This is a genomic window from Acutalibacter sp. JLR.KK004, assembly GCF_036941085.1.
GTDB lineage: Bacteria > Bacillota > Clostridia > Oscillospirales > Acutalibacteraceae > Acutalibacter.
In genome coordinates this window covers 110,528-224,060 of the sequence record NZ_JAYMNQ010000001.1, presented here as the reverse complement: position 1 = coordinate 224,060, position 113,533 = coordinate 110,528, and the positions used below count along the sequence as shown (strand labels likewise).

Annotated in this window: 119 protein-coding genes, 4 tRNA genes and 15 pseudogenes (1 of these 138 only partly in view); 89 read left to right on the top strand and 49 right to left on the bottom strand. The window is 49.9% G+C overall.

The genetic code is table 11. From position 1 onward, the window contains the following. The 6 genes from VSQ30_RS01330 to VSQ30_RS01305 form a co-directional block, all read left to right on the top strand. Positions 1-168 carry the 3' portion of a hypothetical protein gene (locus VSQ30_RS01330; RefSeq protein ID WP_334461469.1) on the top strand. 153 nt of this gene lie to the left of the window's left edge, so 168 of the gene's 321 nt are visible here — the last part of the coding sequence; its start codon lies off the left edge, out of view; it ends in the stop codon at positions 166-168. An 809-nt stretch (positions 169-977) separates the two neighbouring features. After that, positions 978-1,136 (top strand): helix-turn-helix transcriptional regulator, encoded by a 159-nt coding sequence (locus VSQ30_RS01325; protein WP_334461468.1) that lies wholly within the window; start codon positions 978-980, stop codon positions 1,134-1,136. Positions 1,137-1,229: 93 nt separating this feature from the next. After that, entirely contained in the window at positions 1,230-2,537 is a 1,308-nt protein-coding gene (locus tag VSQ30_RS01320; protein ID WP_334461212.1) for an IS4 family transposase, read from the top strand. A gap of 27 nt (positions 2,538-2,564) precedes the next feature. Then, positions 2,565-3,284, top strand: a complete 720-nt coding sequence (locus tag VSQ30_RS01315; RefSeq protein ID WP_334461467.1) for a class I SAM-dependent methyltransferase — start codon at positions 2,565-2,567, stop codon at positions 3,282-3,284. 22 nt (positions 3,285-3,306) lie between these two features. After that, positions 3,307-4,134 carry a phosphoribosylaminoimidazolesuccinocarboxamide synthase gene (locus tag VSQ30_RS01310; RefSeq protein WP_334461466.1) on the top strand — a complete coding sequence of 276 codons (828 nt, stop codon included), beginning with the start codon at positions 3,307-3,309 and terminating at the stop codon, positions 4,132-4,134. 553 nt (positions 4,135-4,687) lie between these two features. Further along, on the top strand, positions 4,688-4,924 hold the full coding sequence (locus VSQ30_RS01305; protein ID WP_334461465.1) for a helix-turn-helix domain-containing protein: 237 nt from the start codon (positions 4,688-4,690) through the stop codon (positions 4,922-4,924). On the opposite strand, the gene VSQ30_RS01300 is transcribed toward VSQ30_RS01305, so the two are convergent. Together VSQ30_RS01300 and VSQ30_RS01295 are read right to left on the bottom strand one after the other, a co-directional pair. Next, positions 4,839-5,024, bottom strand: coding sequence for a DapH/DapD/GlmU-related protein (locus VSQ30_RS01300; RefSeq protein WP_502876262.1), 186 nt, complete (start codon positions 5,022-5,024; stop codon positions 4,839-4,841). The two genes, VSQ30_RS01305 and VSQ30_RS01300, sit on opposite strands and share 86 nt — an antisense overlap. A gap of 85 nt (positions 5,025-5,109) precedes the next feature. Beyond that, a complete protein-coding gene (locus VSQ30_RS01295) occupies positions 5,110-5,286 on the bottom strand; it encodes a putative motility protein (protein ID WP_334461463.1) in 177 nt (58 codons plus the stop codon). A 331-nt stretch (positions 5,287-5,617) separates the two neighbouring features. Between VSQ30_RS01295 and VSQ30_RS01290 the strand changes: the two genes are divergently transcribed. Then, complete coding sequence (locus VSQ30_RS01290) at positions 5,618-5,836, top strand: hypothetical protein (protein WP_161880199.1); 219 nt, start codon at positions 5,618-5,620, stop codon at positions 5,834-5,836. Between the two features lie 85 nt (positions 5,837-5,921). Here VSQ30_RS01290 and VSQ30_RS01285 read toward each other — a convergent pair. Then, positions 5,922-6,128: pseudogene (locus tag VSQ30_RS01285) on the bottom strand (plasmid mobilization protein); the annotation flags it as partial. Here VSQ30_RS01285 and VSQ30_RS01280 point away from each other — a divergent pair. After that, positions 6,040-6,426 carry a hypothetical protein gene (locus VSQ30_RS01280; RefSeq protein WP_334464899.1) on the top strand — a complete coding sequence of 129 codons (387 nt, stop codon included), beginning with the start codon at positions 6,040-6,042 and terminating at the stop codon, positions 6,424-6,426. The pseudogene VSQ30_RS01285 and the gene VSQ30_RS01280 overlap by 89 nt on opposite strands. A 10-nt stretch (positions 6,427-6,436) precedes the next feature. Here the strand turns inward: VSQ30_RS01280 and VSQ30_RS01275 are convergent, their stop codons facing one another. Then, on the bottom strand, positions 6,437-6,790 hold the full coding sequence (locus VSQ30_RS01275; protein ID WP_002590580.1) for a helix-turn-helix transcriptional regulator: 354 nt from the start codon (positions 6,788-6,790) through the stop codon (positions 6,437-6,439). Between the two features lie 149 nt (positions 6,791-6,939). On the opposite strand from VSQ30_RS01275, the gene VSQ30_RS01270 reads away from it, so the two are divergent. From VSQ30_RS01270 to VSQ30_RS01220, 11 genes and pseudogenes are all read left to right on the top strand, one after another. Beyond that, positions 6,940-7,857: a helix-turn-helix transcriptional regulator gene (locus tag VSQ30_RS01270; RefSeq protein ID WP_016301059.1), complete on the top strand. Its 918-nt coding sequence runs from the start codon at positions 6,940-6,942 to the stop codon at positions 7,855-7,857. A gap of 4 nt (positions 7,858-7,861) precedes the next feature. Further along, positions 7,862-8,455, top strand: coding sequence for a uracil-DNA glycosylase family protein (locus VSQ30_RS01265; protein ID WP_016301058.1), 594 nt, complete (start codon positions 7,862-7,864; stop codon positions 8,453-8,455). Positions 8,456-8,540: 85 nt separating this feature from the next. Then, entirely contained in the window at positions 8,541-9,785 is a 1,245-nt protein-coding gene (locus VSQ30_RS01260) for an MFS transporter (protein ID WP_334461462.1), read from the top strand. Positions 9,786-10,289: 504 nt separating this feature from the next. Further along, positions 10,290-10,730 carry a sigma-70 family RNA polymerase sigma factor gene (locus tag VSQ30_RS01255; protein WP_334461460.1) on the top strand — a complete coding sequence of 147 codons (441 nt, stop codon included), beginning with the start codon at positions 10,290-10,292 and terminating at the stop codon, positions 10,728-10,730. Then, positions 10,711-10,971, top strand: a complete 261-nt coding sequence (locus VSQ30_RS01250) for a helix-turn-helix domain-containing protein (RefSeq protein ID WP_004081240.1) — start codon at positions 10,711-10,713, stop codon at positions 10,969-10,971. The genes VSQ30_RS01255 and VSQ30_RS01250 overlap by 20 nt, the downstream gene beginning before the upstream one ends. Positions 10,972-11,407: 436 nt before the next feature. Then, entirely contained in the window at positions 11,408-11,635 is a 228-nt protein-coding gene (locus tag VSQ30_RS01245; protein ID WP_022741221.1) for a TnpW family protein, read from the top strand. Between the two features lie 100 nt (positions 11,636-11,735). After that, positions 11,736-12,782, top strand: a pseudogene (locus tag VSQ30_RS01240) (recombinase family protein); the annotation flags it as partial. A 233-nt stretch (positions 12,783-13,015) separates the two neighbouring features. Next, positions 13,016-15,355, top strand: coding sequence for an SIR2 family NAD-dependent protein deacylase (locus VSQ30_RS01235; RefSeq protein WP_334461459.1), 2,340 nt, complete (start codon positions 13,016-13,018; stop codon positions 15,353-15,355). A 325-nt stretch (positions 15,356-15,680) separates the two neighbouring features. Further along, a complete protein-coding gene (locus tag VSQ30_RS01230; protein WP_334461450.1) occupies positions 15,681-15,941 on the top strand; it encodes a hypothetical protein in 261 nt (86 codons plus the stop codon). 83 nt (positions 15,942-16,024) lie between these two features. Beyond that, positions 16,025-17,065: an IS30 family transposase gene (locus tag VSQ30_RS01225; RefSeq protein WP_334461458.1), complete on the top strand. Its 1,041-nt coding sequence runs from the start codon at positions 16,025-16,027 to the stop codon at positions 17,063-17,065. 358 nt (positions 17,066-17,423) lie between these two features. After that, positions 17,424-17,696, top strand: a pseudogene (locus VSQ30_RS01220) (transposase); the annotation flags it as partial. A gap of 48 nt (positions 17,697-17,744) precedes the next feature. On the opposite strand, the gene msrC reads toward VSQ30_RS01220, so the two are convergent. The 8 genes from msrC to VSQ30_RS01180 all read right to left on the bottom strand — a co-directional run bounded on the left by msrC (position 17,745) and on the right by VSQ30_RS01180 (position 24,182). Then, complete coding sequence (gene msrC / locus VSQ30_RS01215; RefSeq protein ID WP_334461457.1) at positions 17,745-18,215, bottom strand: free L-methionine (R)-S-oxide reductase MsrC; 471 nt, start codon at positions 18,213-18,215, stop codon at positions 17,745-17,747. 12 nt (positions 18,216-18,227) lie between these two features. Continuing rightward, positions 18,228-18,863 carry a methionine ABC transporter permease gene (locus VSQ30_RS01210; RefSeq protein ID WP_334464755.1) on the bottom strand — a complete coding sequence of 212 codons (636 nt, stop codon included), beginning with the start codon at positions 18,861-18,863 and terminating at the stop codon, positions 18,228-18,230. A 23-nt stretch (positions 18,864-18,886) separates the two neighbouring features. Next, the gene (locus VSQ30_RS01205; RefSeq protein ID WP_334461456.1) at positions 18,887-19,858 is read right to left on the bottom strand and encodes a methionine ABC transporter ATP-binding protein; all 972 of its coding nucleotides are present in this window, start codon (positions 19,856-19,858) and stop codon (positions 18,887-18,889) included. 3 nt (positions 19,859-19,861) lie between these two features. After that, on the bottom strand, positions 19,862-20,773 hold the full coding sequence (locus VSQ30_RS01200; RefSeq protein ID WP_334461455.1) for a MetQ/NlpA family ABC transporter substrate-binding protein: 912 nt from the start codon (positions 20,771-20,773) through the stop codon (positions 19,862-19,864). 133 nt (positions 20,774-20,906) lie between these two features. Next, positions 20,907-21,839 (bottom strand): LysR family transcriptional regulator, encoded by a 933-nt coding sequence (locus VSQ30_RS01195; protein ID WP_160641801.1) that lies wholly within the window; start codon positions 21,837-21,839, stop codon positions 20,907-20,909. Between the two features lie 449 nt (positions 21,840-22,288). Beyond that, complete coding sequence (locus tag VSQ30_RS01190; protein WP_334461453.1) at positions 22,289-23,329, bottom strand: IS30 family transposase; 1,041 nt, start codon at positions 23,327-23,329, stop codon at positions 22,289-22,291. Positions 23,330-23,412: 83 nt separating this feature from the next. Continuing rightward, positions 23,413-23,673, bottom strand: coding sequence for a hypothetical protein (locus VSQ30_RS01185; RefSeq protein ID WP_334461450.1), 261 nt, complete (start codon positions 23,671-23,673; stop codon positions 23,413-23,415). Positions 23,674-23,885: 212 nt separating this feature from the next. After that, positions 23,886-24,182 (bottom strand): hypothetical protein, encoded by a 297-nt coding sequence (locus tag VSQ30_RS01180; RefSeq protein WP_334461448.1) that lies wholly within the window; start codon positions 24,180-24,182, stop codon positions 23,886-23,888. Positions 24,183-24,217: 35 nt separating this feature from the next. Between VSQ30_RS01180 and VSQ30_RS01175 the strand changes: the two are divergent. The 5 genes and pseudogenes from VSQ30_RS01175 to VSQ30_RS01150 all read left to right on the top strand — a co-directional run. Next, positions 24,218-24,565, top strand: a pseudogene (locus VSQ30_RS01175) (helix-turn-helix domain-containing protein); the annotation flags it as partial. Positions 24,566-24,631: 66 nt separating this feature from the next. Continuing rightward, a pseudogene (locus tag VSQ30_RS01165) lies at positions 24,632-25,447 on the top strand (VirB4-like conjugal transfer ATPase, CD1110 family); the annotation flags it as partial. Between the two features lie 10 nt (positions 25,448-25,457). Next, the gene (locus VSQ30_RS01160; protein ID WP_334461447.1) at positions 25,458-25,928 is read left to right on the top strand and encodes an MATE family efflux transporter; all 471 of its coding nucleotides are present in this window, start codon (positions 25,458-25,460) and stop codon (positions 25,926-25,928) included. After that, positions 25,928-26,125, top strand: coding sequence for a cysteine-rich KTR domain-containing protein (locus VSQ30_RS01155; protein ID WP_040647466.1), 198 nt, complete (start codon positions 25,928-25,930; stop codon positions 26,123-26,125). The genes VSQ30_RS01160 and VSQ30_RS01155 overlap by 1 nt, the downstream gene beginning before the upstream one ends. Continuing rightward, positions 26,125-26,403, top strand: a pseudogene (locus tag VSQ30_RS01150) (LbetaH domain-containing protein); the annotation flags it as partial. The gene VSQ30_RS01155 and the pseudogene VSQ30_RS01150, both read left to right, overlap by 1 nt. Positions 26,404-26,545: 142 nt before the next feature. Here the strand turns inward: VSQ30_RS01150 and VSQ30_RS01145 are convergent. From VSQ30_RS01145 to VSQ30_RS01110, 9 genes and pseudogenes are all read right to left on the bottom strand, one after another. After that, positions 26,546-26,971, bottom strand: a complete 426-nt coding sequence (locus VSQ30_RS01145; protein WP_251353610.1) for an RNA polymerase sigma factor — start codon at positions 26,969-26,971, stop codon at positions 26,546-26,548. Between the two features lie 469 nt (positions 26,972-27,440). Next, a complete protein-coding gene (locus tag VSQ30_RS01140) occupies positions 27,441-27,782 on the bottom strand; it encodes a GntR family transcriptional regulator (protein WP_251353609.1) in 342 nt (113 codons plus the stop codon). Beyond that, on the bottom strand, positions 27,775-28,002 hold the full coding sequence (locus VSQ30_RS01135) for a helix-turn-helix domain-containing protein (protein ID WP_016219450.1): 228 nt from the start codon (positions 28,000-28,002) through the stop codon (positions 27,775-27,777). The genes VSQ30_RS01140 and VSQ30_RS01135 overlap by 8 nt, the downstream gene beginning before the upstream one ends. A 97-nt stretch (positions 28,003-28,099) precedes the next feature. After that, a pseudogene (locus tag VSQ30_RS20575) lies at positions 28,100-28,165 on the bottom strand (ArsR family transcriptional regulator); the annotation flags it as partial. Positions 28,166-28,288: 123 nt separating this feature from the next. Next, positions 28,289-29,869 (bottom strand): hypothetical protein, encoded by a 1,581-nt coding sequence (locus VSQ30_RS01130; protein ID WP_334461446.1) that lies wholly within the window; start codon positions 29,867-29,869, stop codon positions 28,289-28,291. After that, a complete protein-coding gene (locus VSQ30_RS01125; protein WP_016219452.1) occupies positions 29,853-30,584 on the bottom strand; it encodes an ABC transporter ATP-binding protein in 732 nt (243 codons plus the stop codon). Before VSQ30_RS01125 ends, VSQ30_RS01130 begins: the two co-directional genes overlap by 17 nt. 21 nt (positions 30,585-30,605) lie before the next feature. Continuing rightward, a complete protein-coding gene (locus VSQ30_RS01120) occupies positions 30,606-30,803 on the bottom strand; it encodes a hypothetical protein (protein ID WP_016219453.1) in 198 nt (65 codons plus the stop codon). A gap of 101 nt (positions 30,804-30,904) precedes the next feature. Next, on the bottom strand, positions 30,905-31,441 hold the full coding sequence (locus VSQ30_RS01115) for a helix-turn-helix domain-containing protein (protein ID WP_135977008.1): 537 nt from the start codon (positions 31,439-31,441) through the stop codon (positions 30,905-30,907). Between the two features lie 138 nt (positions 31,442-31,579). Next, positions 31,580-31,954: a TnpV protein gene (locus VSQ30_RS01110; protein ID WP_172538815.1), complete on the bottom strand. Its 375-nt coding sequence runs from the start codon at positions 31,952-31,954 to the stop codon at positions 31,580-31,582. Positions 31,955-32,072: 118 nt separating this feature from the next. Between VSQ30_RS01110 and VSQ30_RS01105 the strand changes: the two genes are divergently transcribed. From VSQ30_RS01105 to VSQ30_RS01090, 4 genes and pseudogenes are all read left to right on the top strand, one after another. Continuing rightward, complete coding sequence (locus tag VSQ30_RS01105) at positions 32,073-33,776, top strand: PepSY domain-containing protein (protein ID WP_334461444.1); 1,704 nt, start codon at positions 32,073-32,075, stop codon at positions 33,774-33,776. An 803-nt stretch (positions 33,777-34,579) separates the two neighbouring features. Further along, positions 34,580-34,984 carry a CopG family ribbon-helix-helix protein gene (locus VSQ30_RS01100; RefSeq protein WP_334461443.1) on the top strand — a complete coding sequence of 135 codons (405 nt, stop codon included), beginning with the start codon at positions 34,580-34,582 and terminating at the stop codon, positions 34,982-34,984. Between the two features lie 139 nt (positions 34,985-35,123). Then, a pseudogene (locus tag VSQ30_RS01095) lies at positions 35,124-35,486 on the top strand (tyrosine-type recombinase/integrase); the annotation flags it as partial. Positions 35,487-35,583: 97 nt separating this feature from the next. Then, complete coding sequence (locus VSQ30_RS01090) at positions 35,584-36,240, top strand: HAD family hydrolase (RefSeq protein WP_334461438.1); 657 nt, start codon at positions 35,584-35,586, stop codon at positions 36,238-36,240. A 430-nt stretch (positions 36,241-36,670) separates the two neighbouring features. Here VSQ30_RS01090 and VSQ30_RS01085 read toward each other — a convergent pair. The 6 genes from VSQ30_RS01085 to VSQ30_RS01060 form a co-directional block, all read right to left on the bottom strand. After that, positions 36,671-36,755: transfer RNA gene (locus VSQ30_RS01085), tRNA-Tyr, on the bottom strand. Positions 36,756-37,085: 330 nt separating this feature from the next. Next, positions 37,086-37,889 (bottom strand): ABC transporter permease, encoded by an 804-nt coding sequence (locus VSQ30_RS01080; protein ID WP_334461435.1) that lies wholly within the window; start codon positions 37,887-37,889, stop codon positions 37,086-37,088. 4 nt (positions 37,890-37,893) lie between these two features. After that, positions 37,894-38,700: an ABC transporter permease gene (locus VSQ30_RS01075; RefSeq protein ID WP_334461433.1), complete on the bottom strand. Its 807-nt coding sequence runs from the start codon at positions 38,698-38,700 to the stop codon at positions 37,894-37,896. Further along, positions 38,697-39,503 carry an ABC transporter ATP-binding protein gene (locus VSQ30_RS01070; RefSeq protein WP_334461432.1) on the bottom strand — a complete coding sequence of 269 codons (807 nt, stop codon included), beginning with the start codon at positions 39,501-39,503 and terminating at the stop codon, positions 38,697-38,699. The genes VSQ30_RS01075 and VSQ30_RS01070 overlap by 4 nt, the downstream gene beginning before the upstream one ends. Positions 39,504-39,511: 8 nt before the next feature. Next, a complete protein-coding gene (locus VSQ30_RS01065; protein ID WP_334461431.1) occupies positions 39,512-40,756 on the bottom strand; it encodes a helix-turn-helix domain-containing protein in 1,245 nt (414 codons plus the stop codon). A gap of 158 nt (positions 40,757-40,914) precedes the next feature. Continuing rightward, entirely contained in the window at positions 40,915-41,880 is a 966-nt protein-coding gene (locus tag VSQ30_RS01060) for a DUF6076 domain-containing protein (protein WP_334461430.1), read from the bottom strand. A gap of 167 nt (positions 41,881-42,047) precedes the next feature. On the opposite strand from VSQ30_RS01060, the gene VSQ30_RS01055 reads away from it, so the two are divergent. From VSQ30_RS01055 to VSQ30_RS01035, 5 genes are all read left to right on the top strand, one after another. Then, positions 42,048-42,260, top strand: coding sequence for a helix-turn-helix domain-containing protein (locus VSQ30_RS01055; protein WP_334461429.1), 213 nt, complete (start codon positions 42,048-42,050; stop codon positions 42,258-42,260). A gap of 47 nt (positions 42,261-42,307) precedes the next feature. Further along, positions 42,308-42,616 (top strand): helix-turn-helix domain-containing protein, encoded by a 309-nt coding sequence (locus VSQ30_RS01050; protein ID WP_334464753.1) that lies wholly within the window; start codon positions 42,308-42,310, stop codon positions 42,614-42,616. A gap of 283 nt (positions 42,617-42,899) precedes the next feature. Further along, positions 42,900-43,217 (top strand): plasmid mobilization protein, encoded by a 318-nt coding sequence (locus tag VSQ30_RS01045; protein ID WP_305117455.1) that lies wholly within the window; start codon positions 42,900-42,902, stop codon positions 43,215-43,217. Beyond that, positions 43,218-44,219 (top strand): relaxase/mobilization nuclease domain-containing protein, encoded by a 1,002-nt coding sequence (locus VSQ30_RS01040; RefSeq protein ID WP_305117456.1) that lies wholly within the window; start codon positions 43,218-43,220, stop codon positions 44,217-44,219. A gap of 105 nt (positions 44,220-44,324) precedes the next feature. Beyond that, a complete protein-coding gene (locus tag VSQ30_RS01035; RefSeq protein WP_334461427.1) occupies positions 44,325-45,479 on the top strand; it encodes a tyrosine-type recombinase/integrase in 1,155 nt (384 codons plus the stop codon). A gap of 420 nt (positions 45,480-45,899) precedes the next feature. Here the strand turns inward: VSQ30_RS01035 and VSQ30_RS01030 are convergent. From VSQ30_RS01030 to VSQ30_RS01020, 3 genes are all read right to left on the bottom strand, one after another. Next, positions 45,900-45,984: transfer RNA gene (locus VSQ30_RS01030), tRNA-Tyr, on the bottom strand. A 62-nt stretch (positions 45,985-46,046) separates the two neighbouring features. Continuing rightward, positions 46,047-46,122, bottom strand: a tRNA-Thr gene (locus VSQ30_RS01025). Between the two features lie 316 nt (positions 46,123-46,438). Next, positions 46,439-47,143 (bottom strand): helix-turn-helix domain-containing protein, encoded by a 705-nt coding sequence (locus tag VSQ30_RS01020; protein ID WP_334461425.1) that lies wholly within the window; start codon positions 47,141-47,143, stop codon positions 46,439-46,441. 284 nt (positions 47,144-47,427) lie between these two features. On the opposite strand from VSQ30_RS01020, the gene VSQ30_RS01015 reads away from it, so the two are divergent. The 36 genes and pseudogenes from VSQ30_RS01015 (at position 47,428) to VSQ30_RS00840 (ending at position 79,555) form a co-directional block, all read left to right on the top strand. After that, positions 47,428-48,231 (top strand): ThuA domain-containing protein, encoded by an 804-nt coding sequence (locus VSQ30_RS01015; RefSeq protein ID WP_334461424.1) that lies wholly within the window; start codon positions 47,428-47,430, stop codon positions 48,229-48,231. 180 nt (positions 48,232-48,411) lie between these two features. Then, on the top strand, positions 48,412-49,239 hold the full coding sequence (locus VSQ30_RS01010; protein ID WP_334461423.1) for a hypothetical protein: 828 nt from the start codon (positions 48,412-48,414) through the stop codon (positions 49,237-49,239). A 151-nt stretch (positions 49,240-49,390) separates the two neighbouring features. After that, complete coding sequence (gene fba / locus VSQ30_RS01005) at positions 49,391-50,257, top strand: class II fructose-1,6-bisphosphate aldolase (RefSeq protein WP_334461422.1); 867 nt, start codon at positions 49,391-49,393, stop codon at positions 50,255-50,257. Positions 50,258-50,392: 135 nt separating this feature from the next. Next, complete coding sequence (locus VSQ30_RS01000; RefSeq protein ID WP_334461421.1) at positions 50,393-50,995, top strand: GNAT family N-acetyltransferase; 603 nt, start codon at positions 50,393-50,395, stop codon at positions 50,993-50,995. Positions 50,996-51,007: 12 nt separating this feature from the next. Then, positions 51,008-51,973, top strand: a complete 966-nt coding sequence (locus VSQ30_RS00995) for a type I phosphomannose isomerase catalytic subunit (protein ID WP_334461420.1) — start codon at positions 51,008-51,010, stop codon at positions 51,971-51,973. Positions 51,974-52,043: 70 nt separating this feature from the next. Beyond that, positions 52,044-52,126: transfer RNA gene (locus VSQ30_RS00990), tRNA-Leu, on the top strand. A 283-nt stretch (positions 52,127-52,409) separates the two neighbouring features. Next, a complete protein-coding gene (locus VSQ30_RS00985) occupies positions 52,410-53,255 on the top strand; it encodes a hypothetical protein (RefSeq protein WP_334461419.1) in 846 nt (281 codons plus the stop codon). A gap of 15 nt (positions 53,256-53,270) precedes the next feature. Then, positions 53,271-53,567 (top strand): DUF4314 domain-containing protein, encoded by a 297-nt coding sequence (locus VSQ30_RS00980; protein WP_334461418.1) that lies wholly within the window; start codon positions 53,271-53,273, stop codon positions 53,565-53,567. A gap of 35 nt (positions 53,568-53,602) precedes the next feature. Continuing rightward, positions 53,603-54,805 carry a DNA (cytosine-5-)-methyltransferase gene (dcm, locus tag VSQ30_RS00975; RefSeq protein WP_334461416.1) on the top strand — a complete coding sequence of 401 codons (1,203 nt, stop codon included), beginning with the start codon at positions 53,603-53,605 and terminating at the stop codon, positions 54,803-54,805. Further along, entirely contained in the window at positions 54,790-55,494 is a 705-nt protein-coding gene (locus tag VSQ30_RS00970) for a DUF1281 family ferredoxin-like fold protein (RefSeq protein WP_161471848.1), read from the top strand. The genes dcm and VSQ30_RS00970 overlap by 16 nt, the downstream gene beginning before the upstream one ends. A gap of 93 nt (positions 55,495-55,587) precedes the next feature. Then, positions 55,588-56,502: a DNA adenine methylase gene (locus VSQ30_RS00965; RefSeq protein ID WP_334461414.1), complete on the top strand. Its 915-nt coding sequence runs from the start codon at positions 55,588-55,590 to the stop codon at positions 56,500-56,502. A 12-nt stretch (positions 56,503-56,514) separates the two neighbouring features. After that, on the top strand, positions 56,515-56,766 hold the full coding sequence (locus tag VSQ30_RS00960) for a hypothetical protein (RefSeq protein WP_289716775.1): 252 nt from the start codon (positions 56,515-56,517) through the stop codon (positions 56,764-56,766). Beyond that, positions 56,763-57,137, top strand: coding sequence for an AbrB/MazE/SpoVT family DNA-binding domain-containing protein (locus tag VSQ30_RS00955; RefSeq protein WP_334461413.1), 375 nt, complete (start codon positions 56,763-56,765; stop codon positions 57,135-57,137). The genes VSQ30_RS00960 and VSQ30_RS00955 overlap by 4 nt, the downstream gene beginning before the upstream one ends. After that, positions 57,112-57,750 carry a DUF3846 domain-containing protein gene (locus tag VSQ30_RS00950; protein WP_334461410.1) on the top strand — a complete coding sequence of 213 codons (639 nt, stop codon included), beginning with the start codon at positions 57,112-57,114 and terminating at the stop codon, positions 57,748-57,750. Before VSQ30_RS00955 ends, VSQ30_RS00950 begins: the two co-directional genes overlap by 26 nt. Before the next feature lie 194 nt (positions 57,751-57,944). Then, on the top strand, positions 57,945-58,727 hold the full coding sequence (locus VSQ30_RS00945; protein WP_334461408.1) for a hypothetical protein: 783 nt from the start codon (positions 57,945-57,947) through the stop codon (positions 58,725-58,727). Between the two features lie 77 nt (positions 58,728-58,804). After that, positions 58,805-64,003: a VaFE repeat-containing surface-anchored protein gene (locus VSQ30_RS00940; protein WP_334461406.1), complete on the top strand. Its 5,199-nt coding sequence runs from the start codon at positions 58,805-58,807 to the stop codon at positions 64,001-64,003. After that, complete coding sequence (locus VSQ30_RS00935; RefSeq protein WP_334461404.1) at positions 64,000-64,332, top strand: DUF7768 domain-containing protein; 333 nt, start codon at positions 64,000-64,002, stop codon at positions 64,330-64,332. Before VSQ30_RS00940 ends, VSQ30_RS00935 begins: the two co-directional genes overlap by 4 nt. A gap of 79 nt (positions 64,333-64,411) precedes the next feature. Continuing rightward, positions 64,412-64,744, top strand: coding sequence for a DUF3852 domain-containing protein (locus VSQ30_RS00930; RefSeq protein ID WP_120428451.1), 333 nt, complete (start codon positions 64,412-64,414; stop codon positions 64,742-64,744). A gap of 119 nt (positions 64,745-64,863) precedes the next feature. Next, positions 64,864-65,742, top strand: a complete 879-nt coding sequence (locus VSQ30_RS00925; protein WP_243425138.1) for a conjugal transfer protein TrbL family protein — start codon at positions 64,864-64,866, stop codon at positions 65,740-65,742. A gap of 12 nt (positions 65,743-65,754) precedes the next feature. Beyond that, entirely contained in the window at positions 65,755-66,015 is a 261-nt protein-coding gene (locus VSQ30_RS00920; protein ID WP_334461402.1) for a hypothetical protein, read from the top strand. Between the two features lie 4 nt (positions 66,016-66,019). After that, a complete protein-coding gene (locus tag VSQ30_RS00915) occupies positions 66,020-66,607 on the top strand; it encodes a hypothetical protein (protein ID WP_334461401.1) in 588 nt (195 codons plus the stop codon). After that, positions 66,591-67,391 carry a class B sortase gene (locus VSQ30_RS00910; protein WP_334461399.1) on the top strand — a complete coding sequence of 267 codons (801 nt, stop codon included), beginning with the start codon at positions 66,591-66,593 and terminating at the stop codon, positions 67,389-67,391. The genes VSQ30_RS00915 and VSQ30_RS00910 overlap by 17 nt, the downstream gene beginning before the upstream one ends. A gap of 16 nt (positions 67,392-67,407) precedes the next feature. Continuing rightward, the gene (locus VSQ30_RS00905; protein WP_334461397.1) at positions 67,408-69,240 is read left to right on the top strand and encodes a VirB4 family type IV secretion system protein; all 1,833 of its coding nucleotides are present in this window, start codon (positions 67,408-67,410) and stop codon (positions 69,238-69,240) included. 479 nt (positions 69,241-69,719) lie between these two features. Then, a pseudogene (locus tag VSQ30_RS00900) lies at positions 69,720-70,202 on the top strand (CHAP domain-containing protein); the annotation flags it as partial. After that, positions 70,165-70,764: a DUF6329 domain-containing protein gene (locus VSQ30_RS00895; RefSeq protein WP_334461396.1), complete on the top strand. Its 600-nt coding sequence runs from the start codon at positions 70,165-70,167 to the stop codon at positions 70,762-70,764. The pseudogene VSQ30_RS00900 and the gene VSQ30_RS00895, both read left to right, overlap by 38 nt. Then, positions 70,730-71,641 carry a phosphoadenosine phosphosulfate reductase family protein gene (locus tag VSQ30_RS00890; protein ID WP_334461395.1) on the top strand — a complete coding sequence of 304 codons (912 nt, stop codon included), beginning with the start codon at positions 70,730-70,732 and terminating at the stop codon, positions 71,639-71,641. Before VSQ30_RS00895 ends, VSQ30_RS00890 begins: the two co-directional genes overlap by 35 nt. Next, positions 71,641-71,913, top strand: a complete 273-nt coding sequence (locus VSQ30_RS00885; RefSeq protein WP_160644238.1) for a DUF6103 family protein — start codon at positions 71,641-71,643, stop codon at positions 71,911-71,913. The genes VSQ30_RS00890 and VSQ30_RS00885 overlap by 1 nt, the downstream gene beginning before the upstream one ends. Further along, a complete protein-coding gene (locus VSQ30_RS00880; protein ID WP_256376701.1) occupies positions 71,910-72,929 on the top strand; it encodes an amidoligase family protein in 1,020 nt (339 codons plus the stop codon). The genes VSQ30_RS00885 and VSQ30_RS00880 overlap by 4 nt, the downstream gene beginning before the upstream one ends. 13 nt (positions 72,930-72,942) lie before the next feature. Then, positions 72,943-73,545, top strand: a complete 603-nt coding sequence (locus VSQ30_RS00875; protein WP_160644236.1) for a gamma-glutamylcyclotransferase family protein — start codon at positions 72,943-72,945, stop codon at positions 73,543-73,545. A gap of 12 nt (positions 73,546-73,557) precedes the next feature. After that, positions 73,558-73,950 (top strand): hypothetical protein, encoded by a 393-nt coding sequence (locus VSQ30_RS00870; RefSeq protein ID WP_161471832.1) that lies wholly within the window; start codon positions 73,558-73,560, stop codon positions 73,948-73,950. A gap of 636 nt (positions 73,951-74,586) precedes the next feature. Then, on the top strand, positions 74,587-74,754 hold the full coding sequence (locus tag VSQ30_RS00865) for a hypothetical protein (RefSeq protein ID WP_334461388.1): 168 nt from the start codon (positions 74,587-74,589) through the stop codon (positions 74,752-74,754). Then, a complete protein-coding gene (gene mobP3 / locus VSQ30_RS00860; RefSeq protein WP_334461386.1) occupies positions 74,742-76,085 on the top strand; it encodes a MobP3 family relaxase in 1,344 nt (447 codons plus the stop codon). Before VSQ30_RS00865 ends, mobP3 begins: the two co-directional genes overlap by 13 nt. A 102-nt stretch (positions 76,086-76,187) precedes the next feature. After that, positions 76,188-76,466 carry a DUF6809 family protein gene (locus VSQ30_RS00855; RefSeq protein ID WP_161929604.1) on the top strand — a complete coding sequence of 93 codons (279 nt, stop codon included), beginning with the start codon at positions 76,188-76,190 and terminating at the stop codon, positions 76,464-76,466. 5 nt (positions 76,467-76,471) lie between these two features. Continuing rightward, the gene (locus VSQ30_RS00850; protein WP_161471829.1) at positions 76,472-77,443 is read left to right on the top strand and encodes a DUF3991 and TOPRIM domain-containing protein; all 972 of its coding nucleotides are present in this window, start codon (positions 76,472-76,474) and stop codon (positions 77,441-77,443) included. Further along, positions 77,422-79,308 carry a VirD4-like conjugal transfer protein, CD1115 family gene (locus VSQ30_RS00845; protein WP_334461385.1) on the top strand — a complete coding sequence of 629 codons (1,887 nt, stop codon included), beginning with the start codon at positions 77,422-77,424 and terminating at the stop codon, positions 79,306-79,308. The genes VSQ30_RS00850 and VSQ30_RS00845 overlap by 22 nt, the downstream gene beginning before the upstream one ends. Next, positions 79,295-79,555, top strand: coding sequence for a helix-turn-helix domain-containing protein (locus VSQ30_RS00840; RefSeq protein ID WP_161471827.1), 261 nt, complete (start codon positions 79,295-79,297; stop codon positions 79,553-79,555). The genes VSQ30_RS00845 and VSQ30_RS00840 overlap by 14 nt, the downstream gene beginning before the upstream one ends. A 122-nt stretch (positions 79,556-79,677) precedes the next feature. Here VSQ30_RS00840 and VSQ30_RS00835 read toward each other — a convergent pair whose 3' ends face one another. Next, on the bottom strand, positions 79,678-80,811 hold the full coding sequence (locus VSQ30_RS00835; RefSeq protein ID WP_161471826.1) for a hypothetical protein: 1,134 nt from the start codon (positions 80,809-80,811) through the stop codon (positions 79,678-79,680). A gap of 149 nt (positions 80,812-80,960) precedes the next feature. After that, entirely contained in the window at positions 80,961-81,314 is a 354-nt protein-coding gene (locus VSQ30_RS00830; RefSeq protein ID WP_161471825.1) for a winged helix-turn-helix transcriptional regulator, read from the bottom strand. 128 nt (positions 81,315-81,442) lie between these two features. Here VSQ30_RS00830 and VSQ30_RS00825 point away from each other — a divergent pair, with 128 nt between their 5' ends. Together VSQ30_RS00825 and VSQ30_RS00820 are read left to right on the top strand one after the other, a co-directional pair. Continuing rightward, the gene (locus VSQ30_RS00825) at positions 81,443-82,342 is read left to right on the top strand and encodes a radical SAM protein (protein ID WP_161929607.1); all 900 of its coding nucleotides are present in this window, start codon (positions 81,443-81,445) and stop codon (positions 82,340-82,342) included. 12 nt (positions 82,343-82,354) lie between these two features. Beyond that, complete coding sequence (locus tag VSQ30_RS00820) at positions 82,355-83,233, top strand: radical SAM protein (RefSeq protein ID WP_322174451.1); 879 nt, start codon at positions 82,355-82,357, stop codon at positions 83,231-83,233. A 101-nt stretch (positions 83,234-83,334) separates the two neighbouring features. On the opposite strand, the gene VSQ30_RS00815 is transcribed toward VSQ30_RS00820, so the two are convergent. Then, on the bottom strand, positions 83,335-83,868 hold the full coding sequence (locus VSQ30_RS00815; protein WP_161471822.1) for a PadR family transcriptional regulator: 534 nt from the start codon (positions 83,866-83,868) through the stop codon (positions 83,335-83,337). 192 nt (positions 83,869-84,060) lie between these two features. Here VSQ30_RS00815 and VSQ30_RS00810 point away from each other — a divergent pair, with 192 nt between their 5' ends. Together VSQ30_RS00810 and VSQ30_RS00805 are read left to right on the top strand one after the other, a co-directional pair. After that, complete coding sequence (locus VSQ30_RS00810; protein WP_161471821.1) at positions 84,061-85,419, top strand: MATE family efflux transporter; 1,359 nt, start codon at positions 84,061-84,063, stop codon at positions 85,417-85,419. Between the two features lie 82 nt (positions 85,420-85,501). Beyond that, complete coding sequence (locus tag VSQ30_RS00805; protein ID WP_161471820.1) at positions 85,502-85,675, top strand: cysteine-rich KTR domain-containing protein; 174 nt, start codon at positions 85,502-85,504, stop codon at positions 85,673-85,675. A gap of 60 nt (positions 85,676-85,735) precedes the next feature. Here the strand turns inward: VSQ30_RS00805 and VSQ30_RS00800 are convergent, their stop codons facing one another. After that, on the bottom strand, positions 85,736-86,086 hold the full coding sequence (locus tag VSQ30_RS00800) for a helix-turn-helix transcriptional regulator (RefSeq protein WP_161471819.1): 351 nt from the start codon (positions 86,084-86,086) through the stop codon (positions 85,736-85,738). Between the two features lie 328 nt (positions 86,087-86,414). On the opposite strand from VSQ30_RS00800, the gene VSQ30_RS00795 reads away from it, so the two are divergent. The 6 genes from VSQ30_RS00795 to VSQ30_RS00770 all read left to right on the top strand — a co-directional run bounded on the left by VSQ30_RS00795 (position 86,415) and on the right by VSQ30_RS00770 (position 92,071). Next, the gene (locus VSQ30_RS00795; protein ID WP_161471818.1) at positions 86,415-86,918 is read left to right on the top strand and encodes an RNA polymerase sigma factor; all 504 of its coding nucleotides are present in this window, start codon (positions 86,415-86,417) and stop codon (positions 86,916-86,918) included. Between the two features lie 494 nt (positions 86,919-87,412). Beyond that, the gene (locus tag VSQ30_RS00790) at positions 87,413-87,772 is read left to right on the top strand and encodes a type II toxin-antitoxin system PemK/MazF family toxin (RefSeq protein WP_334461270.1); all 360 of its coding nucleotides are present in this window, start codon (positions 87,413-87,415) and stop codon (positions 87,770-87,772) included. Continuing rightward, the gene (locus VSQ30_RS00785; RefSeq protein ID WP_334461267.1) at positions 87,769-87,918 is read left to right on the top strand and encodes a hypothetical protein; all 150 of its coding nucleotides are present in this window, start codon (positions 87,769-87,771) and stop codon (positions 87,916-87,918) included. The genes VSQ30_RS00790 and VSQ30_RS00785 overlap by 4 nt, the downstream gene beginning before the upstream one ends. Before the next feature lie 97 nt (positions 87,919-88,015). Further along, positions 88,016-89,569: a recombinase family protein gene (locus VSQ30_RS00780; protein ID WP_334461376.1), complete on the top strand. Its 1,554-nt coding sequence runs from the start codon at positions 88,016-88,018 to the stop codon at positions 89,567-89,569. After that, a complete protein-coding gene (locus VSQ30_RS00775; RefSeq protein WP_161474939.1) occupies positions 89,566-90,492 on the top strand; it encodes a recombinase family protein in 927 nt (308 codons plus the stop codon). Before VSQ30_RS00780 ends, VSQ30_RS00775 begins: the two co-directional genes overlap by 4 nt. Continuing rightward, positions 90,425-92,071, top strand: coding sequence for a recombinase family protein (locus VSQ30_RS00770; protein ID WP_334461374.1), 1,647 nt, complete (start codon positions 90,425-90,427; stop codon positions 92,069-92,071). Before VSQ30_RS00775 ends, VSQ30_RS00770 begins: the two co-directional genes overlap by 68 nt. 108 nt (positions 92,072-92,179) lie before the next feature. On the opposite strand, the gene VSQ30_RS00765 is transcribed toward VSQ30_RS00770, so the two are convergent. The 4 genes from VSQ30_RS00765 to VSQ30_RS00750 are packed head-to-tail and all read right to left on the bottom strand — an operon-like array spanning position 92,180 to position 97,927. After that, complete coding sequence (locus VSQ30_RS00765) at positions 92,180-95,164, bottom strand: type I restriction endonuclease subunit R (protein ID WP_334461373.1); 2,985 nt, start codon at positions 95,162-95,164, stop codon at positions 92,180-92,182. Beyond that, positions 95,154-95,519 (bottom strand): restriction endonuclease subunit S, encoded by a 366-nt coding sequence (locus VSQ30_RS00760; RefSeq protein WP_334461371.1) that lies wholly within the window; start codon positions 95,517-95,519, stop codon positions 95,154-95,156. Before VSQ30_RS00760 ends, VSQ30_RS00765 begins: the two co-directional genes overlap by 11 nt. Then, positions 95,516-97,702: a class I SAM-dependent DNA methyltransferase gene (locus VSQ30_RS00755; RefSeq protein ID WP_334461370.1), complete on the bottom strand. Its 2,187-nt coding sequence runs from the start codon at positions 97,700-97,702 to the stop codon at positions 95,516-95,518. The genes VSQ30_RS00760 and VSQ30_RS00755 overlap by 4 nt, the downstream gene beginning before the upstream one ends. 15 nt (positions 97,703-97,717) lie before the next feature. Further along, positions 97,718-97,927, bottom strand: a complete 210-nt coding sequence (locus tag VSQ30_RS00750) for a type II toxin-antitoxin system Phd/YefM family antitoxin (RefSeq protein WP_160576694.1) — start codon at positions 97,925-97,927, stop codon at positions 97,718-97,720. Between the two features lie 476 nt (positions 97,928-98,403). On the opposite strand from VSQ30_RS00750, the gene VSQ30_RS00745 reads away from it, so the two are divergent. The 6 genes and pseudogenes from VSQ30_RS00745 to VSQ30_RS00720 all read left to right on the top strand — a co-directional run bounded on the left by VSQ30_RS00745 (position 98,404) and on the right by VSQ30_RS00720 (position 103,245). Next, a complete protein-coding gene (locus tag VSQ30_RS00745) occupies positions 98,404-98,907 on the top strand; it encodes a helix-turn-helix domain-containing protein (RefSeq protein ID WP_334461369.1) in 504 nt (167 codons plus the stop codon). A 259-nt stretch (positions 98,908-99,166) separates the two neighbouring features. Continuing rightward, entirely contained in the window at positions 99,167-99,562 is a 396-nt protein-coding gene (locus VSQ30_RS00740; RefSeq protein ID WP_334461368.1) for a DUF7768 domain-containing protein, read from the top strand. Between the two features lie 17 nt (positions 99,563-99,579). Beyond that, a complete protein-coding gene (locus VSQ30_RS00735; RefSeq protein ID WP_293278449.1) occupies positions 99,580-99,873 on the top strand; it encodes a hypothetical protein in 294 nt (97 codons plus the stop codon). Beyond that, positions 99,873-101,003 carry a DUF2800 domain-containing protein gene (locus VSQ30_RS00730; RefSeq protein WP_334461366.1) on the top strand — a complete coding sequence of 377 codons (1,131 nt, stop codon included), beginning with the start codon at positions 99,873-99,875 and terminating at the stop codon, positions 101,001-101,003. Before VSQ30_RS00735 ends, VSQ30_RS00730 begins: the two co-directional genes overlap by 1 nt. Before the next feature lie 239 nt (positions 101,004-101,242). Next, positions 101,243-101,500 (top strand): annotated as a pseudogene (locus VSQ30_RS00725) (recombinase family protein); the annotation flags it as partial. Positions 101,501-101,658: 158 nt separating this feature from the next. Beyond that, on the top strand, positions 101,659-103,245 hold the full coding sequence (locus tag VSQ30_RS00720; RefSeq protein WP_334461364.1) for a P-loop ATPase, Sll1717 family: 1,587 nt from the start codon (positions 101,659-101,661) through the stop codon (positions 103,243-103,245). Between the two features lie 491 nt (positions 103,246-103,736). Here the strand turns inward: VSQ30_RS00720 and VSQ30_RS00715 are convergent, their stop codons facing one another. The 3 genes from VSQ30_RS00715 to VSQ30_RS00705 all read right to left on the bottom strand — a co-directional run bounded on the left by VSQ30_RS00715 (position 103,737) and on the right by VSQ30_RS00705 (position 107,726). Continuing rightward, positions 103,737-103,994, bottom strand: a complete 258-nt coding sequence (locus VSQ30_RS00715; protein ID WP_334461363.1) for a hypothetical protein — start codon at positions 103,992-103,994, stop codon at positions 103,737-103,739. Between the two features lie 289 nt (positions 103,995-104,283). Beyond that, entirely contained in the window at positions 104,284-105,336 is a 1,053-nt protein-coding gene (gene mcrC, locus VSQ30_RS00710; RefSeq protein WP_334461361.1) for a 5-methylcytosine-specific restriction endonuclease system specificity protein McrC, read from the bottom strand. Continuing rightward, positions 105,333-107,726, bottom strand: coding sequence for an AAA family ATPase (locus VSQ30_RS00705; RefSeq protein ID WP_334461360.1), 2,394 nt, complete (start codon positions 107,724-107,726; stop codon positions 105,333-105,335). Before VSQ30_RS00705 ends, mcrC begins: the two co-directional genes overlap by 4 nt. 184 nt (positions 107,727-107,910) lie before the next feature. On the opposite strand from VSQ30_RS00705, the gene VSQ30_RS00700 reads away from it, so the two are divergent. Continuing rightward, on the top strand, positions 107,911-108,435 hold the full coding sequence (locus VSQ30_RS00700) for a hypothetical protein (RefSeq protein ID WP_334461357.1): 525 nt from the start codon (positions 107,911-107,913) through the stop codon (positions 108,433-108,435). A gap of 15 nt (positions 108,436-108,450) precedes the next feature. On the opposite strand, the gene VSQ30_RS00695 is transcribed toward VSQ30_RS00700, so the two are convergent. From VSQ30_RS00695 to VSQ30_RS00675, 5 genes and pseudogenes are all read right to left on the bottom strand, one after another. Next, complete coding sequence (locus tag VSQ30_RS00695; RefSeq protein WP_334461356.1) at positions 108,451-108,744, bottom strand: hypothetical protein; 294 nt, start codon at positions 108,742-108,744, stop codon at positions 108,451-108,453. A gap of 9 nt (positions 108,745-108,753) precedes the next feature. Beyond that, positions 108,754-109,629 (bottom strand): DNA adenine methylase, encoded by an 876-nt coding sequence (locus VSQ30_RS00690; protein ID WP_334461354.1) that lies wholly within the window; start codon positions 109,627-109,629, stop codon positions 108,754-108,756. Positions 109,630-109,797: 168 nt separating this feature from the next. Continuing rightward, positions 109,798-109,998, bottom strand: a complete 201-nt coding sequence (locus tag VSQ30_RS00685) for a transposon-encoded TnpW family protein (protein WP_289115646.1) — start codon at positions 109,996-109,998, stop codon at positions 109,798-109,800. After that, complete coding sequence (locus VSQ30_RS00680; protein ID WP_334461351.1) at positions 109,991-110,836, bottom strand: ATP-binding protein; 846 nt, start codon at positions 110,834-110,836, stop codon at positions 109,991-109,993. The genes VSQ30_RS00685 and VSQ30_RS00680 overlap by 8 nt, the downstream gene beginning before the upstream one ends. Further along, a pseudogene (locus VSQ30_RS00675) lies at positions 110,833-111,024 on the bottom strand (phage replisome organizer N-terminal domain-containing protein); the annotation flags it as partial. The gene VSQ30_RS00680 and the pseudogene VSQ30_RS00675, both read right to left, overlap by 4 nt. On the opposite strand from VSQ30_RS00675, the pseudogene VSQ30_RS00670 reads away from it, so the two are divergent. Next, a pseudogene (locus VSQ30_RS00670) lies at positions 111,001-111,225 on the top strand (transcriptional regulator); the annotation flags it as partial. The pseudogenes VSQ30_RS00675 and VSQ30_RS00670 sit on opposite strands and share 24 nt — an antisense overlap. 26 nt (positions 111,226-111,251) lie before the next feature. Here the strand turns inward: VSQ30_RS00670 and VSQ30_RS00665 are convergent. The 3 genes and pseudogenes from VSQ30_RS00665 to VSQ30_RS00655 all read right to left on the bottom strand — a co-directional run. Next, positions 111,252-111,551 carry a hypothetical protein gene (locus VSQ30_RS00665; RefSeq protein WP_334461350.1) on the bottom strand — a complete coding sequence of 100 codons (300 nt, stop codon included), beginning with the start codon at positions 111,549-111,551 and terminating at the stop codon, positions 111,252-111,254. Positions 111,552-111,562: 11 nt separating this feature from the next. Next, complete coding sequence (locus VSQ30_RS00660) at positions 111,563-111,811, bottom strand: TnpV protein (protein WP_502876159.1); 249 nt, start codon at positions 111,809-111,811, stop codon at positions 111,563-111,565. 43 nt (positions 111,812-111,854) lie between these two features. After that, positions 111,855-112,043: pseudogene (locus tag VSQ30_RS00655) on the bottom strand (DUF4368 domain-containing protein); the annotation flags it as partial. Between VSQ30_RS00655 and VSQ30_RS00650 the strand changes: the two are divergent. Both VSQ30_RS00650 and VSQ30_RS00645 read left to right on the top strand, forming a co-directional pair. After that, positions 112,040-112,783: pseudogene (locus VSQ30_RS00650) on the top strand (DNA cytosine methyltransferase); the annotation flags it as partial. The pseudogenes VSQ30_RS00655 and VSQ30_RS00650 overlap by 4 nt on opposite strands. Continuing rightward, a pseudogene (locus VSQ30_RS00645) lies at positions 112,782-113,447 on the top strand (terminase TerL endonuclease subunit); the annotation flags it as partial. The pseudogenes VSQ30_RS00650 and VSQ30_RS00645, both read left to right, overlap by 2 nt. Between the last annotated feature and the right edge of the window lie 86 nt (positions 113,448-113,533).

Here is a 113,533-nt window from a genome sequence, read left to right as displayed (position 1 = left end):
ACCTATCTGGATGTCGAGAGGAAAACAGTCACCGCCGATGCCATGCACTTCCAGCGGGAAACCTGCCGCAAGGGGATTCAGCGCAAAGGAAACGGACAGATCCCAGACTGTAGAGAAGAACGCGGGATGTCTCCGCAAGGCAACGGATGTGGCTTTTTCGGGAGATGATTGCCGCTTTCTGAGCGAAAACGCCAACCGCGCCATGAATGTTTTACACAAATTCGCACTGGCTGTCCATAAAAACTTCCTTGCCTGCCATCACAAGAAAGTTTCCATAAAGGCTCATATGTTTTCTGCTCTTTTGCACCTGCCTTCTTCCTCTCTATCCTTCGCTTTTTATGTGACGGGCGTGGCCTTGCTGGGGAAGTCCATTGACATTTTTCTTGCTTTTTGCGCTGATATTCCCGGATCTCCAAAGGCCGTATTCTATTTTTGCAACGCAAATATTGAGCCAGGAGCTTGGCCTGTGAAACAGTGGGCGCGGGCTACTGCCCGGTAATCGCTCCGTCCGACAACGTCGGATACAACTATCCGCAGGATAGTTTGCGCTCATGCTTGCCCTCCCTCAAAAGGGAGGACTTTTGTAGGACATCTGCACTTCATTTGCAACCCCTGGAAATTCCTCGCAGTCCCGTCGTTTTTCGCGATAGCAACCCCACATTTCACCCCAAATTCTCATTAGCAACCCTTATCGTGATTTTGCACTAGAAAGCCCGGAATCCCTTGAAACGACCGGCGTTGTGAATTGGCGGATGGGTGCAGCGCAACCCACCCGCCTTTCTCCTGCTATCTGTATGGAGGCCCGAGCTTTAGCCTGCTTTTTTATCCGATGGTGCAAAACCCGCCTCATTTATGGGAGAATTCGGCCGTACACGTCCTATTCTACCCACAGTTGAACCTGCCCTCTGAATTCGCAAATGAAGTTATACCCTTATTCCCTCTTTTATGCTATACTGGCCTTGAAAGGAGCGGATGTTATGGGCAATCAGGTTGGCAGGAACATACATACCCTGCGGAAGCAGCAAGGGCTGACCCAGGAGCAACTGGCAGACTCAGTAAAGGTGTCTTTCCAGGCTGTCTCTAAATGGGAGAATGGTAACTCCTTGCCCAATGCCATTAAGTTAAGCATTTTGTAAAAAGATAAAGAAACCGGCAAAAAGCCCTTGACAAAATGAGAAAAATATGCGGCGAAGCCCCTTGAAAAATAAAAACTTCAAGGGGCTTATAAAATGAAACAAACCGCAAAAAACTTACGAAAAAAGCTGCTGTCTCAGGTAAGGAAAATGGGAAAGAATCCCCAAATTTACGCCAGCCGGCCGGGACGGGATTTCACCCGCCGCAGGGCGCTGGATTTTGAAAATATCATTTTCTTCTTGCTCACCATGAGCTGTGAAAGCGTGGGCAAAAATCTCATGAAAGCTTTCCGTTTTCAAGAAAAAACACCTTCTGCCTCCGCCTTTGTGCAGCAGCGGAAAAAGCTTTTGCCTAAAGCCTTGGAGGACTTATTTCACAGCTTTTCAAATTCACTTACCCCCGAAAAGAAGTACCGGGGATATCGGCTGCTGGCAGTGGATGGAACGTCCTTGAAATCATCAGCATACCCTGCAGATTTGCTTTCTTATCTGCCCGGAACAGACCGCCAGCACGGTTGGAACAAGCACCTGATAAACGCTCTTTTTGACTTGGAAAACGGCATTTATACAGACTTAATTGTCCAAAAGGAACACGAGAAAAATGAAGGCAAAGCTCTGTGTGAAATGACAGACCGTTCGCGGATTTCAGAGCCGGTTATCCTTTTAGCTGACCGGAACTATGCGTCCCTGAACAACTTGGCGCATCTGGAAAACCGGGGATGGAAATATGTCATCCGCCTGAAGGAAAGGGATTCGGTTTTTGGTGTAAAACTTCCTTGTTTTCCCGAATTTGATATACCCGCAAGCCTCACTTTGGGGCGCCTCACAAAACGAAAACTGGAAACAAGAAATATCCCTGTTCCGGCAGATTATTATAAGCTTACAAGTCAGCGTGTTTTCGATTTCCTGCCTGTAGAAAGCGTTGGCTTTTACCGGCTTTCTTTCCGTATCGTACGCGTAAATTTCTGCAATGGAAAAACGGAAACCTTCCTGACAAATCTGAATAAAAATCAATTTCCGCCCGAAACTTTGAAAGCTCTTTACGCCAAACGCTGGGGCATCGAAACATCTTTCCGCAGCCTGAAATATTCAGTGGCGCTCATTCATCTCCACTCCAAAATTCCAGAACTTATTTTACAGGAGGTTTTTGCTGCTTTCCTGATTTTTAACTTTGCACAGGCAGCAGCCTGGAACGTGAAGCTTTCCTGCCACAACACAAAACAAAAACAGCGCCTCAATTTTTCCGACGCTGTCTTTGCCTGCTGTGCTTTCTTACGGAAACCTTTTCGAGAACTGGAAGGGTTGCTTTACAGAAAACGCTTTCCGGTAAGGCGGGGACGGGCTTTCCAGAGACCTGTTTCCTCGGGTAATCGGATTTCTTGGTTTTATCTTCCGGCACGATAGCGGGGCTCTTTGGGGGCGCTTAACTTAATGGCATTGAACTCCTTGCCAGACATTTCCACGCTTCCCCTATTGGCCAATGTCCTGCACTGCAGCATTGATCAACTGATGGGCTATGCGGCAGAGCAGAAACGCATTACCGACTATGAAGAACGCTATAAGGCCGATGGCTACTATTGGGGCGTGCAGCCCTCTCCTATGTGTTATGAGATAATGAAGCTTTGTCCTCCCATAAAGCCTCTGCGCCTGCTGGATGTGGCTTGCGGCGAAGGGAAAAACGCGGTGTTCTTTGCCCGCAATGGGTACAGCGTCACCGCTTTTGACGCGGCACACCTGGGGTTGGACAAGGCAAAACGCCTTGCCGAAAAGGTTCAGGTGGATATCAACTTCTTCCGGGCTGATCTGCGTGATTTCCGGCTGGACAGCCATTTTGATATTGTGTTCTGCTCTGGCTCTCTGCACTACATTTCTCAAGAGCTGCGGCGGGAGATATTGGAAAATTACCAGGCGCACACAACAGATGCCGGGCTTCATGCCCTGAACGTATTTGTGAGGAAGCCCTTCCTCATTACGGAATCCGACCAGCGGGAGGGCCGTTATAAATGGGTGTCCGGTGAGCTTTTCACTTATTACGCCGACTGGCTCATCGTCCACTGCGAGGAGAAAATTTTCGACTGCATGAGCGGCGGTTCCCCGCATAGGCATTGCATGGACACCCTGTACGCTATCAAGCAGACCGCCGTGATCTGAGTATTCGGAAAGGGATGAGCCTATGAAAAAAATTATTTCCGGCAAAGTAAGAGAAGTTTACGAAACGGGAGAAAGCCAACTGGCCATCGTAGCTACGGACAGGATCTCGGCATTCGATGTCATCCTGGACTCCGTTATAAAAGACAAAGGAGTGGCGCTTACGCAGATTAGCAATTTCTGGTTTGATTATACCCGCGCTATTGTGCCAAACCACATCCTTTCAGCTAACCCTGCGGGGCTGCCCCAGCCCTGCCAAAAGCGCACAGTCTTGGTTAAGAAACTGAACATGCTGCCTTACGAATTCATCGTGCGGGGCTATATGTTTGGCAGCTTGTGGAAAGAGTATCAGGCGGCTGGGAGTTATAATGGGAACAAGTATCAACTGGCAGAAAAGCTGTCGGAGCCTGTCCTGACGCCTGCGGCAAAGAACAGCGCGGGGCACGATGAAAATATATCAATGGAAAAGCTGCGGCAGGATTTGGGCCCTGATGAGACAGAAAAAATCTATAAAATCAGCTTTGCTCTCTATGAAACCTGTGCAGCACACGCTTTACAAAAGGGCATCATCCTTGTAGACGCAAAATTCGAGTTTGGGTATGATGGAGATGGTACTCTCACCTTGGGCGATGAAATTTGCACACCGGATTCCAGCCGGTTTTGGGCAGCGGAGGACTACCGGACGGGCATATCGCCAAAGTGCTTTGACAAGCAGTTCGTGCGGGATTGGCTTACAGACAATGGGCTGGATGGAGTAGAGCCTGGGCCAGCGCTGCCGAAGGATATCGTGCACACTACTGAGGGGCTTTATAGGGAATGTTTCCGACGACTTACAGGCAAGAATGAGTATTAGCAGATAGCAAGGCGGGATAGCCTTGCTTGAAGTAAACCATCGGAAAAAGGAATTCAAGATGCCTGTACAAAAAGGGGAAACTTCTCTGCTGCGCGGAATTTGTTTTGCTACTCTAGTTTTGAACGATGGGGAGTGCCCAAAGCGAGGAGTTTATAGAAAGAAATTCATCAATTTGGATAAGTGGTTTTAGGTCTTGTTTGAAAAATCGAAAACGCTGTTTTTTGGCCCATAAGCGGCCATATTCTGCGTCAAAAATCCTCGCCAACCGGCAGGTTGGCTTGCGGTTTTTTCCTGGAATCTGACCACTTCTGAATCAAAAATTCGTCATTTCCTCTATTTTCAAACAAGCCCTAGGATCAAACCTTTTTTTCAAAAGGGTTTGCAGGGCTATGCTTCAGGCGGGAGTGTCCAAGCGAACAGTTAAAAAAATCGAGAAGAGAAAAAGGAGGTTGGGAGAGAGGGGAGAGCACCCGAAAGCGAGCCTTGGCCGCTCCGAACCGATTGTAGGCACGCACAAAAAGACCCAGAGCAGCCCTGAGGTTCTCCAGCTTGCGTGGAAAGCTGGAAAACCTTCAGGCCGTTCTTACTGTGTTCCTTCGCGCTTATAACCGCTTTGGAGCACAGAAAAGCCGTTATCTCTCCCGTCGTTCTGCAGCGGTTGCGCGAGGCCAAAGGCTACACCCAGCAGGCGTTCAGCCGCGCGGTCAGGACGAGCCGCAGCCACTATTCGCAGAGCGAGACAGGAGAGAAACACCTCGACTGGAACGAAACCCTCTGGAAGTCCGGCTAGGGCGATGTACAACACTTCCAGCCCCTGTCACACTGTTTTCTCCTATGGTAACTCCCGGCAGAAGGATACAGCCGCTGCCAATCCAGACATTATTCTCTATCTCGATGGGACGTGCATTGGATCTGCTATAGAAAAGCCCGCCAGCCTTGAGAAAAAGGCGGCGGGCTTTTTTGTACAGTACAAACTCAGACGCGGATGTCGAAATTATACGGGCTGGAAGGGGGCAGCATTTCCTGCAGCTCCTGGAGAGCCAGCTCTTCGGTATCCATCATCTTCTTGGTGACAGCAATGGAATAATTCTGTTGAAACATCGCAGCGCTCATGCTCATGCTGGCAGAAGCGATACTGTTCATCATGTCCATGGCCAAAACCTCCTTATAATGTACTCATTGTTATTATAGGCTTTTGCACTTGGAAAGTCAAGCAACAATATGACGCGTTCACGCCCGTGGCGGATGTCATAATTGTTTTAGACACTTTGAGAAAGGCGTCTAAAACAATTTTTTATTTACAGGCAGTGTGAGAGGCAGACAAAACCAACAGAAAACGGATTGTAGAGAAAGAGCCGTTTCAGGCTGGCAAGTGAATATCCCACACATGGGTAAAACTTCCGAAATTTGGGGCAGGGACTAAGTTTGCGGAGGGAGTCGCAGGATTGTTTTAGACACTTTCCGGAAAGGGAATGGGAACGGTATGAAGCAGTATTTCATGGAGTACGAGAGCGACAGGAAGGTATGCGGCGGGTATTCCCACGTCTGGGGTTTTGCCAGCAGCATTAAAACTGCGAAAGGGTATATCGCCAGGTGCAGAAAGCGGGAGGCGGGGCATAATCCCCGGAATTTCCGTATCTATGACGCCTGGGCGGACTGCCCGGAGGGAGAACATGTCCCCTGCGTGTACCATGAAGCGTAAGGAAAGGAGGCTCCATGGCAAAAGCATTTAAAGAACTGACGGAGGAGGAGCGGCAGAGGCAGCAGCGGCGGCAGGAGATCGCCCGGCTGTGGGCAGAAGGGGAAAGCTGTCGGGCTATCTGGTTGACGTTGACACCGATTTTCTGTATCTCTGCGGTCATTGCCTTTATATCGGCATGGTCTATCTGAATGATATACCCGTCAATGGCAATCTTCCGCAGATATGCCGCCATGTTCCGGGTGGGTACGAGCTTCATTTTTTCCAGTATTAAATCCCGTTCCGCTTCCGTCACTCTGAATTTGATTTGCACCGTTCTTTTGCGTCCGTTCATGTATTCGCTCCTTTCCTTTCCGTTCCGAGGGTTTGGGACACTTCCCAACAAGCAATTTTCAACCGACGCGCCGCAGCGCGGGAGGGGAAAATACGGAAGTGGGTACCCGCTTCCTATGCTTGCTACGAATGTTTTTATCCCTTATGCCCTTATCCCTTACTACGGAGCTATGCCCGGTTTTGCCAAACTTCCGCAAAAGAAAAACGCTGCAATCCTCAAAAAAAGATTACAACGCTCTCTAAACCTTATTCAATTCTGACGGACACATTTCATCTGCCCTCTGTTTCGACTTCCGCTATCTCCTTTGCCGTTGCACTCACAATCCGTATGCCCTTATCGCTCATACCGTCAAGGAGCGCGTCAAGCTGCCGCCGCTGCGTGTTCTTCTCTGGCGGCGTTTCCAAAAGGAACTGGTCTACGGATATATTGTAGCGGAGCATTAGCTCAAAGAATATCTGCAAACTTGGGTGCTGCCCCTTGTTCTCAATGTTCGCAAGGTAGCGCGGCGAGATAAACATTTCGTCGCTTACTTTCTTGCGGCTCTCCTTGCGCCCTGTCCGCGCCGCCTTTATCGCTGCCCCAAAAGCCTTGAAGTCGTATTTCGGTACTGGTCTTTTTGCCATAGTTATTCACCCTGTTACATTTTACTGTTCACCTTTCTTCTTGGATATGTCTACACAGTTCTATCAATTAGCCAAAATAAAACATATAATAACCTTGACATAGTGTTGTCAAGGTTATTATAATATAATCAAGCTATGGAGGTGATGAGTTGCAAGAAAGCAGACTGTTCAGAATTTTGTATTATCTATTGGATAAGGGACGTGCTACGGCTCCCGAATTAGCAGAAAAATTTGAAGTGTCCGTCCGCACAATTTATCGTGATGTAGACGCTATAAGTAGTGCAGGTATTCCTATCTATGTTACGACTGGAAGAAACGGCGGCATACAGTTTCTTGATGATTACGTCCTCAATAAATCTTTTTTTTCAGATAGTGAGAAATTAGAAATATTATCCAGTTTGCAAAGTTTATCAGCCGTTCAATATCCAGAAGTAGACACTGTTTTGAACAAACTCGGTGCGATTTTTCAAATCGGTTTAACGGACTGGATTGATGTGGATTTTTCACGTTGGGGTAGTGTTGCGGAAAACGAAAATAGATTGTTTAGACAATTAAAACAAGCTATATTAGAAAACCGCGAAATCACTTTTGATTATCATAATTCTACTGGGAATAACAACAGGCGAAATGTATATCCATATAAATTAGTTTATAAAGACAGGGCATGGTATTTGTACGCTTTTTGTCTATCACGAAGCGAAAACAGATTGTTTCGTCTTTCAAGAATAAAAAACCTTATTTTAACCGAAGTACATTTTGAACGCAAGACAGAAACATACCAATATCATTCTCTTTTTCCAAAGCCAGAAGAAATCGGGAATTTAATAGACTTAGAATTAGAATTTGCTTTAGATGTTGGGTACAGGTTATTTGATACGTTGGACGATACAGCTATTACACAGCATGAAAACGGATATACTGTTAAGCTCACTCTGCCAGAAAATGATTGGCTTTATGATTTCCTTATGTCATTTGGAAACAAAGTAACAATAATTCAGCCTAAATCTATTCGTCAAACATTGAAAGCAAAACATGAGGCTGCAAGAGAACATCATAAAGGAGAATAAAAATATGAACATTAAAAGAGAACTTGAAACAAAAGTAGGTATAGCAAACAGTATTTATCTAAACAATATTGATATTCCCCCTCTTACGATTAAAGCAATTATGATAAATGAAGTTGTTCCCTCTGACCCTTTACAGGATTTTTATGGGCTGCCCGACGCTGATTATCTGAAAACAACTATCCCCCTTTTGCAAGGAGCGGGAACGGCAGTTACTTCTATACAAGACATATTACAAATGGGTATTTATATCACAAATGCAGTAAAAACCCCAAAGACAGAATATGCCATTGACAAAAGCAGTATTGAAAGTAGCTTGCCATATTTAGAAGCAGAGCTTTCTTTATTCCCCAACACAAAGGTTATTATGCTTATGGGAGATGTTGCAAAGAAAGCCTTTAACATGATTACGAAAAAGTCAACAAAGAAAAACGCTGTTCCCGCCGTTTCCACCTATAAATTGCGGAATAGCGAAATTTATTATAAGGGTATTCGGATAATGCCGTCATACATAATGACAGGAGGGAATATCTTAATCGAAAAGTCAAAAGTAGCAATGGCAACCGAGGATATTGCTACTATGTTGGAAATAATCAAGTAAAACCCCTATAAAGATTTTGAAAGCCTGACAACCACTGTCAGGCTTTCATTTTTATAATTAAAGAAAAAACTTTAAGAGGTAGGATATGAAAACAAAAACATTGAACCGAAATTTTATACTTTTGATAATAGGACAGGCTTCATCTATGTTTGGAACCGTCTTACTCAAATTTACTGTATCTTTATTGATACTTGATTTGACCCGTTCTGCTGCTTTGTTTGGAACGATTAAAGCGATAAGCTATCTACCACCTATTTTTCTATCTCCTATCGGCGGTATTATGGCTGACCGAAATGATAAAAGAAATCTTATGATTGCCTTAGATAGCCTGTATGGTATTATGGCTATTCTATTAGTGCTTTCATTATCGTTTTCTAATGTGCTTGTTTTAATCACTGTTATCATGGTAGGATTGTCGATTGTATCTTCTTTTGAAACTCCTGTCGTGCAATCCAGCATACCACTCATTCAAAAAAAAGAAAGCCTTATTCAGTCCAATGCCATTGTCAGCCAGATAAATATGCTCGCTAATCTAATTGGGCCATTATTGGCAGGACTGCTTTATAGTGCAATCGGAAAAGCATATTTACAGGATGTACGAATTGTTTTTTGGGGATGTGCCATTTGTTTTTTCTCTGCCGCTATCCTTGAAGCGTTTATAAAAATACCACAGATTACATTATCCCCAATCAGCAAACCATTACACGCAATAAAAAATGACTTGAGCGAAAGTTTTCATTTCCTAACATCAAAACAAGTATATGTATTCAAAGCAATTCTCCTAAATGCTGCTTTTGTTTTATTGATACAGCCGTTGATTGCAACAGGCGCACCATTCATAATTCGAGTTGTACTTGATTTAAGTTCTGTATTAAATGGTCTGTCACAGGCTTTTATGGGAGCTGCCGGACTTGTAGGCGGGATAGTTGCCGGAATGGTTGCTAATAAATTCAAAACAGAAAAAATTTATCGTCTGTTTTGGATTATGGGAATATCAATAGCAGCTTTTGGCAGTAGCCTATTGTTCAATCTTTCTGCAAACTTGACCTATATCATATTTGTAATTATTAGCATTATTATTTTTATAAGTGCAAGTATAGCAGGGGTTTATATTATGTCAGCCATTCAGCAAAATGTACCCGATAATATGTTAGGACGTATCATGTCTTTTTATTCTGCAATAGTAAGCATTGCCCTACCCATAGGTATTTTGCTCTATGGCTATCTATATGAAAAGTTTATAAATCATCTTCCCGTTATAATGTTTTTAACCTCAATCGCAATATTGGTCATAGGCTATATTGGCAAAAAAACTTATCATCATTTGTAGAATATCAAATTTGTAACCTAAAACCTTTGATAATATCGTTACAACAATATTTGCCGCACGACGGCAAAAGAAAAAAAGCCGTCGTACAGCAGAGATATTTTCACACGCCCTTTTTGACGCGGCGGCTTTTGAAAAATCAAAGCCGCCGTTTCTTTTTATCTTCTCAAGAAATGACGCGGTATCACTGTTAAAAGCGGCGGCTAAAGGAGGTAGCCGCCATGAAGCATATACCGTATCGACAAAATCCGACGGTCATTGACATATCAAAAAAAGCCCGACCGCCGCCGGGGAAAATCACGCCTATAAACACGAACTGTCTAATCATCTAAATACTGCTTACAATACCTATGCGCCTGTTCGAGCTTTTCGGACAGGCGTATTTTGCTGCTCAAAAAATTTTTTGAAGAAATTTCAAAAAATCTTCGGCGTTTTTCAAAAACGCCGTATTGCCCCGCGAAAAGGGGGAAGCACCACCAACTTTCCAACGAGAAAGGAGGTGAGAATGTGGAACCTAATAGCAAGGAGTTTTACAAACAATGTGCTTTTCAGAAGTTTTGTAATACGGTGCTGCACAATGAAGCGTGCGACACTCATAGAGAGCTTCGCAGACACAAGGCAAAGGAAGTGACCTTTTCCGACATGACCTTAGACGAAGCGCGGCAGCTTCATACGTTTGACGAATATTTCAAACGGGAAACTGTCGAAACCGTCTTTGAAAAAGCCGGGAAGAAAATCACGCCAAAGCTGCTTCTTGAAGCAATCCGTACTTTGCCGGAAGAAAAGCGCAAAGCCATATTGCTGTATTACTTCGAGGGAATGAACGATACCGAGATTGCGAAGCTGTTCAATACGTCGAGAAGCACGATACAGTACAGGCGGACAAGCTCTTTTGAGAAATTAAGAAAATATCTGGAGGAAAATGCTGATGAATGGGACGAATGGTAACGAACCCGGCTACCCGGAAAAAGCCCTTGTTCCCTATCCTGTCATTGTGGCAGCGACAAAGGGCGACCCGGACGCTATGAAGATTGTCTTGCAGCATTTCAGCGGCTACATAGCCCGCCTCTCCATGCGGAAGCTGTACGACGAGCGCGGGAACGTCTATTTTGGCGTAGACCACGACATTCGGGAACGGCTGCAAGCAAAACTGATGATGGCTGTCCTCACCTTTAAGGCAGAGGAATAACCGCAACGGCGGCGGGACGCTTTCTCTCTCCCCCTTTTCCGTTCCGCTGCTGACGCGGCAGCAAAGCCATTCTGAACCTTGACAAAGAAAGCGGCGCAAGATAACGGCGGCGCAGCATAGGGCAAATCGGATACGTTCCTTTTGCGCCGAGCCATACGGCGGGTGCGCCATGACGCTATCCGGGAGGGATTACCCCGCCCGGACAGCCGAGCGACCAATACCGCGCCGGAAAGCAAGTGTAGCGGCTTGCGGGCGACGACAGCGCAGAATATACAATGATACTTCCTTACAGCCACAGTCCGATGCGTTTATACGAAACTGCGTTTCGTTTAGCGTCGCAGGCAATGGGTAGGGCTGCATGAGAACCATGCCGGGGTGAAATTCCCATGAGGTTATGCTAATAACCGTCCGATTAAAGCCTTTGTTTTCTTGAATAGTGGACTTGCTGCTATTCATAGACTGTATTATATGTTTGCGAAAGAAAGGGGGATTTTCTTTGACGCAAAACCAAACGCCCGTTACCACAACGGAGCATAAAATCGGAAAAGTTACTTACCTTGTATGTTCGTCCGCAAGTGAACACGCGACGGACACACTGGATAAAAAGATAAAAAAGCTCATTCGCAAAGACATGGAGCTGAACCCCGCAAACGCCCGGAAATAGGGCGTTTCTTCACATTTTATACATGACACAGGCAGCGGTATGTGGTATAATATAGACAGTACAAATACCATGCTTGTCTGTCGTCGGAAAGGAGGACAAAATGTTACAGACAGACAAGATTACCGCTTTATATTGCAGATTGAGCCAGGAAGATATGCAAGCCGGGGAAAGCGAGAGCATACAGAACCAAAAGCTGATTTTACAAAAGTACGCTGACGAACACCACTTTTTCAACACGCGCTTTTTCGTAGACGACGGATTTTCCGGCGTGAGCTTTGAGCGTGAGGGGCTTCAAGCCATGCTACATGAGGTTGAAGCCGGGAACGTGGCAACCGTCATAACAAAAGACCTTTCCCGTCTGGGACGTAATTATCTGAAAACCGGGGAGCTGATAGAGATTGTCTTTCCCGAATATGAAGTGCGCTACATTGCCATTAACGACGGTGTAGACACCGCAAGGGAAGATAACGAGTTTACCCCTCTGCGGAACTGGTTCAACGAATGGCTGGTGAGGGATACGAGCAAGAAAATCCGGGCGGTAAAACGCTCAAAAGGCATGAGTGGGAAGCCTGTCACAAGCAAGCCCGTGTACGGCTACCTCATGGACGAGGACGAAAATTTCATCATTGACGAAGAAGCCGCCCCCGTGGTAAAGCAGATTTACAGCCTATGCCTTGCCGGGAACGGTCCGACCAAGATAGCCCGTATGCTTACGGAGCAGGAAATTCCCACGCCGGGAACGCTGGAATACCGCCGGACAGGGAGAACCCGCCGCTACCCCCCCGGCTATGAGTGCAAGTGGGCGGCGAACACCGTGGTACATATCCTTGAAAACCGGGAATACACGGGCTGCCTTGTGAACTTCAAGACCACCACACAATCCTACAAGTGCAGCAAGATTATCTACAACAGCGAGGACAAACAGGCAATCTTCGAGAACCACCACGAGCAGATAATCGACAGGGACACATGGGAACGGGTGCAGGAGCTACGCAAGCAGCGCAAACGCCCTAACCGCTATGATGAAGTGGGTTTGTTCTCCGGCTTTCTCTTTTGTGCCGACTGCGGCAGCGTCATGTACCAGCAACGCTATCAGACGGACAAGCGGCGGCAGGACTGCTATATCTGCGGCAGCTACAAGAAGCGCATCTGGAACTGGAAAGCTAAGCGCAGGGAATAGTTGGAGGGAGCGCCCCATGGGACGCTCTCTCTTTTTTTGTTTGTACAGAAATCTGCCTGCTTTTTTGCGGTTTTATACAGCAAAGGGATATTTTGGTTAAAAATTGGCAAAATCTATTGAAAAATACTACCACTTGCCATATAATTTAAAGAAAAAGCAGAAGGCAGGTGCTTGATTTGTCATATTCCTTTGAAGAGATCATGGCGTACCATAAAGGCAACAGAAGAGTGTATAACGAAATCAAGCGGTCTTTATCTAAGCTGGTTCCCTTTGTTGGGGCCGGGCTGACGCAATTTGCTTATGGTACTTGGCCCGAAGCGCTTAAGGCACTTACAGGTATGCTTGCAGGCCCCGAAAATGTGCAGGAAGTAACCCGTTTAATTGATGGTAAACACTATATGGACGCAGCCCAAAAGCTGGAGGAGCTGCGGGCGCCGGCAAACCTGGCCCGGGATATAGCCGCTCTTTTTTCAAGGGACAAGCTGGACGCCAAAAGGGCGCAGCTCCGGAAAGAGCCAATTGCTTTACTGCCGTACCTGTTCCCGGAACTCGTACTGACCACAAACTTTGATGAAACGCTGGAGGCCGCATACAGTGAAAGCGGTCATCGCTTTGCTTGGACTTTCCTTCCCGGTCACTCGGAACTGCTCCGGGAGTTGCTTCATGAGGGAGGAACCAACGGCCTGCTGAAGCTCCACGGCTCTATAACCGGCGGACTGATCGAATACAGTAGAATTGTGTTTACAAAAGCGCAGTATGACAGGCACTATGGAACAGGCCGCCCATTAGTCAAAGAGTTAAAAGAATGCTTTAAAAACCGGGCAATGCTCTTTTTGGGGTGCAGCTTGGAGATGGCTCCAGATAAGAAAGACCGTTTTGTGGAAATATTGCAGAAAAGCCATGAAGAGGGATATACCCATTATACTATCAAGGATTGTGAAAAAACTGAGATAGACGAAAAGTCCAGGGAACTGGGGGAAAACCATATTCAGGCAATTCTATACGAAAGTAACCGCCACGAAGCAGTCCGGGTGATACTGGAACACCTGTTGGAAGAAACAAACCCGGACGTTTATCGTGCACTCTCGGTTCATGTAGGAGCGTTAAAGTCCATCAACATGTCGGAGCGGTTCTCCTACAAAGCGGAAATCATCCCCTTTACAGGCCGGGAACAGGAACTGGAAGAACTCCAGGAGTTTCTGGGGAAGCCAGATATTGCGTTCCGATGGTGGGCAGTTATAGGGCCGGGCGGCGCGGGAAAAAGCCGGCTGGCCTATGAGTTTAAAGAGCGAGCTTCTTCGGATTGGGACGTGCGGTATCTGGGAGCAGAGGATTATGAGGATTTGTCCCGGCTAACGGAAAACCTGGTAAAGAAAACCCTGCTGGTTGCGGACTACGTGCAGGAACACGCAAAAACCATTGGGAAATGGATGGCATGGCTGAGGGAGCAGCCCCGCAGCCTTCCTGTCCGGGTTCTGCTGGTGGAGCGGAATACAGGAGATAATCTGGACCGGTTCGGATGGACGGAACAACTGTATGGGGACGTTCGCCACAAGAAAGAACTGCAGGACGCTTGTTTTCGGGAATCATTCCTGATATTGCAGCCCCTGCGGGACGAAGATTTGTTAAGCATCATGGGAAATTATGCTTTAGCGGTCAAACCGGGCATCAGCCTGCTTGGCCGTCAGAAACAGGTTCTGCTCCAAAAGCTTAAAACAATAGACCCGGAACTGTGCCGTCCGCTGTATGCCTTATTTTTGACGGACGCGTATGTAAATGGGCAGAATCCGGAGCGGTGGAACAAGAATGACGTTTTGGATTACATAAAGGAGCGGGAGGAAAGCCGGCTGAAATTCAATATAAAGCAGGTGCTGGGGGGAATAGATGAAAAGCTTTGGGATGCCTGCCTGTGGCTGCAGTACACGGCAACCGTGCTTCAGGATGCTTCCCTGCAGGATTTGAAGCTGCTTTGCCCCGAATCCTGGGTAGTTATTGAAAGAAAAGCGGATTCGTTTCGTTCTCCGGAAAGTATGCTGGAGCAAATAGGGCTTGCGGCAGGCGGACAGGTGCCGGCCCTTCGCCCGGATTTGATAGGGGAATATGCAGTATATACCTGGCTGCAGGAGCACCCGGAAAAAAGCCAGGAGTTCCTTACGGCTGTTTGGGAGAAGCCGCATCCTGCTGTTGCGTTTTTTAGTCGGCTAATCAGTGACTATGGGTACTTGCTTGGAAAGAATGAAACATATTCAGATATTGCGATTGTACTTGCCAAGAATTTACTCAATATGATCTCTAAGCAGGATGAAAAGGAAGCCTTGGATACGGCTCAGAGTTTGGAACGCCTTACAGAAAAGCATTCCACAGTGCCGAATATTGCGAGCCAGTCCTCCAATAGTCAGGTCAATTTGAGCAGTAAGCGGGATAAACAGAGGGCTTGGAAAACTGTAAGACGTCTGGAACATCTTACAGAAGTGTATCCAGACGTGCCAGATATTGCGATACAGTTCGCCAGGAGCTTGGCTAATTTGACTGAAAAATAAAATATGATGGGTACCAAATAAGCAATTAAGAAATCTTATACCCCAGTATCCCGATAATGATAAAATTGCGCATTTGCTAAATTATGCCCAAAACGCCTTTGATTCCAGATAGGCAAAAACTAAAGATGAAGCAGAAGGCTCACGCAAGCTTTCTGCTTCATCTTCTTTTTTGCTCTAAGTAGCGGAAACCTTGATTTTCCTGGGATAAATCCCCAAAGGCTTCTTGACAAAATTCGACAATTCCGATAGAATACGAACAGTATAAGAATTTAGATAATATACAAATAGTATATTTTAGTTTAACGGATAAAGGAGTGTGTGATTTATGCAGCAGCCTGTTTGCTTAAACGATTTCAAGATGAGCATACCCAAAAGCCGGAAGAGGGCTATGGAGGACAGTTTGGCAAACCCCGGCAGGGTGTACTGGCTCATGGACAAGGTACACGTGCGGATCCTGACCTATGACGACCCGGAAAAGGCGAAAGCCAAGCTGCGGGACGGGTTCCGGATTTTAGCGATTTACCGCAACGGCGAGGATATTATGAACACACAGGCCGCAAAGGATGAGGGCCTGCTGCTGGTATGAGTGACAGCCCCGGCCCTCATGGGCCGGGGCTTGTCTGTTTACAGATGGCACGGTTGCGATTGCCCCAAAAAAGGAGCGAAACCATGAAAAAAACCGGTTGTAAGGATATCAAGTGGAACGACCGATTGATTATAGAGCGGATGCTGAAAAACAGGGAAAGCAAGACAAAAATCGCGGCGTATATCGGGGTGAGCCGGGCAAGCATTTACAACGAAATCCATCGTGGCATAACCTTGCAGATGACCCCAGAGTATGAGTTCGTAGAGGTTTACTGCGCTGATACGGCGGAGCGCTGGTATCAGGCGCATTTGGCGGTTCGCGGGATGGATTTGAAGCTGGGAAACGACTTCGCTGCGGCAAATTACATCGAACGGATGATAGTAGAAAAAAGATACTCTCCCGCTGTTGTGGCGGCGAAAATGCAGGAGGAAAGGGGTTTTTCCACCCGGTTATGTGTGAATACCATTTACAATTACATCTACCGGGAGGACGTATTCCTGAAGCTGAAAAAGGAGCACCTCCGCTATAAAGGCAGGCGCCGGAACCGTAAGTCCAGCCGCCCTAAAGCCGCACGGGCTTCTGCTGGGGACAGCATTGAGAAGCGCCCGCCGGAGGTAAAAGAGCGGAAAACCTTCGGGCATTGGGAGATGGATACAGTGGTCAGCGGGAAGGATGGGCGCGGGATCTTGCTGGTGTTGGCAGAGCGTACAACCCGTTATGAGATTATTGTCCTTTTGCCAGACAGGACAGCCAGCAGCGTGGTGAAAGCCCTGGATGTTTTGGAGAAGAAATACGGCAGGCGCAAGTTCCGGCGCACCTTCAAGACCATCACCTGCGACAACGGCAGTGAATTCGCGGACTGCCAGGGCATGGAGCACACCCGTTATGGACGCGGCCCTCGCACAAAAATCTACTACTGCCACCCCTACAGCGCTTACGAGCGGGGCAGCAATGAGAACGCCAACGGCCTGATACGCCGTTTCTTTCCCAAGGGCACAGATTTCAGCAAGGTAACGAAAAAGGCAGTCCGGCAGGTGCAGGACTGGATGAACCAGTACCCCAGGAAGATACTTGGCTGGAAGTCCGCAGAGGACATGATGTCCATTTTCATGTCCTCTGCCTGACCTACCAAAACTGAACAGCCTGGGCCAGCCGAAAAAGCAGAGGCTTTTCCGGCTTGTTTGCTGTACGCCAAAACTGTGAAATGCTCTTTCAGCACAAAAGCACCCCTGTGTTGTTGTACAACAACACAGGGGTGCTTTTGTGTACTTCTACAAACATCGTTGCATTTAAAACTTTTTTCTAAAAACATCTTGACATTTGGGCGCGTTCACGCCCGTCTCATAAAAAGCAAAGGATAGAGAGGAAGAGGGCAGGGTGCAACGGTTCGGGAAGCCAGCGTTGCAAATGTAAGGAGTGCGACAAAGTATATACCATAGACCCGAAGCGGAGCGCGTATCCAGAGGAAGTGAGAAAGCAGGCGAACGGGTCTTTGCCGATGCCAAAGAAAAACACGCCATGCGGTATACTCACTACCGTGGTCTGGCCCAGGCCTCCAACTGGGTGAGGCTCAAATTTGCTGCCATGAACCTCAAAAAGCTGGCAAGATGGAAAGCCAGAAACCGTTTTGCACCTTCCTCCTCCATAGCCTCTTCGTGCATTTTATCCCTCACTGACTTTGCGGCCTGTCTGGTAATCAAGCCAGACAGGCCGTTTTTCGACAAGCAGACAGCCGCTTTTAGCGGCTGTCTGTGATTGTGATGCAATCGCAACCCTTTTTAGGGATTAGACTCCTCTGGGATTTCATTCCATCCGCAGCCGGGAAAAATCCGTGGATTCCTCCAGGGCTTTCACCACCTGGGCAAGGCCCTGCTGATCTTCTTCGGTAAACCGGCCCTTTTCCGGGCTGTCGATGTCCAGCACGCCTACAATCTGCCCGCCGCTGCGGATGGGCAGCACGATTTCCGACCGGGAAGCGCTGTCGCAGGCAATGTGCCCGGGGAAGGCATGTACGTCCTCCACCCGCAGGGGCTTCCCTTCTTGCACCGCGGTGCCGCACACGCCTTTGCCAATGGCGATGCGGACGCAGGCCACCCGGCCCTGGAACGGCCCTACCAGAAGGCTTCCCCTGTCCAGCAGGTAAAAGCCCGCCCAGTTGATGCGCTCCAGGCCCTCGTATAGCAGTGCCGCGGCGTTTGACAGCACAGGCACAAAGTCCCGGTCAATTTCCGCCAGAGAAGCAACCTGGCTGGCAATCAGCTTATAATCTGGCATGTTCCTCCCCCTTTACGACAAACGCTTGTACAGATGGTTGCCAATCATCTGGATAAGCTGTACGAATATAATCAGGATAATGGAGCACACCACCAAATAGTCCGTCCGGTACTGCTGGTAGCCGAACCGGATGGCAATGTCCCCAATGCCGCCTCCGCCTACCGTGCCTGCCATGGCGGAGTATCCCACCAGGGAGATAATCAGCAGGACAATCCCGTTTAAAATCCGGGGGATGGATTCCTTGATGTACACCCGCCACAAAATCTGCCAGTTGGAGGCCCCAAAGGATTTGGCGGCCTCAATGACGCCGGCGTCCGTCTCCCGCAGGGCGGTTTCGATAATCCGGGCGATGAAGGGGATGGCGGAAAGGGTCAGGGGCACAATGGAGGCAGTGGTTCCAATGGCTTTTCCCACCACCAGCCGGGTGAAGGGAATCACCAGCACCAGCAGGATGACAAAGGGAAAGCTGCGGAACACGTTGACAAGGAAGCTGAGTATTTCATAGACAGGTCGGATAGGGCGCAGGCCGTCCGGCGCGGTAAGCGTCAGGATAATGGCGGGGATAAAGCCTATAAGTACGGACAGCAGCGTAGACCAGAACACCATATACAGCGTCTGCCACAGGGCCGTCAGAATAACCCCCGTCATGCTGGTTGTGGATGCAATGCCCATTATGTAAGCACCTCCCAGGCCACTTTTTTTGAGGACAGGAAATTGCACACCTGTTCCCTGTCCGCCTCGTCAATGTTCAGCACCAGGCTGCCATAAATGTTCTCCCGGAAGTCCTCCAGCTTTGCCCAGCATATGCTGAAATCCTTGCCCAGCTCCCGGGCCATCTGGGTGATAACCGGCTCGTTGGAGCCTTCCCCCACAAAGAACACCTGGATGTTCACCCCGGTTCTGGGCAGCAGCTCGCTCTTGTCCCGCAGGAAAGACTGTATCTCCTTTTCCGCGGGCTTGATGAACATCTCCTCCGGCTTGCCCTGGGACAGCACGCTGCCGTTATACAGAAAGGCCACCCGGCCGCAGATCTGCTTCACCACTTCCATCTGGTGGGTCACCACAACCACTGTTATCCCCATCTCCCGGTTGATTTTCTGGAGCAGGGCCAGGATCCCCTTGGTGATTTCCGGATCCAGTGCGCTGGTGGCCTCGTCGCAAAGCAGGAACTGGGGATCCAGCACCAAAGCCCTGGCAATGGCCACCCGCTGCTTCTGCCCGCCGGAAAGCTGCCGGGGCTTCATGTGGGCCTTGTCCTCCAGGCCCACCAGGCGGATAAGCTCTTCAATTTTGTCCCGGCTCTCCTGGGAGCGGGTGTTGATGCCCCAGAACTTCATGGGCAGGGCAATGTTGCCGTACACGTCCAGGCGCTCCAGCAGGTTGAAGTTCTGGAAAATCATGCCCATGCGCTTTTGCAGGCCGCGCAGGGCGCTTTTGTCCCGGCTGTTTACCAAAGCGCCGTCTACGGTGATTTCCCCGGAATCGTAAGGCTCCAGTCCGTTTATGCAGCGCAGCAGGGTAGACTTCCCCGCGCCGCTCTGCCCTACGATGCCGTAAATTTCGTGATCCTCAATAGTAAGGGAAATTCCCTTCAGGACGTCCACGTCCCGAAAGGATTTCCGCACGTTGCTTATTTCAATCATGTTTTATGCCGGGTCGATAAAGGACGGGATAACCGAGCCTTTATACTTCTCCTCAATATACTCTTTCACGGCGTCGGACTGGATCGCCTTTACCAGCGCTTTTGTTTTTTCGGTTTCCTCGCTGCCCTGCTTGACAACCAGGAAGTTTGTCCGGCGGATGCTGGTTTCGTCGTCAAACTCTTCAATTTCCAAAGCCGGATGCTCTGTGGGCAGGTCGGCGCCGATGGCATAGTTGCCGTTGATGGCGGCAGCGTCCAAATCCGGCAGGGACAGGGGCAGGCTCGCGGCCTCCAGGGTGGTGATTTTATAGCCGTGGGGGTTTGCCTCTTTATCGTCCGTCAGGGACTCGGCGGTAACATTGTCATCTGTGCCATAGCTGCCCAGGGAATTGAGCAGGCCCTTCTGCACCAGCAGCTCCAGGCCCCGCTTCTCGTTGTCCGGGTCGTTGGGCACGGCGATTTCCGCGCCGTCAGGCAGTTCGGAAAGGGACGTGTACTTCTGGGAATAGATGCCCATAGGCTCGATATGCACCCCGGCCACAGCCGCCAGGTGCAGGCCGTTGTCCTCGTTCTGGCCGTTCATGTAGCCCAGTGTCTGGAAGTAGTTGGCGTCCAGCTCCCCTTCCTCCAGGGAGGTGTTGGGCAGCACATAGTCCTGGAACACCACCACTTCCAGTTCCCAGCCCTCCTCAGCCAGCACAGCCTTCACCGCGTTTTCCAGGATGTCGGCATGGGGGACAGGGTTTACGCCTACGGAAATCTTTTTGTCACCGCCGGCAGGCTTATCCGCCGCCGCGGAGGAGGTCTTTTCCCCCTGGGAGGAATCTGCCGGAGCGCCGCCGCAGGCTGTCAGGGAAAGCAGCAGCGCCAGGGTAAGTGCGAGGCTTAAAAATTTGAGAACCTTTTTTCTTTTCATAATCTGGTTTCGGGCGCGGGAAGCGCCCACCCTCCTTCTGGAAAATGTAATGTTCTTTGGTACAGCCCCTATTATACGCACAGGAAGGTCATTTGTCCAATACATGGAATAAATAGTGGGTTATAGGTTCAGCCTATAACCCACTGTCTATTTGCGCCAGGTATTCCCGGATCTTTTGGATATACAGGTTCCCGATGGCGCTGGGGACTGTGTTCTTTTTCATCACATACCCAATCTCCATCCTGTCCGGCCCGTCCGGCCCGCATGTCTCAAAGGGGACTGCCACATAGTCGCTGCCGTTCAGCTCCTCGCAGATAATCCCTGAGCACAGGGTGTACCCTCCCAGCCCCACCATCAGGTTCAGCATGGTGGCCCGGTCGTTGGCCTTGATGGTGCGCCTGTATTCGCTGGTACTGAGGATCTCCTCCGCGTAATAGAAGGATTCCGCGTCTCCCTGCTCAAAGGAGAGGCAGGGATAGTCCTGCAAATCCGCAAAGCTGATGGAGGGCTTTTTGGCTAAGGGGTGCCCCGACCACAGGTAGACATAAGGCATGCAGGTGATAAGGGGATAAAACGCCAGCCCGGCAGTGCGCAGCAGCTTCCCCATGACAGAGCGGTTGAAATCGCTGAAATACAGCAGGCCGATTTCGCTGCGCATAGTGGATACGTCCGCGATAACCGCCTTTGTCTGGGTTTCCCGGATGGCGAATTCATACTGGGAAGTGTCAAATTCCTTCACCAGCTCCACAAAGGCTTTCACAGCAAAGGAATAGTGCTGGGTGGACACGCCGAATTTTTTCTTCCGGTTCCTGGCCCCGCCAAACCGGTCTACCAGATCTTCATACTGGCTGTACACCTGCCTGGCATACAGGATGAAGTCGGCCCCCTCCGGCGTCAGGGTAACGCCCCTGCCGCTGCGGTGGAAGATGGTGATGCCAAACTCCTTTTCCAGCTCCTGCATGGAGCTGGTCAGGGATGGCTGGGAAACATACAGCAGCTCCGAAGCTTTGTTTATGGAGCCTGTTTCAGAAATGGTAATGGCATAATGCAGTTGCTGAAAGGTCATGTCCTTTCCCTCCCGGGGCTGCGCCTGCAGGCGGCGCTTTCCTTTATACTATAAGTATTATAGCATAGCTCCCATCCGCTTTGCGTCTTGGGAAACCGCTGGCGCGATTTCTGAAACTGCTTCGCGGTTTCGGCTCTACTGAAATGTCCTGCGGACATTATAGCACAGGCGGAAAAGCCGCACAAGCGGAAGCCATGGGCTTATAGCATTTCCCGCCGGATTATCCCGCTTTTGGCAGGCCCTGGCAGCCCAAATGTCAAGATGTTTTTAGAAAAAAGTTTTAAATGCAACGATGTTTGTAGAAGTACACAAAAGCACCCCTGTGTTGTTGTACAACAACACAGGGGTGCTTTTGTGCTGAAAGAGCATTTCACAGTTTTGGCGTACAGCAAACAAACCGGAAAAGCCTCTGCTTTTTCGGCTGGCCCAGGCTATTCAGTTTTGGTGGGTCAGGCAGAGGACATGAAAATGGACATCATGTCCTCTGCGGACTTCCAGCCAAGTATCTTCCTGGGGTACTGGTTCATCCAGTCCTGCACCTGCCGGACTGCCTTTTTCGTTACCTTGCTGAAATCTGTGCCCTTGGGAAAGAAACGGCGTATCAGGCCGTTGGCGTTCTCATTGCTGCCCCGCTCGTAAGCGCTGTAGGGGTGGCAGTAGTAGATTTTTGTGCGAGGGCCGCGTCCATAACGGGTGTGCTCCATGCCCTGGCAGTCCGCGAATTCACTGCCGTTGTCGCAGGTGATGGTCTTGAAGGTGCGCCGGAACTTGCGCCTGCCGTATTTCTTCTCCAAAACATCCAGGGCTTTCACCACGCTGCTGGCTGTCCTGTCTGGCAAAAGGACAATAATCTCATAACGGGTTGTACGCTCTGCCAACACCAGCAAGATCCCGCGCCCATCCTTCCCGCTGACCACTGTATCCATCTCCCAATGCCCGAAGGTTTTCCGCTCTTTTACCTCCGGCGGGCGCTTCTCAATGCTGTCCCCAGCAGAAGCCCGTGCGGCTTTAGGGCGGCTGGACTTACGGTTCCGGCGCCTGCCTTTATAGCGGAGGTGCTCCTTTTTCAGCTTCAGGAATACGTCCTCCCGGTAGATGTAATTGTAAATGGTATTCACACATAACCGGGTGGAAAAACCCCTTTCCTCCTGCATTTTCGCCGCCACAACAGCGGGAGAGTATCTTTTTTCTACTATCATCCGTTCGATGTAATTTGCCGCAGCGAAGTCGTTTCCCAGCTTCAAATCCATCCCGCGAACCGCCAAATGCGCCTGATACCAGCGCTCCGCCGTATCAGCGCAGTAAACCTTTACAAACTCATACTCCGGGGTCATCTGCAGGGTCATGCCACGATGGATTTCGTTGTAAATGCTTGCCCGGCTCACCCCGATATACGCCGCGATTTTTGTCTTGCTTTCCCTGTTTTTCAGCATCCGCTCTATAATCAATCGGTCGTTCCACTTGATATCCTTACAACCGGTTTTTTTCATGGTTTCGCTCCTTTTTTGGGGCAATCGCAACCGTGCCATCTGTAAACAGACAAGCCCCGGCCCATGAGGGCCGGGGCTGTCACTCATACCAGCAGCAGGCCCTCATCCTTTGCGGCCTGTGTGTTCATAATATCCTCGCCGTTGCGGTAAATCGCTAAAATCCGGAACCCGTCCCGCAGCTTGGCTTTCGCCTTTTCCGGGTCGTCATAGGTCAGGATCCGCACGTGTACCTTGTCCATGAGCCAGTACACCCTGCCGGGGTTTGCCAAACTGTCCTCCATAGCCCTCTTCCGGCTTTTGGGTATGCTCATCTTGAAATCGTTTAAGCAAACAGGCTGCTGCATAAATCACACACTCCTTTATCCGTTAAACTAAAATATACTATTTGTATATTATCTAAATTCTTATACTGTTCGTATTCTATCGGAATTGTCGAATTTTGTCAAGAAGCCTTTGGGGATTTATCCCAGGAAAATCAAGGTTTCCGCTACTTAGAGCAAAAAAAAGATGAAGCAGAAAGCTTGCGTGAGCCTTCTGCTTCATCTTTAGTTTTTACCTATCTGGAATCAAAGGCGTTTTGGGCATAATTTAGGAAATGGGCAATTTCACCGTTGCCCGGATGCTTGGCTGCAAGAGCTTTTATCCGCTCGATAGTACTCAGAGCTTTCTGTTCATCCTGCTTACAGCTCAAATTGACCAGGCCCTTGGCGAACGCTATCGCAATATCCTGCACGCCTGAATGCTTTTCTACAAGCTGTTCCAAGCGTTCTATAGTATCCAAAGCTCCCTGTTCATCCTGCTTAGCGCTCAAATTGACCAGGCCGCTGGCGAACGCTATCGCAATATCCTGCACGCCAGGATATTCATCTGTAAGGCGTTCCAGACGCTGAAGGCTTATCCCTTATCAACCGGGAGAAGATAGACGCTATCCGCGAAGCCATTAAGGAGCTTGAACGCGCCGGGTATATCGTCCGTTCAAGGGAACGCGACGAGAAAGGACGCCTGCGGGGCGCGGACTATGTGATATTCGAGCAGCCGCAGCCGCCTACGCCGGATTTACCTACATTGGAAAATCCAACATTGGATAATCCAACGCAGGAAAAACCAACATTGGAAAAACCTACGTTGGAAAATCCAACGCAATTAAATAAAGATATACAAAGAACTGACTTACCAAAAAAAGAAAAAATAATTACTGATGAACAAAGTACCCATTCCATTCCTATCCTTTCCCCTACAGGACAGACAACTTTTATTCCGTCTTAGAACGGCAGAGAAAACTTGAAAAGGAGGTATCAGCGATTGCAAAAGGAAACACGAAGAAACAGCGCGGCGGGAAGCGCAAAGCCTAACCCGCCCCGCAAGCTCACCCGCGCCGAGAAAAAGCAGATTGCGGAAATCATCAGACAGGCAAAGGGCGACGGGAAAGCGCACACCGCGCAGCAGACAATCCCTTATATCCAGATGTACCCGGACGGTATCTGCAAGGTTACGGGACGGAAATACTCAAAGACCGTCGCCTTTGAAGATATTAACTATCAGCTTGCACAGGCAGACGACAAGACCGCCATTTTTGAGAACTGGTGCGACTTCCTCAACTACTTTGACGCTTCCGTTTCGGTGCAGCTCTCTTTCATCAATCAGGGGACGCAGCGGGGCGAAGCGGAAAAAGCGGTCAATATCCCGGCACAGGAGGACGCTTTCAATTCTATCCGCACAGAATACCGGGATATGCTGAAAAACCAGCTTGCAAAGGGCAACAACGGGCTTGTCAAAGCGAAGTATATCACCTTTGCCATTGAAGCCGACAGTCTGGGCGCGGCGAAATCCCGCCTTGCCCGTATCGAAACGGACGTACTCAATAACTTTAAGCTCTTGGGCGTGTCTGCCCGCCCCATGACAGGCTATGAACGCCTTAAAATGCTGCATGGCATTTTCCACCCGGAGGGTGGGCAGTTTTCCTTTGATTTTTCATGGCTTGCCCCGTCCGGGCTTTCCACAAAGGACTTTATCGCCCCGTCCTCTTTCCGTTTTGGCGAGGGGCGGTATTTCCGCATGGGGCGCAAAATCGGCGCGGTTTCATTCCTTGAAATCCTTGCGCCGGAATTAAACGACCGTAGGGCAGTGCATGGGAGCTGGACAAATTGAACGCGCCCGTAAAGTAGTAAAAATCAGTTTAGTGATGAATGTTGCTGTAACGCTCGTTGTCGTAATTGGCGTACAGTTTTTTGCTGAACCATTGATTTTGCTTTTTGGTAGTACCACCCCGGAAGTAGTAAACGATGGAGTTTACTATCTGCGTGTCTGTTGCAGTATAAATAGTTTGATTTATGCCGTTATGTACACTTTGGACTCCTTTGCTATTGGTGTCGGTGCGGCAAATGTTGCTATGATTAACGCTTTACTGGACGCGGTTATTGTGCGTTTGCCTGTGAGCTGGCTCTTGGCCTTTGTACTTAATATGGGCTTTTCCGGGATTTATTACGGCCAGGCGTTTTCTCCAGTCTTACCTGCTATTGTAGGTTTACTCTATTTCACAAGTAGAAAATGGGAACACAAAACGCTCATTCAATCAAGCCACAAGGGGGAAAGTCTATGATGGATCGGATGGTATGGCTTCTATGCCCCGTATGTGGGAACAAGACCAGACTTAAAGTGCGTCAAGATACAGAGCTTATCAATTTTCCACTGTATTGCCCGAAATGTAAACAGGAAACTTTAGTGAATGTCAAAAAATCAAAACTATCTGTCATCCGCATGGCTGACTTGATTTCTAAGGAGGATAACGAATTATGATGGACAAACAAAAAATTTATCCCCGGTCAAAAGATCGGGAAACTGTATATTTGAAAAATGTCGTTACTGATCCCAGCATCATCGTGGGCGACTACACCATGTATAACGACTTTGTAAATGATCCTGTTGATTTTCAAAAGAATAATGTTCTTTACCATTATCCCATTAACCATGACAGGCTGATTATTGGTAAATTTTGCTCTATCGCTTGTGGCGCTCGATTTTTGTTCAACAGCGCCAACCACAGCATGACTTCACTTGCGACTTATCCATTTCCTAGCGGCTGTATCCATGTCAAGATTTTGAGCAAACTTTTTAGTATTCCCTGTGGACGGGAATTTTATTCATTTAATTTTAAATTGGGTGGGGAAATTTTATCCCCACCCAATAGCCCGCCGAAAAACCGTCTATCTTAGATGATTATAAAATCTTCCGCAGCTTTTTCCGCAGATGGTCTAGCCTTGCATAGATAGCTCCCGTTGTCAATCCAACAAGCGGGGCAATTTCCTTTGTGGAATAGCCCTGCATTTTCAGCAGGATAATTTGCAGGGTACGCATGTCCACCGTAAGCAATGCCCGATACAGAGTCTCGTCCTCAATCTCATCCAGTAAATCGGCAACCGACTTTACTTCGGTATCCCGCTCCCTGTCTGCCATTCCCTCAAGGTATTCGCCGAAGTCGCTTGTCCAATGGTAAAACCGCCTGTTGGAATTGAAGTCTGCCCTGTCGTCTGTGCGGATTTGTTCAATGGTGTTTTCATCAACTCCATGCTCCCGCAATATTTTTTCCTCGGCTTCTTTCCAGATAAGCCATTTCCTGTTCTCACGTCCGTTGTTGTATGCCATTCTTTTTTCCTCCAATCTGAATTTTTGAAATGTAATAATCCAGATTGGAAAGGCGGCGAACGACAGCCAACAGCAGAAACAGCCCCTCGGCACATTCCGATAAAAAACGACAAAAGAAAAACCGCAAAGGCTCTGTGTCCTCTACGGTTATAAGTAATCTCAATTCTGTTAAGTGGAGATTCTACTTCTGGTTTCATGGTGAGAAGTAGCGTTGCATAAGCAGGGACTTTTTTAACGGGTTTCCTGCCAATCCCCAATATGCTATGTATAAGTCAAATCTGCGTTGCATGAGCAGATAGCTTACTGCCCGAAAAAAGGACATAAAAAAATCCCTCCAAACTTAAAACAGGTCTGGAGAGTGTCTGTTAAGTCTTTTCGGGCATAGCAAATCAGCCCACCAAAACACCGTTTTTTTATATGGCGTGCTTGTATTGCCTATTTCAAATTCCAATAATGATTTCTTTATGTTCTAATAATCCTCTAGAAAATGCCTAATGAGCATAGCGATTTCTTCTTTTTTATATCCCAATTGGGACAATTTACATAGCAACTCTTTCTTAGCTTCATCCACTAATTTTTTCTTTACATCTTTAATATCAACAGCAACATAATAACCTTTTCTTTCATTGGTATAAATAATACCCTTTTCCATCAACAACCTTAAAGCACAAGCTACTGTATGGGGATTTACTTGATTAACTTCCGCATATTCCCTTATACTCGGTATCGGTTTACTTGGTGCTTGATAATTTACAAAAATATCCATTTTAATTTGTTCTGCAACTTCCTGATACTTGTATCTTTTATTCATCTTTTTCTTTCCCTGTTAATAGTCTTTGAATTGTTATATTATAAAAATCAGCTATTTGAGGGAACTGATAAATGCTAGGACGGGATATTCCTTGTTCCCATTTAGATACTGCTGACTTTGAGACGCCACAATACTCTGCAAGTTTCTCTTGTGAGTTTCCTTTTTTCGTCCGCTCTTCTTTTAACACTTCCGAAATATGTAATTCAATACCCTGTTCCATAGTGGCTCCTTTCTTCGGTACTATAAATTATTTTTAACTATGAAATAACTTCATCAATTTCAAAAAAATTGATTTGATAAAAAACGTAACTGTTCAATTAACAAGAAGAAACCAATCGACTTTTTTCAAGGGTTGACAAATGATACGATACAGAAGGAGCAGAAACGGGTAGTTACTTTGCAATCTCACCCGCAGTCTGCTCCCATTTTTCAAATAAAAATTTTCATCTGTTCTTATCTGTCAAAGCCTTAAATTTCAAGTCTAAAAAGCTATGTTTTTCACAACTTCATACATATAATTGTGTTCGGCAAACCTTAAGATAGATTGCCAAAGTTGCCAGCAGTATTAGACAAGTAATACCAAACATAATCATCATTTGGTAATGCGGAAAGATTATACAGAGATACAATGGCGTTAAGCTGCTTGCCATTCCACCTCCAACTGTAGCTAAAACTGAAATTGCCCCACCTTTTACCGCATAATACTCACTTGTCCAATCATACTTAGGAAACTTGATATTCAGATAAACACCAAGAACTGAAATGAAAAAAGTATATACCGTAGGGATAATAAATAACAGTATAGTCTGCATCAAGGAACACGGAATCGCAATTCTGATAAAAATTGCACTAACATATAAAACAGGAAGTATCACTGTTAAATTTACCGCAATTTTAGAATTGTAAATTGTCCTTGCCTGCGTTGGAGCGGAACACATAATCCATCGGTTTTTTCCCTCTAAAGACAAGGATGCTGCTGTGGTAGAAGTCATAGTCACAAAAACAGCAAGCGCAATCGGCATAATATTTTGAATGATGCTCATGATTCCCATCGTTTCTATTTGCTGTCGTAAAGCAGGCGGCATAAAAAATGCTGCCCCAAGTGCCACAACGAAAAGCAGGACAATTCCAATACATGAATTCAAGGCATAAATCGTACATGAACTTAATCGGCGAAGCTCCTTTTTATACAATGCCATAAACGGAGATGAAGATTTTAATGTTCCCATTTTATAATCTTTTTTTGCATAATGTGAGAATACCGCTGTATTCAGTCTTTTATAGTAATGAGAAACAATCGTTATGAAAGCAATGCCCAGCAACAGGGAAACAGCGGCAAAGATAACAAAGCTTGCCCAATCATTATGTAATAAGGCATTTGTAAAAAGAATAGCAGGCGGATAAAATTTGTTTACCGCTTCTGCCATTGCAACGCCTAAATTAGTTATCTGCGCCTCATCCATTGATTGTGTTTTTGCGGAAGCAAATACAATCATCAGTACGGCAGCCGTACTCAAAACCAATGAAAAAACATTCTTGTGTCTTGAATGTGATGAAACGGCAACAATTAGAACACCTAATGATAGAGAAATAATCATAGGAATAATCGGTGTCAAAAATAACGCACCCACTAAAAACAGGTAACTAAAAATCGGCGGATGTTCGTATACGACATAGATAATGCTTGACGGCAGCATGGCTATAAAGCCAATTATCAGATTGATGAGATACAGCATCGTTATACGGCTTGTTACGATAGAAATCGTTCTTACAGGCATGGACATAACCATATCATAATCTTTTAATCCAATAAGAACCCCTGTACTTTTAACGAATGTAAGGGTCAAAGTTGCTAAGGAGCAGACCACTACCATGAGCGTTGGCAATGCTTTGCTGAGTCCCGCTTCTGCCATGCTGTTGCTGAATTTCACCGTATAGACTACAAGAATAGCAATGGCGGTAAGTCCTAAAGCACCAACAATCGCAGAACGTTGTTTTTCCTGTTTATCACGAGAATGAATCAATCGGTTAATTCCAAAAAGATTATATAACTGCATCCTCAAAAGATACTTATACTTGCCTTTCATTTTCAACTACCTCCATGAATACATCTTCAAGACTATGACTTCCTTTGATTTCTTCCATTGTTCCACTTTCTATCAATTTACCGTCATTGATGATAGTAACCTTGTCACACAATTTTTCGGCAACTTCAAGTACGTGAGTAGAGAAAAAAATGGCTGTTCCAGCTTCACAAAGTTCACGCATAATCTTCTTTAAATGAAAAGATGCTTCAGGGTCAAGACCTACAAACGGCTCATCCAACACTAAAAGCTTGGGAGAATGTACAAATGCGCCTATTAATGCAAGCTTCTGTTTCATACCATGCGAATAGGAACTGATTAAATCCCCAAGACTGTCCGTTAAATTGAGAACATCCGCATATTTTTGTATTCTTGAAACTCTTTCTTCGGCAGGAACAGAAAACATATCACACATATAGTTTAAATATTGGATGCCTGTCACATAGTCATATAAGTCGGGATTGTCTGGAATATAAGCTGTAATAGATTTGCATTTTACAGGCTCGTCCTTTACAGAATGACCGTTTATGAGGATTTCCCCTTCGTCAAAGTCCATTATCCCGACAACTGCACGGATTGTTGTTGTTTTCCCCGCACCATTGTGACCAATAAAAGCATGGATTTCTCCTGCTTTCACACTCAAATTCAGACTGTCAACAGCCTTTTTATTTCCAGAATAAACTTTAGAATAATTCCTAATTTCTAATACGGCGTCCATTTTATTAGCCTCCTTTGAATTTTAGTTTTTGTACTTTTTCACAATTGCCCAGTAAAGGATTGCGGGTACAGGGGTAAATAATAGAATAAAATATTTATTTACAACCGAACCAGAACCAGACACTCCAAAGTGTAATGGGATTTCCTGCGGCAATAAAAAAGTTAGTGCTGCTAATACAACAAAGGTTACAAATGTAATGATGATGCATTTTTTCTTCATAGGTCTTGCCTCCTTTTTAATATCACAGTGATAATAATATCATAATGATATTAAAAAGTCAAGAAAAATCCTGTCCATCACTGAGGACAGGCGGGAAATTTTTAATCCATTTTAGGCGGAGAAATAATAACGCCAATAGAATGCAGCTTTCTACCCGCTGCCGGTGCGTTGTTTCCATAAGGCTTTATTGCATCTCGAATATTTCTAATTAACATCTCAAGTTCCCCATCTGTTAGATAAAGAGGGGATAAGGAAAAACCAGATTTATCCTTTACAATGTCTATATTATCCCGTTTACAATAATCTTGGAATAACTCCGCAAAGCCAATGATATATTGCATAAACGACTGCATATAGGCTTCACCAGAGTTGCTGTCTAAAATTTCTTTAAAATCTTTTGTCATATCAATATCTATCGCATAAGTCTTTTCTAAAGCACCTCTGACTTGCGTTTGATTTACAATTTTTAATACTTTGTCATTTGTCATCCTCTTTAAATAGCGATAAAGCGTTGCGGGCGGAATATCCGAAAAGGTCTCGGATAAATGTTTAGCAGTAGTTTCCCCACAATTCTGTATTTCTAGAAATAGTTTGCATTTAATCGGGTTCGTCAATACATCCATAATTTTTTTATCCATGCGTATCCCTCCAATAATTCGGTCTATTTGATAATATTATCATTTTGGTACTATAAATTCAAGAACCTTTCATTGATGATAATCTAAGATAACAAACCTAAAAGTGGCAAAGTTTTTATACCTTGCCACTTTTAGCACTTATACGAAGATTATTTCGTTATTCACAATCCCCCTCGCACACGCCCTTATGTTATTCACTCTTCCTGTCCATTCTAAGGCGTTTTCTGCCTTTAACTGTTCCGTTATGCCTTGCTCCTGTTTCAAGCCCTCTATGAGCCTTTTAAAGCGTTCCTGCGCCTGCCTGTCGATGTCGGCAAGGTAGGCGTTGAGCCTGCTGCTTGTGAGAAGATTGATGTATGTAACCTTTCGGTACTTCTTCAGATAGTCCAGATGCCGCTGTCCCCATGTGCCTATCGGCTGTTCTTTTTCGGCGGATATGGTTAAGCATGGTATTAAATAATCTCCTTGCCACTCGTATTTGCCGCCTAATTCCTCAAATAATGATTTTGCCATCTTCTAGTTCCTCCAAATAAGATATTCACTCCACATTATTGTGTCTGTTGTCTTAAACGCAATTTTGAGTTTTCTCCTTATCTGGTTTCACTCATCAAACATCAAAGGAGGAAAATCTATGCATACATCATGGTCTCGGCGCTTGGGCAAAATTGCCGTCCCGGCGCTCTGCGCTGTCTTTCTGGCCAGCCCTCTGGCCGCTCTTCGCGCTTCAGCCGTTGCCAATGTCACCGCAGTAATCCGCCCTGATATGTCCATTGTCATCGATGGCCAGAAGCAAAGCTTTTTCAATGTGAACGCCAGACAGGTCCACCCTCTGTATTATGCAGGGTCCACCTACCTGCCCGTGCGGGCCATTGGCGAACTTATGGGTAAAAACGTAGACTGGAACCAGTCTTCCAAAACCGTTACCCTGGCCGGCAGCCGGACTTCTCCCCCGGTAACCGGTACCCCGGACGGCGCCACCCAGCGCCAGGACGTGGAGGCCTCTGTGCGGGATGACTTTACCGTAATCGTGGACGGGGCCGTGCGGAGCTTTACCAATGTGAACGGCCGCCGGGTTTACCCCCTGCTGTACCGAGGTTCCACTTACCTCCCTGTGCGGGCCATCGGTGAGCTTATGGGCAAAGAGGTGGATTGGGACCAGGCCACCCAAACCGTCACCCTGAGCGGGAGAATCGTTACTGATGCCGACACCTTTGGGCTGCTTACCCCGGAGCAGGCCCAGGCAAAAGCCCTGGAGCACGCAGGTCTTACCGCCAGCCAGGCGACTTTTACAAAAACCGAGCTGGAGTGGGAAAACGGCCGGCGGGTCTACGATGTTGAATTTCACACTGCCGGGTATCAAGAGTACGATTACGAAATAGACGCGGTAACCGGCGCAGTGCTCAGCTTTGGCCACGATGGCGACTCCTTTACCCCGCCGGACACCCCCGGGCTGATTTCCCTGGAAGAGGCCGCAGCCAAGGCCCTGGCCCAAGCGGGGGTAAAAGCGGACCAGGCAACCTTCACCAAGCAGGTGCTGGACTGGGACGATGGCTGCCCGGTATACGAAATGGAGTTTTTCACCGCAAGCCCCGCCTGCTGGTATGAGTGCGAAATTGACGGAACCACCGGCCGGGTAGTCTCTTTTGAAGCCGACTCCACCGATGCCCCCCCTTCCGGCGGGCTGATTGCCCCGGAGGAGGCCAAGGCCAAAGCGCTCGCCCACGCCGGGCTTGCCTCTGGGCAGGTAACCTTTACGAAAACCGAGCTGGAGCTGAAAGACGGACGGCTGATGTACGAGATAAAATTCCATACCGCCAGCCACATAGGCTACGAGTACAAAATTGACGCCACAAACGGTACGGTGTGGAGCTTTGAACAGGACCACAGCTCCTACCTTCCGCCCATTCCCTCTGGCGTAATCTCTGTAGACGAAGCCAAAGCCGCCGCTCTTGCCCACGCGGGGCTTTCCGCCAGCCAGGTGAACTTTACCAAGCAGAAGCTGGACTGGGACGATGACAAGCCGGTATACGAGATCAAATTCTTTACCAAAGACCTGGTGGAATACGATTACGAGATTGACGCCTTTACCGGAAAGGTTCTTAGCTTTGACCGGGACGGCTCCTCCACAGGGGAAACCATCAGCCGGGAAAAGGTCCAGGAGATCGCGCTTGGGCAGGTGCCCGGGGCAAGCGCCAAGCACATCAGGAAGCTGAAGCTGGAGCTGGATGACGGTCGGTACATTTATGAGGTAGAGATCAAGTATGGCGGGCTGGAGTACAAAATGGAGATAGACGGAGAAACCGGCGCGATTCTTGAATTTGAGGTAGACGATTAAAAAAGCCCCCCAAAAAACATAAGGGTCCAGGGACCTGTCCCTGGGCCCTTATGTTTCCCTCCGGCTTCTTTTGACTTTGCTTCTTATCCTTGGGTTTTCCTTGCTTTTTGTCAAGATGACGATTTGAGCAAATGAACTTACCACCATATCAGGAACATCTTAAAATTTGTACTATCTTTTTTGCGCCGTATAAGCTATACTTAAAAAATGGATGTGCATATAAACCAAGTACAAATTTCGCCCTCCGCCAGCAGCAAAAGCGCCGTGTTGTTCCCTGTAAAGCCCGTTTCAGGCGATTCGGACCAACCGTCGAGGTGGAACACGGCAAACACCGATAGCCGCAACGTGGGGCCATTTGTGGCAGCGTGTGAGGGCCGTGTCAGGCGAACTGAGGCCTTTCCCGAGGAGCAAGACGAGAGCAGCCTCAGAACGCCGTTTTGGGGCATTTGTGGCGATTTGTGAGGAACAGCAATTTCCAAGTCAGTGGAGCGCAAGGTCATGCAAAATTATGGAAGAATATCCAATTCAAAATGGCTCAAAAGAGTCGGTCGAAAAACAAGCAGGAGAAAGCAAGGCGCCAAGATGGCGCCTTTGCAGTTCACACCGTCCGGCGGAGCCGGGCGGGAGGGCTAGAAAGTGCGGGCTTTTGGGGGAGTTGCAGGGCATAGTGAGATAGGTGTCATAGTAGGGTCACAAATAAGAGTTTGGTGTAATGTTTGGGGTTGCAAGTGGGCAGAAACGGCAGAATACCGGGGAATTTTTAGGTGTCACAAGTTGGTGTATTGCGATTTTGGAGGCGTTTTATGGATTCAGAAAATATGCAGCGAATAAGCCTTTATTTAGACAAGGATCTGGTCAAGCGAGCGGATAGATTTATGAAAGAGCAGGGCTTTTCCTCTCGGAACAAGCTGGTTACCCAAGCGCTTGAAAGCCTTATGACGGATAGCGATTTGCAGGATAATGACCTCCTGGGTGAAAAACTCGCTGGGGCAGTTATGAAACTATCTGAGGATAACGCAAAAGCCATCTCGAAAGGACTTTTCCGCTATGCGGTACAGCTTGAGATGGTGATGCGGGTGCTGGCGGAACTCTCCGAGTACACACCAGAGCAGGTAGAAGAAATGCGCCGTGAGGCCATAAACAATGTGCGCCGCACCCGTGGCAAGGTAAGTTTTGAAGACATTTTAGCCGGATATTACGACGATTGACCCCCTCAAAATTTGCGCCGCTAAACAAAGAATACGGTTCTTATAAATTTGAACTTCAGACCCAAAATGTAAGAAAAATGTCAGTGGACTTTCTCAGCAGGGTGTGGTATTGTGGTGTGCTGAGAAAGGGGGCTGTTTTATGGCAAAGAAACGAGCAAACGGAGAGGGAAACATTCGCAAACGCAAGGATGGCAGGTGGGAGGGCCGATATACCGCTGGCTATGACCCGGCTACCGGCAAGCGTATCATCAAAAACGTGCTGGGCAAGACCCAAGCTGAAGTCAAGGAAAAGCTGGCTGTGGCAATGGACGATGTCAAAGACCTGGACGTAGCCCGCTCTGACAATTACACGGTAGGCTCATGGCTCACCAACTGGTACACCCTCTACGCCAAACCTAATGTGCGGGTTTCCACCGCTGAGTACTACCGCAGGAGTATTGAACTTCACGTAAACCCACGAATTGGCGGCATCAAGTTAAATAAGCTAACAGCCCACAGGCTATAGATTCTTTCTTACACTATGTCTGTTACCATGCTATAATGATCACAAATCATTCTTTGGGACTTATAACGAGGCGTCTTTTTAGGGAGGCATATCAATGAATTTTATATTTGATATGGACGGGCTTATGTTTGATACAGAAAAAGTTTTTATCGATGCATGGGATTATGCTGGCGAAAAAATTGGCATTGGCAAAGCCGGCTATATGGTGTACAAGACGTTAGGTATGAACAGCGAAGCCGCTTATGGCATTTGGGCAGAAGAATTTGGCGGAAGATACGACCATGAAGAATTGAAAAAGCACACAAAATCTTTCTTGGTAAAATATTATAACGAGAACCCAGTCCCTGTTAAGCCGGGCTTATACATTCTGCTTGATTATTTGCAAAAGCTGGGTCATAAGGCGGCGGTGGCGTCCTCTTCTCCCCGCTGGGAGGTCGAGAGGCACTTAAGAAGCGCGGGGATATCGGATTATTTTGTTGGTACTGTCTGCGGCGATATGGTTAAAAAATCAAAGCCAGCCCCGGATAGTTATTTGAAGGCGTGCGAGCTATTGGGGGTTGCGCCGGGAACCTGCTTTGCCCTGGAGGATTCTAAGAACGGTTTATTAGCGGCGCATAGAGCAGGCTGCAAGCCAATTATGGTTCCTGATTTATGGCAGCCGGACGAAGCCACACTGGAGATTGTCATTGCCAAGTACGACGATCTGGAGCAGGTGAAATATGCCCTTGAAACCGGCGGGTTAAATTTATAGCAAATTGCCGGATATTTGTAGAAGAATGAAACGGCTGGAACTTCCTTCCCGGAGGTATCCAGCCGTTTCCATTTATTTCCGCGTGTGGGGTGAGCGAGCGCCAGTGGCAGACAAGCTGCGAACCGACCGAGCCGACAGGCGAGACCACGGTGTGGGTCAAAAACGCCCCTGGCACTCTCCGGTTATTTCTGACCATTTCCGCATGTGGGTCACGGTGTGGGTCAGGACAAAAAGCCGACGGAGCCACGCCAAACTCGCAAAAAGAATAAGCTGAAACCTTATCCGCAATATCCATTTTAATATGCAACCGAGCAAAACAACTTGCGATGTTCCAGCTTTGACCGTTCCCCACCCAGTGTAGAAAATCGCTCCAAAATAATTTGGCTACATACAACAAAAGCCTCGCATATTTCATGCAAGACTTTGTCAATGGTGGGGGAGAGTGGATTCGAACCACTGAAGTCGTCGACAACAGATTTACAGTCTGCCCCCTTTGGCCACTCGGGAACTCCCCCATAGAATATGAAATTTTATACAAGGCTTGTCCGGCCTCATCTTCGGGCCGGACCGCCCAGTTTGGAGCTGGTGAACGGACTCGAACCCCTGACCTGCTGATTACAAACAGTGTGGAGGGCGAACATTGAGCAGTTTCCAGCACTTTCTAGACCTTCCCAGCACACATACCGGCGATTTTCCGCCCTATTCGCTCCGCTATTTCCACACAGTTTTTCCGCGTGTGGGTCACGGTGTGGGTCAGAAGGACAAAAGGCGTGAGGGAGTTCCTCACGCCAAGCCTAAAATCAACCTCAAAATTTGCGCCGCTTAACAAAGAATACGCCCGCTCTTCATCCTCCGCAACTGTTATACCTACGCAGCCCCCCGCGCCAAACCAGCACGGAGACGCCCGCCAAAAGCAGCGCCACCACCGGCGCCAGCATGCACAGCCAAGGCGGTGCGTCCGGCTTGCCCAGAAGGTAGACCGCCGGGTAGAAATTGAGGTAAGCCACTGGCACAAAACCCGTCACCAGCACGCGGAACGCCGGGCCGAAGATAGTCACCGGGTACTTTTGGGTCAGCAGGTAGATTTGAATGAACACCTGGCTGAGAGCACTGGCTTTGGTGGTCCAGAATGTCACGCAGGAGATAAGAAACTTGATGCACACCGCAATGGCTCCCCCAGACAGCACGAAAATCACAAACCAGAGGATTTGCCACAGCCCCCAATGGGTGCCGCTCATGGCAAGGCCCGTAGGCACCAGCACCGCGCCCAGCAAAGTGTCGCACAGGCCCGTGTATTTGATGTCCCCGCCCACCAGCTGCAAAAAGGGGCTCACCGGGCGCAGAAGGTACACGTCAAAGGCCCCGCTGACGATCTCATCCTCGATTTTTGACAGCTTGTAGAAGAACACAGAGAAGATGCTCCAGCTTATCATGAAGAGGCCGTACAGCACCAGCAAATCCCCCACCTGCCAGCTTCCCAGGGCATGGAACCGCCAGGAGATCACGGACAGCTGCACGATGTTCGCGCCGTTTAACAGGCAGACGCTCACAAGGCTCATCCAGAAATCCACCCGGTATTGCAGGATGCCCCGCAGGGTCATTTTCAACAGGGAGCCGTACATTTTTAAACCCGCTTTTACTTCCTGCATGGCATTAACCTCCCTGTACGGCAAGGTGCTTGTGCACGCTCAGCCACATCATTTTTCCCATAAGCAGCAGCACGGCCGCCCATGCCGCTTGCAGCAGCAAATTGTATACGAGTGCAGTACCTCCCACCGCGCCTGTGTAAATATTCAGCGGCGTCTCAAAGATGCACCGGAAGGGCAGCACGTTTATTATCGCCTGTACCCACTCCGGGTAAAGCCAGTTTGGGATGAGCTTGCCCGACAGGATGGTGAGGGTGCCGCTGTAGGCCATGGTGATCTGCCGTATCTCGGTAGTGGCAAAACAGACCATGCCCAGCAGGAAATTCAGAGAAAATACTATGAAAAAACTAAGGATGCCGCTTACTAAAAACGCTGTGCCATGCAGGATAGTGGGCGGCAGCTCCATGCCCAAAAACAGCACGCCCAAAGCCCAGGCGGGCAGCACCAGCCACACCGCCCCGAACAGCGCCGCGCTGCCGTTGCGGGCTAAAAGCTGCCGCTGCAGGTCAACGGGACGCAGCAGGTCTGTGTCGATTCGCCCGGAGCGTACCTGCTGGGAGATGTAGTTCTGCGGCGCGGTGGACAGAGCCGACGGGTAAAAAATAATGTCCAGCGCCACCGCCAGCATGGCGTAAGTGATCATGGAGGGCAGCGGGCGGCCCAGAATAGCGGGGTCCTGCCCATACAGCGCCACCCACAGGCTGCGCACGCCGTACATGGCGATTATGCTGTAGAGGACTTTCAGCAAAAAGTCCTCCCGGTACACCCCCGCGGAGCGTTTCTCCATGCGCAGCGAGGCCAGGAAAACTCTCATGCTGTTCTCTCCCCTTCCCGGTATATTTTCCTCACGATGTCCTCGATGTCTGCATCCTCGCCGCCGTAACGTTCCCGCAGGCCCGTCATGCTGCCGTCGTAAATAATCTGCCCGGCGTGGATGACAATGACCCGGCTCACCAGCTTCTCCATGTCCACCACATCGTGGGTAGTCAGCAGCACGGTGACGCCCCGCTCCCGGTTTATCTCGGTGATGAACTCCCGCAGGCGTTCCTTTGCCACCACGTCCACGCCGATGGTGGGCTCGTCTAAAAAGAGCGTCTTGGGGTCATGCATCAGGGCGGCGGCCAGGTCGGCCCGCACACGCTGGCCCAGACTCAGTTGGCGCACGGGCTGCTGGAGGAAGGGGCCTAAGTCCAGCAAGTCTGTGAACATTTCCAGATTCTTTTTGAAGCGGCTGTCCTCTACCCGGTACATTTCTTTTAGTATGTTCAGGCTGTCGATCACCGGCACATCCCACCACAGAGAGGTCTTTTGCCCGAACACCACCCCGATATTCCGCAGATGCTCCTTGCGGTCTTTGTGGGGCGTCAGGCCGTTAACCTTCACCTCCCCCGCTGTGGGCACCAGGATGCCCGAGAGCATCTTGATGGTGGTGGACTTCCCCGCGCCGTTCTGGCCTATGTAGCCTACGATCTCTCCGTCGTTTATAGTAAAATCGATGCCGTCCACCGCCCGGCGTTCCTCATATTGGGGGCGCACCAGCGCCTTGAGGGTTGCGAAGCGGCCCTCGCCGGGCTTTGCAATCTTATACGTTTTCTGCAAATTTCTTACGGTTATCATACTGTCTCCTATTCCCACTTTACGTGGTTTTTCAACACGATTTTCTCTCTTCCCTGTTTGATTCGCCCTAACTCGTAACAGTCGAAGTGCTGGCTGATTTCCTTTGCGATTTCTTCCGCGCTGCCCTTATCAACAATCAGGCAAAGACCTACGCCGCAGTTGTGATAGTTCAGCATCTCCTTTTCATCATACCCACTCACGTTTTTCAAAAAGCGGAAGAACGGCAGGGGATGTAATTTCCTCAGATCCAATTCGGCAGTCAAGCCGTCTGGCATGATCCTATATAACTGTCTGCTATTTGCCAAACCTCCTATGGTCACAACAGGCATACCATGCAGCTCCGGGCGGCCCAACAGGGGTTTCAGCGCTTTATAGTAGGACGGATGGGGCCTCATAAGGTGCTGGATAAACGTCTCCCCCTCAATTTTCTCTTTCTCGATTTGGGGTCTTCTCTCTAACAGCACCCGCATTTGGGTGTAGTGGGAGGTATGCAGGCCGTTTGACGCCACCACCAGGATCCTATCCCCTTCCTTTATGGCGCTGCCATCCACTATTTTTCTTTTTTCCACCACACCTACCATGGTGGCGGATAAGGTATATTCCCCCAAGCGCATGGTCTGGGGTTGGATGCAGGTACTGCCGCCTAAGAGGGCGCACTTATTTTCCCGGCAAGCTTCTGATACACCCTTTATCAACGAGCGCAGCAGCCCCTGGTCTGCATTCCCGCTGATAAGATTATCCGTCAAGGCCAGCGGATGGCCTCCTGCGGAACAGGTATGCGTTATAAGATCGTTGACTATATCCCTTCCAACCACTTCCGTATAGCCGTACTTTGCCGCCATTTTACATTTCGAGCCGATGGTATTGGCGCTCATTATCAAGACCGGCTCCTGTAATTCCGGAAAATGGATATCCAAAAGCAGAGGGGCGTATCCGGGAACGCTTACCATCCTGGGGCTGTCGGGCTCACAGAAAGAAGCTGCATCCCCCTTGAAAGCATCCAGTGAGGCCAGGTCTATCCCCGCTTTCTCATAAGAAAACCACGACTCCCCGCCTGCCAGCAGAGTGTCCACGGACACCCGCAAAAGCTTCGCCAGTTCCACTACGATCTCCACGTTAGGCACCGTGCCCCTCTCCCATTTGGAAACGGCCTGGTAGCTGACCCCCAATTTTTCCGCCACCTGGGCCTGGGTCAGCCCCATCTCCCGGCGCTTCATGGCGATGAACGCCGCCACCCGTTTGCTGTCCAACACAGTTATCTCCCCTTTCGCTATCTCTATTTTAACCCGGTTGGCTCAGCTTTACAATAACCGAATGGGCGTGGGGATCTTGTGAAACTCAACTGACGGTTGAGCGCAAAATCTGCGCCGCTAAACAAAGAGAAGGGCCGGAGATTTCCAGCCCTTTCTCATCACGATTCGCCTAACCACTTTTTGAATTCTTCAAGATTCATCTTACCTTCCGCGCACTCATCCCGCTTGCCCTTGGCGACAGCGCTCCATGCGTAGAATGTACCGGGGCTTATCTTCCCCGCCTTTATCCAGTTGAACCGCTTCTTATACTCCCGCCGATATTCTTTGAACAGCTCGTCCGAATTCTTTTTCTCAGCCCAGCGTCTCATCGCACCGACCTCCTTGCAGGTGTGGCCGTTCTCGTCCACGGTCAGCGTGCAGAACTCCGCCGTGTTGCGTCTCGGGATTGCAAAATATTTGCCACAATAAGAGCAAATGCGCATACGCTGTTCCCGCTTGACGCACTCCCGAAGGGAGAATTCCACGAGGTCATAGAGGGAAGCCGGGTGTAGAGTTTCGGCGAAACTCCCTTTATCGATTCGCTCATACACAGTAGATACCGGCTGGAACTTATAGGCATAGAGCGGATGCGTTTTCTCCTTGTCCAAATACGCTTGCAGCTTTTCCTGAGCGGGCTTTTTCTTGCCATCGTCAATGTCCAGCACGTCTTGAAACAACCGCATGATTTGCTTTTGCAGCATATCGATGGTGCTGGGAATGTGGGAAAGCTGTTTATGCGGAAGGATCGTGTGAATATCTTCATCGGGATGCTGCTCTGCATGATGGAACCTTGCCTGCCAGTCCAGGCGTAGGAACTCGAAATAGATGTGCTGGCTTGCTAATTCTGTAAGCGTGCTCATCACCACGGGCTGGGAGTCAAAGGTGGGCTCTTTATAAAAATCAAGTAACGCCTTGTCCATCTTCTTAAATTCGTTCTCCAAAGACCAGATGTCCAAATAGGTAAACCGCAAAAGGCTTTCCAGAAATGGGAAGTCTTTCTCTTTTTTCCTCGAACGCCCCGTCTCGGCATATACAAAATGCTCCCGGCCCTCTGCAAAGTAGGTGTAGAACACATAATCAGACACTTGCGCCACTCTCCAATCTTAAAGTTTAAAATATTTTTTATAATTGTCCTTGACAAATCAGTTTCTAGGTGTTACCATAAGACCATTCCAAAAATCAAGTCTGGATTTAAGAATAAGTCTACAACAAGAATTTGAGAATGTCAAGAAGAATTTTCCAGGAGGTGCCAATGCTGCAATCCAAATTCAAAAGTTATGATGAGCTGCCACTGTTCCTCAACGCAGGAACAGTGGCACAAGTGTTGGGTATATCTCAAGCGGGAACCTACGAGCTGCTGCATCAGGAAAACTTTCCTGTGCTGAAAATCGGCTCTCGCTTGGTGGTGCCCAAGGACAAATTTCTCTCATGGATTGAGAGTCAGACAGGGGGCAGTACGTTGTAAGTTATTTTACTTCGCCAAAGGCAGAGCGGCCTGCAAACTTTTTCCCTCTGCCCAATGCCATCTTTCATATTGGGCTTTCAGCTGGTGAAATCGCAGTCTACAGCTACCTGATGTACTGCGAGGACAGAAAATCGCACCAGTGCTGGCCAAGCTACAAGACCATCGGCAGGGCGGTCGGCATGAGTGAAAACACCGTGAGAAAATATGTGCACGAACTTTGGTACAAGGAGTTGATTCAAATTGAACCATCGAAATATGAATCGAGTGGACAAATCCGTAACGGGAATTTGCAGTACAAAATTCTCCCCATCCAGCGGGCGATAGACAACTACAACGAAAGCCAGATGTGGAAGTGAGTAGGAGCCGTTTGTGGGGTCTGTGCGGCCCGTGTTGGACGGGCAACCACAAAGGTAGGGGAGCGACAAGGCCGAGAACAACGAGCGGCCCTGTAGGGCGTTTATGGTAAAGTTACCGGGGAAAATTATCAGAACGGTTGGGCAGAGGAAATCCTGCCTTTTAGGCAGGGCAAGCATAGCGTCCGGCTATACGCCGGTCACAGGAACCGGGTAAACCCGGCCCCTCCCCCCACCCCCTAAAGGGGGAGTTTTGAAGTGCAAGAGCGCATAAAAGGAGAGAGATTTGAAGGGAAAAAAGAAAACGGAAATTATCACCGCAAGGCTTACAACGTCAGAGAAAACAGCCATACAGAAACGGGCGCAGAAGGCTAGAATGACGGTAACTGCTTACCTCGTCCAGTGCGGACTAAGTAAGCAAATCATCCAGGTGGATGGTCTGCAAGAGGTTTTGTCAGAGCTAAAAGCGCAAGGCAGGAACATCAATCAACTGGCTGTGCTGGCAAACATGGGCAGGATATCAGACTTTCGAGTGGATGATTTGATAAACGAATACAGGAAAATCTACTCATCACTTGACAATATTGCGAGGGAGGTGAAGTGATTGGCAACCTTTGTGGCTATCAGAAATGCAAAACAGACGGTGGGCGCCTTGGCAGGAGTGCTGAAATACATCTCCCAGGAGCGCAAAACTAGGCAGGGAGATTTGAGTTTTGTTTCGGGATACAACTGCGTTCCCCAGTGTGCTTACACAGAAATGCTTACCACGAAACGACAGTTTCAGAAAACAGACGGGCGGCAGTTTTACCACTTCGTGCAATCCTTTTCAGACGATGATAGACTAACGCCGCAAGAGGCCAATGCCATTGGGATGGAGTTTGCAGAGCAAGCATTCCCTGATTTTGAAGTGATGGTAGCCACTCACTTGGACACTGGACACCTCCATAACCATCTGGTGGTGAATTCTGTTAGCTGTGTCGATGGCAGGAAACTCCATCAGAACGCCGCAGACTTGCAGGCTCATCGAAACATCAACGATACGATTTGCCAAAGGCACGGGCTTTCTGTTTTGAAAAAGGCAAAAAGGCATGAGCCGAAAAAGAGCATGAAACCCGGAGAATATCAAGCTGGCTTGCGAGGTGAGAGCTGGAAACTGGATTTGATTTTGGCCATAAACGAGGCATTAGAGTACGCAGATGACCGGGAGTCCTTCATAGAAAATATGGAGCAGGAGGGGTATCAAGTAGTGTGGACTGATACCCGAAAGCACATTACGTTTATCACACCGGAGGGTAGACGCTGTCGTGACAGCAGCTTGCACGATGAGACTTTTCTCAAGCAGAACTTTGAAATGCTATTTCTATACCGTCAGGTTTTCGGGTTCAGCCCAGCTACCAAGGAGCCCGACGAGGGTTGGCTTGGTAAACTTGCCAGCGATGCAGTACGCTTTGGTAGGTACTTGGAACAGGCATTTGACACGCCGGACTTGCCGCCCATTCCCACTTGGTCGGAGAGCAAACAGCGCAGCCGCGAGGCACTGAAGAAGCTAGCACACGGGCAGAAACTCACGAACGAGGAAAGCTATGGGTACGACTTCGGGTGGTAAAACCGGGCGCAAAATTTGCGGCGCTTAACAAAGAATACGGAAAAAATTCTCTGGACATAAGCCCACGCTATGTGGTAGTGTGGTGTGCTGAAAGGAGGCCGGTTTATGGCAAAGAAACGAGCGAACGGCGAGGGTAACATACGCAAGCGTAAGGATGGCCGCTGGGAGGGCCGCTACACCGCTGGTTATGACCCGGCTACTGGCAAGCGCATCACCAAAAACGTGCTGGGCAAGACCCAAGCTGAAGTCAAGGAAAAGCTGGCTGTGGCAATGGACGATACCAAAGATTTGGACATCGCCCGCTCCGATGATTACACGGTCGGCGCATGGCTTACCAACTGGTGCACCCTCTATGCCAAACCTAATGTGCGAGTCTCCACCGCCGAATACTACCGCCGGAGCATCGAACTCCACGTAAACCCACGAATCGGTGATATCAAGCTAAACAAGCTGACAGGCCGCGACCTGCAAAAACTGTATCAAGATCTACATGAAAACGGCAGGCTACGAGAGGCCCAAAAGGAGAAATCCCCCGGCCTAAGCGCATCTACTGTCAGAGGCATCCACCTTATGCTCCACAACGCTTTGGACAGGGCGGTCAAGGAGCGCCTTATCCAACGCAATCCCACAGAGGACTGCATCGCTCCCAAATTGGAGAAAAAAGAAATGAAGTTTCTCCCCGCCGAGGACATAAAAGCCTACCTGGACGAGGCTGACCACCGCCACGTCCTGCCGATGTTTTATCTGGAATTGGTGAGCGGCCTACGCAAAGGCGAACTGGTTGCCCTCCTCTGGTCTGACCTGGATATTGAGAATCAGACCATTAGCGTCAGCAAACAGGCCACCCGCGACGAAAACGGTAACATCGTCATCACCCGGCCAAAAACAGAAACTTCCGTCAGGCTGGTGTCTATCCCACAAAAGGCTGTGGAACTTCTTCAACAAGAACACCGCAAGCACCCCGACAACCCCTATATGTTCCCCTCAACGAGAACCGGTGAAATGTACTACCCCGACTCGATAGTAACGCTCCACAAGCGAATACTGAAGTCAGCAGAATTAAGTTATATTCCTTTCCATTCGTTAAGACACACCTTCGCAACTGCCGCACTACAAAATGGTATAGACGTAAAAACCGTCAGCAGTATGCTGGGCCACTACGACGCAGGTTTCACGCTGAGAACCTACACCCACGCCACCCGCCAAAAGCAGGAGCAAGCCGCAGAAAAGATGGGAAATTTTATGGAGAAGGTCATGTGAGTGTGGGGCAAACGAGAAAAACGGCTGGAACTTCCTATCCGGAGGCATCCAGCCGTTTCCGTTTATTTCCGCGTGTGGGGTGAGCGTCTGCCAGTGGCAGACAAGCTGCGAACCGACCGAGCCGACAGGCGAGACCACGGTGTGGGTCAAAAACGCCCCTGGCACTCTCCGGTTATTTCTGACCATTTCCGCATGTGGGTCACGGTGTGGGTCAGGACAAAAAGCCGACGGAGCCACGCCAAACTCGCAAAAAGAATAAGCTGAAACCTTATCCGCAATATCCATTTTAATATGCAACCGAGCAAAACAACTTGCGATGTTCCAGCTTTGACCGTTCCCCACCCAGTGTAGAAAATCGCTCCAAAATAATTGGGCTACATACAACAAAAGCCCCGCACATTCCATGCAAGGCTTTGTCAATGGTGGGGGAGAGTGGATTCGAACCACTGAAGTCGTCGACAACAGATTTACAGTCTGCCCCCTTTGGCCACTCGGGAACTCCCCCATAAATTATGCAATTTTATACAAGGCTTGTCCGGCCTTCCTGTCGGGCCGGACCGCCCAGTTTGGAGCTGGTGAACGGACTCGAACCCCTGACCTGCTGATTACAAATCAGCTGCTCTACCAACTGAGCTACACCAGCGAATTTTTCAGCGCTCAATTATTATATCCCAATCAGCGGAGAAAGTCAAGGGGTATTTCTGTGTTTTTTGCAATTTTTATGGAAGAAGTTTTGCGAACAAAAAATGGAGGCTGCTCAGCCGCGCCAATATTCGGGCTTTTCCGCCGTAAAAAGGAAAAAGACCGGAACATCCGGTCCTTTTCCTTCTTTTGGGGAGGAGTTGTATTGAAAAGTGCGGCTCTATGCCGCAAGCTTGTACGCTTGGCTGAGTACGGGTATATTATAGTAGGTAAAAGGGCCAGTTGTCAATGTTTTTGAAAAGAATCTACCTTTTCCATCAATCCGCTTCTGTCCGAAAAAGCGTTTTTATCAAACTGGCACAAAGAAAAGCCCTGCAAACCCGCCTGGAGACTGACTTTTTCCAGGATCTGCCCTGCCCGTTTTTCCTGCCCTTGCGCTGGACAGTACGGCTGAAAAGGCCATGCCGGTTGCAATACCAGAAGAGCTGCCCGCTGCCCCGGAGGAAAAACCGGGCCTCAGCGTTCCCCTCTGGATACAGCTTTACCATGTCCACGCGGTTCATGGTGACATAGGCAATGAAGGAGATATGGTGTTCCCGCTCCATGGGATGGCTGATGGTGACAAAAATTTCGTCCTCCACATAGTCCACGCTGCAGGCGTGGGCTTCATCTGGCTCCTCCGGATCCAGCGGCGGCAGGGTGATGCCGCAGCAGGCTGCCATGGCCTCGCCTGTGGCGTGGATGGTGTTGCCGCAGACCGGGCAGGCATAAAATTTTGAGCGCAGGATATTGGCGGTTCTGTTCCGGTTAGTAATGGTTTCGCCGGACAGCAGCTCCGGAATGGAGACGCCCAGCGACTGTGCCAGCGGCCCCAGCAGGGATATGTCCGGCAGGCCCCGGCCTGTCTCCCATTTGGAAACGGCCTTGTCGCTGACCGCCAGTATTTCCGCAAGCTGGGCCTGTGTCAGCCCCTTCTTTTCCCGCAGGGCCTTAACAGCGGCCCCTGTTACATAGTGATTCATAAAGCTTCGCGCTCCTTTTCAAGAGTTTGGTTTCAACCTGTATGTACTATAACAAAACAGCCAGCCCCCTGCAACCTACGCTCCGTAGAGAGGGCGCGGGCCAGGCGGGAAGCTCTGCCTTTGCGCGAGAAAATTTTCACAAAAACCAGTTGCGGACTGCCTGCCCTTTGGTGTATAATTTATATAGTGCATTTGGGGCTGCCTGATAAAAGCGGAAAACATTTCAAAGCACCCGCTGTTTTTCAGCGCAAGCCCTTAACTATCCTTGAAAGGAATGAACAGCTATGATTAACGTAACCGTATGGTATGAGGCGGTGGAGGAGCGGGGGGAACTCCGTCCCGAGTTTATGCCCGCAGGCATCCCGGAAGAGCGCAAGGGCCACCTGGAGGCCTTAATCGCGAAGAACGTAGCCGAAATTAAAGAGGTGTACCCGGACGGCCACCTGAAGACCCTGGCCAACACCCTGAACCAGAACGAGGACATGAACGTTACTTACACCAGCCTTTTTGATCCGGAATACGGCCTGCCGGATGAACTGCTGGACAAGACCGACGTGCTTATCTGGTGGGGGCACATCGCCCACCATGCCGTGCCTGACGAGCTGGCCTATAAGGTTGTGGCCCGGGTGCAGCGGGGCATGGGCTTCATCGGCCTGCACTCTGCCCACCTCTCCAAGCCCTTCCGGTATCTCCTGGGCACCAGCGGCAACCTGAAGTGGCGGGAAGTGGACTTCACCCGGGTTTACAAGATGAACGCGGTCCATCCCATCACCCAGGGCATCCCTGAAACCTTTGAGCTGGAGCGGGAAGAGGTGTACTGCGAGCCTTTCGATATCCCCAAGCCGGACGATCTGCTCTTCACCAACTGGTACAGGGGCGGCGAGCTGTTCCGCAGCGGCGCCACCTGGACCCGGGGCAACGGCAAGATTTTCTATTTCCAGCCGGGCCACGAGACATTCCCCTCCTATCACAATCCCATTATTGTGAAGATTATTGAAAACGCTGTGCGGTGGGTTGCGCCTGCCCAGTGGATTGAAAAGCTGGAAAGCCCCCGGATTGAAAAGTCCCCGGAAGAGCTTTTACGGTAATCTTCCCTGCATCTGCCGGCAGTAAGCATGTCCCCTGGCCCCCTGGGCCGGGGGATTTTTGCTTTCCAGGTGTCCCCGGCCCCAAGCCCTATTACTGTATCCCACCCACAATGACGCTTGACTTTTTCGAGTCAAACATGGTATACTATATGTAGAAATTGTAAAAAGGGAGGGATTTCTGTGAAAAGATTTTGGGCAATCTTGCTGTGTCTGACGGTTTTGGGGGGATGCGCCGGAAGGGGCGAGAGCATTCCCGGCTCTGTCCTGTTCAAAAGGCTGGATGAGGTGGAAGAGTTTTTCATCAATGAAGGCGACGCTGGGAATGGGCAGGATATTGTCATCACAGACTCCAAAGAAAAAAGCCAGCTAGTGGATATGCTTTGCAAGCATAGTTATATAAAAGAAGAAAAATTTATCCATGACAGTGTGGGGTGCGGCCTGAGCATAAGCTGGCGGCAGCCGGGCGATGGGCTGATGCTGGAGGTTGAACCGTCGGGGGACAGGATTCTGTATCAGGACTGGTTTTATAGAGTTGCCGACGGGGAAATGGATTTGCCTGCCGTTTACCGCCTTATATACCGGGACGCGGCTTTTTATCAGGGAGGGGAACTTTTTGACTTGGGCGCCGCTGTGCGCATATCGGTGCGGAATGCTTGGGAAAACCGCAGCTTCGAGATAGAAGCCGGGGAGGATGTAGAAAAAATCAGGAATATGTTCTCCGGGGCGGCTTACATGGATAAGGGCATAAAAGATGATGGGTACGGCCAGTATATCCTGGAATGGTACGATGAAAATGGCAGCCTTCTCTGTGAATCCGGCGTGCATGGCGACTATGGGGTGGTTTATGAGGGTGCTATTTATCTCATTGTGAGCGAGGATGGCATAGACACGCGTTACCTTTACGATCTGGAAAAGGAGCTCCTCCATCTGCCTGACCCCACTCCAATCCCCACAGCTGCGCCCAATCTGTTGGCGTCCGCGTCCCCAGCGCCCACAAATTCTCCGTAAAAAAGCCGGGGAAAACCAGGAGACTTGCCAAATTGCGGTTGCAATTTCCTGCTTTAGAGGGTATAATCAATATATGGGTGAAAGCCTGCCTGTTTTTTCCTGTTCCACACCAGGGAAGCGGGCTAAAATAAATGCTATGGAGGAATTTCATATGAGTTTAGTTTCTGCCAAGGAAATGCTGCAAAAGGCAAAGGCCGGCAAGTATGCTGTGGGCCAGTTCAACATCAACAACCTGGAGTGGACAAAGGCTGTCCTGCTGACTGCCCAGGAGTGCAATTCCCCTGTGATTCTCGGCGTGTCTGAGGGCGCGGGCAAGTACATGTGCGGCTATAACACAGTTGTGGGCATGGTAAAGGGCATGATGGAAACTTTGGGCATCACAGTGCCTGTGGCCCTGCACCTGGATCATGGCTCCTATGAGGGGGCTTTAAAGTGCATTGAGGCCGGGTTCTCCTCCGTTATGTTTGACGGCTCCCACTATCCCATTGACGAGAACATTGAAAAGACCAAGGAAATCATCCGCATTGCCGGGGAGAAGGGCATTTCTGTGGAAGCTGAGGTTGGCTCTATCGGCGGCGAAGAGGACGGCGTTGTTGGCGGCGGCGAAGTGGCGGATCCCGACGAGTGCAAGATGATTGCCGACCTGGGCGTGGACATGCTGGCCGCAGGCATTGGCAACATCCATGGCGTATATCCTGAGAACTGGCAGGGCCTGAACTTTGACGTGCTGGCCCAGATTCAGGAAAAGACCGGCACCATGCCTTTGGTGCTCCATGGCGGCACAGGCATTCCCGAGGAAATGGTGAAGAAGGCCATCTCCCTGGGCGTTTCCAAGGTGAACGTGAACACCGAGTGCCAGCTTTCCTTTGCCGCGGCTACCCGCAAGTATATCGAAGAAGGCAAGGACAAGCAGGGCAAGGGCTTTGATCCCCGCAAGCTGCTGGCTCCCGGCACCGAGGCCATTAAGGCCACTGTGAAGGAAAAGATGGAGCTGTTCGGTTCTGTCGGCAAGGCTTAAGGCAGTGTGGCAGGCGTTTAGCGCAGCAATGCGCTTGTGCAGCGCCTGCTTGACGGGCTTTCATAAAATATAATACGCAAACGCCGCTTGCTGAAAGGCCAGCGGCGTTTATCCATATGGAAGGTGGGAAGGCCCATGGAGAGGGACGAGGTGCGCATACGGGCGGCAAAGCCGGAGGACGTGGAAAGGCTGCTGGCGATTTACGCGCCTTACGTGGAGAAAACGGCTGTCACCTTTGAATATGACGTGCCAAGCGCGGAGGAATTCCGGGGGCGGATAGTGAGCGTGCTGGCCCGGTTTCCCTATCTGGCGGCGGAAAAGGATGGGGAGGTTTTAGGCTATGCTTATGCCGGGCCGTTCCACAGCCGGGCAGCCTATGGCTGGAGCGTGGAAACCTCTATCTATGTGGATCCGGCGAGAAAGCGCATGGGGCTGGGGGGCAAGCTCCACAGGGCACTGGAAAACGTTTTGCGGGAACAGGGATTCCTCAACATGAATGCCTGCATTGCGGTGCCGGAAAAGGACGATGAATATTTAACCCGCAACAGCGTGGAGTTTCACAGGCATTTGGGTTACCGGATGGTGGGGGAGTTCAGCCAGGCTGGTTATAAATTTGGGCGGTGGTATAACATGGCGTGGATGGAAAAGCACATCGGCCCTCATGGCCCGGGGCCAAAGCCGCCGGTGGGCTTTGCGGAAGTGCGGGAGCGCGTGAAAGAAAAATATCATATTGGCTAAGGGGGAATACCCATGAAAATTGAAAAGCTGGAGCCGGCCTTTAAGGATTACCTGTGGGGCGGGGTAAAGCTGCGGGAGGTCTACGGAAAAAAGTGCGCGTATGAGAAGGTGGCGGAAAGCTGGGAGCTTTCCACCCACCCCGCTGGTCAGAGCACCATTTGCGGCGGCGAATTTGACGGGATGACGCTGGGGGCGTATCTGGAAAAGACAGGCCCGGCGGCTTTGGGGGCAAACTGCGGGAAATTTGAGCAGTTCCCGGTGCTTATCAAATTTATCGACGCGAAAGAGCCGCTGTCCATTCAGGTGCATCCCAGCGATGCATATGCCCTGGAGGCGGAGGGTGAATACGGCAAGACGGAAATGTGGTATGTGATGGACTGCGAGCCAGGGGCTTCTTTATATTTTGGGGTGAACCGGGAGGTGAGCCGGGAGGAATTTGCCCAGAGGATTGAGGACAACACCCTGCTGGAAGTGCTGAACAAGGTGGACGTACACCCGGGAGACGTGTTTTTTATTGAATCCGGCACCATCCACGCCATTGGCGGGGGTATCCTGATTTGCGAAATCCAGCAGAACTCGAATTGCACCTACCGGGTGTATGATTACGGGCGCTTGGGCGCTGACGGCAAGCCCCGGGAGCTGCATGTGGAAAAGGCCTTGGCGGTGTCAAAGCTTACTCCCTCGGATACGCGGGACAAGCAGGGAGAAGAGGAAGCTGTTCCAGGCGGCTGGATGAAGAGCCTTGCCTCCTGCACGTACTTCACTACCCGCCGCTGCCGGGTGGAGGGGGAGGTTCTCCTGCCTTTGGACGGCGGCAGCTTTGCTTCCCTGGTGGTGACAGAAGGAAAGGGCAGCGCTTCCTGCCGGGAAAATACGGTGGGATTTGTCCCTGGGGACAGCCTGTTCGTGCCTGCAAACGCAGGGGAAGTCCGGGTGAAGGGAACCTGTACGCTGGTGGTCACCACAGTGGGAGCATGAACAAGCCTGCCTTTTGCGAAAAAAAGCTTGCACTTCCCGCCAAATACCTGTATAATAACTTTGTACGTATGCGGGTGTGGCGGAATTGGCAGACGCGCCAGATTTAGGTTCTGGTGGGAAACTGTGCAGGTTCGAGTCCTGTCACCCGCACCATCCTGTGGATATAAAAAAGATATTCGCTCAAAAAACCGCGCCATGGCGCGGTTTTTTGATGCCTGGAAGCCTGGATTTGAAAAGTCAAAAACGTAGATGAAAATTTGGCCTTTTGGCTTTCCGGCAGGAAGTGAACCCTCACAGCAACAGAATAAAGAAAAACGAGAGGGCCAGCAGGGATGATTTGCTGGCCTTCTCGCCACAAAAATACATAGCCGGTCGCTGGAGTTTTCTCCAAAACAAGCGACCGGCTTTTTCTATTTTCAGGAAGAAGGTGCATCAAATGATTAAAGCAAAAATCACCAGTAAAGTTGGAGCCTCTCTTGAATGGGAGCTGCCCGCCAACATCCACGAGCTCCACCACGCCCTGGTGGAAATGGGTATCCGAAAAACGCCCCGGAGCCTCTTGCTCATGGATGACAATGCCGCTAACGTGGAGCTCACAGCGGACAGCGAGATCGGCAAGGGCCTGCTGCGGGTGTTCGGCAGGAATGATACTCTGGCCGATGCTAACACCGTAGCGTTCGCCGTCAGCACTGCCAGAGAAGAGATCCTGTCGGAGTTGGAGCAGAACATCGTCCACAACCAGTATCTCACCAAGGAAATGCTGTTCGATGACATCCAGGCCATGGCCCAGGCGGCAGGGCCGGTCAAGCTGGCGTTTTACTGCCCCCTGGTAGGCCAGCTGGATGACGGCGAGTGCGACGAGGATATCGACGTGGGCAGCGGTTTCCTGACGGCATACCAGGATCAGATCGAGCAGGGCATCGCTAACGAGCAGGCCCCGGAAATGGGTGACATGGCGCAATATATGGACAGAAACGCTGGCGTGGCTGCCAAGCTCATGTCGGCGGTCTGGACGGTGGAGGAAATGGACGACAGGCTCCTGGGCCGTATCGATTGCCACCTCAAAGAGCCGCTCACGGCAGAGGAAATGTCTGATTTGAGGGAAGAAATCCTCGGGCAGTGCTCAGATGGGCTGGGAGAAGGTTTCGAGCAGCGGCCCATCGAAACGGACGAGGGCGATCTCTATGTTTCGTATTGGAACAGCAGTGATGATTATTTTCTCTGTACCGAGAATGAACTGGACGAGCACATGGAACCCCATCAAGGAATGGGCGGTATGTAAAAGGAGGTTTTCAACATGAACGAATGGGATAGGCTGCATCGGATGGCTGAACGCTATAAGGCCGAGTACCCCAGCGGCACTCGGATTATGCTGCTGAGCATGGGCGAGGACATCCACCGCATTGGTGACAATACCCGCGGAACTGTTATGGCGGTGGACGATATCGGCACTCTGCACTGCAAGTTCGACAATGGCCGGTCGCTGGGCCTTATCCCCAGCGAGGACTCCTTTCGCAAGCTGACTGAGGAAGAACTGGCAGAGGAACAGGAGCTGGATATGGACGAGGATGAAGATTTCGGCATGAAAATGTGAGGTGATTTTAACACGGCGAAGTGGTCGGATGGCGCATGGCTATCCGATTTTTTGATATGTTCGCGGGGATCGGCGGCTTCCGCTCCGGCCTGGAGGCCGCGGGCGGGTTTGAATGCATCGGTCACTGTGAGATAGATAAATATGCGAACCAGGCATATAACGCCATGTACGATACGGAAGGAGAAGTGTTTTTTGCAGACGCCAGAACCATCGACCCGGCAGTGCTGCCGGATATCGACCTTATTTGCGGCGGCTTTCCTTGTCAGAGTTTTTCAATCGCTGGAAAGCGGAGAGGATTTGCCGACGATGCACGAGGGACTCTGTTCTTTGAAATCGCACGTCTTGCCGCCGCTAAAAGACCTGCATTTTTGTGTCTTGAAAATGTTCCCGGCCTCCTATCGCATGACGGCTGTCGGACGTTTGCGGCCATCCTCTCTACGTTGGATGACCTGGGGTACGATGTCGCGTGGCAGGTGCTTAACAGCAAGGATTTTGGAGTCCCCCAATCCCGCAAGAGAGTGTATATTGTCGGATATCTTAGAGACCGATGTGCCGGAGAGGTACTTTCTTTCACAGACACAAATGGAGCGGCTCTTGAGCAAGTCTTACCCGGCCCGGAAGGGCGGCGGGTGTACTCCCCCGCAGGAGTGTCCATCACTCTGACAAGCACGGCAGGCGGCTTTGGCGGCAGGAGTGGGCTCTACGATGTCACCCTGCCCATCAAGGTTATGACCAAGGCTGGGTATCAGTTGGCCCACCCCGGCGACAGCATCGACCTAGCCTACGCCACCATGAACACCAGGCGCGGCAGGGTTGGGGACAAAATCGCGCACACCGTTACCCCTGGAAACAACCAGGGGTATTTCTTTATTGACCTGAACGAAGAACCCAGCCTGACTGAGAACGCCCGATGCCGGCTGGCTAATCAGGATGCAGGTATTGGCAAGTTCAAAGGCGGGAAATCCGGCGTATTCGTAGAAGGAAAAGCTCCTTTTGCCGTTCCTGTGCAGGACGCGGACGGTACTGTGCATTATGGGAAAGTGCGAAAGCTCATGCCCATAGAATGCTGGCGTTTACAAGGTTTTAGTGACGAACAATTCAATAAAGCTGCTGCAACCGAACTATCCGACGCACAGCTTTATAAAATGGCAGGCAACGCGGTCACTGTGCCTGTCATTTCCGCTTTGGGAGAGAAAATCAAAGACATTCATTGGAGGTCATCATGCCAAACCATGTAACAAACATTATTGAGATCAAGGGCGACCCTGCCCGGATCAAATCCTTATTCGAGGCCGTAAAAAACGATGAGTACGGCCTCGGCTCCATTGATTTCAACAAACTGATCCCCATGCCCCCGGAGCTGGATATGGAGGAAGGAAACCGAACCACCCGCGGCCTGAAAGCCTATAAAGATTTCATCGAAGTCTACACCTTTAACGACAAGAAAGGGGATTTCGACCTGCTGAACATCCCCGAGAAATCAGAGCAGGCATTTCTCCGGGTGCGGCCTGACATCGACCGCGCCGCATGGGATTTGGGCAGGCAGGCGTTCCAGAATGAGCAAAAATATGGGGCGGCTACTTGGTATAAGTGGCGAATCAGGAACTGGGGTACCAAGTGGAACGCCTATGGCTACGAGGACGGAGTCCAATTTGACGGGCATTCCCTGCGGTTCTGGTCGGCGTGGTCACCGCCCCAGCCGGTTATTGCCAAGCTGTCGGAGATGTACCCCGACCTGGATTTTGTCCACCAGTTTGCCGACGAGGACATCGGGCATAACTGCGGCGAGGATGAGTACCACAACGGCTCTTTGTGCGGCGAGTATCGCCCTGCTGGTGTTGAGGCCGTGGAGTACGCCAATAGCCTTTGGGGAAATGGTGAGTTGGAGGAAGATGAGGATTTGGACAGCGGGATTTCCATGAAGTAAGTATAGCTAAATTTTAGGCCGGTATCAATCGTTCAGGAAACGATGATACCGGCCTTTTTTCGTTTTCTGAACGGTTTCCGGCGAAGGAATGAGGTGGTCTCAATTAAATCGCCGGTATCGTGGGTAGGCAATAAAGCGCCTATCCTCCCCATTATCTACAGTCTGTTCCCTCTGGAATACGGCAGGTTTGTGGAGGTGTTCGGCGGTTCCGGGAGCGTGCTGCTGGGGAAACCTCCCGACCCATTCGAGGTGTATAACGACTTCGACCGGAATCTCGTCAACCTATTTCAATGTATGAAGGAACGCACCATGGCAACTATCCGGGAACTGGGTTTTTGCAACCTCAATTCCCGCGCGGATTTCCAGGCTATCAAGAAGTTTTTTCAGCATGAACAGTTTGACGATAGATTCCTGGCAGAAGAAATGGAACTGACAGAGGTACTGTTCCCACCGCCAGCGGCAGAAGAACTGCGAACCATCCGGCAACGAATCACACACGACTACGACGTGCGCCGGGCGGCTATGTACCTGAAGCTGCTCCGTTATAGCTACTCCAGCGGAAAGAAATCTTTCGCTTCCCAGACCTTTGATTTACGGCGGCTGTTCAGCCTGATTCAGCAACTGGAGAGTAGACTGGCCAATGTGGTGGTGGAGAATCAGGACTTTGAGACCCTTATCCATCACTATGACCGGCCCGACACCTTCTTCTACCTCGACCCGCCGTACTTTTCTACGGAGGATATGTACGCCGTGGAGTTTGCCTGGGCCGACCATGTTCGGCTGCGGGATGTGGCAAAGGAGATGCAGGGCCGGTTTCTGCTCTCCTATAACGATTGTTCAGAAATACGGGAGTTGTACGATGGATTTCCCATTTATGATTTCACCAGAGTCCACTCCATGGCCCAGCGGTATGAAGCCGGGAAAGAGTTCAAAGAACTGCTCATCGGCAACTATGACCTGTTCGAGCGGGAAAATGCAAAGCCAGCACAAATGAAGTTTGAAATATAGGATGTGATTATTTTGGCAAGCGAACCATTTATTCTGGTGTCCGTGCCTCTGGAGATGTTTCTGGATGCGGGCATCAACACCGAAAGTATCATTCAAGTGAGCGCCCGTGAGGGCAAGATCATCATCGACACGCCGGACACCACGGATGATTACGTCTGCGACCGTGACTGCGAAAACTGTCCGCTGAATGCTGTCCCCTGCGAGTTCGATTGCGAGGGATGTCCCTGCGAGGCTAACTGTGACGGAAGGGAGCTGGATGAGTGAAAAAACTGCTGCGTATTCTTGGCAAGCGGGGGCGTATCACCATCCCCTTTGAAATCCGGCAGCGGGTGGGCTTTGCTTACAATGACGTGCTATCCTTCACCGAGTCCAGCGATGGCAGGACGGTAATCGTCCGTAGGGAGAAGCTCTGCGATGACTGCCAGGACAAGACTGTTCGGGCCATGACAGATGACCGCACCATGCTGCTGGAATTGCTGGACTCCCTGCCCACGGAGCTGCAAAAGGCGGCGTTTGTGCAGCTCTCGGAGAGCCTGGGCAGACTGCCCAGGCGCGAAATCAGAACTGGCCCGCCCCGCCGGGAAATTCAAGGAAAGCGAGGTGCTGTGCTTGCAGATCCAGATATTCCAAATTGACGGCGATTACGATGAGGACAGCCTGAAATTTCGTGGTCTTGAGCAAACCATGGAGCTGCGCGGGGGCGCTGGAATTGATTCCGGCATATATGAGGAAGTGTTTCGCGGTGACGTAAACTGCCGCGACCTGGAAGAAGTCTACTCCTTGTTCAACGTCGGCGGGCATCCTCTGCACCGGGGCCACTCGTTGTCTATTTCGGATGTGGTGCTGACCGAAAATGGCGCGTTCTTCTGCGATCATTGGGGATTTAAGAAACTGGATTTCGACCCGGAACTGGCTCATAAGCCGGATGATCTGTTGCGGATCGTGTATGTGGAACCCGGCAGGCCGCCATTCGTCAGCGAAGTGGGCCGTGACCTGCTGTCCATGCAGAAGGCCGTGCATGGGCCGTTGGAAGTCCTCAACAATCAGGACGGCACCGTCCTACTCTGCAATGATGAAGGAAAACTCATTGGCATGGAGGGCAACCGCCATGTGGGGGATGATGTGATCGCCGGGCCATTCATTTTGGTCGGAGATAACGGGAAAGCCTTCGCTCCCTCACGGATGCGTAAGTTGACCGGTATATGGAGCGCTTCGCCCAGCCGGAGGAAATCAGCCAAGAGGAAGTAGAGGAAAGCTCCGGGTTTACCTTTATTTCCATGTAATGGGAGGTGTTCTGCTATAAAAACTATCCGCGCTCCGCCCAGATCGTTAGGGACTTCCGGCTGAATCTTTGTTGCATCTTTATTCGGAATTGGTCTGGACTTTCTGAAAAGTTGTGATATGCTTGTGGTCAAGAAAAACTCCAAGAAAGGATGAAATCCATGAAGAAAATCTTGACCACTCTTATAGCCGCCGCCCTGCTCATAAGCAGCGCCGGGTGCCAGGTGCAACAGCCCCAGGCCACACAGTCAGCGCCAGAACCCGCGCCCCAGGCGATTGTGCTGAATGTAGCCTCGCCCACCGATACCAGCGATGGACACATCGACACGAGCGCCATAATAGCACAAATAGCAGCGGGCCTCAAGTTCAGACCGAATACGGCAGAAAAGGAAAAGGAGAATCCCAAAGCCTACCCTGCCGCTGAACAGGAGAAGGCACAGAAACCCAAGGTACGGCAGGAAAATCCAGCCACTAAGCCAAAAACAGCGGTATCTACCCCTACTCCTGAACCACCTGCCGCCGAACCTGACGCCTACCTGAAAGTCACCGCGAAAGCCACCCCCATCCCATCGCCAGCGGCCACATCTGCACCAACTCCGGTTCCTACACCGGAGCCGCCAGCCCCCACTCCTGCGCCTGCCGAGCCTACACCGGCTCCGGCAGAGCCCACGCCAGAGCCGGTCATAGAGGAAGCCACCTTCGACATCGGTTACTGGATCAGCTATGCGCAAAGCTGCGCACAGGGGCTGGGCTTGCGGCTGGAAAGCTCGGCGGTAGACTGCTGGGACAACCCCATCGGGGCCGGTCCGCACAGCACCTGCCTGGAGAGGGACATCAACAGCAGGCTGAATAGATATGCAAACGACCCGGATATTACCGACGTATGGATATGGTACGAATCCACCGGAAACGACTGCTACAACATTTATATCGGGTACGCATGATAACAAAATAAACCCAAGGACACCGCAAAAAGTGGTGTCCTTTTTTTGTTGCCCAAATGGGCAGAAAAGGAGAGAATATGATATCTACTGTTAAACGGAAAAGCATGGCGCTGGTCATGGCCTTGCTCATGTGCTTTTCCATGTTCGCCAGTTTCGGGACCACGGCCCAGGCCGCAGGGGAACGTTCCGAAATCTATATGGTCAGCTTCCCTCGTGATGCGGAAACCAACCGCGACCATTGGGACCGGGATAACCTCCAGTTCATGAACGGCTGGTATATGGACGCTTACGATATGTTCGCCACGTTTGCCGTCGGCTCGTATGAGGGAAAAGTGGCCTATTGTATCGAGCCGGGGACTCCCATCGACAACGCCCACACGTTTACAGCGAAGGACGAAACCTTTTGGGATAATTACCCCTCGTCGCTCAACAAGACAATCGACGCCGACACCATCAAGTCCCTGATTGGCCGGATTTTGCAGTATGGCTACACCGGCAACATCGACCCCACCTGGGTGTCGCAGAATAGCGCCGCCGCTGACAAGCTGGCCCATGTGTACGCCACCCAGCTTCTGATTTGGGAAACCATCGTTGGCGAAAGAGATGAACAGTTCGCTCATGTCAGCACCGGAGGGAAAAATCCTGTGCTGGACTTCATTAAGCAGGGACACCCGCTCCGCTCCCGGATCATGGACAAGTACAACTCTATGGTCACCAGTGTCCAGAACCACAGCAAAATACCGTCTTTCATGGCTAAGAGCCGTGGAAAAGCGCCCACTATCGAGTTGGAATGGGACGGCAGCCAGTACACTGCCTCGCTGACCGACACCAATAAGGTGCTGGGTAACTACACGTTTTCCTCTGACTACAGCGCCATGAAGTTCACCACCAGCGGCGATGTGCTGACCATCACCAGCCCTACCGCTCCCACCGGCGATGTGACCGTCAGCGCCAGCAAAAAAGACTCCAAGCGTATGGGGCTGGTAGTGTGGGACGATGGTACCTTCGGGCCTGGTGTTGGGCAGCAAAATACCGTCACCTACACCCAGTCCGTCACCGACCCCATCGCCGCTTATCTGAAACTCAATGTTTCTTACGGCTCCGCTAAAATCGTGAAAACCTCCGAGGACGGCAAGGTAGAGGGCATCACCTTCAAAATCACAGGGAACGGCATCAATCAGACCGTTACCACCAATAGCCGCGGCGAGGTGCAAATCGACAACCTGCAGCCGGGCGAGTACACCGTCACAGAGCAGGTGGCTGGCGACTATGTCCCCCAGGAGCCACAGAAGGTGACCGTCCAGGCCGGACAGACGGCGACCGTCAGTTTCAACAACAGCTTGCAGAAAGGTTCCCTGGCCGTCACCAAAAATAGTGAGGACGGCTTGAATTCTGGTGTTCGTTTCCACCTTTTCGGTACGTCCTCCATGGGTGAAACTGTGGATTTGTACGCCACTACGAACAGCTCTGGTGTAGCGCAGTTCACCGATGTGCCCATCGGCAGCGGGTATACTCTGGAGGAAGTGGACACGGCTGTCTGCTATGTGGTGCCCGCCGCTCAGACCGCCAATATCGAATGGGAGAAAGCCACCAACGCCACCTTCCGCAATGTGCTGAAGAAGTTCAATATCACTCTGAATAAAGTGGATAGCGAAACGACTGCACCCCAGGGCGACGCTACCCTGGCGGGTGCTGTCTATGGTGTGTATAAAGATGGCGAACTGGTGGACACCTATACCACCGACAGCGAGGGCCATTTCACCACAAGCTATTATGTATGCGATCCCGGCTGGACAGTGCAGGAGATCAGCCCCAGCGAGGGGTATCTGTTGGACGAAACCGTGTATCCCGTAGGTGCTGATCCCAAGCAGTATGAGGTGGAGTTTAACTCCGCGCCTGCCCTTACCAGCCCCGAAACCGTGCAGAAAGGAAAAATCACCATCATCAAGCATTGTGACGATGGCTCCACGCAGATAGAGACCCCGGAGGTGGGTGCGGAGTTTGCTGTGTTTCTCAAGTCCTCCGGCAGCTATGACAGTGCGAAAGACAGCGAAAAAGATTACCTGATTTGCGATGAAAACGGCTATGCGGAAACCAAGCTGCTGCCCTACGGCGTGTACACCGTGCGTCAGACCAAGGGCTGGGATGGGCGCGAGCTCATGAAGGACTTCGACGTGTTCATCAACAAGGACGGCGGCGTGTACCGCTATCTCATCAACAATGCTCCGTTCACCAGCTACGTCAAGGTAATCAAGACGGATGCGGAAACCGGCAAGGCTATTCCCTACGCCGGAGCCGGGTTCCAGATATATGACCCCAATGGGCAGTTGGTGACTATGCAATTCACCTACCCGGCAGTAACTGTGATTGACACCTTCTATACCACGACCGATGGCACCCTCATCACCCCGGAAGTTCTGCCCTACGGCACAGGCTATTCTTTGGTGGAGGTGCAGGCCCCTTATGGCTACGTCTTGAACTCCGAACCGGTCTATTTTGATATAACTCCTGACAATTCCACCGAGGAAAGTGCCGTCACCGTGGTAGAAGTCGAGCGGCCCAATATGCCGCAAAAGGGCACCATCAGCATCACCAAGCTGGGCGAGGTGTTCTCCTCCGTAACAGTTCTGGGCGGCAGTTCTGTAGATGAAAATGGAAACGAAGTAAACCTGCCTGTCAGTTACCAGCCAGTCTATGAGGAAAAGGCTCTGGAAGGTGCGGTCTATGAGGTAACAGCCGCCGAGGACATCATCACCCCGGACGGTACCATCCGCTACGCAGCAGGCGAGGTGGTTTCCACCCTTACGACCGCCCAGGACGGCCCCGTTGCCACCGAACCCCTCTACCTGGGGAAGTACCAGGTGCGGGAAGTGGAGGCCCCCTATGGCACCGTGTTGGACACGGAAACGCACACGGTAGAGCTGACCTATGCCGGACAGGAAGTGGATATCACCGAGGCCAGCGCCACCCTCCACGACGACAGGCAGAAGATAAAAATCAGCCTGGATAAGGTGTTGGAGCAGGACGAGCGGTTCCAGCTTGGGATGAACGGCGAGATTACCACGGTACAGTTTGGGCTGTACGCTACCGAGGATATTACCGCAGACGATGGCTCCATCATCCCTGCCGATGGCCTGATTGAAAGCATAAACTGTGCCGAGGACGGCTCCGCTGTGTTTGCCACCGACCTGCCTCTGGGCAGCTACTATGTCAAAGAGATTAGCACCGACAAGCACTACACTTTGCCTGATACTGTGTACCCGGTTTTGTTTGAGTATGCTGGGCAGGATGTTTCTGTAGTAGAAATCGCCCTGAACGATGGCGAACCAATCACCAACGAACTCATTTACGGCAGCATCAAGGGCTTGAAAATCGACCGGGAGAATCAGGAAACCATCGCCGGTGCGCTGTTTGGCTTGTTCCGTCCAGATGTACTACAGTTCACCTCCGACACCGCCATACTGACCGCTACCTCAGATGAGGAAGGTGTGTTCAGCTTTGAAAATGTCCCTCTGGGCAACTGGATCGTCCGGGAGCTGCAGCCTGCCGAGGGGTATCTTCCCAACACCGACATTCACCATGTGCAGGTGGAGCGGGACGAACAGCTTATTGAGATTACAGTGGTCAACGATAAAGTGCCTGAGTTGGGCACGACCGCCAGCATCGGCGGCGAGAAGGAAGTCAATGCAACCGAAGTATTCACCTTAGAGGATGTAGTGGAGTACACCCATCTGGTGCCTGGCAAGGAGTATACGGTCAAGGGTGTGCTTATGGACAAGGCAGCCGATGAACCCTTGAAAATCAATGGTGCAGAGGTGCGCTCTGAAACCGTATTTACCCCGGAGAACTCCAGCGGCACGGTAACGGTTCTGTTTGAGTTTGACGCGAAATATATTAAAGCCGATACTAATATCGTAGTATTCGAGAATCTGTATCAGGATGGCCGGGAGTTGGCTGTCCACGCAGATATTGAGGATGAATCCCAGACGGTGACTGTCCATGTCCCGGAAATCGGCACCCAGGCCACCATTGGAGAAGAAAAAGAGGTTACCATCGACGGGCCGGTCACCATCGACGATGTGGTGGCGTTCAAGAACCTGACCCCTGGCAAAGAGTATAGCGTCTATGGAATTCTCATGGACAAAAATACCGGCGAGGCCCTCAAGGTTGCAGGCGAAGAAATCCATGCTGAAAGCACTTTCACTCCCGATACTACTGATGGCGAAACTGTAGTGCAGTTCACCTTTGACACCACCGGGCTGGTGGATTCTACGGAGATCGTGGCTTTCGAGAGCCTGTCCAGAGAAGGTATCGAGCTGGCAGCTCATGCCAATATTGAAGATCCCGCACAGACCGTCAAGGTGACTGTTACCGGGCCGAGGATCGGCACCAAAGCAACTATTGACGGCAAGAAAGAAGTATCCACAGATGGACTCATCACCATCGAAGATGTGGTGTCTTACAAGGGACTGACCGCTGGCAAGGAATACAAGCTGACCGGTACGCTAATGAATAAGACCACCGGTGAACCTTTCAAGCTCAACGGCGAGGAAATCCGCGCCGAGGTTGTGTTTACTCCCGAAAAATCTGAAGGAGAGGTCACTGTTTCTTTCCCCTTTGACACCTCTTGGGTGAATGCCGCTACAGATATTGTGGTGTTCGAAAAGCTGTCATTGGGCGGCAAGGAAGTTGCTGTCCACGAAGATATTGGCGACAAGGAACAGACCGTCACCATCGTTGTCACCAGGCCGGAGATCTGCACCACTGCCACCATTGATGGCAAGAAGGAGGCCGCTCCTGCCAAGGAGATCACCATTGAAGATGTGGTGTCCTACAAGAACCTGACTCCCGGCACGGAGTACAAGCTGGTGGGTGTCCTCATGGACAAGGCAACTGGCAACCCATTCAAGGTTGGGGATAAAGACGTAACCGCTGAAACTGTTTTTACTCCCGAAAAAGCTAACGGTGAAACTGTAGTAAAGCTCACTTTCAACGGCAGCGGTATCACCCAGGCCACTGAAATTGTGGTGTTCGAAACGCTCTACCAGGGCGAGGTGAAGATCGCCGCCCATGAGGATATCAACGATGAGGGTCAGACGGTAAAGATCGTGCCGGTCACTCCCGGCAAGCCCACCACGCCTAACCCCGGCAACCCTCAGACCGGCGACCGTTCCATCATGGGTTTCTGGATCGGCTTGGGTGCTGTTGCTCTGGGTGGCTTGGCGGCCGGCATTTTTATGTACGGCAGAAAGAAAAAGGAACAGGATGATGAATGATGAAGAAGGTGTATATCTGTGCGCCTCTTTCGGGGGACGTGGAGGATAATCTGGAAAAGGCAAAGCGCTATAGCGAATACGCGCTGAGATGCGGGGCGGCTCCGGTCACCCCGCATTTTTATGCGCTCTGTCTCGATGACAGCATCCCAGAGGAACGTGAGATGGGCATGGCTGCGGGGCTTAGTCTACTCTGGTTTTGCGATGAAGTCTGGGTGTTCGGCGACCAGGCGACTGACGGCATGAGGGCTGAAATAAAGCTGGCGCACAACCTCAATATTAGGGTTAGGCTTATAAAGCCTCATGAAATTGAGAAAGTTCTCCCCCAATAAATGGCCTGCTGTTTTGGGCTTGCTGCGGTTTGAATTGGCAAGCCCAAAACCTTATTTTATCAAGAAAGGAAAATTTGCAATGAAAAAGAAGTGGATAAAAATCCTTTTCTGCACTGTGTTCGCGGCGCTGCTGGTGCCGGTTCTGGCGGTTCCCGCCATGGCGACCGGCGACGTGGCGGGCGCTATCCAGAGCACTTGGACAACAGCACAAACCCAGATTCGGGCTGTGGTGGACAACGTGGTGTTCCCCGTCATCGACATGATCCTGGCGGTGCTGTTTTTCGTCAAGGTGGGCGGCGCGTATTTCGACTATAGGAAGCATGGCCAACTGGAGTTTACCGCTCCGGCAATCCTGTTCGCCTGCCTGATTTTCACCTTGACAGCGCCCCTTTATATCTGGACGATACTGTAAAATTATTCACGGAGTGGGAGGGGCAATGCGCCCCTCCTGCTTACATTTTTTAGGTGGTGATTTCTATTTTTGATTGGTTAGGCGACATTCTCGGTGGCATAGGAAGTGCTGTCGGCGGAGTGTTCGATACGATTGGAGAGCAGGTTTCGGCGGCCATCTGGGACGCCATGATACGATGGTTTTACAACACCATATTCGATGCGGCCAGCGATTTCTTCACCATGATGGGAAACATGGGCGCGGATATTTTCGACCTGAACTGGGTCAGCGCGACGATCTCATTATTCACGATGTTCGGCTGGTCGCTGTTCATTGCTGGGACGGTGGTAGCTGTTTTCGATGTAGCTATAGAATACCAGACCGGGCGGGCCAGTGTCAAGACTACGGCAATAAATGTGCTGAAAGGCTTTTTCGCCTGTTCGCTCATTGGTATTTTGCCGGTCGAACTCTATAAATTCTGTATAAGTCTGCAAAACACTTTTGCAGGCGACCTCACCAGAATCTTCTCCGGGCAGCAGGCGCAAGGGCTGTCAGAACAAAGCATTGCTATCCTGACAGCAAATTTTGTGGTGCCGCAGAATACGGTGATAGGGCTGTTCGAGCTGCTGGCGTTGGTGGCCTTTGCCTACTGCGTGATGAAAATTTTCTTCGCAAATATCAAGCGCGGGGGAATCCTGTTAATCCAAATGGCAGTGGGAGCGCTCTATATGTTCAGTGTTCCTCGGGGCTACACGGACGGCTTCAACCAGTGGGTCAAGCAAATTATAGCGCTGTGTTTAACTGCATTTTTGCAGACAACTTTGCTGTTCCTGGGCCTGCTGACCTTCTCAGACAATATGCTGCTGGCCCTGGGAATCATGCTGGCGGCAGGGGAAGTGCCGAGGATCGCCCAGCAGTTTGGGCTGGATTCCAGCGTGAAAGTCAACATGATGAGCGTGGTTCATGCCACATCGACTGCCGTGAACATGACCCGGTCAGTGGCAAAGGCAATCGCGTGACGGAGGTGTAAAATGACAACTTATTTATATCCGCAAAATCTGAAAGCAACGGCAAATCTGTGGCTGTGGAGCCTGCGGGATTTCGCAATCCTGTGCGTGGCGGCCCTGCTCTCGGTGCTGGCGCTGGTGCAGCTCCACTTCATGGTACCTGCGGCGGTGACGCTCTGTTTCGGTTTCCTCACCATCCGTATGGAGGAAGCCACAGTGCTGGATTTCCTAAAGTACGCCGTCCGCTATTTCATTTCCAGCCAGCAAATCTACGATTGGAGGTAGTCAAATGGGCAAAAAGAGGAAGGGCCGCTCCACTCAGGAGCTCATGGGCATCCAGAACTTCACCAGATACGGGCTTGCCACAAACCGTGGCGAGCTCTTGTTTTTTCTGGTGTCCCCCACCAACATCTCGGTGCTGTCCCACACGAATATCGAGATTAAAATCAGGCACCTGATGATGGTACTGTCTGCCATCCCGGATATCGAGATCACCTGCACCGACTCCTGCGAGTGCTTCGACGATAACCAGGCGTACCTGCGCGGACGTTTGCAGGAGGAAGGGAACCCGCTGGTTCGGCAGCTATTGGAGCAGGACAGGGAGATGCTGGATCGCGCCCAGGCTGAGATGGCCACGGCCCGGCAGTTCCTGTTTATCAGCCGGTGTAAAGGTATGAAAGCAGACCAAGTGTTCCAGGCTGTGAACCGTATCGAGAAAGTGATTTCCGAGCAGGGCTTTGAGGTGCGGCGCATGAGAAAGAGCGATATCAAGCGCTTTCTTGCCATCTATTTCGATGCCAGTATGAACGGCGACCAGATGCCATATACGGATGGCGGGCAGTTTTTTGAGGTACAAGCCTATGAGCCGGAGGATTAAGTTCGGCGTTTTCATCGCTCTGCTGTCGGCTGTTCTCGCCACCTGTGGGGTGATGATTGGCGGGGAATTGCTGTCACGGCAGAAAGAAAAAGAGGATTTCGAGCAACTCACCAAGCTGGTGACCGTAAAAAGCCCTGCTGCCAGCTCTACCCCAACAGGGCCTCCCACAGCCGACGAGCATCCAGCGGCTACAACCACACCCTCCCCTGATTCTAAAGAAGAATCACAAGGGCAGCTCCGCGACCTCTCCGAGTTGTTCGCCATGAACGAGGACTTTGTGGGCTGGCTGTGCATCCCAGATACGGATATCAATTACCCAATCATGCACACGCCGGACGATCCTGAAAAGTATCTGCGCCGAAATTTTCAGGGCGAGTACAGCGAATCGGGTGTTCCTTTCCTTGATTCTCGGTGCGTACTGGACAGCGATAACCTTATTATTTATGGCCACAACATGATGAACGGCACCATGTTTGCCGGGCTGCGGGGGTATGTACAGGAGGATTTCTGTAAGGCCCACCCCACTGTAGAATTTCAGACTGCGGACGGCTGCGCGGAATATCAGGTGTTTGCTGTGGCCTGGATCAAAAGCAATGACGATTGGTACAAGTTTGTGAATGCCAATACCGCTGAAGATTTCAACAGCGCTGTTAATAAAGCCATGGGCAAGACGCTGTTTCAGGTAGGCAGCAGCCCAGAATTTGGCACCCAAATCCTGACGCTATCCACCTGCTACGACTCCACACACAACGGCAGATTACTTGTGCTGGCGGCAAAAATTTAATGAATGGAGCGATATCATGTCCAAGAAAAAGAATAAGAAAATGAACCCGGCCCAGCTTGAAGCTGTGCGTACAAAGGACTTCTTCGACTGCATCCTGCCGGGAAGTGTTCGGTTTATGAGCGACTATTATATCGTGGGCGACTCGTACCGCTCGGTGTGGGTGGTGCGGGAGTACCCACCCAGCACGGAGGAACAGGCAATATTGTCCCAGCTTGCCGACCGCAGCGGGGTGACTCTGCGCATCTATCACCGGCTGGTGGAACCTATGGAGCAGCGCAAAATTTTGCAGAACGCCACCAGAAAGAACAAGCTCATGTCCGGGGGCAACGATGTCAACGAAACCATCGAAGCCCAGGGGAACCTCCAGGATGTGGTGGAGCTGCTGGCGACTCTGCGGAAGAACAAGGAACCTCTTCTCCACTGTTCGGTGTTTATCGAACTAAAGGCCAGGTCGCTGGACAAGCTCAAGGAGCTCCAGAGCGAGATCAGCATGGAGTTGACCCGCTCCAAGATTTCTGTCGACCGTCTGACCCTGCGGCAGAAAGAGGGCTTCCTCTCTGTTCTGCCTGTGGGCGCTAACCAGTTTGGAGCGCAGTATGAACGGGTGCTGCCTGCCTCCAGCGTTGCCAATCTGTACCCCTTTAACTTCTCCGGCAAGACTGACCCCCACGGCCTTTATATCGGCAGGGACAAGTACGGTTCCAATGTGCTGGTGGATTTTGACCGCCGGGCAGAGGATAAGACCACCAGCAATATCCTCATCCTCGGCAATTCCGGGCAGGGCAAGTCCTACCTGTTAAAGCTCATTCTAACAAACCTCCGGGAGTCCGGCAAGACCTGCATCTGCCTGGACGCGGAATCCGAGTATGAGGAACTCACCCGCGCCTTGGGCGGCTGCTATATCGATTTCATGTCCGGGGAGTACACCATCAATCCCTTGGAGCCAAAGGCATGGACAGACGGTTCCGGCGAGGTGGACGCAGCTACGCCTGACGCCTTTAAGCGGGTGACACGGCTCTCTCAGCATATCGCCTTCCTCAAAGACTTTTTCCGGGCCTACAAGGATTTCACCGACGCGCAGATCGACACCATTGAGATACTTCTCATGAAACTCTACGCCCGGTTCGGCATCACGGACAGCACGGACTACACCACAAAAAAAACCTGTGATTTCCCCATCCTGTCTGACTTCTACAAGCTGTGCCAGGAGGAATACCACACCTACGACAGAGAAAGAAAGTACCTGTATACCGAAGAAATGCTGCAGGAAGTCTGCCTGGGAATCCATTCCATGTGTGTGGGTGCGGAGAGCAAATATTTCAATGGGCATACCAATATTGTCGATGACCGGTTTCTGTGTTTTGGCGTAAAAGGGCTGATGGACACCAACAAGCGCCTGAAGGACGCCATGCTGTTCAACATCCTGTCGTATATGTCCAACGAGCTGCTGGGCAAGGGCAACACGGCTGTGTCCATCGACGAACTCTATCTGTTCCTCACCAATATGACCGCCATTGAGTATATCCGCAATGCCATGAAGCGTGTGCGGAAAAAGGATTCCTCCATTATTTTGGCCAGCCAGAATATCGAGGATTTTCTCATTCCCAGCATCCGGGAGTTCACGAAACCGCTGTTCTCTATCCCGACACACCAGTTTTTGTTCAACGCCGGGCAGATCAACCCCAAAGATTTTATGGACGCCTTGCAGGTTGAACCCAGCGAATTTGAGCTGATAAAATACCCGGAGCGGGGCACCTGTCTGTACCGCTGCGGCAATGAGCGGTATCTGTTGCAGGTGATTGCTCCCGATTATAAGTCCGCCCTGTTCGGAAAGGCAGGAGGGCGATGAGTGCGGCTCTCGGCGCAGCCCTGAAAAAGATCGCTGTTGCTCTGCTGTCAGACCCGAAAACACTGAAGAAAGTTGTCGGTATTGTGCTGACGTTGCTGGTGGCGGTCATCATGCCCATCGCGGCTGTGATTGCCATTTTCAGTACGGATTTTGAGATAGACGTGCCGGAATTCCAGCGGCTGGCCATCCAGAATCTGACCCCAGAGCAGCAGGCCGACCTGCAATTTATTGAGGACACCGGCAAGGAAATCCAAGCGGAGCTGACTGCCAGAGGGCAGGAAAAGAGGCTCAAAGAGGCGCTGGTACTATTTCTTTTTGCTCTGGGGGATTTCGCCCATGAGCCTGGCTTTGCTGCAAAGCTGGCTGGGTGTTTCACTAACGATCAGACCCATGCGGAACTCATTGTCGCTGTCAACGCAGCCTTCGGTACGGACATCGACCCGGACGATTTTGAGAAAATCATGTCTTTTGTGAACCGGCAGATCGTGGACGTGGCCCGGTCGCAGCTAGGTAATGTGGGCGGCGAACCCTATTGGAGCTGGTACGGTTTCCCCTCTCGCGTGGAATGGTGTGCCTGTTTTGTTTCCTGGTGTGCCGATCAGTGCGGCTATATCGACAGCGGCATTATACCACGGTTTTCCGGTTGCGAACAAGGCGTCAGCTGGTTTCAGGCCAGAAATCTATGGCAGGACGGCTCTGCTACGCCCACATCGGGAGCCATCATATTCTTCGATTGGGTGGAGGACGACGGTACCCAGGACGGCAGCTCCGACCACGTCGGCATTGTGGAAAAGGTAGAAAACGGCAGGGTGTACACCATAGAGGGCAACTCTGGCGACGCTTGTCAGCAGAACAGCTACCCCATAGGGTACTTTGAAATCCTGGGGTATGGTACGCCAAAATATGAATCAGGAGGTACGGAAAATGATAGTGAAAGTAACGCCCCAGTGGAGGGAACCTGAGATCCTTGCCCCACCCTGGGAGATCGTCCACACGGTGGAGCTGCCGCCAGGAGAATTCCGCAAATTTAAGGAGGATCTGCTGCAGCCCCAGCCCTTTATTATGGAACACGCCAATGAAATGTATATGGATAGTCATGGTATCACCCATGGGATGCTGGTGCTTTGTGAGGGGATTGATGATGGCATCCTTGTGAATTCCGAGGGCTTTGCCTACGCTCGGTACTCCGCCTACCTGTCGGGCGCCCGGACATTATCCCTTATGAACCGCTATCCTTCCCTGCGAGATTTCTGTGTGCAGATGGATGGCTTAGTGGAGAAATACGTCCAGCAGGCATTGGCCGGGCAGGAAGATGGGAAGTTTTGTATCTCCTATAGCGACATCGACGTGGAAGTTGAGAAAGGCATATTTAATGAGGATTTGAGCGCCTTCGACTGGCGGCTGTTTCTGGATATGCTCTCGGAGCGCCCGGAGTTTGACGAGGTGGAGAATACTCCCAACGAAATATATTTCACCATCGCCCCGGAGTTTGTGGAGGAACAGACTCCGGGGATATCTATGTGATGTCACCATGCTGGTAGAGGAAACGCTCTTCGGCACCCATGACAAGGTACAGATCGCCATCGACCGGCTCCGTACCTTTGAGCCAACCGAGGGTTACTATCTGGCATTCAGCGGCGGCAAGGACAGCCAAGCCGTGTATCATCTGTGCCGGGAGGCTGGGGTGAAATTCGACGCCCACTACAGCCTGACTACTGTTGACCCGCCAGAAGTCATCTATTTTATGAGGGAGCATTACCCTGATGTTGCCGTGGAGCATCCCGGCATTACCATGTGGGATTTGATTGTGAAAAAAGGTATGCCACCGACCCGTATAGTTCGCTACTGCTGCGACCGGCTCAAGGAGCGGGGCGGCCAAGGTCGCTTTGTGATTACAGGTGTCCGGTGGGCGGAAAGTTCTCGTCGCAAAAACGAGTGGGGTGTGCTGGAGCTGAACAGCCACAGCAGTGCGCGGGTCAAGCTGATGAACGACAACGACGAGGCCCGCCGTCTGGTGGAGTCCTGCGTGATGAAAAGTATGCACACCCTCAATCCCATCATCGACTGGCTGGAGGAAGATGTGTGGGAGTACCTCAATTCCAGAGGTGTCCCCCACTGCTGCCTCTATGACGAGGGGTACTCCCGGATCGGCTGCATTGGGTGTCCCCTTGCCGGGGCCAAGCAGATGCGCAAGGAGTTCGCCAGGTACCCGAAATATGAGCAGGCGTACCTGCGCGCCTTTGACCGTATGCTGCAGGCCCGGATCGACAACGGCAAACCCTATATCAAGTGGCGCTGTGGTCAGGACGTTATGGATTGGTGGCTTAGCGAGAGCAGCCGTTCATCGCCTGAAAACCAAATGACTTTTGAAGATATCCAGACAGAAGGAGTTGATTTGTAATGAAGAAAGATTCTATTACCATTCCCTATGACGAGGAAAAGCTGGCCGCCCTGCGGCTGTACTTGGAGCAGAAAGGCCAATCCGTTGAGCAGGAAATGGTCTCTGCCGTGGATGCGCTCTACGCCAAAGCCGTCCCCGGCAATGTCCGGGAGTTTCTGGATCTGCGCTCCGGCATGGAGCCGAAGCCTGCGGAGAAACGCAAGCGTCCCCGCCCTGCGGCAGAACCGGAACCCAGCCCTGCTCCCCTCCCGGAAAGCCGTGATAGCTTTTGAGAACGCAAAAATTCGGTATTGAAATTGAGATGACCGGCATCACTCGCGCGGCTGCGGCCCAGGTGATTGCCGGTCATTTTGGTACCAGCGCTATTCATGTGGGCGGCAGTTACGACACCTACACGGTGCGGGACGGCGAGAGCCGCCAGTGGAAAGTGGTGTCGGATTCCTCCATTCGCAGAGAGTCCCGGCGCGGCGAATCCCGCAATGCGGCCTATGCTGTGGAGTTCGTTTCTCCCATATGCAAGTACGATGACATCGGAACCATCCAGGAGCTTATCCGCAAGCTGCGCACGGCTGGGGCCAAGGTCAACGCCTCTTGCGGAATCCATGTGCACATCGATGCCTCGCCCCATAACGTGAAAACCCTGCGCAACATTGTCAATATTATGGCGGCGAAGGAGGACTTGCTCTACAAGACCCTCAAGGTGAACGTCAACCGGGAGCATTACTGTGCCAAAGCAGATACCAGATTCCTGGATGAACTAAACGCCAAGCGGCCCTCGTCCATGGCTGACTTCGAGCATATCTGGTATAACGGGCCGTCCGGCAGATACGAGCACTATGACGAGAGCCGGTATCATGGGCTCAATTTACACTCAGTATTCTCTAAGGGGACGATAGAATTTCGGCTCTTTAATTCCACGCTCCACGCAGGTGAGATAAAGTCATATATCCAGCTTTGCATGGCGATCAGCCACCAGGCGCTGGTGCAGAAATCTGCCTCCAGAATCAAGACCCAGAGCAGTAATGAGAAGTACACCTTCCGGGTATGGTTGCTGCGGCTGGGGCTGATCGGCGACGAGTTCAAGACGGCCCGCCACCATCTGCTGAAGAATCTGGACGGCAATATTGCCTGGAAAGACCCGGCCCAGGCAGAGGCTCAGAAACAGCGGTTGGCTGAGAAACGGCTGGCAGAGTCCGTTGCCCAGGCCATGGAGCAAGCCCCTGCGCCGACAATTCCGGAGGGAGATGAAGCGCAGAACGAATCAGAAGAACCGCGAATGACTATGTGAAAGGGTGAGAAAATTGGCTAAAAAATTATATGTTGCCTATGGCAGCAACCTTAATAAAAAGCAAATGCAGTATCGCTGTCCCACGGCAAAATATGTTGGTGTCGGCGAATTGCAAGGGTATGAATTGCAGTTCAAGGGCCGGGAGCGCTCGGCTTTTGCTACCATAGGCCGCATGGATGGGGCCTCGGTTCCCGTGGGGCTGTGGGAAATCCAGGCCAGGGACGAGCGGTCGCTGGATATGTATGAGGGCTTTCCCAGCCACTATTTCAAGCGGGATGTGCAGGTGAAGATGGGCGGCCGGGAGGTCAGCGCCATGGTGTATATCATGAACCCGCGCATGAATTTCAACCTCCCCTCGCCCAGCTACTACGCCACGGTGCATCAAGGGTACAAGGATTGTGGGCTAGACACTGCCGCCTTGGAACAGGCTTTGCAGAGCAGCACCCAGCGATATTATGATTCTGCCGTACAGTATGAGCAGCAGTCCCTTTTTGATTATGACGAGGAGGAGCCAGAAGAAGATGAGGATATAGAGGATGAGGAAGAAGATGAGTGGGAGGATGTGGAGGACGATGAGGACGAAGATGAGGAATATGACTTCCACTTTCGTATGTGAGGGGGCGGCAGTGTGAATCGGACAAAGGAATTGAAACGCACCCTCGGCAACGAGTATGTGTACCGGCGGCTTATGAGTGACCGGGAAGTGTCCCGCCTGCGGCGGCAGGCTCCCCAGCACCTGGAAGATACCGTTGCAGCCAGCCTGACCGTGGGTTGTATGAAGATAAATGCTGTGTTGTTCCAGTCAGATACTTCTCTGCGGCTGGGGTACGACGTGTACGTCAAGGACTCTCCCGGCTCTTCCGAGTGGGTTTGCTTTGACAGCCCCAGCGACCCTGCCAGCCTGAAAGAGCAGGATATGCTGGCGGTTCTGGACAGGATAGTCGCGGAGAACGGCCTATCCTATACCGAGTGCTGCTTTGAGCGGTTGGAGGGCATTATGCCCCCGGACAAGAAAGTCTGACGAGGTTTGCCAGCACGTCCCTGCCTGTCGGCCCCTGTGTGGCCCTATGTCGGGGCTTACAGGGCTGGGTCGAGAAAACACTCGGCTCTGCCCCCACGCGGGCCGTGTTGGGGCAGCATGTAGCTGGTTTGGACAAGCCCCAGAATCGCAGGTTTTGGAGGCGGGTTTGGCAAGGTCGAAAAGCAAGCGGGAGAAAATGCAGGGGTTGCTGTTGCACCCCTGCATGGTTCACCGCGCCCGGCAATGCCGGTCGCGTCGGGCTTTTTCGGGCTTCAGGGTTACAAAGCAAAAAGGGGTTGCTAAATTCGTATTCAGAGAAAAATGGGGCTGCAAACCGAATAAACGGCGGTATTCCGCCAAATATTCCGGGGTTGCGCCGACAGAAGGGAGTGTTGCAAGATTTCGGTACCAAAGGACAAATACAAGTTCGCGCTGTGGCTCCACCCGGACACGCTGGCGAAAGTCAAGGAGCTATACCGGCAGGACGATTGCCGCAGTAAATCTGAGTTTATCGAAAAGGCTATCCGATTTTATATCGGCTGTCTCACTGCCGAGGATGGCGCATCTTATCTTCCAAACGCTTTCCTCTCCAACATGAAAAGTATTGTCTCTGAGAGCGACAATCGTCAGAGCAAGATGATGTTCAAGCTGGCGGTAGAGCTGGCTATGCTCATGAATGTGGTCGCCGCCAGCAGTGAGATCGACGAGATATCCCTGGCGCGGCTGAGAGGGGAGTGTGTGCAAGAGATAAAAAGGCTCAACGGCAATTTCAGATTTGAGGACGCGGTCGAGTGGCAAAGTTAGTTACGAAGTTTAAGTTTCTGAAACCAAGCGCTCGTCAGGGGCGTGGCGGGTATGCAAAATATATTGCTACTCGTGATGGTGTGGAGAAAATCGATGACAGCAAACGGTTCGCGCCAGTCAGTTGGAATCAGAAGAAATTGATTGCCAAAATCCTGCGTGACTTCCCTGACAGCAAGGAGATGTTGGAGTACGAAGATTACCGGCAGAAACAGACGGTAGAATCTGCATCGGAATTTATCTCCCGCGCCATCGAGGATAACGCCGCTGTTGCGCTGAATGCCAAAACCTACGCAGATTATATTGCAACCCGCTCCCGTGCAGAACGCTTCGGTTCTCATGGACTGTTTACGGATGATGGCGTGCAGGTGAATCTTGCGGAGGTATCGCAGGAACTCAACAATTACGGCGGCAATGTGTGGACGGCGATTATTTCTCTGCGCCGTGAAGATGCGGAGCGTCTTGGCTTTGACAACGGCTCCCGCTGGCGGGATATGCTGCGCACCCAGACCCAGGCCCTCTCGGAAAATCTGCGCATTCCCATGGGCCACCTGAAATGGTTTGCGGCCTTTCATAACGAGTCGCACCACCCTCATGTGCATCTCATTGCGTATTCTACGGTAGAAAGTGAGGGATACCTCACCAAACAAGGTGTGCAGAAATTGCGTTCCTCGTTTGCAAAAGATATTTTTGCGCAGGATTTGCTTTGCATCTATGAAAAGCAAACGGAGCATAGGAACCAGCTGCGCTCCGAGAGCAAGGATGTACTGGCTGAAATCGCTTCGCAGGTAAATGCTGGCGGGTATTCCAATCAGCATTTGGAGGAACTATTGTTGCAGCTTGCCAGGCGGCTGTCCCGCACCAAAGGTAAGAAAGTGTATGGGTATCTGAAAGCAGATGTAAAAGCGATTGTGGATTCCATCGTCGATGAAATCGCAAAAGACAATCGCATTTCCGCACTTTATGATTTGTGGTATGAGCAGAGGGAAAATGTGCTGCGCACCTATAACAACAGCCTGCCAGAGCGGATTCTGCTGTCGCAAAACAAGGAGTTCAAAGCGATTAAGAACGCCGTCATCCAGGCGGCTATAGATTTGGTTCTGGATAGTCAGCAGGAGCAATCTACGGCTGAAGGTAATGTCGATAGCCGACAGGGACGTTCTTCCTCTGTTGCTGGTACTGGCATTGGAATGAACGCTCTGCGCCTGCTGCAGCAGACCAGCCAGATCCTGCAAAATGAGGTTCGGCCTGTCTATCAGGACAAACGTGTCGACCGCAAGCTGCGCCGGAAAATCAACGAGAAAAAGCAGGCGCAAGGATTACGGCATGGGTAAAAATATGAATGAGATTTTATTAATTTCTCTGTAGGTTTGCCCACTCGATTTCACTGGATTTATGGCAATGGATTGGGTATGATTGTGGTAGGAGGTAGCGCTATGAAAATACTTGATATGCTCTACGATGGCCAAATCTATCCCGCCGAATCCGTTAAGCCCGCAACAGAAAAGTATCAGCGGCTTAATGAAGAAAAGCAAAGGCTGATGGACGAACTGCGCGAAAAGCTGACTGACGACGACCAACAGCAGTTGGATCGGATCGATGAATTGTCCGATGGAATCTGCGACGAGGAATGCCGGTGTATGTTCGCGGAGGGTGTGCGCTTCGGCGTGGGCCTGATGAAGGAGTTGGGCGAAATGGACAAGCAAGACAAGTAGAAATTTTGAAAGAGGATGCCGCGCCGCAGGGTGCGGCTTTTCTCTTGGAAAGGAGTTTCATGTCAGGATTTATTCCTTTTACGGACGAGCAGAAAGAACGAGCACGGCGCACGGATTTAGCTGATCTGCTCCGCAGCCAGGGCGAAACCTTACGCAAATCTGGTTCGGAATTGGAATGGCTGGACGGCTCGCAAAAAGTCACTATCCGGGGAAATCTGTGGTTCCACCAGTATGAGCAGATGGGCGGCGACTCCATTGACTTCGTGAGAAAATTCTATCACAAATCATATCCAGAAGCAATGGAATATTTATTGGGCCGAAGTAGTGGGGTGCTTTCCGTTCTGCCTCCCATGCAAAAATCTGCTCCCAAATTTGAACTGCCGCCTGCCAACGATAATATGCGGCGGGTGTTCGCCTACCTGCTAAATCGGCGTGGTATCGACAAGGATGTGCTTTACGCATTTGTCCAGAAGAAAATGATTTACGAATCCGCACAGTACCACAATGTGGTGTTCGTTGGATTCGATAAAGACGGCAACCCTCGCCACGCAAATAAGCGGGGAACTGGTTCCGCCTCCACCTACAAAGGTAACGCCGTGGGAAGTGTACCGGAGTACAGTTTTCATTGGACGGGGAAAAGTAACCGGCTCTATCTGTTTGAGGCCCCAATCGATATGCTATCCTTCATCTCCATGAACAAGGACGGCTGGAGAAATCACAGCTATGCGGCGGCTTGTTCTGTTTCAGATAAAGTGCTGTTTCAGTGCCTGGCGGATAATCCCGGTATCAAGAAAGTGTCCATCTGTTTCGACAGCGATGAGCCAGGCCAGCTTGCCGCCCAGCGGATTACCGCCAAACTGGTCATGCAAAATATAGAATCAGAAATCCTCGTTCCGGTCAACAAGGACTGGAACGAGGATTTGCTATGTGGTGATGGATTGGAGGTGGAGCAGTCATGCCAAATATTGCGCCGCTGATTTTTGTGGCGGCTCTCATGTTCTGCGTTCTCAGCGGTGTCACTCTGCTGGCGCACATCTACAATCTCAATAACATTAAGGCGAAAACGGTTGGGGATGGCCAGCATGGTACCGCTCGATGGGCCACGAAATCTGAGATAAAAAGAGTGTACCGGCACGTTCCCTTTACGCCGGAGCGCTGGCGGGAGCAGGCGGCTCATGGTCAGGAACCTACGTTGGAAAGCGGGCAGGCCCTGCCACAAGGCATCGTGGTTGGCTGCACAGGCAGAAATGAAACTATTGCCATGGTGGATACCGGCGACGTCCACACTATGATGATTGGTGCGGCTGGTGTGGGCAAGACCGCATACTGGCTTTATCCCTGCATTGAGTACGCCTGCGCCTCTGGCATGAGCTGGTTAGGAACCGACACGAAGGGGGACGTGGCACGAAATTATGGCACCATTGCTGAAAAGTACGGATATCACGTCTCCGTCATCGACCTGCGCAATCCCACCCGCTCCCACGGCAACAACCTGCTCCATCTCGTCAACAAATATATGGACGTTTACCTGGAGTGTCCCGATCAGCTTGCCTACAAAGCTAAAGCTGAAAAATATGCTAAGATTATTGCCAAGACCATCATCATGTCTGGCATGGACGGCTCGTCCTTTGGCGACAATGCCTACTTTTACGATGCTGCCGAGGGATTGCTGACAGCAACGATTTTACTGGTGGCAGAGTTTTGCGAACCGCAGAAAAGGCATATTGTTTCCGTGTTCAAAATCATCCAAGAACTTCTTGCGCCCTCCCAGCAAAAAGGGCAAAACCAGTTCCAACAGCTCATGGCAATGCTGCCTAATGACCACAAAGCCAAGTGGTTTGCGGGGGCCGCGCTGAACACCTCTAAAGAGTCCATGGCAAGCGTAATGGGTACGGCGTTATCGCGCCTTAATTCATTTTTGGATTCAGAGCTCGAACAAATCCTGTGCTTTGATACGGAAATTGACGCGGAACGATTCTGCAACGAGAAGTGCGCCGTGTTCGTCATACTGCCGGAGGAAAATCCCAATTCGTTTTTTATGATTTCGCTTATCATCCAGCAGCTCTACCGGGAGATCCTCTCCGTGGCAGATGAAAACGGCGGTAAGCTGAAAAACAGGTGTATTTTCTTCTGTGACGAGTACGGGACGATTCCCAAAATAGAGTCTGCCGAGATGATGTTCTCTGCCTCCCGCTCCCGCCGCTTGCAGATCGTACCCATTATACAGTCCTTTGCGCAGCTTGAGAAAAATTACGGCAAGGAGGGCGCTGAGATTATCGTAGATAACATCCAGAACATTATCTTCGGCGGTTTTGCGCCCAACAGCAACTCTGCCGAGGTGCTGTCCAAGGCACTAGGCAGCCGAACGGTGATGTCGGGTTCTGTGTCCCGGAGCAAGAACGACCCCAGCCAGTCCCTCCAGATGATAGAGCGCCCACTCATGACGCCAGACGAGTTGAAGTCTATGCCCAAGGGTCAGTTCATCGTGATGAAAACCGGCTTTTATCCCATGAAGGTCAGGCTCAAGCTATATTTTGATTGGGGCATCCAGTTCGATGAGCAGTATGCTGTCCCAGAGAATGGCAACCGCAAAGTGGCTTATGCAGAGAAAAACGAACTGCTCCAGGCTATTGTGCTGAAGTACCATCCGGATTGGCTGAAAGAAGATGATACTCCTCCCGAAGATGCACTCGCTGGTGGGCAGAGCCAGGACGCACCCGCGCAAAAGCAGCGTAAACGGCCTTCAAAGAAGAAAGGCCCTGCCAGTAGGCAAAATAGGCCGTTGAAAGAGGTTGCTCCGCGCAATAGAGAATCCGAGGTAATCCAGGATGGGCCGGTTTGATTTTCTCTACAAGATGGATTTGCACCACCGGGCCGTGGCAGTTTATATCTATCTGGCTGACCGGGCAAATCGGGATGGCGAGTGCTGGCCTGCTATTCCAACTATCGCCAGGGAATTGAAATTGTCTCAATCTACCGTCCGCAGGGCCTTGCAGGATTTGAGAAAAGCTGAACTGCTGGAAACGGAGCAGCGCTACCGTGCCCAGGGCGGCAAGAGCAGCTTACTTTTTCGCCTGAAGAAGATGTGACAGACCTCCCCTGCCGCCAGGGAGCCATTGCGCTCTCTCGGTGGCAGGTGTATATGGTCATGATAATATACCAAATGGATTTTCAAAATAAGAAATGAACAAGTGAAATGGCTTAATGACAATCATCTTTCCAGCATCTTCCCCGCTTTGTAATAAAAATATAAATCGTTTTTTAATATATCTCGTTTCTTTTTCTGGTATTCGTTATATGCCGCAGCTATTTTTGTAGCAGCCCAAGCGCCACCTGCAGCTAACATTGTTGTGTCTGCTGAAACCGCCTGCGTAAAAGAGGGAATAACTCCTGCGGCTGCCACTCCGATAAATAGACCACCTACTGATTTCAGAAACTCACGATCAGCAAACACATTTCCAAACAAATTCCTAATAAAGCTATTTTCTTTTGTTAACTCATCAATTTCTAAAACAGCAGGAGCAATTTCTTGGTAATACAGCCGAGAACACTCAGCTTCAAAATCGTCATCCCAGGGAAGTAGCTGAATGTTTTCAGAGTAGGAAATCATCTTGCTTCTAAATCTAACGATTGCTTTATCTAACTCTTTCCGTATATCAATAATTTCATCTACAGATGCTTCATTAAAATCCGGAAGACGTGCAAATAAATTATCACTAAGCCCTGCGTGAGTTATTCTTTGTTTTTCCTGTTCACTAAATGTAATGATTCGTGATGCCATAGCACTCCTCATTAAGTTGCTACACGGTTCATCAAATAGTGGCATAGAATTCCGGACAGACTTACTAAGAAGTCCAAAGTATTCAGAAACACAACCATCCACATCTGCTAAACTGTGTTGAAATTTCTGTAGTACCAGTTTGCCCGACCGAAGTAATTTGTTCAGTTCTTCAGTTTGTGTTTCTCCCATCATTTCTAAAAATGGCATATCTATTTCTTTTATTAACTCTTTGAGCTGGTTTCGCAATTCAATCTTTTGCAATACTGGAATTGCTTTATATTTTTTATTGTACATTATGCTTGATAGCTGGTTGACCACAGACAATCCCTCTGCATATGTTTGAGGATCACGTTCCTCAATTAGAGGCAGTGCCAGTTTAAGAATTTTTATGATCTGTTTCTCATCAAAATTATCTTCTCTTACCGTTAATTGAGTATATATGTACGCCATTGGGCTGATTAGAGTTATTCTATCTGCATATAGCAACGCAGATTTAATATAGCGCAATTCCTTATCTATGTGCGTCAATTCTGGCTGTACTGCAATTGTGAATTCAAATCCCATCGTTTCCTCCGACTAAAATAATTATAAAAAAACCGTCGATTCGCAGCAAAAGAAGCTAAAACAAGGTCTATTTTTGTAATGATAATAAGTAGCATCAGTATTCCTGCCCAATGCACTCAGTTCTCTCAAATAGAACTCCTGGGGATATGTCAAGATGTTCCCAAGTGACATTCCGCATCTTTCAAATTATGGTCGCCCCACTCTTTCATATAAGCTATCACATCCATAAAGCTCCTGCCCAACTCTGTCAGCGTATACTCCACCCTGGGCGGCACCTCATGAAAGTCGTGGCGAATAAGGAACCCATCCGCCTCCAGCTCCCGTAGCTGCTTCGTCAGCGACGATTCCGTAATCTCCCCCAACTGCCTCCGCAGCGCGCCGAACCGTCGGATATCGTGAAAGGCGATATAGTAAAGAATTTCCAGTTTCCACTTGCCACCAAGAATTTTTTGCAGCGTGGACATGGTCTTGCAGCGCTCCACGGCCTGTTCCGTTTTTCTCATAGGACAACACCTCTTTGCCAACATTATAACGCATAGCGCCGCACGAATCAAGGTACTACAAAAAAGTACCGTACTTGAGTTTATCTCGTATCAGGTTATAATGGGTGAAAACGAAGGAGGTCTTCACCATGAAATTCACAGGAACCATCTGGCGTCCACCCTATGAAGCGTCCTCGCTGCTGCTGGAAGTCACAGCGGGCTGCACACACCACAAGTGCAAATTCTGTACGCTCTACAACGACCTGCCGTTCAAGTTCAAAATGTCTCCGCTCGATGATATCGAGTGCGACTTACAGGAAGTAGCAGGAACGCTGAAACAGTGGAACGGCTTTCAGTTCGACCGCGCTTTTCTCACAGGAGCAAACCCATTTGTGCTGAAAACCGAACGCTTACTTGCTATCGCTGAACTTATCCGCAAATATGTACCCACGGTACAAACCATAGGCTGTTTTGCGCGGGTTACCGATGTAACCTTAAAGCCTTACAGCGACCTGACCGCACTGGCCCAGGCGGGCTATGACAGCCTGACCATTGGTATTGAAACCGGCGATGACGAAACCCTACGCTTTATGAACAAAGGATATGTCGCTGCTGACATTGTGGAGCAGTGCGCCCGGTTGGACAAGGCAGGTATCTGCTATAACTTCTTCTATCTGGTAGGCATTTCCGGCGCGGGACGAGGCGAAATCAGTGCGAAAGCTACCGCTGCTGTATGTAATCGGCTGCATCCTCAGTTAATTGGAGCAAATATGCTGACAATTTACCCGGATTCCGAGCTATATCAAGAAATCCAGCGGGGCAACTGGCGGGAGGAAAACGAAGTGGAGAAGTATCGGGAAATCCGCACCTTGATTGAACGCCTTGATATTCCCACGCAGTTTGCTGCGCTTGGTGCGTCTAATGCGTTTCAGCTTCACGGCGCTCTGCCCCAAGACAAAGCCGCTTTGATAGCGGCGATCGACCAAATTATTGATAGCGTGGGCGAAGAAAGACTGCGGGATTACCGCAAGAATCTCCGTCATCTGTAAGGAGGGATTCTCGTGCATTTTACAGGAAGAACTTGGCGGCCGCCATATGAATCACAGTCTGTCATTTTGCAGGCAACCTCCGGCTGTACACACAACAAATGTACCTTTTGCAGTCTCTATAAAGACGAGAAATTCCGGATGTCCCCAATGGATGAATTTGAGGAGGATTTGGCGGAAATCAAGAGCTATCAACCCAACGCCCGGCGGGTGTTTCTTACAGGTGCAAACCCCTTTGCCATGAGTTATGAGAACCTCAAGCTACGAGCTTTGACCGTTCGAGAATATCTCATCAAGTGCCAGTCCATCGCCATGTTTGCAAGTATTCGGGACATCAAGAACAAGGAAGTCTGGCAGCTAAAGAAACTGCGAGCCATGGGTATCAATGGCCTGAGTATCGGCACAGAAAGCGGCGATGACGCCACCCTTGCGCTGGCGAATAAGGGCTATACTTCTGCTGATATTTTGGAGCAGTGCCGCAAGCTGGATAAGGCCGGAATCGAGTATTACTTTGTCTATATGACCGGGCTGGCTGGGAAAGGAAATGGGCAGCGCAATGCTATCAACTCTGCAAAGGTGTTTAGCCAGCTCAATCCATATTTTATCTCGGTAGATTCTCTGACGCTTTTCCCTGACACACAGTTATATCATATGGCAAAGCAAGGCAAATTCACACCCGCAGATGAAAAAGAGCGTATTGAGGAATTACAAACACTGATTGAAAATTTGCACATACGAACCCATCTTTTTGCAAACTCCGTGTCCAATTACTTCCCCTTTGTGGCTCGATTGCCATATGAACGGGATAAGGCAATCAATGAACTACAGGATATTCTGGATGGAACCGATGAGGATGAGATGTTAGAGTATCGACAGAATTTGAAGTCGCTTTGATAAAAACACTCCTTCCGCCAAGAGAAAACTGTATGCTCTCGGTGGAAGGTGGTACCTGTCATGATGGAAGGTGTAGTGAACTAACCAATATAAGAAGTACACTACAGAGAAGAAAAATGCTCCTTCAATGCGGCGATCCACCCCTCTAGCGCCTGAGCCAGTACCAACTGCTGCCGTAACACAGCCATTCCGGTCTCCGGCACTTCAGGCGCATCCTCTTTCTGGCGGTAGTTTTCCTTCAGGTTTTCAGTAAGTTCATTTATGTTCTTTTCAATCTGAGAAATGCAGCCTGCCTGCGCTTCTGGCGGCAAGCTGTCCAGATTCACGATAACAGCGTTGAAATCCAGGAACAGCCGGATCGGCTGTGCGGAAATGTCCATCATCAGCCGCTCAAACTCCCGCTCACCCTTTTCAGTCAGCGTATAGACGGCTTTCTCCGGCATCTTTCCCTCTTTCACAATTTCAGCAGTGATAAATCCTTTTTCCTCCAGTTGGAGGGCCTTTTTATAAATTGATTGGGTGCTGATTTTTACCCACTTCGATATGTTTCGGTACTCCACAAGCTTTTGGATATCATATGCACCCATCGAACCCTTTTTCAGCATTCCTAAGACAATCAGGTCTATTGTAGCCATCTGCTGCCGCCTTTCCGCAAGAGCAATTCTTTATTATCATGATACTCTATTTTAGAACGAGTGTCAAGGGAATATTCTTTTGGAAATTACTCTCTTGACAACCGATCTAATTTGTAGTATAATCCCTTTCGCGGCAACTGCTCTAAAGTGTACTACTGAATAAACTATCGGTTGCCCGAAAGGAGTATTGACATGAGCAAAAGGCACGACAAAATGGAATTGCTGAGCAGCGCTCCCGTCCCAAAGGCGCTCTTGGCCCTGGGCATCCCTATCATGATCGGGATGCTCATCAACGCCCTGTATAATCTGGTGGACGCCTACTTCGTAGGAGGGCTGGGTGAAAGCCAGATGGGAGCTATCTCCGTTGTTTTCCCCTTGGGGCAGGTGGTAGTGGGACTTGGCTTGATGTTTGGCAACGGTGCGGCTTCCTACCTATCCCGGCTGCTGGGAAGCGGGAAAAATGAGGCCGCCAACAAAGTTGCCAGTACCGCATTGTATGGCAGTGTCCTTATTGGAGCTGCCCTTATCGTCGGCGCCAGTATATTTTTGGAACCGATTCTGACCATGTTAGGGGCAACGGAAACCATTATGTCCTATGCGGTAACATATGCAAGGATTTATGTGCTCTCCTCCATCTTCAATGTGTTCAACGTCACGATGAACAATATTGTGTCAAGTGAAGGGGCTGCAAAAACCACTATGTGCGCTCTTCTCCTGGGGGCGGTCCTTAACATCGGCCTTGATCCTGTGTTTATTTATGCTCTTGACATGGGAGTTGCTGGAGCAGCCATTGCCACGGCAATATCCCAATTTGTTTCCACTCTGGTGTACTTGACCTATGTTTTCAGAAAGAAATCTGCCTTTACTTTCAGTATAAGAGAGTTTGCTCCCACAAAGCAGATGATGGCGGAAATTTTGAAAATTGGTGTTCCAACACTCACATTTCAAGTCCTCACCAGCGTATCCATCGCTCTTATCAACCGGGCCGCCAGCAATTATGGTGATGCGGTCATCGCCGGAATGGGAGCCGTTACAAGGGTAACTTCTATGGGAACATTAGTGGTGTTTGGATTCTTAAAAGGGTTCCAGCCTATTGCTGGGTTCAGCTACGGAGCAAAAAAGTTTGACCGGCTCAAGGAAGCCATCAGAAGGTCCACGATATGGTCGACAATCTTCTGTGTGATCACCGGGCTGTTCATGGCAATTTTTTCAACGCAGATCATCTCAGCCTTCACAGACGGTAATGCTGAAATGATATCTGTAGGCGCAAGCTCTTTAAGGGCAAACGGCATATCTTTCATTCTATTCGGGTTCTACACTGTGTACTCGTCCCTTCTCCTGGCCTTGGGAAAAGGAGCTGCAGGATTTTTCCTTGGCGCTTGCAGACAAGGAATCTGCTTTGTGCCGGTCATCCTACTGCTACCCGCACTGTGTGGACTGAATGGGATACTTTACGCACAGCCTATTGCTGATGCCGTTTCTGCCATAATTACGGTGCTGATGGCAATACGTCTTCACCGGGAATTGGCAAAGTCCGCCCTGGCTATATAAACATAGACACAATAAGAACTAACTGCGCAAAAGCCAGCCGCTCAGTCGCAGAGCTGCGCAAAGAGAAAGTGGGGATGTACACTTGCAGAAGAAACAACAGAAATCAAGATGGATACACTGTCCTTCATGTGGAGGCAAGACACGCAACAAAGTGTACCAGGACACCGTCCTTGTCAACTTCCCCCTATTCTGTCCGAAATGTAGAAAAGAAACACTGATAGATGTTGTACAATTCAAAATGATAATTAAAAAATGAGCCAGTCGTACTATACGGAGAGCCTGCATCCTCTACTGAGGGTACAGGCTCTTTTCTGTTCTACCGGATTTTGATAGCGGAATTTGTCCGAATCGCAGCGATAATTGACTCGATAATTGGAGCCAACGCAAGCGCCTCCTCTTCGCTGCAGTCTTCTACCAAGAATCGCAGTCGGCGAAGGCCAGGGCTGTCCCGCAAAAGCTCTGGGTAAAACACCTCCCGTGAATCAATTTTCAGAGAACGAATCAAAGGATACAGAACTTCCAATTTGGGATTTCCCTTATAGTTCTCTATGTTCAGTACAGTTCGGACATCCACATCAGCAGCTTCAGCGACCTGCCGTTGTGTGACTCCCAGTTCACCTCTGGCTCGTTTCACAGCATCACCCAATGGGCGTGTATATTGTGGCATTCTACTTCACCTCAGAAATATTGTACAATACACGCTGCTTCGACAAAATTCACGGGGATACCTCAATTTAGTGTATTGAAGTTCCTGCAAGGAGTGAAATAACCATTTGAGCACCCTGTTTGGACATATTGGAAGTATACAACGGATTAAACTGAATTTCAATGTTCTGAGATAAGTCTGTATGCCTTTTGTGATGTATTACAATACACCTTATCAAAGGTAGAAAAAGATAAATCTTTTAAATTCTATAGTCTTGTTTTCACAAGGTGCCGAGACCCGCCCCCAATCAATCGTTTTGCAAACCCAAAACAGATTGATTGGAGGAATCATGGTGGAGTACACACCAAAGAAAGTGTTCGTTTTAGAGAACGGAACGTACCTGGAGCTCAGTTGCACTGAGTTTCGCCGGAGAGAATATACATACCATGGTCGGAGGTTCATCCCCCTGCACGGTATGCTGATGGAAGTGCCTGAAGATGCGTACAAGGCGTTCTACAAGAGGAAACGCCGAGAGAAATACCTGAAGGATCGCTCAAAGGACAACGGCGACTTCTCCTACGATATGCTCACTACAGATGAGTTCAACGGCGAGGATATCTTGGTGGATACTGTAGCAGATACACAGGGCCAAGCAGAAAGGAATCTCCTGCTGGACAAGCTACGCCACGCTCTGAATAAGCTGTCAGAAGAAGAACGCACGTTGCTGGAACAGTATTATTTCACAGGCGTGTCCGAGTGTGAATTATCGGTCATTTATGGGGTTTCTCAGCAGGCCGTCAGCAAGCGAGTTCGCAAGATCCTTGCTAAGTTGAAAAATCTCGTAAAAATTTAAAAAATCTGGTTGTAGACCCCTCAACTTTTTGGCCTGGAAAGTGAGGGGTCTTTCTTGTTCCCCTCCGTTGCTCTTTGAAAACCGAATACCCAGCGCACCTTTTACTTTCCTTCTGCCGCCGTGAGGAGCGGCAGCCACATGAGCGGACGCCAGAATTTCGGCCTCCAGGCTCAGACGATGGAACGCACATTCATCGACGGCGATGACCGGCAGAAGGGATAATGATACTTGCGTCCAGTCCTAAAGCCGAGCGTGACCCGTCGCAGCAAAGGAGGGCGCCCTCCAGAGATCCTGGGGGTGGTGATATTCCAATGAGGTTAAAGGCATAACCGGAGGGTGCGTTCCCTGCTTGGGGGCGATGGTCGCCAGTGGCGACCGCTCTGAGCTGACCGAGTCGGCAGACGAGAAATCGAGGATAAATACAAGCACGCAAAACGATTGATACAAGGCGGCAGTCCGCCCTTTGACTGCCGCCCTTACTTACGGAGGAAATCATGAGAAATGTAAAGCGCGGCGAGATTTACTACGCCGACCTATCGCCGGTGGTAGGCAGCGAGCAGGATGGCACACGGCCCGTCCTCGTTATCCAGAATGACACCGGCAACAAGTTCAGCCCTACCACCATCGTGGCAGCTATCACCAGTAAGTCGGACAAAGCCAAGCTGCCCACCCACGTTATTGTTCATGCGGAGGGGCTGGAAAAAGAGTCCGTTGTGCTGCTGGAACAGATACGAACCATCGACAAGCGCCGGTTGATTCGGTATAGCGGCAAACTGGATAAGAACACTATGGGCCGGGTCGACCACGCCATCATCGTCAGCTTTGGAATCAAATATATGGAGGGGCTGCTATGACAAATGACATCAACAATTCTGCCTTCGCCTACAATGTGAATATGCTCCGTCTGCTGCTGAAAATGCAGCTCGTTACGCAGGAGGAATACGAGCGTATTTTGCAGATTTCTGCCGCCCACTACGGCATCGAAAAAATATATGTCTGAAATGAAAACTCTGGCGGTTTGCGCTGGATGTATCTGAACTCTTGTGGTATTGTTGGTGGTGCCGAAAGGCGAAAAATCAAAGAAAGGAATGGTGCAAATGACTGTAACCGACATCAGCCGGGAGCCTCAAAAGCCTGAAATTATCCGGCTGGCAGCCTACTGCCGGGTGTCCAGTAAGTCTGCCGACCAGCTACACTCTTTTGCGGCGCAAATCCACTACTACAAGGATTATGAGCGCAAGAATCCGCAGTACAAGCTGGTAGATGTGTATGCTGACGAGGGATTGAGCGGCACGGACATGAAAAAGCGTGACGAGCAGAACCGGCTCATTCGTGACTGTAAGCTGGGCAAGATAGACCGTGTTATTACCAAATCCGTATCCCGGTTTGCGCGGAACACGCAGGAACTACTTGTAGCCTTGCGCACTTTCAAAGAGTTGGGCGTGAGCATTTATTTTGAAGAACAGGGCATCGACAGCGACAAAATGAACATGGAAATGCTGGTGACTTTCCCCGGCATGGCCGCCCAGCAGGAGAGTGTAAACATTTCCGACCACCTTCGCAGGAGCTATCAGATGCGTATGGAATCCGGCGAGTTCAACTGCTGTGCTCCGGCATATGGGTATGATTTGGTCGATGGGCAGCTTGTTGTGAAAGAGGATGAGGCGGCTGTGATTCGCCGCATTTTTGACCTTTACCTACAAGGAATCGGCAAGCAGAATATTGCCAATATACTCAACGCAGAGAGTGTTCCACGGCGGTATGGTCAGCAAAAATGGCACCACACTACGATTGACTATGTCATCAAAAATGAACGGTATATGGGCGATGCACTCCTTCAGAAAGAGTACACCACGGAAACCCTGCCGTTTCGCAAAAAGCGCAACCATGGCGAAAAGATGCAGTATTATGTTGAAAACAGCAATCCGGCCATTGTCAGCAGGGAGGTGTTTCAAGCGGCACAAAAGCTGCAGGAATTCAGAATTACGGTCACAAGGCGCGAACACAACTCAATTTTGTCTGGTATCCTGCGCTGTCCCGACTGCGGGAGTACCTTCCGCCGACAGCTGCTGCGCGGAACCGTGTACTGGATGTGCAGTGATAAGGCGGCAGGGGCCACAAATTGCAAAAGCAGACGTGTGCGAGAAAATGCCGTCGTCGACACCTTCTGCTTAATGACAGATAAGCTGGTCTCCCACCGGCAAGACCTGCTGGGTACTCTCATCCACCAACTGGAGATGATGCAGAATCGCGGCAGTGAGAGCCAAGAGAAGATACGTCAGATAGACAAGCAGATAGCCGACCTGAGTGCACAAAATCTGGTGGTCGCCCGGCTCCACACAAATGGTGTTCTGAACGCTACCGACTTTGCGGCTCAGTCCTCGGTCATCAGCAACAGAATCAATGCCCTGCGGCTGGATCGCAAAAAGGCGCTGGCTGAAGATGAGGACGATGAACTGATATACACGCTGAAATCGCTGAACGATACTCTGGCAAGATATGTGCCGGGTACACCATTTAGCCAAGCGTTATTCGATGAAATTATCCAAAGCATCACGGTTGTGGACAACTCAAAATTGACCTTTCATCTTGTCGGCGGACTGGCCTTCACGGAGCTAATCCCTGAGAATGTGAGGTGCAAAACAGCATGAAAAAGAGGAATGTTCCGTTCGGATACCAGTATCAGAATGGCTTGATAACTACCCATCCGCAAGAGGTTGCTGTGTTGCATCGTGTTTTCAGCGAATATCAAAACGGCTTATCTCTACTGGAAATCGCAAACCGGCTAAATGCCGAAAATGTTGAGTATCAGCCCGGCGTTACCGGCTGGAACAAATCCCGCATTATGCGGTTGATTGAGGATGAGCGATACACCGGCAAAGACAATTTTCCAGCTATTATTTACGAGGAAACGCATCGCGCTATGATCGATATGAAAGCCCAAAAGAATACTCAGCACAGCACAGACCGCAACCATAAGATTTTTCATATAGATGTGCCGGTTATTTGCCCGGTATGCGGCTCTGAAATGAACCGTAGACATGACAGCCGGTTCAAGAAGTGCCAGCAGCGATGGATATGCTCCAATAAAGATTGCCGCACGGTGATTCACAAGGCCGACAGCGACCTGCTCCACGATATAACTGTACTGCTAAACCGTGTGATTGTCAATCCAGGATTAGTACAAATCCCAGCTGAAGATGAATCCATAAGTGTACAGACGCTAAAAGCTGAAAACGAGATTGCCCGGACATTAGACACGATTGATTATGATAAAACTGCCTTGCGAAAGAAAATACTGGAGTGTGCTTCTCTGAAATATGCGGACATCGATTCCACTCCATATATCGCAAATAGATTGAAAGCGGTTCTCGCTGACGCAGAGCCGCTTTCAGCTTTTTCACTGCCCCTTTTCAAGAGGACAGTTCAAGCCATCCGCCTTGAAAAAGATGGCACAGTAGCCATCACATTTGTGAATAATCAGACCATCAGAAAGGACGATGAAAATGCAACCGACAGCAACCACTCCGCAGAAAGTAGTACGGAAAATCCCGGCGAAAATCAACATAGCTGAAGAAATCAAACAGGCCCACCGACAACTCCGGGTAGCCGCTTACTGCCGCGTTTCTACCGCCCAGGAGGAGCAGTTAAACAGTTATGACGTGCAAGTTCGGTACTACACCGAGAAGATCAGAAGCGAGCCGAAATGGGCCTTTGTGGGCATCTTTGCGGACAGGGGACTTTCGGGGACAAGCACCAAAAAGCGCGATGAGTTCAACAAGATGATAAAGCAATGTCGGCGCGGCAAAATCGACATGATTATCACGAAATCCATCAGCCGGTTTGCCCGGAATACCGCTGACGTGCTAAAATATGTGCGAATGCTGAAGGAGATTGGTGTGGACATCTTCTTCGAGGAACAGAACATCCACAGTACCCAGCCTGGGGCTGAGTTTTATATCACCATCTACGGTTCCATCGCTCAGAGCGAATCTGAGAATATCAGTGCCAATGTGATATGGGGCAAGAATCAAAGTGCGAAAGAGGGCAATGTGCCTTTCCAGTATAAGCGGTTCTTGGGCTATCGGCGCGGGCCGGACGGCAAGCCTGAAATCGACCCGGAACAGGCGGAGGTTGTGAAACGAATTTATACCAGCTTCCTTGCCGGAGACAGCATGACGACCATCGCCAACGCTCTGACTGCTGACGGCATACCGACGCCTACCGGTTCCGGGAAGTGGGTGCCAGGGACGATACAATCGATAATTTCCAACGAAAAATATGCGGGAAATGCCGTTCTCAACAAGACATATGTGGTGGACTGCTTGAGCAAGAAAGTCAAGCGCAACGATGGCAAGGCACGGCCTATGTACTTTGTGGAGAATAACCACCCCGCCATCATCGACCCTGTCATCTTCGGTCGGGTGCAGGAAGAACTTGCCCGGCGTACCGGCAAACGCAAGGTCAAGCAGAAAGGCACTAAAACCGAGCAGGGCCGGTACTCCAGTAAATATGCTTTGACAGAACTGCTGGTCTGTGGCGAGTGCGGAACTCCTTACCGCCGATGCACTTGGACGGTCAAGGGTGAAAAGAAACCTGTCTGGAGGTGCATCAACCGGCTGGACTTCGGCAAGAAATACTGCCACCATTCGCCCACGATGGAAGAAAGTGTGTTGCAGGAGGCCGTCATGGCAGCGATCATGCGCACAGCAAAACAGAGTGCCGATGTGCTGGGCACCTTAAAGCTGCACGTCGGTATGGGGCTGAAGAATGATAATGGTGAGGACAACTGCCTTGATATCCAGATAAGGATAGCAGAAATTGACGCGGAATTCAAGGCTATGTTGCAAGCTATAGCCACAGATACAGTGGAAGATTTTGACGAGCAGAGGGCCACAGCACTCATGGCTGAGAAAAACAGCTTGGAGCAACAGTTGACTCAACTTGACAATGCCCAGCAGGAAAAAGAGAATACAGAATCTCGGTTGGACGAGATTTTTACTATCCTGGATGGGCTGGAGAATCACCCCATGGAATATGATGACCGGCTGGTACGGCAGGTGCTGGAGTGTGTGGTGGTGGAGTCCAAGGAGAAGATAAAGGTGATTTTTGCGGGAGGGCTGGAGGTTGAGCAGGCTATTGAAAAAGCGTGAGAGTTCGGATACGCACACAAATTTGGCGAAAATATCTTTTTCGTATCCGCCTCACATGTAGGGACGGAGATTTTGATACAACGAGTATCAAGATTTCCGTCCCTGCTTTTATGTCAAAACAGTTATTTTCAGCGGATTTTCGTACATTTTGAAAGCAATCCCCGCCACTGGTCGAAGAAATTCTTGACCAGCGGCAGGGATTTTTTGCGTTTCTATGACTTTTGAGTTTATGTCCTGGATGCAATCGTCATAAGTAAATTTGAAATCATCAAGAGAGTTGTTTTTTGCACTCTTGGTGAGCCGTTCCTTAAATTCGGGATTCTGCAAGAGCAGGTCCCTTATCTGCATGGCGGATTTTGTGGCGAAGTCTGTGCCGTACTTTTTATCGTAAAGAGCATTCACCTCGTCAATGATTTGGGAAAGGCGTTTTTTCTGTTCTTCTTCAACACTTGCCGGTTTCGGCTTTTTGATCTTTACTTCCGGCTGTGCTTCGATCTCCGGCTTTTTATGTTCGCTGGTCTGCTCCTGCCGGAATTCACTGACGGTTATTTTGTCTGCAATGTCAAAGTTGTTTCCACCGCCTCCAACATTGATTTCCTTGATGAGATAACTCAGGAAATTGTAACGTTTGTGTAGTTCAAGGTTTTCATATGCCGTAGCTTGAATGAGGAAACAGTAACCCTTGAGGAATCGGCGAATTGTTTTGACAATCGCTTCCTGATCGGTCTCAGATTTCTTTTCAACCTTCTTTACGGCGACATCAAGCAGATTCCACATACGCTCCTTATCACGTGCCGTCCGCTTTGCCTGATACAGATACCCGTTGAATTCGTCAATATCGTCCACATCAAGGAAATCGTATGTATCCAGTTCACGGTCGAGATCGCGAATATCGGACGGAGAGATAGTCTCAAAAAGGATGGTATCCTTATAATAGGGCGCAAACGCTTTTTTGATTTCCTCGTAATCGTTCTTGAAGTCCAGTACAAAGGTGGTTTTATCATACGGTGGATAGATGCGGTTCAAACGAGAGAGCGTCTGCACAGCAGCCACGCCTTTCAGCTTCTTGTCCACATACATCGCCACCAGTTTCGGCTGGTCAAATCCCGTCTGGTATTTATTCGCCACAATCAGCACCTGATAGCAGCTGCGGTCAAACTCATAACGCAGCTCTTCTTCCTTAATCTGGTTCATACCGTATTCGGAGTATTCCACGCCTTTGATTTTAACCTTGCCGGAGAACGCCACAAGAGCCTTAATGTCGGTATATCCGTGGTCGTGGATATACTTCACGAAAGCCTGTTTGTACTCAACGGCCGATTGAATGGAGGAAGTAACGACCATCGCCTTTGCAGTACCTCCGAGCAGATGGGCAACATTTGCCCGGAAATGTTCAATGATAATTTCAACTTTCTGCGCAATATTTGTGGTGTGCAAATCGATAAAGCGCGCCATCTTTCTCTTGGCGGCAATCGTCTTCAGTTCCGGGTCATCCTCGATAGCTTTGTTGATGTGACAGTAGGTTTTCCAGGTCACATAGTTGTCAAGGACATTGAGGATGTAGCCTTCATCGATGGCCTGTTTCATGGAGTATAGGTCGAAGGATTCTTTTCGTCCCTCGGCGTTCAGTGTTCCGAAAAGCTGTATGGTATCCGGCTTGGGTGTAGCGGTAAAGGCTATCATGGAGACATTCGGCTGTTTGCCGCTCTTCTTGATTTCCTCACGCATTTTATCCTCTTCGGTCTTCTCCTCATCGGAATCATCGTTGGTAAGCACCGTGGTAACGGACTGCATGAATGTTCCCTCGGTGGAGGAGTGTGCCTCGTCGATCAGAACAGCGAAGGTCTTATCTTTCAAATTGGTTAGCAGTTTATTGTCGAGAATGTAGTAAAACTTGTGGATGGTCGTGACAATGATTTTTGTGTTGCCGCGCAGCGCAATCGCCAGGTCGTTGGAGTCGCACTTATCGTCCATGACCTTGACCTGTCCGCTTTTATGCTCCATGCCCATGATGGCTTCCTGCAGCTGACGGTCAACAACGATACGGTCGGTGATGACCAGCACGGTATCAAACACATTGTTGTTCTCGGCATCATGCACCGTGGACAGAATATGAGCAAGCCATGAAATCGTTTCGGTCTTGCCGCTGCCTGCCGAATGCTCGATCAGATAGTTGCAGGACGAGTGGTTGAGAATGACATCATTCATAACCTTCTCCACAGCACGGAGTTGGTGGAACCGAGGGAATATCAATTCTTTTGTGCGGCGAACCTTGCCTGTGTCGGAGTTTTTGCGTTCCTTTGTTTTGATGTATATGAACCGCTCAATGAGGAAGATGATCTTATCCTTTGTCCAGATGTCCTCCCACATATAGGAAACATTGATGCAGGACTGGCAGTTATGGGGATTTCCTTTGCCAAACTCAAAGCCTATGTTGAAGGGATTAAAGAAGGAATCCTTGCCAATCAGCTTGGTGCAAAAATAGACCTCATTCAAATCCATAGCGAATGCTGCAAACACACCGACCTTTTCTTTAAGGAGACGAGTGGTACAGTCGCGCTCATTCTTATACTGCTTGATAGCATCCTCGTAGTTTTGCCCGGAGGTATTGCACTTCAGTTCTACGGCAAAAATGGCGATTCCATTCATAAACAGCACAAGGTCAATGCGCTCATCGCTCTTGTGGTATACCTCCTCCATGACGGAGAAAATGTTCCTGTTGTAGTTTTCGACTGCAACGGGATTTTTTGTGCTGTCTGGCTTTCGGAACATCAGCTTCAGTTCGTATCCGCTGTCAAATTCAACACCGTGCTTGATGACATCAATCAGACCGCGGCTCGGTTTGTTGATCTCGGCATTGATGTAATTGATAATGGTTTCCTCGGTGCGATCTTTGTAGATGGTGCGGAGACTGGCCATCGTGTCAGCCTGAGTGCTTTCAAGAAATTCGAGCAGCATCTCCGTATCCATCGCCAGACCGGGAGAAAACTTATCGGCAGGGCGGATGCGATAGCCGTTATCATCACGCAGATGTTCCAGAATCAGCTTCTGGTAGTCCTCTTTTTCCTTTAGCTGGTCTGCTCTAATTGGCATGACTTGTGACCTCCTTTACACGCTTTTTTCCTGTAACATATTCGTAAATCAGAGATTGTTTGTGGCTTAGAATTTTGTTTAACTGTACTTGCTTATCCAAGACAACAGCATCAATTTGCTGACACTTTTTATCAAGAAACTTTACGATTCCTTTCTGCTCAGATAGTGGACAAAGCAAGCCATAATAATTCACTATTTTCGCCAATATGGTACGAGGCATGGCGGAGCCAGCCATAGAAACTCTGATTTGACTCTGCATATATTCTGACTCCATGAGGTATATTTTGTTTATTTCCCAGTCAGCGGGGACTGTGCCGATCCACTTCACTCCGCTGTCCTTTGTTTCGGTGGTCATTCGGCACCTCCTGTAAGGTCGGCAATTTTACGGTTCAGTTCCTTTTCGATATCCACGAACTGGGTCAGAAGGTCATCGGCGGACTCTGGCGCTTTATATTCGTAGAAGTAACGTGTAAACGGGAATTCTGCTCCGAGACGTTCTCTGTTTTGTGCGTTTACCGCTTTCTTGGGATCGAATTCGTAAGCCCAGATCGCATCCGGCACATGGGGGAGGACTTCTGCGTCGAAGTACGCCTGCACGTCCTGATTCAAACGGATAATCTCCGTGTCCTTCGTGGTCGGGTCGGTGAGAACTTTTCCCTTGCGGTCTTTCTGGACAACTGCGGTCTTATCGATGACACTCATCTCCATGACGATGCCATTCAAGCGGGAATCAGTATACCCCTCTACATCTTTGATGATTTCTTTGACGGCCGCCTGAAACAACGAAAAATCTGTATATACCGTATCCGACTGATGCATTTCCAGAGCAGCAAGGACAGCGTCAATAAAGACCTTGCCGCGCTTATATTTCTGATATTTCTTTTCGGCCTTTGCGTCACGGGGATTCGTCTCTTCCAGTTCCGCAAGTTCTGACTCGTTATAAAGATTGGAGTTGGCAGTAAAATATGTGCTGGTGCGCAGAGCCTCGATGGACTCAGCATTAATGACGCCGCGCCGCTGAAGGGGCTGATATACGGCCCATTCCTTATACAGGAATTCGTCCCGTTCAAAAATGCGGCACTCAATTTTACAGTCGGTTTTCCGTTTCTCGCTGTACAGTGTTTTCGCACCGGGAGCGAATGCGGCATACACTTCGGTAATCAGGTCAATCTGATTTTTAGAGATTTCACGGCGCTTTTTACCAAGAGAACGCTTAAGCGGTTCCCACATATCCACGGCGTTGATCAGCTGTATCTTGTTTACGCGGTCTTTACGCTTGTTCTTCGACAGAATAAAAGCATAAATGCCAATATCCGTGTTATAGAAAAGCTGCGACGGGAGTGCGATGATAGCCTCAATTAAATCTTTTTCCAGCATAAAGCGCCTGATCTGACTTTCACCGCTTGTTGTGTTGCCGGAGAACAGTGGGGAGCCGTTGGAGATGATGGCGGCGCGGCCGTTCTTGCGATTCATCTTCGCAATGGCGTGTTGCATAAACAACAACTGCATATCACCTGTAGCGGGCAACCCCGCTCCGAATCGACCGTTCTTGCCTTTCTTCGCCTCGGCACGGACGGCTTTTTCTACACCATCACCTGCATCTTTGCCTCCCCATGAAAGACCGAAGGGCGGATTTGCGATGACAAACCGCATCGGAACTTTCTCAAAGCAATCCTCCTTCATTGTATCGGCAAAGCGAATATTGTCGGCCTTCTGCCCCTTGATGAGCATATCAGCAAGGCAGATGGCGTAGGATTCGGGATTGTTCTCCTGACCAAACAGACGAACGGTGGCATCGGGATTCATGCGCTTAATGAAATCGTGTGTGGTAGAGAGCATCCCACCTGTGCCGCAGGCCATGTCCAATACAGTGATTTCCTTGCCTTCGCTGAACACGTCATCACATCCTTCGGCAAGAAGAATGCTCGACAGAGCGCGAATGACCTCGCGAGGAGTATAGTGATCACCGGCTTCCGCATTTTCGGAAAATCTGCGTATGATTTCCTCAAACATATAGCCCATCTTGTGTCCGTCAATCGTTTCGGGATTCAAGTCCAATTCAGAGAACTTTTTTACCACGCCGAGCAGACGGTTATTTTTATCCAGGTCGGAAATCTTCTCCTTAAACTTCAGCCGGGTAATCAACATATCCTTGATGTTCGGGGAGAAGGACTCCAGATAGAAATGAAAGTTCTCCACAATAGCAGGGGCTTCGTTCAGCAATCCTACAAGATCAAATTTAGAGGTGTTGTAAAAAGGATATCCTGCAAGGTTCTCCAAAACTTTCTGAGGTGTTTTGGGATTTGCGTCAAATTTCTCGATGACCTTCTGTTTGCGTATCTTGCCACTTGCGTCCTTTGTAGCGAGAGCGCACTCAAGACGTCTGATTATAATCATCGGAATGATGATGTCTTTGTACTTGTCCGCTTTGTAGGGACCGCGCAGGGTGTTGGCAATGGAAAAAACCATGTCAACTTCTTTATTCACATTCAGGGTGGAGTCATCCATCATGACCTGGGTAATTTTCACTTCTGCCATATCTGTAATCCTCCGTTATATTTCATTAATATCAATGCCCGCCTTTAGTAGCCGCTCGTATCGATCATTTGAAATAATCACGGCTAACGGCTTTCCGTTTTTCAATATAAATCCCGCCGTATCATTTTCCGATATTGCTGTGATAATTTTGGATGCTTGTCCCCGTAGCAAATCAGACATATTGTAATGCTCCATTGGGATTTTACCCTTTTGAAACTGTGACATCAGCACATCCTCCTCTATATCCTGAGCTTATTCTTATATTATGCCACAAAGTAATTACAATTTCAACGATAAAATTCATTACACTCTCAAAATGTTTCTATCTCTCGAAGATATAAAACGGGCGATTTTTCCTTTATCCATCCGTACAGGATGAGGAACAATCGCCCATTTTCCATACCTAAACTTGTATCTTTCATTGATATGACAAAAAATCTCACTCCAGATATTCTTATTCACGGGGAATGTGCAACTCCCCCCGTCAACGGTCAATTACTTATCCACCGTTGCGAAATAATACCGCAGCCTGTGTGCGCACACGGGCGAGGATGCTATAACGCCGACCCTCCCCATCTGGGAGAGGCATTATCAGCACCCTTGATCCTGTGCGCCCTTTTGGCTGTGCATAGGTCCGGGGCTGATACGCTCCGGGCCTTTTTGTGTCCTCGCTCCATCGCACATGGCAGAAAGGACATAAGATGAAAAAAACACAAAAAACCTCAATCAAGCCCCAAGCGATGGTCAAGGCCACCTACCAGGATACCGCATTCAATAAGGTGGTCAGTGATATCCCCGCCCATACGCCAAAGTTCAAGACCTATGTGGAGCAGACCTCTGCCATCATGGACGAACTGCCTGGTAAGTTCGGAGCAACCCTGGCCTACCACATGGACAAGCTCCATCTGACCAACGAGGCCCTGGCTGGCCGGAGTCTCATCAATGAGGACACGATCCGCAAATACCGGAACGGCTCCAATAAGTCGAAGCCCAACATCCAGACCGTTGTCGCACTGTGTGTGGGTCTCCAGCTCCCTCTGCCGTTCAGTCTCGACCTGGTACATAAGTCCGGCCACACCTTTGCTGGTGAGCCAAGCGACATCGCCTATCTGATGATCCTCTCCACTATGACAGGGAGCAGCATCTACGACTGCAATGCACTGCTCCGTAGCACAGGGGTTCCCCCGCTGGCGAAAGAAAAATAAAAAGTTTTCTGGCTACCGGGTTTTCAAAGCCCGCCTACTCGACCGTTGATAGAGGCCGCTTTCCGAGACTCTGGCCCAGTTTGGAGCCTTGGAAAGCGGCCTATTTTCGGGTTTTCAACATCCGGGTCAAACGGAGCTTGGACGATTATTATTAGCCCATGAGGTGGCCACTCATACAACCACTGCCCGCCCGACCGGGTGGCGGCAGCAACCATCAACACCACGGGATGCACCCGAATGACTCGAAAGGATAACTGATATGCAGCAAGTTTTTATCTGCTCCCCCTACCGTGGGGACATCGACCACAACATCAAGGTCGCCAGGGACGCTGGGCGGATCGCCGCCAAGACCGGCTACGTTCCCGTCATTCCCCACCTGATGTATCCGCAGTTCCTCCGGGACGATCTCCCGGACGAGCGAATCCTCGGCATCCAGCTTGGGGCCGAACTGCTGAAGGCCAGCGACATGATGTGGCTCATCGGCAGCAAGATCACCAAGGGCATGAAGTTCGAGCTGGAGATCGCCAAGAAGATGCGCATCCCCATCCGCTGCTACGATGAGCAGCTCAACCGCATCACCCCGGACACGCTTTCCATCGATGACCGGGTGGATGAGGAGTTCCTTGCCGAATTGCAGGGCGCACGTATTGTCTAAAGGAAAGGATACCACAAATGGATAAAAAAGTCTACAGCCAACTGGCTGAAGGCTTCGAGCTGCTGGCGGCAGGCTACCGCTCCCTGGCTGAACAGGGAGCGGAGGCCACCACCGCTGCGGCCCCGGAGCCGACCAAGAAACCCGAAAAGCCCATCACCATCGAGCAGGTCCGCGCCGTCATGTCCGCCAAGAGCGATGAGGGCAAGACCGCCCAGGTCAAGGCCCTGCTGATGAAGTATGACGCTGGCAAGCTGTCTGGCGTCAAGCCGGAGGACTACGCCGACCTTCTCCGAGAAGTGGAGGCGCTCTGATGCCTTCCACACACGCGAGATTTTCTCCCTCGGCTGCGAACCGCCGCCTGCACTGTCCTCCCTCCCTGACGCTGGAGGAGCAGTTCCAGGACGAAGAGAGCGCCTACGCCGCCGAGGGGACCGCAGGCCATGCGATGGCTGAACACCTCATCAAGAAGTACCTCAAGCAGCGCACCCGCCGCCCGGTGTCCGACTACTACTCGGACGAGCTGCTGGAGGCCGTGGACGAGTACGTTTCCTTCGTCCAGGGAGAGATTGAGGAGGCGCGGCGGGTCTGCAAGGACCCGGTGTTCACGGTCGAGCAGCGGGTGGACGCTTCGGAATATGTGGAGGGTTGCTTCGGCACCGCCGACATGGTCATTGTGACCGACAACTACATCCACATCATCGACCTCAAGCTGGGCCGTGGCGTTCAGGTGTTCGCCGACCACAATGAGCAGCTCATGATCTACGGCCTGGGTGTTCTGAGCAAGGCGGAGCTGCTCTACGACCCCAAGGTGGTGCGGCTGACCATCTTCCAGCCCCGGCTCAACCACTGCTCCACCTGGGAGATCGACCCGGCAGAGCTGAAGCAGTGGGGCGAGGAAGTTCTCCGGCCCACCGGGGCGATGGCCCTCATGGGAGCCGGGGAGTTCGCAGCCGGGAGCTGGTGCCGGTTCTGTAAGGCCCGGAACCAGTGCCGCGCCAGGGCCGAGGAGTTCCTCAAGCTGGCCCAGATGGAGTTTCGCAAGCCTGCGCTGCTGGACGATGAGGAGATCGCTGAAGTCCTCCGCCGCTCGGACGAGCTGGCGAAGTGGGCGGCAGACGTGTATGCCTTCGCCCAGGACGAGGCCATCATCCACGGCAAGCAGTGGCCCGGATACAAGCTGGTGGAGGGGCGCAGCGTCAGAAAGTACAGCAGCGAGGACGAGGTGGTCGCTGCGGCCCAGGCCAACGGCTACACCGACATTTTCAAGAAGTCCCTCATCGGGATCGGCGACATGGAGCGGCTCATGGGGAAAGCCGAGTTCCAGCGCATCCTCGGCCCCTATGTATACAAGCCCCAGGGCAAGCTCACCCTCGTTCCCAAATCCGACAAACGACAAGAAGTCACCAAGGACACCGCATCTGCGGAATTTCAGGAGGTTTAAGTTATGTCTGCTATCAATCCGACCAAGGTCATCATTGTTTGAAATTCTCCTCTTTGCCTTCGCCTTTGACGATGAACCGACCCAAGTGGTCGATCTGGCCTGCGGGGAGCAGCTCCCCGACCGGGTGCTGGCGGCGCTGGAGGATGAGACCGTAACCAAGACCGCATTCAACGCCGCTTTCGAGCGGACGTGTATCTCGCGCCACCTGGGACGGCGGCTCTCCCCGGTGGCTCTACTGCGGAGTGTTCGCGGACGAGGCCCTGACCGGCACGAAGGAGAACCGCACCGAGTTCCAGCGGCTGCTGGCCGAGTGCCGCGCCGGGAACATCGACCTCATCATCACCAAGTCGATTTCCCGGTTCGCCCGGAACACTGTGGTGCTGCTCCAGACCGTCCGGGATTTGAAATCGCTGGGAGTGGATGTGTACTTTGAGGAACAAAACATCCATGGGCGGCTGGTGTTCACCTTCCAGAACGGGATGGAGATCGAGGGATAACCGAACAGGAACACACATGGCCCGCTGGCTCATTTGGAGCTGGTGGGCCATTTTTATTTTGACAAAATAGCAACAAGGGCTGGTTTTTTAAGTCGATTCTTGGTATACTTAGTAAAGAGATGATTTTGCATCCCCCCAATATACTATGAGGTGTTGTTATGGGACAGCTTAAATTTAAAGATTTATATCTCGGAAAAATTGATGCATATAATGAATTTCTTGAATTTGGCCCTGAAGTGTGTTCAGAAATCTTCTTTGAATATCCAAATCTTGATTTTGGCAAAATGGTTGATGGATCGGTATATTACATATGTGGTGACAAAGGTACAGGAAAAACTATGTTGCTCAAATATATTGAAGCTCGGATGCAACAAAGCGAAGATCCTGTTTTCACCGAATTTGTACGATTCAAAAAAGATGTTGATGAGGATCAGAGAAATCAAATAAAAAGAGCGTCACTTCCAAGCCAGCCATTTGAGGAGATTGTTGAAAAAAATATTCCGACAGATATCACAATTAACTGTGTGCTTGCATGGCAAATCTACCTTATCAAGTTAATAGTTTTCCGGTTAAATCATACAGAATACGGTGTTTTTGATAGGGAGGATAAGAACTGGAAACAGCTAAACACTTTATTGAATGCAGTTTATAATGATGCCGATGATGACAATATTACAAAAAGAATTCTTCCCAAAGTAAAAAAAGGTAATATAGAACTTAATATTGGAAAATATGGAAAAGTAGACTTTGAATTGGAATGGACGGATTCGGATAAAAAAGCAGCCACATTTACCTCTATTGCAAAAAAAGCCCTTGATTTGTACGCTAAACTCATACCGAAAGAAAACAAGATTTACATTTTAGTTGATGAATTAGAGTTATCCCTAAAGCGGACCAAAAGTTATGAACGCGATATAACACTTATCAGAGATTTGATTTTTGCAATCCAATATATTTCGGAAATTTCCAAGGAACATGGATTCCCTGTTTATCTAATTGCGGCCGTACGCAACGAGGTCTATAAAAATGTGCAGGCAAAAGGAATGGAAATAAATAAAACCATTCATGATTTTGGCGTCCAAATTTCATGGCAACAACATGGCGGAGATATCTCTAATCATCCTTTATTAAAGATGTTAGAAAAGCGTATTCAGTATAGCGAAATAAAAGCTGGATTAGTTCCAACAGGAAATGTGTGGCAGGAATATTTTGTGCAGACTATTGGTAACAGCCGAATCGATGTGCGCAATTATATTTTAGATCAAACATGGTATAAGCCAAGAGATATTATTCGTATGTTTACAGCTATTCAAGCTGTTCGAGGTGAAAAATCCACTGCCGACCAAGAAACTTTTGACACAATTCGTAAAGATTATTCAGATGAATCATGGACGGAATTCGAGGAATCTCTAACTGCAAAATACTCAAATATAGAAGTTGACGGCATACGCCTCGCATTGACAGGAATGAGTATTCCTTTTGAGTTAAAGGACTTTATTGCGCAGATAGATGGGAAAGCTGATACCTTTGTCGAAGTAGAGACATTAAAAAATGGATCACATAAACCAAACCAGATATTGCGTGATTTATACGACCTTGGTGTTATTGGAAATTATGGAAAAGTTCCTCGTTTTGTATTCAAGGGGGATAGAGATATAGACCCTATGGCTCCACTAACTATCCACTATCCGTTAATACGCTTTTTCCGGGCATCAATAATAAATTACAAATCGAGCGGTCAGTAGCAGACAGATTTCACGGTGAATATGTTTGAAACCCCTTTCCAAAAGTAGCCTATTTCAGAGACCAGCCAGAACCCCCTATACCGAATTTTGCACCCCCCTTTGGCATTTTGCTATGTTTACAACAGAAAACTTGCACCCCCTATGCGGCAAGGGGGTGCAATCGTATCAAAATCACCAGCACTTTTCACGAAAGTCCGCAGTCGATGATACAATCGACTGCGGACTTTTTAATTTTCTCTATGAAAAAGCCTTGAAATTAAGGGAATTGCGGGACACCGGGGTGCAGATAGCCTCCGGTGTCCCGCTTTTTTCATTTTGGGGGCCGGGTGACCGCTACGGAGAGGGCAAAAATTTGAACCCTTCCCCTGTCTCACTGGAGGGAAAATTAAAAGATTGGAGAAAAATTAAAATGTGGCCTCCGGTGCTACCCAAGGAAACCGGAGGCCATGCGCACGTTTTCTTTTCACGGTTTTTGAACGCTAGTCAGCCTTTTACCAAACCAACCCGCGAGTTTCATACTCGCCCTTGAGAAACTCGGCAACATCGTCAAGGTTCCACAAGTGGTCAAAATTCTCACTATAGCAACCCCACTCATAGAAACCGGTATACAGGTCTTTCACCATATAGCCGGTAAAGCGGTCACCACAAGAGTCGTGGTAGACAAACTGCCCTAAATGCCGGAAGCCCTTCTCCACTCGGTAACCGATGCTGTATGCCCTGCGTCTGAGGGCGTTTTCTGAATAATTCATAATGTACCTCCATTCAATTTTTAATATTGATGAAGGGTAGCTGTTTGTGACCGTTCCGCGCCATGCTACACCTGGCCATGGCAAGCCACACCGTGCCCTACCATACCACGTCAATGGTCACAATTACATTATGTCGTATTCTGATGTATTTTGTTTTTACCGTGATAACGCTACGCTACTATAGTATACCCCAATCTGAGCAAAGATGCAACTGCTCAGTAGGATCACCGTTTTGAGAATTATTATGCTGCCAACAGAAATCCTCTAAAATGTTCGCTAACTGCTGTCGTTACACAAAGTGTTCTTCTACAATCGCATTCAACTGCGCAGCGATTGTAGAAAAATCCAGGTTCAAATCCAGCGTTTTTACGCTAATTTTATTACCACTCATTTGATAAACATTATCGGGCTGGATGGTTTCATCCGTTCGGGCGTATAGCAACATGCCAGATACTGTATGTGGTTTTTCGCCAAACTCGGTGTCCTTGTTCTTCACATAAGTGAAAATCTGGTACAAATTATTCGAGTAAAGCGTGTGAACATCATACTGTACTTGTGTGGTATGAGTGTAATACTTAGCATCGATAATTAGCACCTTGTTGCCTTGCGAGAGCATAATATCGCTCTGCATAATCGGTAGCATAGTTCCAATTCCATCGTCCAAGGCCCAAGGTATTTGTGATGCTGTTGCTTTTACCTGCGGACACTCCTTCGCGTAAAATTCAAGAATGAATTTCTCATAGAGTCGACTCATCCGCTGCTCGTCAATAAAGGTAGCCAGTCTATATTCTCCGTCATCTGTGGTCAAAAGCATACCTTCAAGTACCAGTTGGCAAAGGCTGACGAGCATTCGGTAGGTATTGTTGTTCCTCTGAAACCGGATTGAGTCCCAATGAATAGATGCCGGATCAATGATATCGACATTCGAGAAAAACAGCATTTCCCTTTTCAGATTCGTTTTATACTCGGTGTCTACTTTGGCATGACGCAATAGAATCATCACCGTTGTTTTCAGAATCTGATTTAACAGGTTATTCTCAGAAAGCTCATCGTATTCACAGGTCAACACTCGCTTTCGAGCAAGGCGATTTTGAATTGTTCCGGGCATATCAATCTTGCCGCGCACTACCGCTACATCTTCCTTGCGATTCAGATATTCACGATAGAGGCCCTGTTTCAACTGTCTGCCGATTCCCTTGGCTAGAATTGCAGAGAAGAGATTATGCAGATTATCAAACTCCTCCGCTGCCACATTCTCATAGCCACCCTGATTCAAAGTAGTAAACGCATAGGAGAGCATGTAGTATATGTTTTTTATAAATATGCTCTTGTCCTTTATCATTGAAACACACCCTGCAGAATGTTTTCCCAGTGCCGAAGTTTGGATGCATCGTCAAACCAATACTCGGAAAGCATGGGTAGAATATCGTAATCAACAATTGAGTGCAGCCATTCATCGGTACAGATATCTCTACCGCAAAAATAGCTGTGACCGATGCAGAAACCCTTGCCGAGAGACTTATCCAGCGCAATTTCTTTATTCAAATCCTTTACTCTGGACACGAGCTCGTTCAAAGTTTCATTGTTAAGACCGTTTTGGTACTGAGTGAACCCATCGGAATCAAAACCCGGCTCCACCTCAAAAAAGCTAAAACGGCGACGGAGAGCGTAGTCAATCATAGCAAGGCTTCGGTCGGCTGTATTCATTATACCAATGATATAAAGGTTTCTCGGTACAGAGAACGTGAGTCCGTTGTATGCAAGGGTAGCCTTTGTACCTCTGTAATCGCGCTCAATCAGCATGAGCAGCTCTCCAAAAATCTTGCTCATATTGCCACGGTTGATCTCATCGATGATGAAGAAGTAATCCTTGTCTGGTTGATTGGCAGCTTTTTGACAGAAGCGATAGAAAATACCGTACTTCAGCTCAAAGCCGTCCTCTACTGGTTTATAACCCATCATGAAATCCTCATAAGAGTAATTTTGATGGAACTGCACAAATTCGATGCGGCTTTCGTCTTTTTCGCCCATCATAGAATAGGCGAGTCTCTTCGCTGCAAAGGTTTTTCCAACTCCCGGCGCACCTTGCAAGATAATGTTCTTTTTATTTTGGAGCACTGACACAAGATTCTCGTACCGTGTTTCGGTCATGTACACCTCTTCTAGAAAGTCATCCTTTGTATAGGTGTCTATAGCCGATTCGGACTGTAGCGGGTTTTCTTCTTGGATGAGATCAATGATAAAATCATACTCACCTCTGGTCAGTTTGAACAGACTACCCTGCGGACTCTGGAAGTACTCCATGCGCTCCAGTTCCGGGCATCCTTTCAACGTCGCATAGTCAATCGGGGATGTTAACCCTTCGACTTTCTCAAAGTATATCTCCTCGCCATCCTGCTCTGCACTAATCTTGCCAATTGCAACAATCTGTTTCACGGGATATGACTCGTAGCCGATAATCATATCACCAGCTTTAGCGTCAAGGAAGTTCTGAAAGATTCTGCGCTTGTTTCCGTTATCATTGTACAGCGTGTACGACTGAACTTCGCCAACAGCTATATCGGAAAAACTCCAAATCTTCGGATTCGCATTCAGCCACCAATAACCGTGGTCTTCTTCACCTGGCGCAGCAGCAACATAAAGCTCAACTCCGCTTAAATCGACCTTATCCAAAGCTGCCGCAAGCTCATCGCGCAGTTTCCATACATAGCTTCCTTCTTCATCCCTGCCAGCGTTTCTACCCATATAAAGAATCGTCCACCAACGTAAGGATTCATCATCTCGTTCCATAACAGGGCAACCAGTTTTTTCTACAATGCGGCGGGCAAGAGCCACGGAACCACTGTTGTAAAAATTCTTGGTTTCACCATATTTTACAGAAAGCTGAGTGCAGGTGGCCATTCCGCCGTAATCTTTCATACGCTTCATGATTTCTAGACTGCTGGTAGTAAAGACATCTGCATCGTCGAGCAGGCCAAGCCAATCGTCGACTGAAAGGCCCGGATCATAACCTGCCGGAAACCACTCCTCTTCGGTCACAACAGCGCTTTTCTGCGCGTAATAACGGCTGATATAAAAGCCCACATCAAATGTCAGTGTCTTCAGCTCAGGATCAGAATAGCAAGTATCCGTGAGCTGGCTCTTGAAAAGATTGATAAGTTCTGTGTCCTGTTTCAGCTCCTCGCAAATCTCATCATAGAGCTTATAGAAATTCCGGATGTTGTCTGCATAGGCACCTTTTTTGAATCGATAGTCACTTTCCAGCTCATCCGCCACGGCCTTAATCTCACCGAACTTGTAGATATAATACTTGTCCGGATACCGCAGCCACAGATAGGTGCTGATGGCATTCTCATACTGATAATGCTGACCCGCACCGTTTCCGTACTTTTCAAGCAGAATAGAGGATTGCATCTTGAAAGCGTCAATCCGCTCATACACATCCTTGTTTTCGTCAAAGAGCGCAATAAACATGGAGCGCACTTCTTCCGATGCTGTCTTGGCAAATCCCGTAATCATTCGCGCCGGGAAATTATTCATGGAAGCCAGCAGGTTATATGTTTTGGCAAGGGAACGCGTGAGCATCTCGGCAAAATCAGCCGCATTTACATCCCAATTGTCCTGAAAGCACTTCACCGACTCCCATTTATATTTTTCGTTACCCCATTGCGTGGACACGAAATCTTGTTTGTACTTCACCAATACATCTTTCAAACGAAATTTGTCGAACATGAATCATTTCCTCCTATGTGTTTCGCAAGTTCCTATATATCTCCTCTGTAAAGATGCCAAGCACCTGCCTCTTGATTTCATCATTGCTTAGAAGCAGGGAGAAAAAGTCCTGATTCTGTTCCAGCCCTTCAATCAGCGCATCGTCGATATCGTCGAAATAAGAGAACTCAAAGTCTTTTATGATTTGTACCTGGATAGCAATAGTAACCTTCCCCAGAATAGAGGAAAATTATTTGAAACATTTGCTGAAAGGTGCATTGACAGTGAAATAAAGAAGTTGGATAAAAAAGGGGAAAAGAGCAAAAGTGAACTAGAAAAATTAAAAAGTTCCACTTATGATTTGCTAACTTGTTTAGCTGAAACTATTATTGTCAATCAGCAAGGAACTGGCATTGAATATAACATGGGTCGCAAAGCTTTATCTAAAAATTTGAGCAACCAAAATCTTGAAGAAATCGAAAAATTTGCGCATGATGCTGGTATTTTGATTTGTGACGGCATTGAATACCGTTTCATTCATCAACTGCATCAAGAATACTTTGCTAGTCGCTCATTACAAATTTCTTTTGAAGAAAGACGCAAACCTACCGATTTTTTCTGCTCTGCTAACTGGTGGGAGCCAACTGGATGGGAGGAATCGGCAGTAATATTAGCAGGTATATTGCCTATTGATAAACTAAACTGCTTAAGAAAGGGTATATATCAATAGAGCAGGCAACCACTTCTATTCAAAATAATGATGTAGTTCAATTTTCCATTTATGTTGACCGATAACATCATGCGCTGGAGATATTTTGAATTTTTCCTTAAACTGTGACCTAAAATTATAGCCATCTATCGTCTTACAACCATACATTGGGTGATCTTTAGAAATTGTAAAGGGTTGTCCAATCATACCCAGAAGAGTGGTCTTTTGCGTTGCATTGCGTCCGGATATTGCAGTAATGCGTTTCCCCAAGGAGAACGAAGCGTGTTCAAAAGCACGAAATTTCTCTATCTTTACGTTCTTTATAATCATGATGCACCTCTATCCCCTGAGATTTATTGTAATCTTATTTTCGGCTAACTGCTTTTGTGTAGGGCAACTATGTATATCAGAAAAAATCATCAATTCAGAAGCTATCCCCTTATTCGCCGCACTGTATGTTAAATCAAATTTTCGTATAGCAAAATCAGCATACAAACGTGCAATTTCGCCTACATCATCATACGTTATTATCCACGGGGCTGCAATTTCTTGAGCAATTACATCATGAATTCGTTGGTGATCTTTGTGGCTAAAGAAGTTCTTATATAGTTTTTGCCCCTTGTTATAGTACGGAGGATCAAAATAAAAGAACACATTTCTCCCAAATCCGGGGGCATAATTTCTTAACAGACTAATGATGTCTTTGTTGTAGACGGTAATACGTTGCTTATGTTCAGCGATTACAGCAATCTTCGCTATAAGTGTCTCTTTGTCGAAACGAACATCGAGTTTCCACTCACCAGATTGCGAATAGCCGCCGATTGGTCCAGCGTTTAAAATTCCCGAACGATTAGTCCGATTTAAAAACAGAGTTGCGAAAGCTAAATCCAAAGAATATGAAGTTGCCGATGAATAGATTTTTTTTTGCCTATACCATTCTTCGATGGTTATTGGTGTTTCTTCAATCCGCTTAATAAGTGCATTGGGTTCATGCTTTATTGCCCGCCAAAAGGAATAAATTGCTTTATCGTAGTCGTTAATAATAATATTATCGACGGTACCACTCAGTAATAAAGAGAGGGCCACGCCAGCACCACCAGCAAATGGTTCGACATATGTACAGTTTGGCAGGTTCAAATTCTGAATGACCAAACTAATAAAACCCGCCAAACGGTTTTTACCACCAGGGTATCGCAATGGCGATGGATTGGACATTGGTTTCTCTCCTTTCTACATAAAATACCAAAATAATAATAGCACATTAATTATTGCAAATCAATAAAAAAGAGTACAACTTTAGGGCAACCCATATTTGCAAAATGTTCATAATTTGCTGTAGAAGCAGGCTGGGAGCCTGTTACGGTTCCCGGCCTGCTTGGGTTATTACTCGTTTTCCATCGCCTGACGGACTTCCTCTCGGAGCAGCCGCTTGATTTTATCCTCCATTGTTTCGGTACTGGTGGTACTGAAATGCGCCCATACCCGGTAGGTGGTCTTGCCGATTTTCTTCACCAGCGCGGGCGGGGTCTGCGGCGTGGCCTTGGGGTAGGTGATTGTTTCGGTGGCGGTCGGTTCGTTACTCATAGTTCTCCTTTCTCGGTTGCGGTCTGCTGGCCGCAGGTGTTGTGATAATCTGCCGCGCTGCCGCTTTGATGCTGGCGGCGTTGTCCTCCCGGAAGTTCTTCCCGGCAAAGAGGATAGGGGCGCAGCGTTCTAAAATCCGGTCATAGATACGGGCGTGAGCAAGGTCGGGCGGATGCTTCAGCTCGTCCAGCTTCAGGTTGGTGGTCACGATCAGCGGCTTGTTACAGCGATAGCGGCTGTCGATGATAGAAAACATCTGCTCAAGGGCATATTCGGTGTTGCGCTCCGCGCCTAAATCGTCTATGATTAACAGGTCATAGTCCCCCAGGCTGTCCAGAAACGCCGTTCTGTCCTCTCCGAACGTCCCGCACAGGCGGGCCAGGATGGTGGGGAAGTTGGTCATGAGTACAGGTACGTCCCGTTCCAAAAGCGCGTTCGCTATGCACCCGGCCAGGAAGGATTTGCCCGTACCAACGTCACCGAACAGCAACAGGCCGATGTTCTTCTTGAACGCTTGGGGCCAGTGATTGACATAGGCGTGGGCTTTCGCCATAACGGGATTCTGCCCGTTGTCGTGGGCGAAGGTGTAGCCGTAGAGGTAGCGGTCTTGAAGTCCCTGGGCCTTGCGACGTTTGATCCGCTCCATGCGCTGGCGGCGTTCCTCGGCTTCTTTGCGGCGGCGCTCCTTCTCCTGCTGGCAGGAACAGACGCACCGGGGCTTGAAAGTGCCGCCTTTGAATGGGTCAGGGATAACGGCTTGCCGGGGGCCTCCGCACTTGCGGCAATGGATAAGGCCGTCAGCCGGATCAAGGTATTCGTCCTCGCGGATCTCCGTCATACGGTATCACCGTCCTTCACGCTATAATCCCGGTCACGGGCAGGGGGAGCGGCCTTGCGCCTATCATCAGCTATCCAGCGGCGGATAGTGGCGGCATGGCTCTTGTATGTCCTGCCGGTAGATGCCATGTACTCGGATAACCTCTCGATGTACTCCTGCCAGATGGTAGGGAAGTCGGCTTGCAAATCTTCTTTGAGCTAATACTGCGTTACAACATATCCGTTGACCAATTCCTTTTGGAGCAGCCCACAGGAAAGAACACCCAGCGCCGTCAGCTTGATGTTCTGCTGGATGGTATGAACGATAACGGGTTGCGGATCGTGACTGCAACAGCAAAAGAAATCGTGCAGATTGAACAGGCCCAACCAAACGGACAGGAGGACGCTTAACCGCGCCCTCCTGTCCCGCTCTGCCGCTATTTACCCATGCACTTGGCCCGGAACAAATCACACTGACGTTTTATCTCAGCGGTTTCCTGTTTGGTCAAATCCCGCTCATTGTCGGTTATCTGATCTTCCATAAAACTTGCGTAAGCGTCCAGTAGACTGTCCAGCAAAACCTCCGGCGTGGCCATATGCTCGGCACTATACCAAGTACTCCGCACAGGTTCCCAAGCCATTAACGCATAACCGTGTTTAGTGAACACAACTTCATAGAGCGGGTCTTGCTGAAGGTAATCATCAAAAATCGCAAGCACTTTCTCAAATGTCAGCATCAAATCGCCCCCTAAACATAAATCAAATCAGCCATAATAATTTCTTCCACCCTGACCCGACAATTATTCACCAAACCCACCCATGTCATCTGGTCACGGGCTTTCAATTCCTCGGTCGCGCCAGCGGCCTCCATCATCTGAGGGAGCATTCTGTCCATCCACTCCTGGGCGGTATCGTCAATGTCCAGCAGGTGGGCGGTGAGTTTTCTACTGCCTGCCAGCTCCCGCCACCAGATTAGGGATATAATAATCTCCCACACGAATATAAGTCAATTCCATTGCGTCAAATCTCCTTTCGCACTCTCAAACTGCTGCACTGGCCTGTGCCGCCCTCTGCGGCTCTTTTCGGGGCAGCTTGCCCACAGGGGTATAGATACCCTTTGCCATATCCTCGGCCCGGATAGCGTCTTTTTTGGCGTCCATTTCAGCCTTTTTCCTGGCCTTGATCTTATCCTCATACCGCTTCTGCGCTCCGCTGGCCTTGCGCTGAAGCGGTCTGCTCCGTCAAAGACGAAAGTATTTCTGTACCTGGACCTCCAAAGGGGAAGTGGGCAAACGCAGGAACTGTCGTGGGGGACGGATTTTCCCTCGCATGGCGCGTCCTTGACGCCCAATTTTGGGGAGTCCCCCAGCGGAGAAAACGCATCTACCTTGTCGCAGATTTTGCAGGCGGGAGTGCCGGAAAGGTATTATTTGAGTCCGAAGGCGTGTCTGGGTATTCTGCGGAGGGCTTCCGTGCGTGGCAAGGAGCTGCCGGAGGTGCTGCGGATTGCACTGGAGCGGCAGGCGGCATCTGCTTAAACGACCAGGGCGGGCAGAGGATGGATGTGACGGATGAGGTGACCTGCACCCTGCGGGCAGAGGCACACCATCCCCCGTGCGTACTGGAATCGGCCGGTTTCTGCACGGAGCATTCCGCACAGGCGCGGGGGATTGGGTACGGGGAGGAAACCTCGCCCACGCTCCGTGCCGGGACGATCCCTGCGGCGATGGCGCTGGAGAACCACCCTGCGGACAGCCGTGTGAAGCTGTCGGGGGACGGCAAGGTACAGACGCTGACATCCCGGATGGGGACCGGCGGCGGGAATGTACCGATGGTCATGAGCCAGGAGGATGCCGCCATGGAACCGGAACTTTATGAGAACCATTCACAGGATACGAGATACACGGGACCCTTGGAAACAGCGCCCACGGTCAGCTCCACCTACGGCATGGGCGGGAACAACCAGCCGTGCCTTCCCGGTTTCGGAGGATGACTTAGAGGGGCGTGTGTGTTACGGAGGTCTGGACTTGTCCTCCACCACGGATATCACGGCGTTCGTGCTGGTGTTCCCGCCACTGGATGAGGAGGATAAATACTGCATCCTTCCGTACTTCTGGGTGCCGGAGGAGACACTGGAGCTGCGTGTGCGGCGTGACCATGTCCCCTACGATGTGTGGGAGCGGCAGGGGAAGCTGATGACCACGGAAGGGAACGTGGTGCATTACGGCTATATTGAAAAATATATTGAACGTCTTGGTGAACGCTTTAACATCCGGGAGATTGCCTTTGACCGGTGGGGTGCTGTGCAGATGGTGCAGAACCTTGAGGGTATGGGCTTTACGGTGGTACCGTTCGGCCAGGGCTTCAAGGATATGTCCCCACCCACAAAGGAGCTGATGAAGCTGGTGCTGGAGCAGATGATTGCCCACGGCGGGCATCCGGTCCTGCGGTGGATGATGGACAACATCTTCATCCGCACCGACCCCGCAGGCAATATCAAGGCAGATAAGGAAAAGTCCACGGAGAAGATTGACGGCGCGGTGGCCGCGATCATGGGGCTTGACCGTGCGGTGCGCTGCGGGAACCAGACATCCGAAAGCGTGTACGATTCCCGCGGACTTTTGGTGTTCTGATTTGTGCATCCATACAAAAATCAAGCGGAACGCTTGCATACCGCAAGCAAAAGCGGTATACTATATAGTGAAAGGATGTGGTTTAA

Coding starts and splice junctions, on each gene's coding strand:
- VSQ30_RS01130 (WP_334461446.1), bottom strand. CDS start 29,869: ATGAAAGGCAAGTATAAGTATCTTTTGAGGATGCAGTTATATAATCTT.
- VSQ30_RS01275 (WP_002590580.1), bottom strand. CDS start 6,790: ATGGCAAAAAGACCAGTACCGAAATACGACTTCAAGGCTTTTGGGGCA.
- VSQ30_RS01185 (WP_334461450.1), bottom strand. CDS start 23,673: ATGCAGCAGCCTGTTTGCTTAAACGATTTCAAGATGAGCATACCCAAA.
- VSQ30_RS00865 (WP_334461388.1), top strand. CDS start 74,587: ATGATGTTCAAGCTGGCGGTAGAGCTGGCTATGCTCATGAATGTGGTC.
- VSQ30_RS01315 (WP_334461467.1), top strand. CDS start 2,565: ATGGCATTGAACTCCTTGCCAGACATTTCCACGCTTCCCCTATTGGCC.
- VSQ30_RS00895 (WP_334461396.1), top strand. CDS start 70,165: ATGATAGTGAAAGTAACGCCCCAGTGGAGGGAACCTGAGATCCTTGCC.
- VSQ30_RS00840 (WP_161471827.1), top strand. CDS start 79,295: ATGGGCCGGTTTGATTTTCTCTACAAGATGGATTTGCACCACCGGGCC.
- VSQ30_RS00685 (WP_289115646.1), bottom strand. CDS start 109,998: ATGAGTAACGAACCGACCGCCACCGAAACAATCACCTACCCCAAGGCC.
- VSQ30_RS01145 (WP_251353610.1), bottom strand. CDS start 26,971: ATGGCATACAACAACGGACGTGAGAACAGGAAATGGCTTATCTGGAAA.
- VSQ30_RS00910 (WP_334461399.1), top strand. CDS start 66,591: ATGAGCCGGAGGATTAAGTTCGGCGTTTTCATCGCTCTGCTGTCGGCT.
- VSQ30_RS00905 (WP_334461397.1), top strand. CDS start 67,408: ATGTCCAAGAAAAAGAATAAGAAAATGAACCCGGCCCAGCTTGAAGCT.
- VSQ30_RS00755 (WP_334461370.1), bottom strand. CDS start 97,702: ATGGCAGAAGTGAAAATTACCCAGGTCATGATGGATGACTCCACCCTG.
- VSQ30_RS00985 (WP_334461419.1), top strand. CDS start 52,410: ATGATTAAAGCAAAAATCACCAGTAAAGTTGGAGCCTCTCTTGAATGG.
- VSQ30_RS01070 (WP_334461432.1), bottom strand. CDS start 39,503: ATGATAACCGTAAGAAATTTGCAGAAAACGTATAAGATTGCAAAGCCC.
- VSQ30_RS01295 (WP_334461463.1), bottom strand. CDS start 5,286: ATGGACATGATGAACAGTATCGCTTCTGCCAGCATGAGCATGAGCGCT.
- VSQ30_RS01035 (WP_334461427.1), top strand. CDS start 44,325: ATGGCAAAGAAACGAGCGAACGGCGAGGGTAACATACGCAAGCGTAAG.
- VSQ30_RS00995 (WP_334461420.1), top strand. CDS start 51,008: ATGAAAATTGAAAAGCTGGAGCCGGCCTTTAAGGATTACCTGTGGGGC.
- VSQ30_RS01195 (WP_160641801.1), bottom strand. CDS start 21,839: ATGACCTTTCAGCAACTGCATTATGCCATTACCATTTCTGAAACAGGC.
- VSQ30_RS00945 (WP_334461408.1), top strand. CDS start 57,945: ATGAAGAAAATCTTGACCACTCTTATAGCCGCCGCCCTGCTCATAAGC.
- VSQ30_RS00940 (WP_334461406.1), top strand. CDS start 58,805: ATGATATCTACTGTTAAACGGAAAAGCATGGCGCTGGTCATGGCCTTG.
- VSQ30_RS00745 (WP_334461369.1), top strand. CDS start 98,404: ATGAAAAAAACACAAAAAACCTCAATCAAGCCCCAAGCGATGGTCAAG.
- VSQ30_RS00830 (WP_161471825.1), bottom strand. CDS start 81,314: ATGAGAAAAACGGAACAGGCCGTGGAGCGCTGCAAGACCATGTCCACG.
- VSQ30_RS01225 (WP_334461458.1), top strand. CDS start 16,025: ATGAAAAAAACCGGTTGTAAGGATATCAAGTGGAACGACCGATTGATT.
- VSQ30_RS00695 (WP_334461356.1), bottom strand. CDS start 108,744: ATGATTATAAAGAACGTAAAGATAGAGAAATTTCGTGCTTTTGAACAC.
- dcm (WP_334461416.1), top strand. CDS start 53,603: ATGGCTATCCGATTTTTTGATATGTTCGCGGGGATCGGCGGCTTCCGC.
- VSQ30_RS01115 (WP_135977008.1), bottom strand. CDS start 31,441: ATGGATAAAAAAATTATGGATGTATTGACGAACCCGATTAAATGCAAA.
- VSQ30_RS00715 (WP_334461363.1), bottom strand. CDS start 103,994: ATGAATTATTCAGAAAACGCCCTCAGACGCAGGGCATACAGCATCGGT.
- VSQ30_RS00760 (WP_334461371.1), bottom strand. CDS start 95,519: ATGACCACCGAAACAAAGGACAGCGGAGTGAAGTGGATCGGCACAGTC.
- VSQ30_RS00705 (WP_334461360.1), bottom strand. CDS start 107,726: ATGTTCGACAAATTTCGTTTGAAAGATGTATTGGTGAAGTACAAACAA.
- VSQ30_RS01015 (WP_334461424.1), top strand. CDS start 47,428: ATGATTAACGTAACCGTATGGTATGAGGCGGTGGAGGAGCGGGGGGAA.
- VSQ30_RS00720 (WP_334461364.1), top strand. CDS start 101,659: ATGGGACAGCTTAAATTTAAAGATTTATATCTCGGAAAAATTGATGCA.
- VSQ30_RS01125 (WP_016219452.1), bottom strand. CDS start 30,584: ATGGACGCCGTATTAGAAATTAGGAATTATTCTAAAGTTTATTCTGGA.
- VSQ30_RS00800 (WP_161471819.1), bottom strand. CDS start 86,086: ATGCCACAATATACACGCCCATTGGGTGATGCTGTGAAACGAGCCAGA.
- VSQ30_RS01205 (WP_334461456.1), bottom strand. CDS start 19,858: ATGATTGAAATAAGCAACGTGCGGAAATCCTTTCGGGACGTGGACGTC.
- VSQ30_RS00750 (WP_160576694.1), bottom strand. CDS start 97,927: ATGTCACAGTTTCAAAAGGGTAAAATCCCAATGGAGCATTACAATATG.
- VSQ30_RS00795 (WP_161471818.1), top strand. CDS start 86,415: ATGGTGGAGTACACACCAAAGAAAGTGTTCGTTTTAGAGAACGGAACG.
- VSQ30_RS00770 (WP_334461374.1), top strand. CDS start 90,425: ATGCAACCGACAGCAACCACTCCGCAGAAAGTAGTACGGAAAATCCCG.
- VSQ30_RS01020 (WP_334461425.1), bottom strand. CDS start 47,143: ATGAATCACTATGTAACAGGGGCCGCTGTTAAGGCCCTGCGGGAAAAG.
- VSQ30_RS01120 (WP_016219453.1), bottom strand. CDS start 30,803: ATGAAGAAAAAATGCATCATCATTACATTTGTAACCTTTGTTGTATTA.
- VSQ30_RS00735 (WP_293278449.1), top strand. CDS start 99,580: ATGGATAAAAAAGTCTACAGCCAACTGGCTGAAGGCTTCGAGCTGCTG.
- VSQ30_RS01080 (WP_334461435.1), bottom strand. CDS start 37,889: ATGCAGGAAGTAAAAGCGGGTTTAAAAATGTACGGCTCCCTGTTGAAA.
- VSQ30_RS01090 (WP_334461438.1), top strand. CDS start 35,584: ATGAATTTTATATTTGATATGGACGGGCTTATGTTTGATACAGAAAAA.
- VSQ30_RS01110 (WP_172538815.1), bottom strand. CDS start 31,954: ATGGCAAAATCATTATTTGAGGAATTAGGCGGCAAATACGAGTGGCAA.
- VSQ30_RS01280 (WP_334464899.1), top strand. CDS start 6,040: ATGGCAATCTTCCGCAGATATGCCGCCATGTTCCGGGTGGGTACGAGC.
- VSQ30_RS01325 (WP_334461468.1), top strand. CDS start 978: ATGGGCAATCAGGTTGGCAGGAACATACATACCCTGCGGAAGCAGCAA.
- VSQ30_RS00885 (WP_160644238.1), top strand. CDS start 71,641: ATGAAGAAAGATTCTATTACCATTCCCTATGACGAGGAAAAGCTGGCC.
- VSQ30_RS01210 (WP_334464755.1), bottom strand. CDS start 18,863: ATGACGGGGGTTATTCTGACGGCCCTGTGGCAGACGCTGTATATGGTG.
- mcrC (WP_334461361.1), bottom strand. CDS start 105,336: ATGATAAAGGACAAGAGCATATTTATAAAAAACATATACTACATGCTC.
- VSQ30_RS01140 (WP_251353609.1), bottom strand. CDS start 27,782: ATGAATAAAAGATACAAGTATCAGGAAGTTGCAGAACAAATTAAAATG.
- VSQ30_RS00690 (WP_334461354.1), bottom strand. CDS start 109,629: ATGTCCAATCCATCGCCATTGCGATACCCTGGTGGTAAAAACCGTTTG.
- VSQ30_RS01230 (WP_334461450.1), top strand. CDS start 15,681: ATGCAGCAGCCTGTTTGCTTAAACGATTTCAAGATGAGCATACCCAAA.
- VSQ30_RS00740 (WP_334461368.1), top strand. CDS start 99,167: ATGCAGCAAGTTTTTATCTGCTCCCCCTACCGTGGGGACATCGACCAC.
- VSQ30_RS01160 (WP_334461447.1), top strand. CDS start 25,458: ATGGGAGCTGGACAAATTGAACGCGCCCGTAAAGTAGTAAAAATCAGT.
- VSQ30_RS00980 (WP_334461418.1), top strand. CDS start 53,271: ATGAACGAATGGGATAGGCTGCATCGGATGGCTGAACGCTATAAGGCC.
- VSQ30_RS01290 (WP_161880199.1), top strand. CDS start 5,618: ATGAAGCAGTATTTCATGGAGTACGAGAGCGACAGGAAGGTATGCGGC.
- VSQ30_RS00835 (WP_161471826.1), bottom strand. CDS start 80,811: ATGGGATTTGAATTCACAATTGCAGTACAGCCAGAATTGACGCACATA.
- VSQ30_RS01075 (WP_334461433.1), bottom strand. CDS start 38,700: ATGAGAGTTTTCCTGGCCTCGCTGCGCATGGAGAAACGCTCCGCGGGG.
- VSQ30_RS00765 (WP_334461373.1), bottom strand. CDS start 95,164: ATGCCAATTAGAGCAGACCAGCTAAAGGAAAAAGAGGACTACCAGAAG.
- VSQ30_RS01190 (WP_334461453.1), bottom strand. CDS start 23,329: ATGAAAAAAACCGGTTGTAAGGATATCAAGTGGAACGACCGATTGATT.
- VSQ30_RS00680 (WP_334461351.1), bottom strand. CDS start 110,836: ATGACGGAGATCCGCGAGGACGAATACCTTGATCCGGCTGACGGCCTT.
- msrC (WP_334461457.1), bottom strand. CDS start 18,215: ATGCCAGATTATAAGCTGATTGCCAGCCAGGTTGCTTCTCTGGCGGAA.
- VSQ30_RS01235 (WP_334461459.1), top strand. CDS start 13,016: ATGGCGTACCATAAAGGCAACAGAAGAGTGTATAACGAAATCAAGCGG.
- VSQ30_RS00845 (WP_334461385.1), top strand. CDS start 77,422: ATGCCAAATATTGCGCCGCTGATTTTTGTGGCGGCTCTCATGTTCTGC.
- VSQ30_RS00920 (WP_334461402.1), top strand. CDS start 65,755: ATGACAACTTATTTATATCCGCAAAATCTGAAAGCAACGGCAAATCTG.
- VSQ30_RS00775 (WP_161474939.1), top strand. CDS start 89,566: ATGAAAAAGAGGAATGTTCCGTTCGGATACCAGTATCAGAATGGCTTG.
- VSQ30_RS01320 (WP_334461212.1), top strand. CDS start 1,230: ATGAAACAAACCGCAAAAAACTTACGAAAAAAGCTGCTGTCTCAGGTA.
- VSQ30_RS01155 (WP_040647466.1), top strand. CDS start 25,928: ATGGATCGGATGGTATGGCTTCTATGCCCCGTATGTGGGAACAAGACC.
- VSQ30_RS00935 (WP_334461404.1), top strand. CDS start 64,000: ATGATGAAGAAGGTGTATATCTGTGCGCCTCTTTCGGGGGACGTGGAG.
- VSQ30_RS00815 (WP_161471822.1), bottom strand. CDS start 83,868: ATGGCTACAATAGACCTGATTGTCTTAGGAATGCTGAAAAAGGGTTCG.
- VSQ30_RS00810 (WP_161471821.1), top strand. CDS start 84,061: ATGAGCAAAAGGCACGACAAAATGGAATTGCTGAGCAGCGCTCCCGTC.
- VSQ30_RS00780 (WP_334461376.1), top strand. CDS start 88,016: ATGACTGTAACCGACATCAGCCGGGAGCCTCAAAAGCCTGAAATTATC.
- VSQ30_RS01200 (WP_334461455.1), bottom strand. CDS start 20,773: ATGAAAAGAAAAAAGGTTCTCAAATTTTTAAGCCTCGCACTTACCCTG.
- VSQ30_RS01105 (WP_334461444.1), top strand. CDS start 32,073: ATGCATACATCATGGTCTCGGCGCTTGGGCAAAATTGCCGTCCCGGCG.
- VSQ30_RS00785 (WP_334461267.1), top strand. CDS start 87,769: ATGACAAATGACATCAACAATTCTGCCTTCGCCTACAATGTGAATATG.
- VSQ30_RS01000 (WP_334461421.1), top strand. CDS start 50,393: ATGGAGAGGGACGAGGTGCGCATACGGGCGGCAAAGCCGGAGGACGTG.
- VSQ30_RS00825 (WP_161929607.1), top strand. CDS start 81,443: ATGAAATTCACAGGAACCATCTGGCGTCCACCCTATGAAGCGTCCTCG.
- VSQ30_RS00730 (WP_334461366.1), top strand. CDS start 99,873: ATGCCTTCCACACACGCGAGATTTTCTCCCTCGGCTGCGAACCGCCGC.
- VSQ30_RS01310 (WP_334461466.1), top strand. CDS start 3,307: ATGAAAAAAATTATTTCCGGCAAAGTAAGAGAAGTTTACGAAACGGGA.
- VSQ30_RS00930 (WP_120428451.1), top strand. CDS start 64,412: ATGAAAAAGAAGTGGATAAAAATCCTTTTCTGCACTGTGTTCGCGGCG.
- VSQ30_RS01265 (WP_016301058.1), top strand. CDS start 7,862: ATGAACATTAAAAGAGAACTTGAAACAAAAGTAGGTATAGCAAACAGT.
- VSQ30_RS00970 (WP_161471848.1), top strand. CDS start 54,790: ATGCCAAACCATGTAACAAACATTATTGAGATCAAGGGCGACCCTGCC.
- fba (WP_334461422.1), top strand. CDS start 49,391: ATGAGTTTAGTTTCTGCCAAGGAAATGCTGCAAAAGGCAAAGGCCGGC.
- VSQ30_RS00855 (WP_161929604.1), top strand. CDS start 76,188: ATGAAAATACTTGATATGCTCTACGATGGCCAAATCTATCCCGCCGAA.
- VSQ30_RS01250 (WP_004081240.1), top strand. CDS start 10,711: ATGAATGGGACGAATGGTAACGAACCCGGCTACCCGGAAAAAGCCCTT.
- VSQ30_RS01100 (WP_334461443.1), top strand. CDS start 34,580: ATGGATTCAGAAAATATGCAGCGAATAAGCCTTTATTTAGACAAGGAT.
- VSQ30_RS00790 (WP_334461270.1), top strand. CDS start 87,413: ATGAGAAATGTAAAGCGCGGCGAGATTTACTACGCCGACCTATCGCCG.
- VSQ30_RS00915 (WP_334461401.1), top strand. CDS start 66,020: ATGGGCAAAAAGAGGAAGGGCCGCTCCACTCAGGAGCTCATGGGCATC.
- VSQ30_RS01260 (WP_334461462.1), top strand. CDS start 8,541: ATGAAAACAAAAACATTGAACCGAAATTTTATACTTTTGATAATAGGA.
- VSQ30_RS01135 (WP_016219450.1), bottom strand. CDS start 28,002: ATGGAACAGGGTATTGAATTACATATTTCGGAAGTGTTAAAAGAAGAG.
- VSQ30_RS01055 (WP_334461429.1), top strand. CDS start 42,048: ATGCTGCAATCCAAATTCAAAAGTTATGATGAGCTGCCACTGTTCCTC.
- VSQ30_RS00665 (WP_334461350.1), bottom strand. CDS start 111,551: ATGCTGACATTTGAGAAAGTGCTTGCGATTTTTGATGATTACCTTCAG.